This is a genomic window from Haloferax sulfurifontis ATCC BAA-897, assembly GCF_000337835.1.
GTDB lineage: Archaea > Halobacteriota > Halobacteria > Halobacteriales > Haloferacaceae > Haloferax > Haloferax denitrificans.
Genome location: NZ_AOLM01000029.1, coordinates 1 through 103,336 on the forward strand (window position 1 = coordinate 1; position 103,336 = coordinate 103,336).

The window sequence follows — 103,336 nt, forward strand, 5'->3', positions numbered from 1 at the left end:
AACGGGATTGAACGATAGGCCTCCGGACCGGGGAGGACGCCGTTCGCGTGTCGCGATGCGGTAGAAACCCAGAACGGGATTGAAACACCTCGAACGGTCAATCACGGTCGAAGAGCAAGGGCGTCGCGATGCGGTAGAAACCCAGAACGGGATTGAAACTCTACGCGCTGTTGCTCTCTACACCACCGCATAGGTCGCGATGCGGTAGAAACCCAGAACGGGATTGAAACATGCACGGGTTGGCGTTGACGGTGGCTCGGCATCGCGTCGCGATGCGGTAGAAACCCAGAACGGGATTGAAACAACGTCGCCGACGAGCTGGGCGTCACGCCCAAGTCGCGATGCGGTAGAAACCCAGAACGGGATTGAAACGAGGCTATCGCGTCAGTGATTCAGATGGGCGGGTGGACCGCGATACGGTAGAAGCCCAGAAGGGGTTGAACCTCAAAGATCTCCGACTCGACGGCACCGATTGGCTCGGTCGCAACCACTAAATTGGGATACCCATCAAAGTGAATTTGTAATTTGCTAGCGTTCTACTCTAATTATGCACCTGCAGCCCCTGCTGAGTGTAACTTCTCTCAGTCGTGGCTAAGCAACTGGTTCGCGAGGGTTGTGAGTTCTGCTGTCTCATTAATGGCCGCCGTCCATCGTCGAGGTAGCTGTGACTGACCAAATCGAGCACCAGCGACTGCCCCAGCGATAGCACCGATCGTGTCTGCATCACCACCGCGGTTGACCGCGGTTACAATCGCGTCCTCAAGCGTCGCTGCACCAAGTGCGTCGTGAAGTGCAGTCTGCAGCGAGGACACGACGTATCCAGAGGTTTTCAGCGCGTCCGGAGACTCTCCACAAGCAATCGGTTCAAGCGCATCAGTAAGCGCCACGGGAGCATCACTACCAACGAAGTCAAGTGCGTCACGAAGCGGTGTGTCAGCGTCCTCAAGGAGACCAGCGATTGTGAGGTTCAACACGGCACATCCCCACGTACATCGGGGATCAGCGTGTGTGATTTGGGAGGATTGTCGGCTCACATCTACGAGAGTGTCCCAATCAGTCGCATACGGAATCGCCAGTGGTGGACATCGCATCACGCTGCCGTTCCCAGCATTTTGCCCTTCCGGGCTTTTCTCCCAGACTGCCTGCCCAGCCTCTTTCCATGCTGCACCGTGTTTGAGTCGACTTAGTGCCCGAAGTGTCATCCGGCCAATGTCGAATGGTTCGCTGTCGTACCACGCTACGAACCGATCGGCGATATCTTCTGGAGAGAACTCGTCATTTTCTGCAAGGCTTCGAGCGATACACAGTGCCTGTTCAGTATCATCAGTAATTGTCCCGGCTGGTTGATTCCAGGTTCCGTACCCAACCATGCCGGTAAGGCGTCCGTGTTCAGCAGCAATCGCTTCTGCAGACGTGAACTCGACTGGCCGACCAAGTGCGTCCCCACACGCGAGTCCCAACAGCACGCCACAGGCCCGATTAGAATCCATGCGCAATGTTCTGGTGACAAATCAAAATTATTTTCGTATAGATGACGTCACTGTCACTGCTTCGGAATTGATGTTCACACAACGTCGTGGGGATGTACAACCCACTTCTCTTTGAAGACATCTAACAGCGCAACACCGTGCTTCTCGAAGCTCGGCTTCATCATCTCATCTTCGGTCCTAATACTTTCAGCGGCTAATACAGGGATTACTCTTTGTTCAGCTGCGATTGATGGATAGTCCTCAGTAAAACAGTCTGAGTAAAATAGGGATTGGCCGAGATACTGATAGACATCAGAAACAGACCGAATAGGTTGACTCTCGGTTTTTAACTCGATTACATAGACTGTTTTTGGCCCAACGATAACAAGGTCAACGCGAGCAGCACCAGAGGAAGTCCCAGAGCCGGATCTCTGTGTGATTTCTGCTTCCGTCCAGAACCCCTTGGGAAGTTTTCTGCGTCCGCTTGGCCCGAGTACTTCCGAAACCGTTCGATCGGTAGTAATCACCCTATCTAAAGTCGCCGCAGAGCGCTGTATTCCAACTGGAACCTCCTGTTGAGCAAACACAAAGTCATTCTCCTGCGTCTCTAACCATCTAAGCAACCCCCCAGCCAGTGCGTCCTCCTCAGCAGTGGTCCCAGAGGCTGCACGGACTGTGATGTCACGTTCTTCAGACGTGAACTCGCTTTGTCTTTGTTCGTATCGCTCAATTAGTGCAGTGTCGAGAGAATCCACCTCTGCGTCTCGCTGAATCAGGTATTCTAGCAATTCACGCGCTTGTCCCAACCGTCCGTCTACAGCCTGAGTAACCGCAACATCACAATTGAGTGGTAGTTGTGCCGATGGAGTATCTACCGAAGGGGACTCATTTTCATCGTAGCCACATAGTTGACCCAAGTAGAATTGTGGCTGTTCAGCGGGATTATCTCTGAGAACCTCAAGTGGGTTATCAACATCAACTTCACTCAATAATTGGTCTTTAGATAACGGTGTCAGTATATGATGTGTAAGTGCCAAATCATCCGGCGTCAGACTCTGAGAACCATTGGTTCTCTCGTACAGGAGGTGCAAAGGCACTTCAAATACTTTCATCAGTCTAGACGAGAGTCAGTCAAAGTAATAACATAATGGGTGTGCAGTATAGTGACCATCTCGACCGATATTCGTCTGTGTTTTTCTGAGGATAACGAGCAATTAGACCGTTCTCTTAGATCTCGTTCGACAAGCCCTGTCGCTTAGAGTTCAAAGAGTGCGAACAGTCCTGAAACATCCTCTCGTACGGGCTAATATCCAACTGTGAGTGCCGGCTATTACAATAATCACGTTGTACTAGCACTTTTCCACCTAAGCGAGGCTATCTGGACACAGTCAACGTCTTTGTCGGACGCAATTTCAGAGCCACAATATTGTCCTTGAATACAGTGTGCTCTCTACGGCAGAGAACAATCGAATTACTCAACAATCATCACCAAAAGTCTCATATCCGATGTAGTGCTTTATTACAAGTACATCCAATTTGAGACACCATGCTAGAGGAGAATGAGTTGCGAATCATGGCGACACTTGATTCCCCTAAAAAGCGCCGAGCACTTGCCGCTGAACTGGGGTATGAGCCAGGAACCATCACGAACGCTGTGGTCCATCTCGAAAAATTGGGATTGGTCACCCGCGAACGGGTAGGCAACGAGACGATAATACACCCTACATCTGCGAAGTGCCTCGAGGTGTACCAGGACCTCACGGCAACCAATCCCCACGTTGACTTCCCGGAATTGCTGACGTCGTCGATGCTTCGCGTCCTCTATTACCTCCACGCCGATGAACCGGTGTCGGCAGCCGAGCTTGCCCAACGAACCGATGTGTCACGAGCAACTGTCTATCGGACGCTCAAGACGCTCACAAACCGGGCAATAGCTGTTAAGCAAGGAACGAGATACCGCCTCACCGAACAGTTCTCAGGACTTCACAAATTCGCTGTGGAACTCCGGCACCAACACCACCGTATGCAAGTCCAGACCGACATCGGGAGTGGAACACTTCTGTGGGAATCTTATGACGAGTTCATTGTGCGAACAGACGAGGTAGTTGACGACAGTCAGTACCTGCTGACAGGACTCGATGCATACAACGAATACGGTCTGCAGTTCTTCACGCGCTCGGGGAACTATTACTTCTACTCAGAAAGTCGAGAGTCACTCTCACCGGCCGACTTGGTCTGTCACCTACTCCTCATCGAGAACGACGCTCGCCACCGAAAGTACGCTATGCTTCTCATTACCGCGACCAACACATCCCACGAAGACGTTCGCGAAGTCGCAACATCCTACGGAGTCGAAGACATCATCTCACCTCTCTTGACGTACCTACGAACAGAAGGCGAACAGTCCTCAGCGCAAACTCCACCCTGGTCCGAAATGGAATCGCTCGCTCGTGACTACGAGGTAGAGATATGACCCGCGAATCGACGTTGGAATACACGGCGATCCGAGAACAGTTTCACGAACTCGCGAACCTGATCAACGAGCCGATCACGGTGTACCTCATTGGAGGAGGTGCTCTTACGCTCCAAGAGCTCAAGAACGCGACAAAAGACATCGACCTCATCGTCAGAGAAGAGTACGAACTCAAGCAGCTTTGGGCAGCACTCACCACGGCAGGATATGAGCCGCCAGAAGATCTCGAACAAGAGTATGACGAACTTGATGCGGCGTTCATCCTCGAGAACGGTAAGCGTCGATTCGACGTCTTCCACAGACAAGTCGCCGGCGTACTCATGCTGAGTGACGATATGGAGGCCCGAAGCCAGCACCTCTTCGAAGACGGACCGTTGACTGTCCGGATGGTGTCACTCGACGATATCTTCCTCTTCAAATCGGTCGCGAATAGAGACGATGACGTCGACGACATGGTTGTACTCGCACAAGCAGGAATCGATGAGGAGTTAATCGTCCAAGAGGTGCACACCCAGTTGTCGCTTATTGGTCGAGACGAGTTTGTCGGTGCGATGAAACACAAACTTGCCCGTCTCAAAGAGCAAGGGTACTCATTCGACATCCAAGATGAAATCGAACGTTTGCACTCGCGAACCGTCGACGGTGAACGGGTCGCTCAGTGTATTCGACTACTTTCGGAAACCGAATACGATGACGACCTGTACGAAGGAGTTCCCGAACGGACAGTTGAATCGAGGGTTGGTGAGGAGACAGCCACGTCTGGTATTAAATGGCTCCAACAGATCGGGCTCGTAAGATACGGTGAGGACGGCTCACTCGTCCTCCAAGAGAAAATTTGATACTCGAATGGTAAAAGCCAAACATCGTTTTCCCGTACCATCAATTAATGAGCGGGTCAAAAGACGCGGACACGAGACCAAAAATATCAGTTGCAGTTGTAGATAAGACGCACACGAACGAAATCCCTGACAATATTGACTCTGATTTATATACGACAACAAGGCCTGAATCATCGTTGGTTGAGTTTGCGGCTGACCCTGACGGGGAGCTGGCAGAGGCACTCAGGCGAAACGGATTTGACGTCTAAGCTAATCCACTTGCACACCTACCTAACAGATATTCCTGCGAAAAAGTTGTAGAAATAATAGTATCTCAACAGAGCCAGTGACTACTATACCGCTGACCCAACGCCTCGGTTTCCTCGGTAGAACCCGCTGATTTGTCGCAAAGATAGTTTTTCTGTCGGTCTTTGTCAAGCGAGCGTACAAAAACTGTACTCTGTGCGAACCTAAGTTTACAGATGAGCAAGGCGAGTGTTTCGGGGTCAAGCCCTATCGTCTCGCGTTCGGTCCCCACGAACAAGTTCCTCTGGAGGGGTCAAAGCATCGAAGTCTGGTGCTTCAGTTCGCTCTTCGGCATCAGCACGGAGCTCAGAGCGTGGGTGTTTCATACCCACACCACGTGATTCTCGGCAATCAATTTTTCTAGCACGGATTATTCCGTCTGTATGATTCGAGGAGTTACCCGAACGCACACCCCCAGTCACGAGTGAAAGTCCTGACTCGTCTACTATGACAACACACACCCAGTGTGCGAAGTGTAAATACGCACTACTCCTACGCAAGAGCCCTTCATGAGTAATCTTCTCTTCCCCAATTATTCATCTTGCACACGGGGTACTGAACCGTACTTGAGCGTGTCTCTTGTTCACCCGTCCTGATTGACTGGGCCTTTATACTTCGACTTGATTTTGTCCCCCTCTCTCCATGCCAGTAGTAGTATCGGTTGTCGTTGATCTCTTTGACAGTGATCGTCGCCTTCGTGGGGACATCGTCTGGAAGGTCGTCCGACCGTTCTTCGAGCTCGCCTTCCGGTGACTCGTCCTCGAGACGAGCCTCGCGCTCCTTGTGTTCGGCCAGTGCTTCGGCATAGTGGACAACGTCTCGAAGGCGGGTCGGCCCCAACTCATTGAGAGCGTTGACGACTTCCGTGGGGAGGTTCGGCGGCGTTGGTGGTTCGTAGGACATCGGCTGCTGCCTCGTGTTAACCAACACAAGTCGCTAATCAAAAGTTTTGTTGGTTAAGTCAGTGCCGCGAATCGTATCCAAGACTCAGAACAAACCCACACACCCTCTTTTCAGCTCACCATCCACGGGTCAAAGCGCCAAACCAGGATTATCATACAAAGTATCATACCCTAGAAGGTGTTATCGAAATTGCAAACATATCTTAGCACCCACAAACTAATATGAGCGCAATCCTTCTCTAGGACAATGACTGAGGATACGCCGTCTCCGCCGGACATGAATCTGGCCGGAGAGTGGGACAAAGCAGTCGAGAGCCGGACGGTCAAAGATCGTGTGTATGAAGCAGTAACGACGCTCACGTCGACGACCACTGTTGCAGATGTCGCAGAACGTGCTGACTGTACAAAAGAAGGCGCACGTCCTCATCTCGAGTGGTTCGTTGACGTCGGAGTGCTCGAAAAAGTCGCCGACAATCCTGCGCTCTTCGTTCGCAATGAGGCCTACTTTGAGTTCCGTCGTATCACGGAACTGACCCGGGAGCTCAATACACCAGAAGCGGCTGAGGAAGCAATCGACGAGTACCGAGCCCGAGAACAGGAGCTCTCGAGTTACTTTGAGGAATCCTCGCCTGAGGCAGTTGTCCTTTCCGAGACGACGTACGACGATCTCGATGAGGCGTACGATAGACTGAGTGAATGGCGAACTGTCACTCGCCGCCTTCGTGAACTCCGAGAAGCCAAATTCCGTCTCGAATCAAATGTCAGTGGAAGTCCTGCCTCCTCGTTTCCCTAACCTCGATGGGACGCACAGATGACCTCAACGAAGAACGGATGCGAATTCTCGGTGGTCGACTCGCAGATCTCTCGGTAACCGAGACCGTCCAGTACTTCCCGTCTGGAAAGGAAGACCGTGTTGTTGCCACTCTCCAGTCGAGTTACTATCCCGACGTCGTGGATACTGCTACTCTCGAAATCCGTCTTCGACTGAATGGTGAGTTCAATATCCAGTATTTTGAGGAATGGGCTGGTGAGCGCTGGTCGTGTCGATGGGACCGCCACCCGAATACACACAACACACGCGACCACTACCACGTACCACCCCAGCCGCGAGAAGAGAGTGCGGTCGATGCAGTCTACCCAGAAGATCCGAATGACGTGCTTCGGATGGTTCTTGAGACGATAGAGAAACGAATCAACGATATCTGGGCGACAACAGATCCGATTTTCCCGTCAGAATACGAGTTCAAACAGGAGTACAGTGCAGACTACCTCGTGGACACGTAGCGCAGTTTGTCACTCTGGACGCACAACGTCATCGCATGAATAGCACTCTGCAAACACGCCAGTTGTCCCATCGGCGTCCTCAAACTCAATGAGCGACTGATATGCCTCAATCTCTTCGCCGCAATCAGGACACCGACCAAGTACTGTTGAATCAGTCGTCATAGGGGAGTGAGAGACGTGTGTGACACAGATTGTCTCCAGTAGCAGCCACGCAGGGCGATAGCAAAGATGTTTGGCCAGAATAACTATTTACCCAATACATTCATGAATTGTGTTCATTAACTTTGTTCACTAAACTCTAGGTTGCTCCGCAGACCGTTGCAATCATGCATGAGCATAGTCTCACCCAGCCATGGCGATCATTGAGTTCGTTCATCTAATGTGTTCAGTCTATTTGTTCATTGTGTACATTCATTGATTAACTCAATGAATGAATGTATCTGTTGAACGCAATGAGTGCATGCACAGAAGATTCAAGGTGATGGTTCATCATGAACACAGTATGCTCACATATTCGACCTACAGCGAGGCAGGCGGGGTCGGGAAGACGACCACCGCAGCAAACTTGGCGGTTGCGCACGCTCGGGCAGGGTTGAAACCGCTCGTCGTTCCGCTTGACCCGCAAGACGGCGATCTCTCACGTCTCTTCGGTGTTGACGACCAGCGAACGGATTCAGTCGATAACATTGTCCGGCATATGATTCGACGCCCCAACGGCGACTTTGAAGACCTCATTCGAACCGTCGAGGGTGTCGACATCGTTCCGGAACACAATATGCTCTCAGATCTGGCTGATTTTCTACAGCGAGAGAAAGATCAAGCCGAAGCCATGGGGGAAGCATTCGGCATGCACGCACAGCTACTCCGGGTGCTCCGTGAGGCCGGCGTCCCTGACAAGTACGATGTCTTGATCTGCGACCCACCGGCAACTGAAGGCCCACATCTCTACAACGCGATCCATGCGACGCGGTCGCTAGTCATCCCTGTCGAGCCAAGCGCAAAAGGCCGTGCAGCAGTTGAGGGACTTGAAGCCCTCGTCGCCGGGTTTGAAGACCAACTCGAGATTGACGTTGGTGTGCTTGCCGCCGTGCCAACCGGATTCAAAAACACACGTGATCAACGGCAGGTATTAGCTGAAATCGACTATCCGATCCCAGAGATCATCAGCGAGCGTGCCTCCCTGATGGAAGGCTGTTGGATGGAACAGTGTTCAGCGTTCAAATACGTTCGTGAACACCGGTCTCGTCGCCGTGACTACGAAATTGAGACGCTTGCGCAGTTCGACCGCATCGCGAGGCATCTCGAAGAACAGGTTGGTATCGAAGCGCCAAACCCACCGGAACCCGGTGACGTCGACCACGAGGTGGTGACGGTATGACTGGGATGAAGAAAGGAGCTGGTGAAGATCCGTTCGCGGATGATTCGTCAACTGAATCAGCGACTGCTACGGAGCCCCAAGGAGAGACGTCTAAGCCTGAGCAGGCTGAAGAAACGGATTCGAAACAAGCTGACGATACAGAGACACAACAGACCCGCCAACAGATCCAGATTCCATACAAATTCCGCCGCGACGGCGTCCAAGACGGTCGTGATCGGGTTCCGTTGTTCTTGCAGAAGGAGACAAAAGTCGCAGAGCGGGACGCCCTGCATGAGTTCGAGGATCGGTTCGAGGAAAACGTCTCACTCACTGACCTCCGTGAAGCGCTCATGAAGGTTGGACTGCAACACCTCGATGAAGCAGAAGAGTGCCTCGAGGAGTGGGGCTACGGGATGACGTTCGACTAGCACAGGAGCACTCACAGACAGTCAGACACCGAGACCCGGCCAGCCTACTAGTTTGACCACAGTCCGAACCCTGACCGATTGAGAATTTTCCGATACTAAAGAGACAAGCGTCGCTTCTTGGTGGCTCGTTCTAAGGACCAAGATTTTCGGAGTTAGAATAAATATGATCGTATAGAATAATTTTTGTTTAGCTCATTGTCCCTCAGAGACAATGAGGATTAGCAGAATATCGACCAGTTATCGAGCTTTGGCGATGAATTGCATTTCGCTATATCCAATTCCACGGGTAGAAGTTCCCAGAGTTTCGGAGTTTGGGTTCTGTTGCGTGTCTTATTTTCACGCCAACTGAATTTGATTAGACTCTTACCTTGCGGTTTTCGAATTTAGCACGGTGAGAAAGCTTCGAAAGGTTTTCTGGATGACATAAAATCGAAATCGATAGACCACTCCTATTTCACCACTATTGTGCTTGAATAGAAGGCACGCAACATTTCCATCCTCCGAGGTTGTGCAAGACGGCTATAAGTAATCCCAGCGCTGGAGCGTCTGCCTCAACAGATTCTAACGGAGAATAGAGTATCTGTTTTCCCAAACCTTCAACATACGGCAAGCAGTCCACAGTATATAAGAAGTGCCAGAGGACAATCCAGAACTTCTCGAAATAGCCCAGGGCGTAGCCGACCGGATGACCCTAACAGACATAGGAGTCGCACTTCTCCTCACACTGGCTGGCACCACCTACGCACTATACAAGGGATTCGACCTCTGGTGGATCTACCCCTTAGTACTGGGAGGCTTCGTTTTCGTCTCCGAAGCCGTACAATGGTACTACTTCGATTATCCCCAAGAACGACTGCGGGAAAAAGCAGAGAAGCTTGCACAGGGTGAAGACGTAGACCCCCAGCTCGATATGGGTCCAGGATTCACCGATCCGTTCATCCTAACACTGCTGGGAACCATCATCACTTGGGGACTCATTAGCATCCACATTATCACGCCTGAAGTAGGCAGATACCCTGGAACCTACATTTTCCTCGGAGGCACGATGATACTGCTCATCGCCATCTCTTCTATTCAAGAGAACAGGAAGACGTGACTGAATCAAAAATACCCTCCGAGCCAGTATGGAGAAAATAGACCCTGCTACTATCTTCGGGAGCGAGCGCAGCGACCAAGTGGACTTCGAGATTGCCTTTACTGCGCTTGTCGTCACAGTTGTTCTCAGCGTTCCCGTCAACGACTTCGGGTACACCCTACTGAAGGCCTTAGTAATCTCCTTGAGCGGGCTTACCTTGCTTAGGAAGATGGCGGTCTCAAACCAGCATGCATCAGCTAGACCGGTGCTTCGATGGTCGATGCCGTTCATCGAAGCGATCACCCTCGTAGCAACGGTGCACATCTTCCTGGAGGCAGGTGCAGCTCTTTCCGACCAATTCCCTATGCCGATCTCTCCAGTGTTAATTGCTTCACCGCTAATTCCGGTGTTCGTTCTCGGAGTCTTCGGTTTCCACGAGAAGGTAACCAAGGACGCAAGCCTCTACATCGCTCTCCTAAGTCACAATACCTCGAAACGTGCAGAAGAAGCAGAAATATTCGGCTTGGCTGATGGCCTAGATGACTGGTTTCTGGACCAAGCCGGTCTCTTTGTAACCTTCTCGAACAGCGAGAATATCCCTTCAGAACTGGCATGGCTGGAACACCGTGTTGATTCGAAGGCTTCACCTCCGCTTCTCAAACTATTCGCGGTAGGTGCATTTGGCTACGCTTTGATCTGGCTCTTGATCACCTGGGTCTTCGGATCTACCGCTCTCAACTTGATCTTCCTTTTCTTCATCTTCTTCATCAAGTATCCAATCCAGTTCTGGTACTCCCGGTTCGGATTAGCCCGATTCACTTCAGAGAGATCTGGGTGGGTTGACGTACTAATCATTATCCTCGGGTTACTCGCTACTAACCTGACTATCCTGACCAGATACGGTTGAGCGGCGACCCAGTTACTCTCCGTCTTCTAATTCTTCGTCACCGGTAGTAAGCTCAGAAGTAAATACCTTGTCTCCAGCATTGAAGGCCTCACCCAGACGCTTCAACAAGTTCTCGTCTATATCAGGGTTGAAGCAGAATACCTGCCCTTCGATATACGGCGAGTTCAGACTTCCTGAAAGCTCGTAATTGACCAAGAGATCGAGATTCTCGATGTTGTTACCGCTAAACTGTTCTGTATCTTGGATAGCGACCGGTTTACCACGCACTAAAGTCAGACTGTCCTTCCCTTCCTCGAGAACCATGATATGGCCGCCTTCAGCATACTCCCGGACATGGTGATTGTCGATAGCTGAAAACTCGTTCTTTAACACGAGCATTGTCAAGTCGTCCGGTTCCTCCTCTTTGATATCTGTTATCTGGCCTCTGGTTTTCTCAGTTACCTTCGTTCGGACATTGCTTGCTATTCCTCCGGTGGCTGAAAAGACGCTGCTAAGCCGTGCTTCTGTGGTTCGCCGGGTATGGGTGATTTCCACCCAGATAGTGTCATCGGTGAGATCGACTTTCAGATCCGGCTTTCTTCCAGCAACTGATTCCTCAATAGCCACGTCAGCCTCAACGAACTCTCGTCGAAGTGCGTTCGTCGTCTGAATCTCAGTCACCGTGTCCTCGTACTGCTGTCGGTTGAGAAGATCGTCTCCAAGGGATTCTGTGGGGTCGTGGTTGTCGTAGAGCGACTCACAGCAGTGATCCAAGTATGATAAGAAGTGGATTGATTCCAGATCGTTCCGTGTCTTGATATCGAAATCTTGGTCGGCTCTTGAAAACCGGTATACACCTTCCCGGGGGATATCGTGTGAGAGGAAGCGGGCAAGACTGTGAGTTCCCTGTGACTGGAGATCACCGATCCAGTCCTCGCTCAATACATCGATCAGGAAGGGATAGTCATCGGCATTACTCCGGACTTGGTCGTAATCAATTCCAAGACCGTATGAATCGAGATTGGAGGGCAGGTTCTGAAGATCCTTGAGAATGTTATCAGCCCGAAGCAAGTCGTTGTCCTTTGAGACAGATTTCAGTGCCTGCTTTGGGTCAATGTCTTCGCTCTCTGCGATATCCTTCAGGGTCGATAGAAGTTCGCTGTCCCGTCCGTCCAAGTCTTCACCTGTTTTCCTTGACTGGTAGTATGCCTCGAGAGTCCGTTCTACAGCTTTCTCAAAGACCAGCGGCGAATCACTGTACCACTTCTGTAGTTCTTGTTGAAGCAAATCTGTGTGATTCCAGTAGACGTGAGGAATGTAGCTGGAAACATAGCCAGTGGAGTATTCCTCCTCGTCAAGCCACTTGTTCATATACTGTTGTGCAAGGTCACGGTCGGGTTTTCCGGCAGCTCGTAGAGCAGACTCTAAATCCCTCACCAGTATCTTCCGGTTCCGGATTAAGTCATCCAATCGTTCGAATGCCAATTGGGGTTCCTTTTCTCCGCACCGTTCGATAATTTTGGTGTAGAAGGGGCGATCGATCGTCCCGCTGTCGACAATATTCCTCAGTTGCTGCAGCTTCTCTTTGCAGCTTTCGTCGCTTCCGAATACATCATAGATATCAGCATCAGAGTCCATGATGCTCATAGAGTATGTTTCTGGGTTGATGATTGTTCTGCCGTATCTAAGAGTGCAACCCCGAAGTTCAACCTCCCAAGATAGTCAGCCCAACGTCCGGTATAACCTCCTTGAGGCCGAGGGGACGAGTCGGGGTCAAGAGTACTCGCTCGTCGATTCGACAGCGGCATCGCCGATGCAGTGACTGTGACGCCGTCAGCTATCCCGAACCGAACTCGCTGAGACCCGATTGCTCGTGGTCAAGCGGCTCGATAATCTGGAGATCGTCTCGTCGTCGCTCTCCCAGACGTCCTAGAGCCCGGACATCGCGAAGGAAGGACCGTCTTCGCTAAATCCGGTAGGACTGTTTCCACCCGCCGTTCGACGATTTCCACTCGTAGAACCCTGATGAGGGGACGAGGCAGGGACGTGATTCCCACGCTCGCTTGAAGACGCGTTTCTCGTCGGCAGTCTTGGAGCGAGCGTTGATGATGCCTTCCCCGGGTTCGTCCGCCCAGAACGGAATCTGCCTTATAGTATTGTGAATCTGTTGAAACTCTATCGCAGTCTGCTGATTCTGATTTTATGCCACCCAGTAACGCTTTTCGAGTTCTCTCACCGTGCTAAATTCGAAAACCGCAAGGTAAGAGTCTAATCAAATTCAGTTGGCGTGAAAATAAGACACGCAACAGAACCCAAACGCCGAAACTGTGGAAGTTGAGACTATACCGGTTTAGCAGGCCTATGATGCGTGGTTCTCGTCGCATCAGTGATCGAGAGTGGATCCAGATTGGCCCTCAATCGTCCGTTCCTGTCTATATGCTCTCACTCAGCCATCATAACGAGTGAAGTTTCTCGCCATATACATTGAGACAGTGGTCTGGAAAAGCTGTAACGCATAGAAGTGTGAGTACCCGAAAGTTGCTACCGAAGTTCGTTGACAAGAGCAGCGATTGCGTTATCGACAATACCATCCGCCAGACGGCCCTGCCAGAAGTCGATATCCTCGTGGTCGATTGATTGGACGCCCCACGGGACGATCCGACTCTCATCAGGCGTCCCACCATGAAGCCAACTCTCCCCAGGGATGTCGATAAGGCCGTCCATCCAGGATTTTGATGTCAACGTTAGCGCGATATACTGGTCGCCGTGAAACGGCCGTCCCTCGTGATTCGAGAGGATAAGCCAAGGCCGAGCGTCCTTGTCGCCTTTGAATGGATCATCACCGTAGACGACGTCGCCCCGCTCGAAGATCGGTGTCTCTTCGTCGGTCACTGTTCGTTCTCGACGCTTGGGTGGGATTGCTGCGGTGCATGCTCACGCCAGGATTCCTTGTCCTCGGCACCCAGTTGGTCGTTGAACAGAGCCGTTGCTCGTTCGTACCCACTGTATCCGTTGAGGCGCTCAGCGTCGTCAGTCACCGCCCAGTACGTCGCCTTATGTTCGACCAAACTACGGTCCTTTAACCGTGAGAGCGCGGTGCTGACTGCACCCTCGTCAACGCCGATCTGAGAGGCGATTTCTCGAGCCTTGAACGCATGATTATCGTTAGCGGCGAGAAATCCGAGGACCTGATCGGGTACAGAGAGTTCTTCGAGCTCGTCCTCGCTCGTGTTCTCGAAGGTGTCTCGGTCGATAGACATCGTTGAATGGACCTACGTCATCCACTGTAAAGAGTGTTAGGAGTGAAAGCTGCGAAAACGCCGAAGGAGAAATCACTGTTGACGATGAGGCGGTTCGAGAACCGTATGCATTGAGCCGACCAGTCTCAACTTCTGTCGCGGAAACATCACCAACAATCTCAGAGGACGGATTTGATGCGTGGCTTTATTTCTCTGTCTCGACTTCCGGAACCTCTTTTAAGTATCTACTGCGACTCTATCAGTTGGCTCGTTCCAGGGCTTCAACTGTCTCTTCAGTGAGGGTGTTTACAAGTTCATCCGCTGATTGCACCGTTTGGGTTAATCCTGCACTCTGTCCTGCATAAAGCGGCAGTTCTTCCACGTCCCCATCTATGCCGGGGACTGCAAGCGAATCCTCGTACCGTCGTATCGGTGTGCCATCGTCCGTTTCTGCGACAACCTCACCCCCACCCGGGCGCTCGGTTTCTGGCTGTCCTGCCGCTTTCCAGTCTGCGACAGTCGTGTTTTCAAGGACTCGATGGGGGACATCCGGCCAGCCTTCGTCGAAGAGAGCCGAATAGACGGTTTCTGTTTCATCCGCTCCGAGTACCCGCTGTCGATAGCGTCGATGGACGTGGGCTTCCTCCGTTGCGAGAAATCGCGTGCCGAGCCACGCACCGGCTGCCCCGAGCGTGAGTACGGCGGCAATTCCACGCCCGTCTGCGATTCCGCCAGCAGCAATAACAGGTGTGTCAGGAACTGCATCAACGATGCGTGGCACCAGTGGGAGTGTTGCAACCGTACTCTGCACGTGACCACCCGCTTCCCACCCCTGTGCAACGAGAACATCAACGCCCGCATCAACGGCGGCTTTCGCCTCCGCCGCACTCCCCACCGTCTGAAGAATAGTGCCGTCGTGGGAGTGAATTTGCTCGATATAGGGCGCGGCGTCCCCGAACGAAAAGGAGAAGATATCGATTCCTTCGTCAAGACAGACCTCAACGTGGGTTTCCGTTGGAACATCTTTTGCGTCTGAATCCGCAACGATGTTCACGCCGAAAACACCGTCCGTTCTATGATTTGTTTCGGTGATAACCTCGCGAGTCGCCGCCTCGTCTCGCCAAGTGACGGCCAGCATCCCGAGTGCGCCAGCGTCAGCGACAGTGGCTGCCAGTGCGGGGCAGGTCGCGCTTCCAACCGGCGCTTGAACGATGGGAACGTCAAGACCGAGGGCGTCAGTGAGGGTCGTCGTCAGCCGTGACATCGTGAATCACGTAGAAGTCTAAAGAGCGGTTTCTTGGTTCTGATGAGATGTGCACGCTCTGTACGTAGTGGTTAGTGTGTTATCTACACTTTCATCTCCCGAGGTTATAGTCAGTCAAATATCCGGTTCAGAGTTCGGTAATTTCACCGGTCTACTCGGCCCGTCGAAGTGGGGAATCTAAGACAACACCTGCAAAAAGAGCCCTCAGACAGTCTTATCAGTGAGAACAGTCGTAATCTTAGCGAGTATCTCTACTGAGCAGATTCATCGTCTTTCGCGTTGAACTGTGCAAGCGTCTCAACGACCGCGTCGAGGACTGCACCCACCTCATCAGCATCAACGCCGCTCTCAGGCGCAGCGCGAGCTGTGACAGCCTGTCGAACCATCTCGTCGTTCAGGGGTTTTAACCCACCACACCACTCGCGGCCAGTTTGCAGCGAGTGCTCGCGAACAGTATCAACGAACTCGTCATACTCGTCAGGCATGTTGCTCGCGAGTATGTCGAGATCCGATTCTAACCGGCGTTCCACCCGACTACGGAAGCAGTTCCAAGGGAGGCGCAGCGGTTCATATTGTTCGGTCATGTCTACTTACTGTTGATTTTTCTGTGCTCTGTATCAGTACGGCCTCGACAAGATATCGGCAGCTGAGAGTGTCAACAGAGTCGATCAATTCTTACTGACCACTCCACCTGGAAGAACTAGACTCGCCGACTTAACCAAACAGTACCAACTAGATAACATTCAATTATCATAGAGTTCGTCAGACACACCACTATTGCCAGTAAAACCGAGAGACGTCAACGACAGCCAACTTACTGGCAACGGCGGTCTATTCTAAATTTCTCGTATTCCAAATAGAACTGTCAGAGGCAACAGTTACAGGAGAAACTGGCAACAGTGGACAGGGTATTGGCAATACTGGCAACGGGGGTCTACCCCAGAATAGAGTGGCTAGTCTAACGTACCGTTCTTTTTCGCGAGTTCACGGATGCCTTCTAGATCACCAAACTCACTCTCCAGCGCGTCCAACGCCGACGACAACGAGACGTCCAAATCGTACTCGTTGTAGTTACCTCGACCGCCACTCGAGTCAACCAACTGCAACACACCATGGAGGTTCAGATCCGACAAGTGGTCGTGTACGCGCCGACGCTTCAACGGCTCTTGCCCATTCTTCCGCGCAACCTTCTGGTACCGCCGATAGATTGCCTTTGTCCGTTCGGGCGTTTCTCCTCGAGCCGCTAGCTGACACACCGTCAATAACACATGCTGTCCATGTTGTGTCAACGAGTGCATACCTTCAACGACTTGCTGGCGCTGAATCTGGAATTCTCCCTCGCGGACGTGTTCCTCTGTTACAAACGCATCACCACCAGCCCGCGCTTCTGACTCTGCAATATCGACTGCCTTCCGCAGCAGTCGAAGTGCCTGCCGGGCCGATCCAGAGTCCCGTGCTGAAAACGCGGCACACAACGGAATCACATCGTCTTCCAACACATCATCATACAACGCAATCTCCGCTCGCTCACGGAGGATGTTTTGGAGTTCGCCAGCATCGTACGGCGGAAACAAGATCTCTTCCTCACAAAGTGTATCTTTGACTTTCGGGGACAGGTTATCGCGAAATTTGAAGTCGTTACTAATTCCGATGACGCCCAACTTCACGTCCAAGTCTAATTGTGAGCGTGCCCGAGGGAGTTCGTACAGAATATCATCATCTGATCCGATATTGTCGATCTCGTCGAGGACGACCAATACTGTCCCTCCGATATCTTCTAGGTCAGCATAGAGCTCACGAAACACGCGCTTTTGTTGATAGCCAGTCTCACTAATTGGCGCTCGTGAAGACGACACATTTGTTAGTGGGTGATTTGGCTTTCGAATTTCGTTCACGAGGTTCACCGCAACCTGATACGACGTGTTGCAGCCAGTACAGTTCAGTTCGATAATATTCACGTCAACGTCGTCGTACTGGTCAGCCGATTCCTGAAGCTCTTTGAGTAGGTCGTGCGTGGCCGCAGTCTTCCCGACACCTGTGACCCCATACAGAAACACGTTGTTCGGCTGCCATCCTTGGATTACCGGCCGGAGAGCTGCCGCGTATTCGTCGAGTTCTGCGTCTCGTTCCTCAAGAGTCTCAGGCTGGTAGTCGTCTCGCAACACGTCGTTGTCTCGAATAATGAATGACTCCCGAGTGAACCGGCCCATAGATTGGACGATGTTGCTATATGTGATAAAACCACGGGTGCCAGTATGACCAATAACCACACCCCTGTTGCCAGTAACGCCAATATATCGGGTGTTTATAAAAGACACTCTCTCCACTATTGCCAGTATTCCCTCGTAGATGAGGACTGGAGTTCAAGACGAGGTGACTAACAGGGTAATCGAACTATATATACAGTTGTACTTTACTAATTCTTTTCCAGTACGGGTTTGGTTTTACCACTATTGATATAAATCTATCGTATAGATACTGTTGGCGGGAGTACACCCAGGTTCGTTCGAGTGCTTTTACTGGCAAAAGTGGTGTGTGTGTGTTATTTAAACGAGGCGAATACTGGCAGTACTGGCAACGGGGGTTCTCTGGGAACGAACTTCCCCCACGAATCTACCCCCCAATCAGAAGTCCCCACGTTTGCACCAGCTTTACTGGCAATAGTGGACTGGTTATTGGCAGTACTGGCAACACCGGTACCTCAATCAGCTAACACAATACGTCTGCAGGACTATCAAAACACAGCTGAGGCAGTCGACACGAAGATTCTGAGCGAACATCGCGTCTCTGAACTGCTGAAGGCCACGTGTTTCTTGAGGTCATGGTATCGGCCCGGCGGGCGGTGGACGGGAACAAGAGAGTTATCTTGAGCATCGACTAATTCTTGATTCCAGTATTGTACCGAACCAAGATAACCGACTGGAAGACCTCGCGTAGTCCGCGTTCTTCTCCCGACTATACCCCCTGGTCACGAGTGTATGTTCTGACTTGTTGACTCTGGGAGCTCATACCCCGGTGTGCAAAGTGTAAATATACGCTATTCATGCGCGAGAGCGCTTGATGAGCAATTGAGGCTTTCCATTATTCATCTCTCACACGGGTTGTAGTGTCTTTCAAGCCACGGACGTTGCCCTTCCTATTTATCGGGGTTGACTGGCCCTTTATACTTGGATTTGATTTTGTCACCCTCTCGCCACTGCCAGTAGTAGTAGCGATTGTCATTGATCTCTTTGATCGTAATCGTCGCCTTCGTGGGGACATCATCTGGAAGGTCCTCGGGCCGTTCTTCGAGTTCCCCTTCCGGTGACTCGTCCTCGAGACGACCCTCGCGCTCCTTGTGTTCGGCCAACTCGTCGGCATAGTGAGCAACGTCTCGAAGGCGGTTCTGCCCCAACTTGCTGAGGGCGTTGACGACTTCTGTGGGGAGGCTCGTCGGCGGCGTCGGTGGTTCGTCGGACATCGGCTGCTGCCTCGTGTTAACCAACAATCGACGCTAATCAAAAATTTTGTTGGTTAAATTGATGACACCGACTTCCTGCTTCGCGCTAGGTTACAACGTGCTGCGACGCATCGTCCAACATTCGGGCGCAAGCATAGACCTCCTCGTGGACAAGTAGCGCCAGTTCGCCACTCTGGGCGGACAACTTCGTCGCATGAATAGCACTCTGCGAACACGCCAGTTGAGCCATCGCTATCCTCAAACTCGATGATCGACTGGTATGCCTCAGTCTCTTCGCCACAGTCAGGACATCGACCAAGTATCGTCGAATCACTCGTCATAGGGGAGTGTGGAGACGCATGTGATACTGTTCTGTTGTAGATAGAGATGAAGCCACTTCACGAAGGAAGTAGAAAGTTGAGTACGTTCTTCACCCTTGTGCAGCGACCTCGGTATCATCCGCCTCAACGCCAAGGTCGTACTCAACGTGGATGTCGCTGTACCAGACGACCGGCCGCTTTGATCGGCCATCCTGCTCAAATTCGACAAGTCCGAGTTCTGCGAGGTCGTTGACCGCGGTCGAGACGTTCTTGATGTCACGATCAACGAGTCGTGCGAGTTCGCGGAGACTCTTCGGTTCTTCGCGGGCAGTAGTCCGGATAAGTTCGAGATTTTTTTCGCTCAGAACACGTGCAAGTGCAGCCTCGTCTGGAAGTGAGACGCCAGTGTGGTCATCAGTCAGTTCACCAGCGTCGGCTTTCGCTGCGGCTTCGAGTGCACGGTCGAAGAACTCGTCGTTCGATTCGACGCGGACGGTGAGTGTGTTTTCGGTCATGGTTTGTTGGTTGGTGTAGATGGCCCCTACTGGTTTATCGGTGTGTTTCAACTTCGTCTTGGAAGCGTCGAAGTAGTGTTTCTACCCCTGGGAATGGGATTTCTTCGACGGTATCTCCCTCGTGTCGTTCGTGTACACCGTGATGGTTGTCGTAACGAACGATAGGATCGTCGCCTCCCTTCCGACCGTAGTGGAGCCCGTATTTGACACCCTCTGGGAACCTCTCCGATTTGGGAACGCTGAGGATACGGATATGAATAATTTTGTTATCAAACTCAGGGTGTCTTGATACAGAACTTCGACTTCATCGGAGGGTGGCATCTACGAGTGTTGGTATTTATGCCAACATAATATATGTGTTGGTATCGACACCAACAGTATCCTTCGAAGTTTGCCATTGAAGAGTGAGTTCTCAGTTTCGGCGAGACAATATCTCAACCAGTATGGATTGACAGCAATTGTCTGGTACCTATCTTCCTCAGGTACTCTAGCACCGGGATTGTCATGCCATCTCACTTCATATCGGCCAGTAAATATATAATATTCCGGAAATCTGGTTGACATGTACGCACCGCAAGACAATCGGTGCGGAACGATACCGAACACATGATCTCCCGCTCAGTCACCGTCGAAGACATCGATGAGTTGTTCCTCAGGTGGAACGACCATCTCAACGCATCGGCCCTCTATCGGCAAGCCCTCCGCGACGAGATGCAACTTCGCGACGTTGAGCCGCACGAACTCCGCGCACAACTCTCCGAAGCCCGAGAGTTGGGCTACTCGCTTGATGAGATTGCAACCATGACGAGTCGCTACGCCGACCTCCAAGCGCTCGTGTACGACCACACCGAGTGACCTCATGTCTGAGTCACACTCCCCTACTGACGCTCGCTCCGCCGGCCAGCGACAGCCCTCCCGATCCATCCTCCGACACGTCGCGATCGGTGGTGTCCTGTTCGCACTCGTTGCCGTCCAGCCAGTTGCAGCACAAGATAGCGTGGTCTGCAGCGCTGAGAAGTTGCCGGGGATGGTCGAGGGCTTCTTCCAGATCACGACGACGCTCGGCTTCATTGGGTTAGCAGTCATCTGGCAGGCCGACTCCCTCGCTGAGATCTTCACCGCCAGCCCTGAACAGAAAAAGCGACTCAAAGTCCACAAGCGCGCGGCACTCAAATCCGCCCTCATCTTGGCGGTGCTCGGCCCGCTGTACACCGTTGTGGCGTCGATTATGGGCCTCCCACTCGGTGACTGCGTGAACCTCGCTCCCTGGTAAGCGCACCGCCGACTCTGCCCTCCCATGGATCACCGAGTGCCCTCCGTACTGGTAGCCGCCCTGCTCGTGTTGAGTTCCATTATCGGCCTCGCCACGGCACAGCCCCCGAGACCAGGGACTGAGACAAACGGCCTCACGGAAAACGAGTCGGCAACGCTCTGGTCTCGTGATAGCGACCGCTACGTCAGCCAACAAGACTACCAGCAGCAGTACGGCGACGAGCGAACGGCACTCCACCAACTCGCCAACGGAACTGACATCACGTTCACGCGGCCGCCGGGGACGGCCGCGACGTGGACGCGCAACGACTTCGCGGATCTCGACGCCGGCGGGCCCGACACGTCGACGTACCCGCCCCATGCGTCACTCGAAGATGGGACGTTCATCGACGATGCGCACGCGACAATCTTCGCGGTCACGCCATCGACGCGTGGCCATCTCGACGCAGGTGAGACGCCGCTCTATATCGCCCCCAATGGGACGGTTCGCGGCCTCGTCGACTACCGTGTTCGTGTTCCAACCGGGAACGAAACGGGCAATCGGACCGTCGATTGGACGCTTGTCTCTCACGAGATTGAGAACACCCGTCTGAAAATCGATGGTATCCCGGTTGCCTCGACTGCAGGCACTCACACGCCAGAATTACAGTATCACACCACTCACTCGTGGAGCGCGAACCTCACGCTCGAAGCGAACATCTCAGTCCGGCTCAAGAAGACCGTCGAGACAACGGTTGGTGGCGAATCTAAGACGACAGTCAACTACCGGACGGAAACACGAACCGTCTCGGATACACTCGATGCCGAGATTTACGACCTCGCAGCGTACCCCTACTACGCGCAGTATCCGAACGGGGAGACTGGCGTCGCGATTTTCCAGTCCCGGCCGTGGCAGGGCTATACGCTCACCGATGATGCGTCCGCTCGCGTGCGTGGTGTGTGGCGGTTCTACACGGCTCGCGACACGAACTGGGACAGACTCGTTACGTCCACCAGCACGTCGACGACCACGGCACAGTCGGATGCGATTCCCGTCCGAGTTCACGCGTACCCCTCGCAGATCGGGCCGCGAGCGGAGCCCGTTCGCGATGGGCCGGATATCATCGATACGTGGGGGGCTGACCGGGCGTCGCCTCGCCGGACAATTGGCGAGAACGTGACTGTCGAGGTCGTCAACGAGTCGTACACGCCGACCTATGGTCTGGCCATCCGTGCGAAGACCGTCGACCGGGAGGCGCTTCGAGTCGGCGGGATCGTTCGCGGGGTGAATGCCACAATTGTCGACCCCCAAGTCGGGTCAGAGCGACAGCTTCGAGAGAGTAACCTCTCTGTCGAGCTCGTTTCGCAGACGACGTCGAACGCGACCCTCCAAGTCGAGTTGCGCGATAACCAGACGGGCGCGCCAATCGCATCGAATGGGAGTGACCGACAGTACCCGATTGGCGGCTCGGCACACAGCGGCTACATCACCGTGGGTGACCAGCGCGTTGAGACCAACGAGAGTGGCGTCGCAATCGTCACGCTGGACGAGCCGGGGATCTACACGGTCCGCTACCACCCCGGCACGTGGCTTGGCCACGACCCCGCGTATGTGGGCGATACGGCCTCGGTTCGCTGGCATCCACTCGGGACTCTCGAGGGGTGGGTTGCGTTCGTATTCGAGGTCGGCTGGCAGGCGATTCCGTTCGTCGTGACGTTCTACGCCGGTCGCCGACTTCTCCGCATGTTTGGACCGACAGAGAGCTACTACCGAAACCAATGATTCCAACCGATTCACCGATTGGTAGACGTACCGTCCTTCGAACACTCGGCGGGGCCGCACTCGCCAGCGTTGCCGGCTGTCTCGATAGTAGCCGTAACTCGGAACCGACGACGTCCGACCAGACGTCGGCGACGACCGAGCGTGCTGGCCCGCTTTCACTCATCGCTGTCGAGGGCCAAGCCGTCGTCGTTGAGGTTGATACTGACGCACCCGTCGAACAGGTAAACCTCATTCAGCCGAATGGGGAACTGTTCGGGAAGCGTGGGCTTGCCGCCGGCGCACGACAGGTTTCGTTCGAAATCGGGACTGCCTACGAGCCCGGTGAGTACCGTGTCGTCGCACTAGATGGTGACGAAACTGTTGCCGAGGGTTCTCTCGAGATTAGCCCTCAGATTGAGATTCAGGACGTTGGGCTGTTTCGAAATGTACCGGATAAGCCGTGGGACGAGGTCTACGGTGAAAGTCCGACTGATGCAAAAAAGAACGGTGAGGCATTCGTCACGGTCAAAAACAGAGGGAGCGGACCGAATGCAATCGTTGAACTCCACTTTGCTGGTGACGTTCCTAATCCAATCGAAAACCCACGTGGGAACGGAATCTATGAAGAAAGTAGCGTCGTCGTCCCTGCAGGAGAAACAGTTGATATTTTCAGTAGCTCATTCCCATTCGGTTCAGCCATTGGAGAGGATGGGATGGGCTGTTCGACTGATGGTAATCGTGGCCAGTTTACTGTTGTCGTAGACACTCGAGTCGCAGCTCGGCAGGTCACAAAAGAGTACAACGTGGCATATACTGACGCCGAAGAGATGCAAAACTGCGAGATTACGATTAGCGAGGCATAGCGATGGTTGATCTCATTGACGTCGTATTAGAGGGTTTCAAAGACATTGTTGGTTGGATTATTGGTCTCTTTATGGACGCCCTGTCAACGGGGTACAACACTCTTTCCGAGGAGATGTTTGGGACCCCGACACCCGAGACAGATGGTGTATTCATTTTTGGAGAACCAGCCAGTGAGCCGTGGTTGACTATTCGAGATGCACTCGTTGGTGGTGAGATAATGCTCATTGCATTGTTATTGCTCGTCGTCTGTGTTCAAGCACGGCACGCTATCCGAATATTCAATGTTGGTAGTGCCTACGAGGCCAAAAAAACGAAGAAAACTGCATGGGTTGGTGCATCTTTGATTGTTGTCTGGTATTGGGTTGGTGTCCTTTCGCTTTACCTTATTGACGGGTTTGCTCTCGCCTTACTCCCAACTATGGATTCGATTCGGAATGCTATGTTAGGTTTCCTTGGTGTAACGATATCTAACCCTGCTCTCTCTCTGGTGTTTGCGCTAATTGGTGGGCTCTCTATGTGGGCTCTAGAAGCACTATTCTACATCCGGAAGATCCTGGTCTATGTCTATCTCTACGGGATGCCGGTTGCAATCGCACTCGGATACGGAAATGTGCCTGTCGTCTCTGACGTTGCAATGGGCTTCTGCAAGAGGTTCGTCCCTCTCGCTGTCCTCCCTTTGCCTGCTGCAGTCGTTTTCAAGGGTTATGACCTGATCTACGGTGGCGGAACAATGGTCCCACAGACCGACTTCCTGAAGTTCTTAGTTGCTACCTCGCTCCCGCTGGTTGCTCTCTACATTACATGGAAGACGTTCACGTACGCGACGCCGCTCACCGCGAAGGTGATCGGCGGTGCAACGCGAGGCGCAGCCCTCGTCGGCGGCGTCGCAGCCGGCGCGTATGTCGGCGGCGCTGGCGTTGCAACGACCGCCGCCCGCTGGGGGCCGAAAGCCGCCGCCGGCCAAGCACTCGCCCAGCGAGCAGCCGCACAGCGTGACTCGACTGATGACAGCGACGGACTGCCGTCGTACCGGCGGACCGAAAACGAGCCCCGCACCCGCTAACCATGTCGACAGACCAAGACACAGCCGCACGGCGCATCATGGACCAGTTCGGCGAAGCGAGTCGCATTCCCTACCTCAACATCGAAGAGGGCGACGTCGGTGTTCTTATCGCCCTCCCAATCTGTGGGTTGCTCCTCGCCGGCCTCACCGGCGTTGAATCACTCGCTGTCCCGTTTATCGCAAGCGGCCTCGGTATTGGCGCGGCCATCGTCTACGTCGCGCCTGACCATCTGAACGCGTGGACCTGGACGAAAGACGTCTATCGCTACGCCAAACGGCCCCGGATTACGCTGAGTGCGCCAGAGCACCCTGACGACCAGACGAACGAAACCGTGCGCAACGAGGGTGGACTCGCGAACTACACGCCGTTTACTCCCGACGAGCGAACCCAAGACCTCACGAATATCGAGCGAGCGTGGCCCGGCGCCGGCGCGATTCAACGGACTGACGGCGCGATGGAGGCGTTCATCGAGATCGATCCGGGGAACATGGACTTCGCGATGGCCGACGACTGGGCGCAACTCCAGGACGCAGGCGCCGAGTTCGCCAACAAAGAACTCGACTCGAAGCTCAAATTCCACGCGACAACCCGGTCATTCCCGGTCGAACAGATCACCGAGACAATCGAGGAGCGACTCACCGACGAAGACGTCACACAGAACCCGATCTTCCGGGAACTCCTCGAAGAGTATCGGGAGACGCGGCCCAAAGAGATGCGCGACCGCGGCATTCAGCAGGTTCGATACTACATCGGCGTGGAAGTCTCGCCACTCGAAGTCTACGACCGATACCGTGACGAGGGAACGCCGGCTGAAAAGCTGACGCAGTTCCCCGTGATTGGCATCCTGTTCAACCCGTTTGTCACGCGGCGCGCGGACCTCTCTGACGTGGAACGCCGCGCCCAGATGTTCGAGAAACTGGACGACCGTATTGCAGATGTCCGTTCCGAGTTCATCCAGCAGGCGTCCGGCTGGTCTGCCCACCGACTCAGCACGGTCGAGTTGTTCGTCCTGAACATGGACTTCTGGAACGGCGAAGAACACGATTTCGAGACCGAAGCAGACGTAATTCGTGAACAGCCAATTCTCGGCCGGTCACGCCGCGAGGAGGCGTTCGATGCGTAACCTCCCGTTGCAGGCGAGTCGTGATATTCTCACCCAACTCTCCCAGTGGGCCCGACAGCCAACCTCCCCCGAAGGTGCCGCACTCTATCTGGGGACCATCATGCTCCTCGGCGTCGGCGGAACAGCTCTCTGGCAACGGTACCGCACCGACGATGAGCCGGAAGTCGACTTCTCGGACGTCCTCGACGAGGAGACGCTTGAAGCGGGCGACGCAGAAGGCCAGCTCCTCGACGAGATTTCGGAGTTACACAAGACGGCAACGGCCCCAGCAGCGGTTGAATGGGAGACGCGGGCTGCCCGTGTCGGTGAACAGTGGACGTCGACGCTGTACATCGCTGACTACGCCGACTACCCGAACGACGGCTATCTGAGTGACCTCTTCGAATTGACCGACGTTGAATTCGACCTCACGGCGCATATCACGCCGAAGAACCAGCAACGCGCGCGGAACGAACTGCAAGATATCGCGGACGACCTGCAGGTTGACGCCGATTTAGAACAGAGCGTCCGAAGCGAGTATCTCCAAGAGCGGGCGAACGAAGCGGCGGCGACGTACAAGGCCGTCGAGAGTGGCGCGAGTGTGTTCGACCAAGGGCTGTTCGTCACCGTCCGCGCCGACGACAAGGACGACCTTCGCGACGCAGTCAGAGCAGTCAAAAGCGCGCTCCGTGACGAACCGGCGAATCTCACGCCGAAGACGGCTATCTGCCGGCAGGACCTCGCGCTCCAGTCCGCTGCGCCAATTGGCGACAACGTCTTTGGTCGGGAGTCGATTGCCCTCGGCGGTGCTGTGGGCTCACTTCTAGCGTCGCCACACAACGCGACGATTCTCGAAGAAGGCGGCGTCGAGTTCGGGATTCACAAGGACAACCAGAGTCCGGTCGTCATCGACCCGTTTGCCCGTGATAACGGCTATGCGATGTTCACCGTGGGGGATACCGGCTCTGGCAAATCGTTCGGTGCGAAAGAGAACTTCATTCGGTCGATTGAACAGAGCAAGGACCGCATCGGAATCATTCTCGAACCGCTCAACAACTGGGCGGGCGTCTCCGAAGCGCTCGATGCCAAGCGAATTACCGTCGGCGGGACGCTCGGGCTGAACCCGCTCGAAATCCGCCAGACGCCCGAACACGTCCAACGGGCAATGGGTGAAGACGCGAGTCCGTTCAACGAGAAGCTCGACGACGCGATGAGCTTCCTGACGAATTTCTTCGCCCTCCGTGGCATCTCACTCGGTGACCGCCGAACGACACTCGAACTCGGACTCAGACAGGCCTACGAGCGTCATGGCATTACCGATGATATCACGACGCACGGCAACCCGAGCCCGACGATTCGAGAAATGTTAGACGTCTTCGAAGAGATGGTTGACGACCCCGAATCGTTCGTCGTTCGGTCAGATGCAGAAGCCGAGAAGCTTAGCAACGATGCGACGTGGTTGATCGACCAACTGCGGCCCTTCGAGGAAGCAGGGCGCTACGCGAACCTCGGGAAAGAGTCGGAGTTCGACATCCGGGATGAGAAAGTCATCTACCTCGACCTCGCCCAGCAAGAAGGTAGCGTCGACAGCAGTACGGCCCTGACGATGCAGTTGCTCATCTCGCTCGTCTACGAGCGGGCGAAAGAGACGGACAAGGAAGTCGTGTTCGTTATCGACGAAGCGCGGTACATCATGCAGGACGCCGCGAGTCTGGCATTCCTCGAAACGGTGTTCCGACACCATCGCCACCACGACCTCTCGATTCGGCTGGTCACCCAGACCGTCGACGAGTTCTTCGAGCACGCTGAATCCGAAGCCATCCTTGACCAGTGTGCAGTCAAGCAGTTCCATCGGCTGGATGGGATGGACGAAGAGTGGGCCGACGAGTTCGGCCTGAATCACGCCCAGATGCGGTATGTGCAGGACGCGGTTCCCGGGAACGAGGACGCTGGCTTTTCAGAAGCTTTGGTCGGCGTCGACGGCGAGTGGCGTGGTATCAGAGTCGAAGCGATGCCCAAGGAAAAGCAGGTCATCGACTTCGACCCGACCGAGCAGCGGCGGGTGTCGCTGCCCGGGGCTGATGAGACAGCGGTCTCCGCGGATACTGAGGCCTTTCGGACGGAGTTAGCGCAGCACGCAACTAGTGAGTCACAGGACATGCAGACTGATTCAACAGCAGCAGACAACGGCCAGCTTGGAGGAACCGACGATGCCTGAGCGTGAGTATCTTCGCGTGACGCCGACATCGGAGGCACTCACAGCGCGTGGCATCCCGCAGACACTTGAGAGTCTCCACAAACTGACCCCTGATAGCTCGGGCCTGCGGTCGAAACTCAACCCGTTTACATCCGCGACCCCACCGCGCTTCGAGTTCCTTGCGCTTAGTACGGGACAAGATGCGCCGGTTGAGTTCTACTATGGAGCCGACGACTATCTCGGGACACTCGAAGAGCGGCTTCGGTCGATTTATCCGAAGACGTTCGACATCGAGCGTGTCGAGGTGGACGTCGCGTCGAAGCTGATTCATCCGGTTGCATTGTCCCACGAGGAGTTCGTCGAGCGCTACCAGCAGGGTGATCTGCAGTATGAGTTCACCGACGACGAGCAGTACTCGACTGCAGATGCCGAGGCGGACGCGACGCCAGACGGTGGTGCAATGGAGGGCACCAAGTCTGAGGGTTCACCGACGGACGCTGATGACGTGGGTGGAAGAACGGCGGACGGACTGGTGTCGGTTGGAGAGATAGTTGTCGAACTCGAAACGACTGACTCCCTCGCTGACGAGGTTTCGCCCACGTCGGTCGAGAAACCGACAGTAGCCGCAGACGGGATGATTCTCGCTCGCCCTGCGGTTGATTCCGTCTCACCACGGGGCGTGCGGTGGTGTGGGTCGGCAGTTCGGAAGCAGGATTGGATGTCGTCGTTGACTCCGCTGACGGCGACGCCTGACGAGAGCACGCTGCCGGCGGTCGACGAACCGGGAGCTGTGCTTGCGTCGCTGGTCGACCACCTGAATGATGCACGCGAACCGCTTGCGTTCCAAGTCGTGTTTCAGCGCCGGGAGAGTTGGCAGGCGGATGCGGAACTCCGCAAAGAGGACTTGAATGATGGCCGGGACACGCTCTCGCAGAAAATCCTTGGCGACTTGCTTGACCCCGAACTGGAGTACGAACGTCGGACTCGCGACGAGTTGAGTGATATCGTGGTTAAGCGGCTTGATGCGATTGATGCGGTCAATCCCAAACGCTCGTACACGACGAACATCCGGGCAATTGGCGTGCCAACGAGCGAGGCCGGTCGCGACGCCCTTGATGACCGCCTGTCGTCACTCGCGCCGGTCTTTGACCCACTTGATGGCCCGTTCTACGAGATCGAAGCGACGCGACTTCGAGATCGTGGCTTCCGACAATCGAAGAAAGAACAACACGCGCGAGCAGCGCTCCAGCGACTCCTCTCGCGGGAGGTAACGACTGGGCGCGGCAAGACGCGGCCGGAGTTAGTTCTCTGTGGGGCCGAGCTTGCGAACTTCATCTTGGTTCCATCGTCGGACCAACTGACGGTCGAGGGGACGCGAGGGACGCGTGCTGAACAGCAGAGTCGTGATCCGCTTCCGTGGCCCAACCCGGACTTAGTCCAGCAGTTTCGGGAGGGAATGGCCATCGGGTATGCACTCGATGAGAACGGTTCGCCGCAACAGCGTCCGATTCGGATTCCGCCGAAGCTCCTGACGACACACTACGGTCGGTTTGCCTCGACTGGAAGCGGGAAGTCGAAAGCAATCATCAACGATGCGCTGTCGCTCCGTGAGACGACCGGCGGGCCCGTCGTTATCGTTGACCCGAAGGGCGACGGAATGTGTGCCAACTACCTTCGGAGTCATTACGAGCGCTTCAACGGGCTGGACGATGTCTACCAGTTCCGCGTGCCCGAGACGATACCCGCATTCTCCTTTTTCGATATTCGGCCGGCACTCGAAGCCGGACGGAATCGGGCGGACGCGATTCAGGACAAGGTCGACCACTTCCACGATATCATGCGGATGATCATGGGTCGCGAGCAGTACGGGCAAGCGTTCGTCGCCAACGAGATCCTCAGCTACCTCATCAAGGCGCTGTTCGACGAGGAGTACGGAAGTGACGTCTTTGGGTTAGACGACCTCTTTGCGGCCGCACTCGAGATGCAGCGAGAGCGAACTGTGCCACCGGTTTCGGCGGACAACCGAAGCGTCGAGGAGTCGCTTACACGGCACTTCGCGAAGGACGACCACCAGTTCCAGGTATCGATGGACGCTGTCGGGAACCGCCTCGACAAACTCAGAGAGGATGCCCACCTGCGACGAATCTTCAGCCACGTTCCGGAACAGAACGAGACCGGAGAGTACGTTGACAACCGATTCGACTTCCGCGGGTTCCTGGACGAAGATGCCACGATTCTGTTCGACTTGGGCGACCTCCGCCCGGAGGCACAGCGAGCGATCACCTTGCTCTTGCTGAGTAACCTTTGGGATGCGGTGCAGGTGCGTCGACGTGACGGGAACACGGACTACGAGAACCTCACCAACCTCATCATCGAGGAGGCGGCCCCCGTCGCAGCAACGAAACTCGTCTCCGAGCAGTTGCTTCCACAGGGCCGGTCGTTCGGCTTGAGTATGGGACTGGTAATGCAGTTCCCCGGGCAGGTTCGAAATCGGAACGAACGCGCCTACGACGAGGTTCTCAACAACATCAAGACGAAGCTCATTGGAAACATCTCCATCGAGCGCGACCTCGCAGAGTCGCTGGCCCACGAAGACTTGAGCCCGACCGACCTTCGGAATCGGATCAACACGCTCCCCAGCGGGGAGTGGATCGCACAACTGCCGAGTCCGTCATTCGGGGAGACGGGACCAGCCCCGTTCTCGGTGATGCCGCTTCCGATAGCAGCCGGCCATCCAGAGAGCGACGAGCCGCTCTCTGTCGAACAGGAAGACCACTTCGAGACCGTGGCCCTCCCACGGCTTTCGGAGCGAACACAGGCCCGATATGGGCTTGCTGAGACCACCGAATCGGAGACAGCCGAAGACGAGGGCTGGGGAAGTAGACTGAACGACGAAGGTTCGACATCCGTAGACTCGACTAGCCCTACGGACTCGGCGCAGTCGTCGTTCATCGGACAGGCAACTAGTGGTTCGGCGGCCGCTGAAGAGGAGGAAGAGAAAAACGCGGACACCACCTCGCTATTTGGAGATTCCGGGGCAACTGAGCCGGAAGAACCAGTCAGTGAAGAAGAGGAGACTGCCGTTGAGGAGACTGGGTCGTCACCAGTACAGGCAGGTGGTGTAACCGTTCCAGATGACGAACTCCAGCGGCGCGAGCTCACGCACGACGATGTCCGATTCCTAACCCGCATCCTCGACGTGATGAATGGTGACACACCAAATCACAGACTCTTGGATTCAATGAGTTCGCTCAAGAGCGACTTTGAGGATTTGGATGTGCAACGGCTCGTCGAGCAAGACCTGCTGGAGGAAGGACGAGCGTGTGGTCGGAAGTACTACACAGTCCTCCCGGCAGGGCGTGAACTCCTCGGTCAGAAGCTCAAAGTCGGTCCTGGACAGGGGGACATCGGTGAGAAGACACCGCACAAGGTCGGTGTGAAGCTGCTCGAACTGTGGTTAGACTCCCGCGACGACGTCGCACAGGTCGAGCCGTACTACGAGTACGATGAAGAGACGGTGTTCGACGTTGTCGGTCTCGATGCTGACGGGGAACTCGTGTGGGTCGGTGAAGCCGAACTCGCGAGTAACAACAAACACGCGCCGGTCGACGACTACGACAAGCAGAGCGCGGTGGACGCGAACGCTGTCTGGGCGTTCAACAGACGCGAAACGGCCGTCGAGGTGCTGGACCGCCTCGCAGAAGCCGACCGGATAGAAAGCAGTGTGAGCGGGCGTGCAGCCCGCTCGTTCTCGGACATTCGAGAGGCCGTTGAATCGTTCGATTCACCTGGGCTGACGACGATTCAGAGCTTCAACAAACTTGACGAGGAGTTCAACACATGAGTTGGCGCCACGCAACCCGTGAGGAGATCTACAGGTACTACGCGGAGGAGTTCCCCTCGTACGTCGACGAACTCCCGTCGTTCATCACCGCGAAGGGGCCGAAACAGTACGCACTCGCGTTTCAGGAGCCCCACCCGGTACGGAAAGACGGAGTCCCAGACAAGGACTTCATCCGTCGAGATACGTGGCAGACGAACGTCTCAGGCGACCGAACCACGGCAGCGTTCCACGACTTCGACGACGTCCTCGAGTTCATCTGCCATCCTGCGCGGAACGATCCACTTGGGCGGAGCGACTTCGCACTCGCCGATCCTGATCTGCTCGACAAACCAGACCCGCGTCCTGATGCGGTCTACTACGCCCTCGATCACTGGGAACGACCGTGGGTGCTCCTCATCGATATCGACGCGAAAACGATAGCCCGAGAGCGAGCAGCACGAGCGGTCTCGGATGAGGATGCTACGGAAGACAGCGAGGAACTGCTCGATTCCGCGGGTATTCTCGAGGCAGACCCGGCAGGCTACCCGTATGCCTTCGAGGATATCGAACGGGCCATCGAGTACGGTTTTGAGGTGCGGGACATCTTCGAGGACGACTTCAACGCCGAGGAGACGATGGTAGTGTACAGCGGCCAGGGCGTTCACGTCTACCTCCTTGACAGCGATCCAGCCCATCGGTACGACGCCAAGAGTCGAGAAGTGCTGAACGACCTTCTGCAAGACACCTACGAGATTCCCATCGACCCAGTGGTTACCGCCGACCGTCGCCGGGTCGCCCGGCTCCCCTACTCGTTGCACGCTGACGTCTGTAGTATCGTCACGCCCATCGAGAGCCCGAACTTCGACGTTCGGTCTGCGACACCGGAGGTGCTCAGAGAATGACTCAGTCAACGCCTGTTGAGGACGAGCGGGCTGCCTATCGCGTTGCGACGCTTCCGCCCGAATATGGGACGATGCGGATCAACCAACTGTTCACCCGGGGCTACAATCGCTACATCGTCGACGGCGAAGAGCAACCAGGAGATCTACTGACCGATCTCGAGCGATTCGGGACGGCGGCGTTCAAAGAAGACGTCAGGGCCAACGCCGCAGAGGAACCCTTCGTTGACGAGCCCGGAACGCTCGCCGTTCTCGCGACGTTGAGTGCTATCTGCGTCAAGGCACACCCGAAGTTCGAACACGCCCCACCGCGAACGGTGCAGGTCCTCTACGATATTCGCGAGCTCTACGTCAACAATCTCGCCTCCCTCCTTCGAGAATTCGGTGATGGGAGTCTCCAACAGGATATCGCAGAGGTGCTGTACGCGAAAGACCCCGGAGAGGACGGACCACACCCCGGTCGCGTTTGTACGGGGATCAAAGAGATGCCCGAGTTCGGTGACGGATTGTATCTCGAAATCCCGATGGCCGCAGCATCGAGGAAGTGCCTTGTTCACGCCGAAACTGAGACCGGAGAAGCCGGGGAACTGCTCACTCGCGTCGAGAACAACTGCCTCTATGTGCCCGTCGGTGATTTCGACACGAAGTATCGCGAGTACGCCAGACGTGCGTTCAAGAAGCTCCTGCGGGTCCAGGAGGAGAACCTCTCTGAAGACCAGCTGACGTGGCTAACGACGAATGAGTCGGCCATCACAGAGCGTATCGACCACTTCATCGAGACGGGACACCACGAACGGATCTGGCGAGATTGGAACCCCGGAGAACGGACCATCCGTGTACTCCGGGATGCGATTCGAGACGCTCCAGACGAGGTCGTCTCACTGGGAGAGTTCCACTCGGCGAAAGAACTGTTTGAAGCAGTAGAGGCGTACGATCCGGAAGCGGGCTGGAAGCGAGACGTGTGTAATCGCATCTCGAGTCCTCGGAGTCTCGGGAACCTTCTCGCATCCCAGCGGGACCACCGGAGTCTGACCATTCGAGAGCACGGAAGTACGAACCACTATCGGATTCAGGAGTCTTCGCGTGGCGTCCAGCCCCTCGACGTCGAGGCAATCGAAGACCTGTTCGAGCTTCCCTGTATGGCGAATATGGCCGATCGACTCCACGAGAAGAAGCCAGTCCGAAAGGACCTGTACAACTTCGCCCGGATGGTGATGTGGCTTCCCCAGTACCAGGATAGTGACCTCGAGACGATTGTCGCAGACCTCAAGGATGTCTTCTCGCGGTGGCCCTGGTACGACGAACAGGTCACCGATTACCAGATTCGCTACGAGTTCTCGAACACCATTGGGGGCGACACCCCGCTTCCGATGAACTGTGACAACGACGATATGCAACGGTACTGCATCGGCCAGGAGCAGTGCCCCTACTCGATCTGGGGGTGCCTTCCCTTCCCGGATGAGATGTACGACCAACTGGATGGGGCAGAATCTACCGCAGAAGAGTTCTAGCTCAACTGGAAGTAAGGTAGTGTGATTTGCCGGGCACTGTTGTAAACCTCAACGACTGATAGAAATCACGTGCTGACTACAGAGCAGGGGTGAACCAACAAGCGACCCAATGTATCATTTCAGAGGAGGATAGCCGTGAGGACAAAGTTTGCGACAGTCGCGACGGCTAATCCCGGCCAGATACTTTGAGTTCCTTGGGAAGCAACGCCGAGGATCACGCCAAGTCCGAATGCATAGACGAGGAGATACAGCACAGCCTGAATCGGTTCGAAGAAGAAGATTGGAATTGATTGGAAGACAGTGAATACGATTGCTTGACCGACGACTGCCACTTTCGGTTGCGTCCGACGGTTTAACGCCTGTAGCAACCAACCACGAAAGAACAGCTCTTCGCTGTACAGAGTAACAAAGCCGCTGAACAGAGCCAGTCCCGCCCATCGCCCCAACCCATCGAACCGAACTAACCACGCAAACGTGGGGTCTGGGCCTTCTAATGCGAGCACGAGCAAGCGGTCATAGACGCCGCTCCACGGTTCAAACAAGATGAGCAGAACCGCGTATGCGATACCTGCGGTGATCGTGGCTCGAAGCCCTGTCCCAATGTCCGGTATTCGGAATCCAACACGATCGGCGTCTCGGTACCGAATAAGACTGATTAACGGGACAATCAACCAGAAGAGCTGAAAGATCGGCGTCGTCGTCTCTAGTATCATCGGAGTTATCACCAGCGCAATGAGCGCAAGTCCTGTCCAGGCTAGAGCGATAGTGACTCGATGCTGTAATAACCGATAGACCGACCTCCCCGACTCATTAGTCAGCGTCATGCACTACTAACTCTGCCTCACTGAAGACCGATTCTTCACCGACGCGCCAGCGCCGACGAAGAGCAAGCCGAGCGCGCCCAGTGCATATGTTGAGGTATCGACTGGCGATCCGAGTGCGAGCATCGCGGCCCCTCCGACGAAACAGAGGAGTCCCGCGACGAGCAATCCATTTCCGATGAGGTGAGTGGTGTCTTCGTCCATTGATGTTTCCTGATCCAAGGGCGGTTTACGTTTCGGCGTTCCAATCCGGATTGACTCGGTAATCGTAGAGGTGGACGCCGGTCGCTGCGACGACAAGCAGTACAGCCGCCCACGTGATAACCGCATGTGATCCGTTCAGCGTGACAAGCGTGCTCCAGTCGATAGCGTCACCGACGAGAACGACATCGAGGTTGAGCGGCACCTGACCGGTCGTCGCATTGTCGGTCCCGTGCATCAGCATCGCCAACAGTACGCTCCCGCCGGAGCCGTTGAACACCCAGCCGAGGAGCACGGAGAACGCAATAATCCCGACGAAGTAGGCGACGACGAGTTCGAGCGGCCAGTCGGCCCGGAATCCACCGGGAACGAACTGGGGCAGATGCCATAGCCCCCAGAATACGCCGACGATGAGGGCCGCGGCAAATCCGCCATACCGTTCTTGCATTTCAGGCTGGGCGAATCCTCGCCAGCCGAACTCCTCCTGACCACCGCCGATGAACGTCCCGAGAATGATTCCGATGACGACCGTTATCGGGTCGAAATCGAAGGCTGCCCAGTCGATCGGGCCGCCGAGCGCCCACGAGGCGACTCCTGCCGCGTACGTAATCGCGAACGGAATTAGGATCGCGGCGGCGTACCACTTCGGATGGACGCGCCAGGTGAAGACATCGTCGAGCCACCTCCTGACGCTCTCACCGCTCGCCCACAGGACGATCGCAGCAGCAACTCCCGGTGAAAGCGGGCTCAGGAAGCCTTCGATGAACCATCGACTCCAAGACGGTTCCATTTCGAGGAGCTTCGGAATCGCATCGAGCGTCCACGAGAGCGCGTACGCCAGTACGAAGAACGACGTGATCCGATACTGACCGACCCGTTGCTTGAGTAGTGATGCCATAGGTCCTCAGTCGCCTCCGTCGAGAGAAACCGCTTCCGTCCGGAGTCGGATGATTTCCGTATTTCCGTTCGACATTATTGTGATCTGGTGTGTATGGTTTTGAACTGTTGGCGCTACAGGTCTGCGACGCTGAACCGGTAATACCCAATGAGGAACGGGACGATGATCCAGAGTGCGAGAATCACGATTCCCATTTCCGGGCTCAGGAAGAATGGATCGGGTTCGGCCGGCGTCACTTCGACTCCGACGCCCGATTGGGGGGGTGCTGCACCGGCCATCTCCGCTAACTCGGGGAGGAGAGCGACGACCGTCGAGAGATATGCCGAAGACGGCGATACCTGACTGACGAGGAACACCCAATCGGGCATCATTGACGGGAGGTTGAACCCGTTGACGACGTAGACGGCCGCCATCGGGACGACGTCCCACAACAGTTCGAAGACGACGAAGAATCCGAGTGCGAGTGTGGTCGCACGTGAGGTGGAACCCGTCGTCGCCGAGAGTCCGACCACGATTCCCGCGTAAATCCCCGCGAAACCGAGCGTTACGAGAACGAAGACGAGTGTCGCACCTAGTTCGAGTGTCCCAAGCAGTACGGAGCCGAATCCTAAGCCAACGAGAAGCCCGACTCCGAGACCGAACACGAGAACCGCTGCCCGTCCGACGACCTTTCCGGCGAAGACGTTCAAGCGGTTGGTCGGCAACGAGAGTAGCAGTTTGATGCTCCCGATTTCACGTTCACCGGCGAGAGACTTGTAACAGACCACGATTGCAGCGAGTGGGACGAATAGCCCGATGAGTCCGACCGTGAAGAAGACGAGACCGGCGAACGTCGCACCACCAGCTCCACCGAACAGTTCGGGAACCTCGACGTACGAGTACGTCGAGACGAGCGACAGCAGGACGAACACTGCCACGAGCGCCCAGAGTGCCCGTGACTGGATGGCATCTCGGAAGTCCTTCTTCGCAATCGCCAGCCACGTCATGCGCTGACCTCCTGTTCGTCCTCGGTGTAGCGAACGAAAAGGTCTTCGAGCGATGACTCGACGACCGAGAAATCCCGAACCGACGTTACGTCGGCGTCGATGGCTTGCAGGACGGCGAACTTCGAGGCATCATCGACGACGACTCGGAGCCGACCGTTGTCGATCGATGCACTTCCGACACCGTTGAGGTTGGCGACTCGATCGACAGTAGATCCATTGAGTTCCGAGACAGATACGTACAGGACTTCGCCTGTCTCGGTCGCGTCGCGGAGACCATCGATGGTATCGACGGCGACGAGTTGGCCGCGATTGATGATCGCTACGCGGTCACAGACCGCCTCGACCTGCTCCATCACGTGGCTAGAGAAGAACACTGTCGTACCGCGTTCGTTCTCCTCGCGGATGATCTCCCGCATCTCGCGGGCACCGTTCGGGTCCAGTCCGGTAGACGGCTCGTCGAGGACGAGTAAGTCGGGATCACCGACGAGCGCCATGGCGAAGACCAGCCGTTGCCGCATCCCCTTCGAGTACCCGCCTGCTTTCCGGTCGGCGGCGTCGGCGATACGAACCCGTTCGAGGAGTGCGTTCACGTCCTCGTCCGCGTCTTTCATCTCCAAGACAAATTCCAGGTGTTGCCGACCAGTGAGCCGGTCGTAGATGTGGTAAGCGTCGGGGAGAACGCCAGTTTTCCGCCGAACTGCTTCGCCTTCTCGCTGAGCGTCGTAACCGAGAACGGTTACGGTGCCCGCTGTTGGACGGATAAAGTCGAGCAGGATGTCGATCGTCGTGGACTTACCCGCGCCGTTCGGGCCGAGGAACCCGAAGATCTCGCCCTCCTCGACGCGCAGGTCGAGGCCGTCGACGGCGACGACGTCTCCGAACTGTTTCGTCAGTCCGTCGATGTCTATCGCGGCCATCTCTCCAATCCCCCTATCGTCCACACAGCGCGACGCTGTTCGGTCGTCGTGTTCGTGATCATGAGTTCGAACCTCCGATGTCGGCTGGTCCGGGAATCGAACCGCGAGCGAGGGATTTCCGGCCGTAGTACGCGACGATTGCGAGCGCGATAGCGGTATACACGACCAGGTGAACGACCGTCACGGTACCGACCGCGCGTTCGTTGATCACCCCGTCGATGAGAATCTCGTCAGGAACCAGGGGAATGAGCACGTCCGCGGTGTTTGCCATCGCATGGAGCACCATGACGATGAGGACACTGCCGGTGCTATTGTACGCCCACGCGAGGATGACCGACAGGGTGAGTATTCCGCCGATCCAGCCAACCTGATTCACGAGGGGAAAACTCGAATGTGGGGTGACAGGGGCGAGGAAGTACGGGAGATGCCACCCGGCCCAGACGACGCCGATGATGAGACTCGCGCTGAACGCTCCGTACCGTTCGTTGAGTCTCGCTTGAGCGAACCCCCGCCATCCGGGCTCCTCGTTCAGCCCGCCGCTGAGTACGAGCGTGAAGAGGAACAGTCCGGTGAAGAGCACCGGTGATGGGAGCGCTCGTCCGAAATCGATGGGGCCTCGAACGGCGAAGATTCCAAGCGAGATCAGTGCCGCCGCGACGAGCGGGAGGCTAAACGCAACGATCCACCATTTCCATCCCACGCGCCACTTCGTAATCTGGCTCGCCCATTCTCTGACGTCGTCGCCTCGCAGCCACGTCACTACCGCCGCACTGACTGGCGGACCAAAACTCCCGACGTAGATGAGGATCGCCGCGGTCCAACTCGGCTCCATGAACACTGCCGGGGCGGAGATAATCCACGTGTAGGCGTACGCTCCGATGAAGAACGCCGCGACAGGATGTTCGTCAATCAAAGAGTGCTGAATCGGCGGCATAACCGATACTTCTCTGGAGGACGGATAACTATTGTCATACTGATTACAAATTGGCAGACTGATTACTCAAATAGATTTGAGTAGCGGTATCGGGTCAAAGCCGGAGCTAATCCAGCTAGTGACTCGAGTCCGCTGACAATCGTCGTGATCCTCGTCGGTCTCATCGCTGGTCTGATCGCTGCTCGTCGTGGAACACTGCTCTCTGCGGGAATTGGACACGGGTTTGTCGGCTGAGAATCTCACTCACCACATCCATCGGAGCTCTCGCGCACGGTCTTCTCTACAACGGTAACGGAGGGCTGGTGATCGACCGATAACCTGATCTCCGTCTCGTCAAGGACGATTTCGACGGAAGCAGCGAACGGCTCCTCTGCCCTCACGGCCGTGTTCCAGTGTTCCGTGGTCGTGTACTCGAACAGTTCCCAGAGAGGGATATCGAGGAGAGAGACACCGTGTTGCCAGAAGGCCTCGATAACGACCGGATGGAACGCGACGACGACATCGATGGGAATAGAGACGGTGAACCAACACCGGCGACATTCGTTAATTGAGACACTCATGAAGTGCTCTCCGCGCTCTAACTGCTGGACAGTAGTGTCGAGTAGCCCGTAGCATTCGGGACAGACGCCCCCTCGTACGAAGACGTACTTCGCCCAAATACCGTACCCGAAGCTATCGACGATTTCTTGCGTCGATCGCTCTTGGGCGATGCTCTGCGGGAAGAGATCCGAGACGATCGGCGTTGCGCACTCTCGACAGTCGACGGTGAACTGCCCATCGGCCGAGTACGCATCAAGCGACCGCGCACCGCAGTTCGGACAGGCTCCCTTGACAGCCACGGGACCGAACGTGTGAGACGACTCGTACAGTCCCGAAAAGAGCGCCCGCCGAACTTTGTCACCGGCGTACGTAAGCTGATATCCATCCTCGGTTTCGACGACGAATCTACCCACAAGCTGCTTGAGGTGATAGGAGAACTGTGACGTGCTCTGGCAACTCACGGCATCATACAGGTGCGAAAAAGACAGCGCGGACGTTTCTGCCTCCTCATTGTATTTTCTCTCGGCTAATGCGACGAGGATTTCCAGTCGTTGCTGATTGGCGAGCGCTTCGATGCTCTCGATGACGTTTTCGTCGATGTCAGTTGCGGGAACCTCCGAGCCCATTATCTCATAGTCTGCACCGGAAGCCGTGAACGTTTGGAACGGACGTTGCAGTGTCTCTCCAGTCATTCCGGGAGGAGCACAGGTTCGAATCAGATGAAACCGAAGTAGGTCACCACAACTGCCCCCATTCCCGTCAGAGTGACGACGATAGTGACCAACTCACTGATCACGGGAACGAACCCGACCAGGTACAGTACGAGCATCACTGCAACGAGACCGGCGCTCGTGGCGATACCCGCTCGTGAGGTCCGGACCCGAGTCCCGACGGGGTCACTCGGTGGCGTGCGGGACCAACAGGAAGCGTAGACTACTACTTGACATATCTGCCTCACCACGTCATTCTACCGGACTTGAGAACCTGTGTCACTCACTCGACTGGTGCTACAGACCGTCTCTGGGTCCGTTACGTTGCTTCTCCCGGACCGACGCTACGTAGACGAGAGGACGATGTAGCTCAGCCCCATGAGAATGGTATTGTAGATTGCGTGGACCAGTACCGGAACCGCTAGGTTGCCGGTTCGTTCGTAGAGGGCCCCGAAGATGCTCCCGACGACCGCGATCATAAGCGCCCCCGCGACGATGGCGACGGGGTTTCCAGAGTAATTGGCCAGGTGCAACGAGCCGAAAAGGAGGCTTGCCCCGACGATAGCAGGAACCGGCCCGAACCGGTCACGGAGATGTCCCTGGATGACACCCCGGAAGACGAACTCCTCGACCGGTGCCACGACCACTATGGAGAGCGCCGCGAGCCCGAGCAGGTAGGTCGGGTCCATTGCCGCAGTCTCCCCGATGACCGAGGAGGGAAGGGGCCCGAAGGACGTCAGAAGCATCGATAGAACGACCGCTGCGGTGATGGCCGCGACCACTCCGCCAGCGACGTACCCCAGCTCACGAACTGAAGGGAGGGCGACTGGCACGGTCAGGTCTCGAAAGCGGTAGTAGAGGTACCCGACGCCGAACATACAGAGCTGGCTGGCAGCCGTGGCCCCGATGAGAATCGGCGTGCTCTGGATATCGTAGCCCAGCGCGACCAGTGGCACAATGAACACGACGCCTGCGAGGAGGGCGATCACGAACGTGAGAACGGTGAGACCGACCAGTTCGAGGACCATTCGGGGACCGGACTGGGACTGGAGAGTCACCCTGGCCAGTCAATCGACGTCCGGGTGGGGATTGCCATATGGATGAGCTGATGGGTGGCGAACATATATATGCCGCTGCGGAAGGTGCTCCGTGGCAGCTCACAGTGCTTTTCTGAAGCTCGACATCTCCGGAACAGGCTTATCGATCCGATTCGGACATGGCAGCACGGACTGCGGAGGCCAGTTCGTCTGGTTGCTGGCTTCCAATCAACAGGTCGCGGTCATCAGGTCGGGTGAGGAACACACCGCGCGGGCCACTGACGTTGTACGCGATCGCTCCCGGTCGCCAGCGGATGCCCCACCCACCGTACTCCTGGAGGGGTCGGTACGTCGTCACCTCGACGGACTCGATCGCCGGCCAGGGCACTCGTCTGAACGACCGGTGAAGTGGAGCGAACCTGATGTAGAGGCCGTCATCTCGGACCTCGGTAACGAGTCGGAGCGACCACATGAACCCAGCAACTGCTCCGGTGAGGACTATCCCGAGTGGTCCACTTCCAACGACGGTTACGAGACCGACGATGCCAAGCAGTGTCCAGAGCCACCACTGTCGGAATCGTTGTTCTTCGCGGAAGACAACCTGGCATGACACACTCTAGACTGGGGTGGAAGGGATAAGTACATTAGCGAGCCGAGTAGTCGGCACCAAGCAACGGACCAGCGGCGATGACAAGGGCGACGATCACGACAGTAAGTGTTGTGACGAGAAGTCCGAGCCCGAGCGGTCTCGTCGCACCTGCGACACCCCCGACCGGGTAGTAGTTCAGGAGCGCGTTGCCGCTCGCGTGCAAGAGTATCGCCGGCAGGACGCTTCCATTGACTCGGTTCGTGAGCCACGACAACAGAATCGAGAGTTCGACGAGTTGGAGCAGATAGAGGCCCAGGGGGAGCGTGTGATGGATGGTGCCCGGGATGAAAACCAGCGGGAGATGCCATCCGGCCCAGACGACGCCAACGATGAGCCCGGCCCTGAGCGGGCTGTACGTCTCTTGAAGTGCTGGCAGGAGGTATCCGCGCCAGCCGGGTTCCTCAAGGCCGCCGCCGAACAGGACGATGAACCCGAGAAAGAGCGGATACTCGATGATACCCGGGAGCACGTCCGGTGTCACGACGCCATCGAAGAGGACGACGTGGATCGCGGCTGCAGTCAGAAACAGGGCGACCGGAAGCGCGAGCGCAAGTGCGTAGTACCGCAGTGCAACTCTAGTCTCGAAGATGGATCGAAGCCACGCCCTCAGTGACCGATCCGATGCCCGAGTGAGGAGTATTCCCGTTGCGAACGGTCCGAGCCCGCCGAGAACGAACAGGACCGTTCCTGTGAGTGTCGACCCGGTCTCGCTGATCGCCCACACGGTCCACAGCGACCACGAGATGGTGTACGTGAGGACGGTGTACCCGAGTAGCGTCGCTCGGGGCGACCAGTCTGCGACAGCGACCGCATACGATCGTGACCGCATTCAGTCACATCCGACGGTTGTTGCGCGGGTTCTGTCACACCGGGGCTGTCGTAGTGTATGGGCTCGGGTACTCGGGTCTCGAAGCACTGTGAACATGCTCAGGTCCCTCCGGGGATAGTGACGGGCTCGAACCGCTGGAGACCGAAGTACGTGTTCAGGACCGCGCCGAACCCGACGAGCGAGACTGTGAGCTGTGCGATCTCACCGAGGTACGGTACGAGTCCGAGGAGTTCGAGTACGAGCAGGAATGACGCGATCCCCACGATCGTCGCGACGCCGTCTCGCTCGATCGGGAATCGCGCCCCGATGAGATATCCGAACACGGTCTGGCCGTAGAGGACGACGAGGAACTCGGCGAGGAGTCCGACGATGGCGACCGGGAGCAAGATGAGGGTGAACGCCATATAGACGAAGAGGACGAGAAGGGTCGTCGCGCCGAGGCTCCCGACGACGCCGCTGACGAGCGCGTGGTCGGTGATGGCCGCGCCGACGTTCTCGACGACGAGTGGGTGTCGTTCGACGAGCCACCACCCGAACGCACCGAGGACGATGAACTGCAGGATGAACCCCCCGACCCGTCGAGCAGGTGAACTCGATGGGGTCGGAGGCTCGAACTGCGAGACGCGACCGACCGACGCTTCGGAGCTGACATCGGCGGAGCCCGAATACGTCTGGAGGGTTCCGGTCACGGTCGCACCATTCTGTACTGAGAGATTCCCGTTGAGCAGCGTCACGTCGCCGTCGACGGTGCCGTCGATGTCTGTGGTGCCACCTATCACGTAGATGTCGCCGCTGACAGCTGCGCCCTCCGGGACGGTGGTGGTTCCGCCGGCGACGACGTGAACGTCCGCGAGTGAGTCGATATCGTTGTCTCCCTGGAACGTCACGGACATCTCTTGGACTTCGGCGCCCCCGATGGAGACCATGAGGAGGACGACGACGAGGAGCGGGATGGCTTCAGTCGGACTCATACACTCGCACCTCGGTTTTCGCGAGCGAGTTCGACCATTCGTTTCGCGTACAGGCTGACTGCGAGCCCGAACAGAAGGAGCAGTGAGAGCGCCTGTACCACGTTCAGGTGCGAGAGGAGCGTGAGTTCGGTCGCCTGGAAGTATAGTGCGAGCGCGGTGCTCGAGAACGTCGCGAGCCAGCCGGCGACGCCGATGCCAATCGCAGAGTGCGTCCCGATCGTCTCTGACGTCGAGAGGTCGGGCCAGAGTGCGAAGTTCAGCGTCGTGTAGAAGCTCACTGCCACCGCGTATAGAGCGGGGTTTAGGGGAGACGTCTCGTCGCCGGCTATGGACGGGAACAACGCTGCAAAACGGAGGTCTGACGTGTACATAACGTGTGTGAGCGCGAACAGTGCGAACGTCCAGAGAAAGATGCGCGAGAGCGAGTAGTTCGCGTAGATGACGCCGGCCATCACTGCACCGATGACGTGTGCAACGGCGATGAACAGCCGCGTCGAGAACTCCGGCGATTGCCAGGAACTCAGGAGAAGCGATGGCGTGTCGATGATTCGCAGGAATCCGAGACTATCGATGAAGAACACGCCGAACATCAGGACGACTGGTACGACGAATGCCAGACTCCGCGTCCGAACGGGCTCACCGTGACAGAATCGTCCGGTGCCGTACGTCTCGTGTTGCGCCCCGAGGGCGTCGAGGACCGCATCGAGACGGTCGATGCGAGCGAGCGACAAGATTCCGAGTACGAGGACGCCCGGTGCCATCGCTGCGACCATCAACTGGCTGAAGACGTCAACCGACCACGAGAGCGGAATCGCATTTGCCAGGAAGTACGCGATTGCCGTGATCGCCGCGGCGACGTACCCTCGATCTGGTACTGGAACGAGGTCAGTCGCGAGCGAGAATGAGACGGGAAACCCGACACCGAGCCCGATCGACGCGAAGACTATCCATGCACCGAACGCGGGAACGCTCCGAATCATCGGTGCAACGAGCGTGAGCGCGAACTGAACGCAAACGACACCGAACAGGAGGCGGAGCCTCGTTCGGAGGTCCGTGCTCCAGCCGTGGCGGTCCATCGTCACGCCGGTCACGGCTGCGACGATGAGCGTCACGAGCGCGAGCGCCGCCATCCATATTGAGACAACCGTCTCGGACATTCCGACGAGCCGGGTTCCGAGATCGATAAGCCCTAGCTGGACGAACGTGATGTTGTAGTAGTAGCCGGCGACCATCAGAGCCACGAAGAGACCGTACCCGGATACTGTCGTCCACTGCCGTTGCCGTACGAGTGAGAGGAACTGCATCGAACTGTACTGACAGATGGTGGCGACCGATGTGCAATAAAAACAATGTTGGAGAGGCCGGGCCACTCTCTATCAGCGAATATCTTGGTCGTAGGCTGGACGATGGTACTGACCCGGTATTTCGCCCTCACTCCGCTCAAACGATGGGGGATAGAACCCGGTGGCTGAATCCGTTTTGACTAGCTCTGTTGAAATCCTCAGTCGTAGATAGTTTGCAGGGGGCCGTGTGCGTATCGGTCAAGGAGCCGAATCGAGGTGGCCGGGAAGTGAGACAGAGAAGTGATGTCGCACCCAGATCGTTCTCTCGTTGTGAGAACAAGGGAATTGGATAAGACTCCGTCATGCGAATATATGATATGAACGAAAAGATTACCCGTTACGTCGGTGACGCTCTCTTGCTGGTAGGGCTCTTGCTGTTCGTTCTCGGCGCGACAGCTATCGTCTTCGATTATCGGATCGGCGTCCACGTAGCAGTCGTCGGTGCTCTCGCACTGATTTCCGTGGGAGTCGGAGCGTCGATGAAGCGCAGTAGCCGTCCGCCTGCCATCTGAGTCCCCAACGTGGGGTTCGGTTTATCACGAGATATCTCGGTGGACTGCTCAATGGTCGTCCGCTGAATCTTCCCTCTGTATCTTGCACGCATTTCCTGTCAATATCGGAGGATTCCAACAGAGCCATTTTATGATAAATATCCATACCGTACGCACCCTGTATTTCTTGGGCAGTCTGTTCGTAGTTCAGTGCCAGTGTGTGTCTGGGTTCTGGATGATCTGCGGGAGATTGCGCGAATGAATCGCGTCGTGAGTTCGAGACCGATGAGACTCAGCACGCCAAACAGCACGATCTGGGGGAGACGAACACTCTGCCCGTTCTGGAGCATGAATCCGATCATGGCGAGAACCGCGAGGCCGAGAATGGTACCCTTCACGAGGAGGACGCCGGTGAAGACGTATCCCCACGCCCGATGCTTCCAGAGAATGGCCGCCGAGAGGGCAAACGACGGGACAACGACGCCGAGATTAGTGACTGAATGACAGGCACGGGAAGCGTCGTCTCGGCGATGCTCGGGGGTCTGACTCCGGCGAGACTCGCTGAGCCGACCTCTGCGAGCCACATCAGCGCCACGAGTCCGGCGACGAGTGCCTGGAAGGCGACGTATCCGCGAACCAGGTGATCGTGGAGTGCATCCTTCAGGCCTGTCGGATCGATGCACGCGAGGCCGCCGATGAGCGTGAACAGCGTTAGTACGAACAGCGCAACGTAGACGAGATAGAGTTCGTTGAATGCCGTGAGGAATGCGTACGAGGCGTACGTATAGAGAAGGTAGCCGGTGACGCCAAGCCAGACGACATAGCCTCGGAGTGGCCCCTGGTGCGCGTAATAGAGGGCGCCGAAAAGTGCGGGGATGGCGACGACGAGCGTCAGCAGATCCTGCCCGTACAACTGTGGAAGGAGGACCTCGGCGTCCCGGTAGAACTCGAGGACAAACAGTCCGACGCTCGTCGCCACAACCGCGAGCAGGAGGGTAAGCGTCGACGCAACAAGATAGGGCGGAGTGTGTCGTCGGGGCGGTTACTAGGCTGTCATGCCGCCGGATCCTCGGTGGTATCCGGGACAACGCCGAGGCGGTCTTCGACGAACGCGGCGACATCCGCTGCGAAGGCGTCGACAGCGTCCCAGTCGGTGAACTCGAGGTCACCCGTCGGTTTCCGCTCCTCGGTGAGAAGGTCGTTCGCGATCCGTTTCATCATTAGACGCTTGAGGAACCCGTACTCGGAGAACCGAAGCGCGCCGCCGAACTGCCCGATTCGATCCGGATGCCATTCGGTTTCAGTGAGGAACGACTCGACGTACCCTGCGGCTTCTTCGCGTTTTTCCTCGTTCGCCGAGGATAACGAGACCTGGAAGAACGCGGTCGGCATCTCCGACAGGGCGTCTTGATTGTCGGTGACGAAGTCGCGGACCTCGCCTTGGTGTTTGCCGACGTGGATCGACGCGCCCACGACGACGGAATCGTACTCTTCCAGTGTGAACGATTCCAGTTGATCATGCACGTTCAGCGCACTCGCCTCGTGGCCGCGCTCGCTGAGCACCGTCGCGACCCGCTCTGCGATCTTCGCCGTTTGGCCTTCACCTGTCCCGTAGATTACCAGAAAGGAACTCATCTGTTCTCACACCTCAGCAAGGACGTTCGCCGCGGTGCCCAATAACTACTGCTAGGGCCCGCGATTCCGTCCGAGTCGCGACAGTAGGGAGGCAGTGGAACGTCCGACCACCGATACAAATATCGGCTATTCGACCGTTGAATACAGTATGGAGGTCGTCCGTCGGAACGAGTCGTTCTGTAGCCACGGAGACTCGTGTGCAGGATGGCTCTACCGGCCGGACGGTGCCGGGACACCGCCAGTAGTGGTCATGGCACACGGGTTCGGCGGCGAACGGACGTGGCGGTTGCCAGCCTTTGCAGAGCGATTCGCGGAGCAGGGGCTGGCGACCTTCCTCTTCGACTACCGGACCTTCGGGGCCAGCGAGGGGAAGCCGCGGAACCTCATTGACCCCTTCGACCACCGAGACGACTGGCTCGCCGCGGTCGATCACGTCCGGTCGTTGGCCGACGTCGACGGCGACCGGCTCGGTTTGTGGGGAACCTCGTTCAGTGGCGGCCACGTCATCGAAGTCGCCGGACGAGTCGACGACATCTCAGCAGTCGTCGCCCGAGTACCGTTCGTGGACGGACCGCGGACGGCCCTGAAGCTAGTCCGGAACGGTGGGACGTCCTATCTGAAGAACGGTCTCGTTGCGGCTCTCCGTGACTTGGGACGCGCGATCACGCGTCGCCGGCCGTACTACGTCCCCTTGGCTGGTCCGCCAGACGAGTTCGCGATCCTCAACACCCCGGACGCCGTCGAGGGGATCGAAGCGCTGATTCCGGACGGTGAATCGTGGGAGAACCGCTGCCCTGCCCGCATCGCACTCACGATCATGATCTACCGGCCGATCTCGTGGGCCAGCGAGGTCGACGCCCCGGTCTTCGTCGCGCAGGCCGAGGAGGACAAAATAATCCCCACCTCGACGACTGACCGACTGGTGCGGAAGCTCGACGACGTCGAGCGGATCCGGTATCCTATTGGCCACTTCGATGGGTACCGTTGCGCGCCGTTCGAGAACCTGGTTGAGCGAGAGAGCCGATTCCTCGTGTCCCACCTGTTCGACTGACCGACGATACCCGCTCGCGCACTCCGTCGGGCGGGTCCCGCGAGCGCCGAACCGGTCACCCTCCACCAGCAGAAGCCCGCCACCGAGAAGGAGACAGCGAACGACCTCGAAAGTGAGGGTCGAACCTAGCGGCATCCCATTCCATCGGTTAGTCCGGGGTGTCCGTGTCTGGGGGTGCACCCCCGCCCGTCCCGGCGCTCGTCGCGCCCGAAAGCGGTGCGAGCTTCAGTCCACCGTCCGGGAGTGAGTTCGGCGAAAGACGGTCGGTATCGTACCGCCAGACTAGCATCACCACGACCGCCCAGACGACGGCCAGCAGCGCGATTTGTGACGCCACCTCGTCGCCGATGACGCCGCCTGCGGTCGTCACCGACACCGCGTTCGAGAGCGTGTGGAAGACAACGGCGACGAGTACACGACCGCCCGCCGCGTTGTAGAGCCACGTCGTGATAACGCTGATTCCGATAACCGCGGCGGCGTACAGCGCGAAGGGCGTCCCCGCCTGGGAACTTCCGGGCATCAGGAACAGCGGGACGTGCCAGAGTGCCCAGACGACTCCGATGACGATGCTCGCTCGGAACGCTCCGATCCGTCGCTGGAGAACCGGCAGGGCCAGACCGCGCCAGCCCGGTTCTTCGAGTCCGCCTCTGATGAGCGTCGCGAACGCGACTGCCGGAATCGCCGCAGCCGGGAGAACGCCGGCTCGATCGAACCCACCACCGAAAACGACAAACAGGACGAGCGCACCGACGTAGAGGACGACTGGGACCAGGACTGCGGCAATCCAGACGGACAGTGGTGCCCGCACGTCGACGAGATTCTTGAGCCACGAGCGGAGGTCTCCGCCGACCGCTGCGACGATGATGGCTGCGAGAAAGGGGCCGAATCCGCCGAGCAGGATGAGCGGTGTCACGAAAGACGATCGTCCGGCCTGGAGGTCAATAGCGACGATCCCCCAGGGTAGCCACGTCAGAGCGAACGTGAGAAGCACGAACGTGGCGAAGCGATGGCGGCGGACGAAAGAGAGGAGAGACTTCATAGCCAAGTCACAGGTACCCGTTCGACTCGGAATAACATAATGTCAGATGACTGCTCTCGTCAGATGAGAACGGAGTTCCGGATCCGTCTAGGCTGTTACTCACGGAATCCGAGTAACCGGAGTCCATTCAACGACACGAGGACCGTCGAGCCCTCGTGGCCGACCACGGCCAGAGGCAAGGGGATGCCTCGTAGCAGGATCGTGCCGACCATAATCGCGATCGCACCGAATGCGATTGCGAGGTTGACAGTCAGCGTCCGGCGCGTCCTGCGACCGAGTCCGAGAACATAAGGTATCTTCCCGATGTCGTCACCCATCAACACGACATCGGCCGTCTCGAGCGCGACGTCGGTCCCCGCACCACCCATTGCGATACCGAGCGTCGCAGTTGCCAGCGCCGGTGCGTCGTTCACACCGTCACCAACCATGGCTACGCTCTCGTACCGATCCAGCAGTTCTTCGATAGTAGCCACCTTCTCTTCCGGTAGCAACTCGGCCTGCACTTCGTCGATGCCGACCTCCTCAGCAATCTGCTGTGCGACACGCTCGTTGTCGCCCGTCAGCATAACTATGTGCTGTACCCCCAGTGAGCGGAGGTCGTCGATCATCTCGGCGGCACCAAGGCGAACCGTATCGGTGAACGCGAGCCACCCCAACACGCTGACGTCACAGCCTGTCTCTCGGGCGACGAGAACGCTCGTTTTCCCTTCCGCTTCTAAGGTTTGGAGCCGATCGAGACTAGGTTCGAACCCCTCGATCACTGCATCTTCGAGGGCAGTCTCGAAGTAACTCCGGTTTCCGATGTGGATAGTACTCTCGTCGACGTCAGACCGGACACCTTTCCCGGCAACTGACTGAAACCGTCGCGCGTCGGGGACAGCAAGCGACCGCTCTTTTGCTTCCGCCACGGTCGCACGAGCCAAGTGATGCTCCGAACGGGCCTGCACACCGGATGCGAGTGACAGCAGTTCATCCGGGGTCAGCGGCTCGTCGGCCGGTCCGTCACGGACGAACACGTCAGTCAACTGCGTATCGCCCTTCGTGAGCGTTCCCGTCTTGTCGAACGCAACGGCGTCGATGTTCGCCGCCGCTTCGACGTGCTCGCCGCCCTTGAACAGGACGCCCTGCCGCCCGCCGGACGCGATTGCAGAGAGCACCGCCGCCGGTGTCGAGATGATGACCGCGCACGGAGACGCTGCGACCATGAGTGTCATCGCTCGGTAGAACGTGCTGGTGAATTCGCCACCGAGCGCGATCGGAATCGCGATCGCTGCGACCGTGAGTGCGAAGACGCCCAGTACGTAGGGTTGTTCGAGGCGGTCGATGAGTCGTTGCGTCGGCGCCTTCTCGCTCTGAGCCTCTTCGACCATGCTGATGAGGCGGGTGATCGCTGATTCGTGCGCCTGCCGAGTGACCTCGATTTCGAGGCTCCCGCTCTCGTTGATCGTCCCGCCGAACACCTCGTCCCCGGGTTCCTTCGGAACGGGCACTGACTCACCGGTGAGCGAAGCCTGATCGACCGTTCCCTCACCGGACGTGACGATTCCGTCGAGCGGGATTCTGTCGCCGGGACGGACGACGAACACGTCACCGACGGCGACGTCGTCGATAGGGACGGTGACTTCCGTTCCGTCACGGAGAACCTGCGCTTCGTCCGGTCGCATCTCGACGAGAGACTTGATGGCCCGGCGGGAACGGCCGATAGCGTAGTGCTGGAGCGTGTTCGACAGCGAGAACAAAAAGAGGAGCATCGCTCCCTCGAACGGGGCTCCTATCGAAAGCGCCCCGAGTGCGGCGACGATCATCAGCAGGTCGATGTCCACAGCGCGGTGACGGAGCGTCTCGATTGCGCCTTTGAGCCCGTACCACCCACCGAAGACGTACGCGACGCCGTAGCCGGACCATTCAAGGAGTGCAGGCCCATCGAGCCACCCCATCACCAAGCCGGTCACCATGCCGAGTAGCGTTAGACTGACGAACACTGCCTCCCGTCTGAGTTCCGAGCGGGTGCTCACCTCGTCAGTCCCCGTCTCGGAGTCCTCCTGCAGTGAGACGTTCCGGTCGCGGACCGCCTGCCTGATCGTCTCTTCGGAGGTGAGACTCCCGTCGTAGGAAATCCGAACGCTCCCAGTTCGGAACGAGACGTCGACGTCGTGGACGCCGGGCGTGTTGTGCAGTCTTCGTTCGAGTGCGCGCGCTCCCGCTTCGCCACGACCACCTCGTCGTTCGATGTGGATCGTACACGTCGAGAGCGAGGCCGATTCAGTAACTGCCACGTGTTCGACTCCTCCAGTTGAGGTCGAGGTTGCGCTTCAAGTGTGCGAACGAGTCTTCGTCCGACCGTCTGTGAGCGCGGATTTCCGGACCCACAGCGATCCTCCCCGCGTCACACTTCGGCCCAGAACAGGTCATGCGACGACCGTAACCGGGATCTGTGCTCGACGGGTGACTGTCTCGGCAACGCTCCCGAGGAGTACCCGGTCGATTCCTGATCGACCGTGGCTGCCGATGACGATCTGGTCAACGTCGTTATCGTCGGCGTATTCCAGAATCGTCGTCGCTGGTCTTCCGACTTCGGTGACAGTATCGATCTCGGTGCCGAGTTTTGCTGCAAGATCCGTGGCCGCCGTGTGGACCGTGCTCGCTCGTTCTTGGGCGTTGTCGTACCAGTCCTCGGCGACAGGTAAGCCACCAGCCTCCACATCAATGACTGAGTCGACTGGATCGATGACGTAAATCGAGGTGATGGCCGCATCTGGAAACGTATCCAGAGCGTATCTAAGCGCACGCTCGGAGAGAGGAGATGCGTCGAAGGCGACGAGAACGTTGTCAGACATACGGTTGATTTCGGTAGAGACTGAGATGAACGTACCGCTCCGAACCGGTCCGTCTCGTGGAGCGACTTCTCGACCCCACCTTCCAGCAACGACGATGCTGGAACCAGAGCGGTCGTCGTCCGTACAACTCGCGGCAATCGGGAGAAAACCCGTTTGAGCGGTGAAATTCGAGCGGCCTCACATCAGTGCTCCGCAGGGACCGTCCTTTCAGACCACCGCGACTTGAACGAGCGAGAGCACGACCAGAGGGACGTGAAAAGAGGCGTGAGCCACCACCGCAGCCTCGAGGCTCCGTCGCCAGTAGAGCCATCCGAAGAGGATCCCTGCGACCGCGTTCAGGAGAACCGTCCGCGCGATCAATGCCGTGGTGAGGTCGACCGATTGGGCGAGTGCAGGCAGGTGACCCAGGCCGAACAGTACGGCGGAGACAACGATCGCAGCCCACATGATAGCCGGTCGTGGGGGGACCGTCCGACGGCCGGTGACGCGCCACCCGACGAACGCGAGCACTGACATAAGCCCGAACCGGAGCATGAGTTCCTCGGTGATTCCGCCATAGAGGAATCGAACGGGCACGTATGCGAGGACATCCAAGACGGTCGGTCTGGTTGCTCCGATCACAGACTGTGGCAGGTCTTGTGCGACGAACGGCGCCAGCACTGTGTCGAGGACGACGATCAGGATCCCCCCGAGGAAACCGATTCCGACGGCGAGTCTGACATCTTCACGGAGGCGTCGCCAGATGCCGTCGCCAGTTCCATCCGACTCGATGACGTACGACCGCAGTCCCGCCCGTGGCGCCGCGTACGCACCGAGCAGACACGCGATGCCCAGGAGTAGCAGTGGATTCACAGCCGAGAGGAGGGCGAGAAGCGAAAGCGACAGCCCAGGCGGGACGGCAGTCGGCGGTGTGGTGAGGTAGATGTAGCCGACGAGCGCCACGATTCCGGGTATGCCTAGCAGCAAGGCCCGCCCAAACCGCTGGACGAACGAGGTCTCGTTCTCAGTGGAGGACATAGACAGGTCGACTCCCGATGCCGAGAAAGAGGTTGTGGAACTGCCGCCTTCCGTCGTCATTCCCCCTCTAATCGTTGGCCGGGAGTTGGCGTCGGTGCTGCGTCTGTCTCGGCCTCGTACCCGAGTTGACCGCCCGTGGCGACGAGCAGTACGGCGACAACCACCCAGATAGCGACCGTCGTGACCACGAGAATCGTCGTGGAGTCGCCGGCGCTGATGACGTCGAGTGGGAGCGGGACGAGTGTGCTGTTGGCCGTATTGAACCCGGTGTGTGCGAGGATAGCGAGCAGGACGCTCCCGGTCTCATTGTAGATCCACGTCAGGATGAACGCGACCCCGACGATGTTCAGGATGCGGACCGCGGTCGTCGGAGCGAGTTCGACGAACGACGCCAGACCATGGAACTCGGTGGTGCCAGTCGCCAGCAACGGGAGGTGCCAGAGCGCCCAGACCACGCCGAGGATGACCGTCGCTGGCACGGGCGCGTACTGTTCTTGGAGCTTCGGGAGTGCGAGTCCTCGCCAGCCGGGTTCCTCGTTCCCACCACCGATGAGTGCGATAGTGAGGAACGAGACGAGGACGAGCGAGAAGCGACCAGGGAGCACTCCGGGGTCAACGGACCTGCCGACGGCGGTGAGGCCGACACTCGTCAGTGCGATGACCAGAAGTGGGATGGTGAGAGCAGCGATGTACCACCGGGGCGCGACGCGCCAGTCGACGATCTGGTGTGCCCATGCCCGGACCGAATCGCTCCCAAGCCACGTGACGACGAGGGCTGCGAGGAACGGGCCGTAGCCACCGACGACGAATCCGAGCGTTCCGATCGGTTCGGACAGTTCTAGGACGGGACCGAGCCACGCTATCCAGGAAATGGCGTAGGTGAGCAGGAAAAACGTCACGACAGGGTGGGTAATGACACGCTCGCGAATCTGCGGTCTCATGGTGCGATACTCCAAGGGTCAATCGTTGCTTCTGAAATCATGTGTCTTGGATGCTACAGCGGCAAAATACCGAGTAAGGAGAGTTGCCAAGCGAACAGGAGCGCGAGTGCAGTCACTACCGAGTAATGCAGTCGAGCGGGGCGGCTCCAGTAGCCCTCGTGCCACGCGAACCCTGTCGCGACGACGGCCCCGATAGTCCCGGCGAGAGCGACGTATCGGAGAACCTTGCCTGTCCGAAGTACCAACGACGGTGAGGCGGCTTCGGCGTTGAAATTGATCCAGGCGAACAGGAATATCACCAGAACTGTCAGCCAGAGCAGGCTCACCACGCCGAGGAGCCATCGGGCTGCCCGTTCGCGGTCGCTCGGAACGTCACTTCCTCGCCATCGTCGCCACACCGGCCCGCCGAGCCAGAGCAGCAAGACTGAGAGGAAGGCCACGACGCCCGCGCCGAGAACGGACTGGAGTACGGTGAGGCTCTCGTACCAAGGGACGCGTTCGTACGTGGCTGGCCCGAAGGAGTGACGGAACATGTGTGTCGCGCGCCCGTTCTCGCCGAACTGGAAGACAAGCATATCGCTCCCTCCGATCTCCTCGTAGACGCCCGGTCGTCGCTCGACCCACCGGCGAGTTTCCTCCCCCAGCGAGGAGGTCGTCAGATACCCCCCGTCGGTGACGCCGACGGTGTACGTCCGTGTCATCACGCCGAGGACGCGCTCCCACGAGGATTCCGAGATGGTCAGCGACCGGTAGTCACCGGTCAGTTGGCGCGCCCGTTCAGTGGCACCAGTCGGTGGCTCCACGACCGGCGTGTCCGACTGTGGGTAGTACCGGTCCGTGAACGCCTGGAGGAGTTCGAACCGGGCGGGAGCCCCGCCGGGACTGTTGTAGACGACGAACAGCCCGGTGTCGTGCTCGGGGTAGAGCGCGAGAAGACTCTTGAACCGGGGCGTATCGCCCCAGTGGCCGACGATGCGCTCGTCGTTGCGGTCCATCTCGATGAATCCGTAGGCCATCCCGTTGAGTTCCGGAACCGCCTCAGACTTCGTGAAGTGTCGACGATGCATCTCGCGGACCGTCTCGGCCTCGAGGATGCGTTCAGAGCCGTAAGCGCCCCCGTTCAGGTGAGCGAGCATGAACTGACCCATATCGGTCGCGGTCGTGCGAAGCGATCCGCCCTCAGGCGGAAGCGTCCAGACTACGGGGTCGTGGGGCTGATACTCGCCGTTCTGGTAGGTGTATCCGATTGCACGCCGTGACTCCAGCCGGGGCGGTAGCGGCTGGGCGTAGGTCGTATCGTCCATCGCCAGCGGCGTGAATATGTGGTCGTCGACGAGCCCTGTGAAACTCTCCTCGGACTGCTCGGCGAGGACGTGGCCGGCGAGGGCAGTCCCGTAGTTCGAGTACGAGACGAACTGCCCCGGCGGTCTGACCCGCGCTGGCTGGTGGTCGGCGAGGATGTCTTCCATGGGTCGTATCTCGTCGGAGTCATCTGCGACCATTCCCGAGAAGATGTCCTCGAAGCCTGCCGAGTGGGTGCCGAGGTGTTCCAGTGTGACGGGTTCGGGGTAGGTGTCCGGAACGCTGACGGTCGAATCGGTCAGGTACTCGTTGACGTCGCGGTCCAGTTCGAGTCGCCCGTCTTCGACTCCCTGCATCACGGCTGTCCACGTCACGAGCTTGCCGGTGGATCCGATGCTGAAAACGGTCCCGTCGGCGTCGACAGGCCGCTGGGATGCGAGGTCTGCGTACCCGTAGCCTTTCGCCAGAACCGCCTCGCCGTCGCTGACGACGACCACGGCCGCGCCCGGGACGTGGTACTCCTCCAGTTGGCGGGCCATCGTCTCGTCGAGCCACGCCTCGGTCGCCGCCTGATTACTCAGTTCGACCTGATCGGAAAGGCTACCAGAGGAGGGGACGGCGGGGATTGTTGCCGTCCCAATCGGCGTGCTCACGAGAGCGACGGCTAGGGCGACCACGACGATGGAGTGAACGTACTGATGTTTCACGGGACTTCTTTGTTCAGTGGCTGATTCGAGTGTGGCGCATGCATCGAACGGCTGCGAAACCGGACCTACAACCGTCGTGTTGGCTCACCAGTCGGCGGTGACTCATACCGGCTCTTGAACGTCGCTGGGACGCTCGCTCTTCTCGAGCAGGTAGCCGCCGAAAGCGACCATCCAGAGCATCACAGGGTAGACGATCATCCGCTCGGTCCCTCCGTGGCCGATGGGGCCGAACGCCGCAGCGTTACCCGCATCACCGAGGGCCATCAGAACGACGAAGACGAGGCCAAGTGCCCCAGCGATGACGGACAGTGCTCGCATGATTCCGCTGAGGTAGGTCGCGCTCCCGATGGCCTGCACGTTGAAGAACACGAACGCGAGCAGTGCGGCGAGACCGTGGATACCACCGGTGTCGAGCGGGAAGAGGACGGCACCGATTGCACCGATGCCCGCCAACGCGAAGATGGCCAGCAACCAGCGCTTCCCGTGGGTCCGGTAGAGAAGGTACCCACCGAGGAGATTGAATAACCCCACGATGACCAGCGAGACGTTGAACAGGAGCGCCGTCTCCGGGAAGACGCCGAGGTCACTGATGGCGGCCGCGCGGAAGTCATATCCCGGGACCATCGCCGCCGCGAGCATGATTACTGTCATGAACTGCGCGGCGAGTGTGAAGAAGAAAGCACCAGCCAGTGTCTGGGAGTCGAACGTCACTCCCCGAATGGAGAATACTGGTTTCGCCGAGGTTTCGAGTTGGCTCATATATTGTTTATCTACCTAATGTTAGCTAGATTATAGCTTAAATCGAGAGGGCTCTTTCAGTCGAATGAGAACGAACGGCAATACCGAACGAATTGGGCTAGCACACAGTAGGTCATTCCGATGGTTCGCGAAGGCGACTGAAGGGAGGACACCGTGGAAATGGTCGACATCTCGGGCGACCACGGCAACGAGTCCGGCGAGATGCTCGGCGAACTCCGCCGCATTCGAGAACTACGAGAGCAGGGGCGAACAGCGTAGCATCAGTGACGGGACCATCCCACTAGACGAGAGACGCCCGTGTTTTTATTCCGTTGACAGGAGACAGTACAGTTGGGCGCTCACGACGATGACGACTACCGACCGGTTGGAAACCCTAGCACAGTCGATTACACCGTGGGGTTTTCCCGCTCTCTATCTCGGGTGGGCGTACCTGTTCTGGACTCCCATCTTCGGCTCAGAGACCTCCGTCTGGGAGGGGACGAACCTCCTACTCTTCCTCGTCGGTGGCGCGAGTCCGCTGCTCGTCGGTCTCACGATGGGCTGGCTCACAGGTGGTACCGAGCGCGTTCGTGACCTGGGTCGTCGGCTCGTAGATGTCGGGCGGATCTCCGCAAAATGGTGGCTCGTCATCCTCGTATTCTGGCCGCTCTTCAATCTCGTCACTGCCGGGGCAGCAATCGCACTCGGCGTCACGGATCGGCCGATCAGCGTCGTCTGGGCGATCTTGACAGAACCAGCGACGCTCGGATTCATGCTGGCAGTTGGTCTGCTGTTTCCTGCGATCGAAGAGATCGGACTCCGGGGCTACTACCTTGACCGACTCCAGGAACGGTTCAGTCCGGTCGTCGCTGGGATCATCAATGGGAGTACGTGGGCCGCTTGGCACGCAGCGTTCGTCTTCTTCCCGGGTTACTACGCGAACACCAGCTACGACCCGGAACTCTGGTGGTGGATGCCGAGTATCGTGCTGCACACGCTGATATTCGTGTGGGTCTACAACAACACAGAACGGAGCATTCTCGCTGTCCTCTTCATTCACTCGTCGATGAACTTGACGGGCGAGTTCCTCGGTCTCGCGGACGAGATGTTTTCGTTTCAACTTCCCGTCCTCGCGTTGGTCGTGACCCTGCTCATCCTTAGCGGGCGACTGTCGCATGCTGCGGTAGTACCTGAATCACCAGCGGACGGGGACCGAGAATTCGTTTGACCAGCCGCTAGTCATCGCTAGAAGAACGGACGCTGTCGATTCGTACTCGTTTTCGGTCTGTCACCGGGAACTGCACCGACGACACACTGCCTCAGTCTCGGGGAGTCAAACGGAATAACAGACATCAATTGCTTGATTGCCGGTGTGAGTCGTCTGCATCATGGAGGCGGCTGGCATCAGTGAACCGTTCGATTCGTGGCCAGAGGACCGCGATCAGGGCACCGAGCGCGATCGCGGTGAGAACGCCGGCGTCGGGGGGCCCGACGAGCATCGTCGGTGCGTTCATGAACGCGTGGATGCCGATTGTCACGAATAGGTTTCCTGTCCGGTAGTAGACGACCGCCAGTAACGTCCCCCAGACGAATAGGAGGACGAGCGTCGGGCCGAGTTGCCCCAGCGTGAGTCCGTCCCCCACGAGCCGACTCGGAACGTGGATGAGCGCGAAAACGGCCTGTGAGGCGACAAGCGCGAGGAGTACCGACCACCGCGGCGCGGTCGTCAGTCGGCGTCGAAGCTTGTGGCGGAACTGGTTGAGGAGAAACGCCCGGAAGACCACTTCCTCGTAGAGGGCGTTCCCGAACAGTTGGGCGACGAGTGCGCCGATAGCGGCCAGCGCGCCGCCGGTCAACCAGGTATCGTTGAGTCGGATCGGTTCGCCGGCCCAGAGGAGAGCGACGATACCGACGACCTGCATGAGCAGCCACACGCCAACCGTCACGACCACACCCGTCCGGAGGTCACCGCGACGGAGGCTCAGATCGCGGAGCCGGAGACGACCGACCCAGAGCATCACACCACCGACCACGAGCAGCAAGACGGGAAGGTACAGGAGTAACGTGGGCTGTACGAAGCCGTCAGTCGCATCGACGATCGACCGGGTGAGGGAGAGGATGAGCTCGCGGTTGGCCCAAACCAACGTCGGATAGCCGGCCGCCACGAGGATGACTGCGGCGACGACTGGCCACGACGTTTCCCTGATTCCCGGCAGGTCAACTCGCCAGCGACGGAGCGGAGAAGGGGTTGAAGACATTGCTGTTCACACATCTCAGTTCGCGTTGTGGAACCGTGAATTAAGAGACCGTTCTCGGACGGTGAGAACGTCATACCTCGCGTGAAATCAACGGGAGACACCCACTCTCCGATAGTTGGGTGAAGCCCAAATACGAACCTGTCTGTGGACCTAACCCGAAGTCGTCGGGCTCGAAAGTCTCGGCCGTAACAACCCCTGTTCGGTCCCACGATACACTCGGTCCGTCGTTCTCACCCACCGATACCGAGTACGCCGACTAGACCTCCTCCACCGGCGATCTGTAGAATACGAGACGGCTACCGCTAGGGTCGTTCTCTCCCGGCGTTTCGTCGATGTTGTCGTCATCGTCCGTTCTAGATCCGGACTCATCTGAGGAGTGCGACACAGTCATTCACCCATTTGAAATGTAAAAAAAAAGATCATGATGCACGGTCGGTGTTCGAATACGTTGGTCTTAGACCTTGCTGACCTTGTTGAACTGGTTCTACAGGAATAGGGCGTGTGCGTCGAATCCAGAGGACCCAGCAGTCCGGACCGTCTAAGAGACAGTCGCCAGCGCGGGACTCTCTCCGCTCTTCACCGCTGAGAAGCACCCTCCTGAGTTACGCTGTGGCCCGACGTACGCTGACGTGCTATGAGCGCAGTGAGTTTACGGGCAGACGCGAGAAAAAGAGTAAATGACGCATCGGATATTGCCGGACGTGGATGGGTGTATCTGGTGGTCGCAGTAGCAGGAACGTGGGCCTTCTGGCTCCCGGCGATCGCTCTCGGCGTGAGATTCGACAGCGCCGTGGGCCTCGTCTTGCTTCTCGTCGGTCTCGCGGTGCCGGGTGTCTTCGGTATCGCTTTCGTATACCTGACCTATGACGAGCGGGGCCGAACGGATTTCTGGAACCGCGTCACTCAACTGCGACGCTTCGGCATTCGCTGGCTCACCGTGATTCTACTGGTCCCGCTCGGTGTGAGCGTTCTCGCTGGCGTCGTTAACCTTCTCCTCGGCGGCCCCGGACCGACATGGGGCGAAGGCGTGACCGAGTTCGGCGTGAACCCCGTCGCGATACTCCCGGCATTGTTCTTCGCGACGCTTCCTCCGATACTCGAAGAGTTAGGGTGGAGAGGGTACGCGTTGGACCGACTGCAACTGAAGTGGTCGGCCGTTAGCGCGAGTCTCGTCTTGGGCGTCGTCTGGGCGCTCTGGCACCTCCCTCTGTTCTTCATCGAAGGGTCGTACCAACACGACGCGGTGGGGTTCGCGACCACGGAGTTCTGGCTGTTCATGGCCGGAATCGTCGCGCTCTCGTTCGCATTTACGTGGATCTACAACAACACCGAACGCAGCGTCCTCGGCATCATCATCTTACACGGGTGGGTGAATTTCACAGCCGAGGTCATCGTCGTCCCCGACCTCGCGTATTACGCCCTCTGGTTCGTGCTCGCGGGAGTGATCGTCGCAATCTGGGGTGCGCAGACCATGACCGGTGCTGACGAGGTCCCTCACCCTCCTCTCCGGTCCGAACAGTAGGATTAGGTTTACGAAATCGAGATGTTTCGTCCGCTCAGTGTGGGAATCATCCATTCAGTAAGTACGCGCACCGTGCATCGTATCGGTAGGACGAAGACGGAACAAATCTCACCGAGTGGTATGATTTGAACCTTGTGCCGAATTCATCACAACCAGATTTCCAGATGTGGGGTTCTTCTCAGACGAAGATTTCGAGGAGAACTTGCCGTTATCTTAGACCGGCCGATTAGCCGGGGGATTTCCCTCGCTAAATGGTATTTATCATAACTATTAGAATTCGAGAGGAAGAGATCAGACTATCTGTCATGCGCTTTTCGAGTCCTGTACTATCTGCCTTTGGCCGAAACGGGTAGATTTTCCAGAACCCCGGTAGACCATCGTCAACTGCTGGAATTCGTCGTTGGTGAGTGCGACCAAGATGAGATTCTAATTCTCCTGAATTCGGGGGCTTTACCACCTCGTCAAGCACTATTACTCCAGAGAACTGTGTCTTCGAGTTCGTCGAGGACATTGTTGCTGTCTGAGAACAGCTCGACGAGCCTCTTGATAAATCTAAGCCAGTTTCAGTTCTCTCTGTACCTCCCAAATCATCCAAAGGAAGGGTAGGGTACACCGGTGCAAACGCCGCTGGCTCTCTCCGGCCGAGGGGCCATCAAACGACGACTGTCTCTAACCGATATATCAGAATTCACTCACTGGCTGACGATGTGATCTGTGGTGGAGTTTGTCGCCCCCGAGAGGGACGAGGGGGGCTGTCGTAGTCACCCACTCAATAACCATGTCTTCTGAACACGAGCAACAGCAATCACGACTCCCTAGCGAGCACACTGAACAACCGAGCGACGAACCGTGGGCAGATCTCGAACTGACGCTCCCGCACGGCAGAAGTCGACTGACATCGTCTCATTCGTCGAGTGCACACTCGTCGAACTCACCCACGAAGACGTCGGAGCCGAGTTCGTCTCGGTGAGCGTAGCGGGCGTGAAGCAGACACAGTTCATCGCCGTCGACGACGTCGGCCAGCGGTTCAAGAAGCGGTATTTCGACGAGCGTCTCGGCTGGCACGAAACGACAGTCAACCGTGAAGCGGTTCGTGAGGAGTTGGTCAATCGACTCACACAGCGGTCGTCACTGGGCAGTGGTGTGGGTCAGCCTGGCGTCGTCGACGATCAAGACAAATTCCAGGTGATGCCAGTTTCGGAGCTGTGAATTCAGGAGTGACGCCTTAACCAACAATAGCACAAGATAATAACGTCTGTTGGTTAAGATTGTGGTAAGGGGGTGAATTCCGCCCCGCACAAAGTCAGGAAACTATTCCCCGAAGTAGGAACTATATCCTGTGCCACGCAAGAACGAGTATGTCCAACAGCGAGTCTCCAAATGGCCCGTCCGCATTCGACGATGCGTTTCGTGGCGACGACGTTGAACAACGCATCTACGGGACCATTCTCCAGACTCGCGAGCCGACGACGGCGAGCGCCATCGCCGACGTTGCCGACTGTGACCCGAAAACGGCTCGGAAATATCTGGGCTGGTTCAGTGAACTCGGTATCGTCACGCGCCACGACGGTCACCCGGCCACGTACGAGCGCAACGACGCCTACTTCGAGTGGCGGCGAATCAACCAGCTCGCGGCCGACCACTCCATCGAAGACCTCCAGCAGCGTGTTCGGGAACTGAGCTCGCGGATCGAGGCGTACGAGGACACGTATGGTGCTCCGACGCCAGCGGCCGTCGACGCCGTCACCGCTGCCGAAGCGAGCGACGACCGGACAATTGATGATATATACGGTGACCTCGGCAATTGGGCGACTGCGCTCGAGGAACAAACACGCTACGAACGTGCCCGTCAGCAACGCGTCAGTATCGACTCCCAAGGAATATGACGTCCGGCTCTGTTGAATTCCTCTAGCATTGACATTGGGGAGAAGGATGCTTCTCCCGGGGTTCACCAGATACAGTTGGAAACCAGCGTCTCAGCAAATCGCTAGACAGCGAGAGGGTTTCAACAGAGCCGACCATACAGTATACAACACGGAAGAACGACTATTGGCTAGCGCGAGAGAGTCACAATTGTGACTGACGACGTCGCGTATCCTTCGGTCGAGCTCATTCTCGATCTCCACGAGCAGATCGTTGACGAGGGCGACGCCACAGAACCCGGAATTCGATCGGAAGACGCAATCGAATCTGCAGTGCAGTACGTCTCTGAAGGATACTTTGGGGAGGTTCCACAGACACTGCATGAAAAATCGGTACATCTGATGCGGCTTCTTGTTGCGGACATCCGTTCGTCGACGGGAACAAGCGAACGGCGCTCCGAACGGTAGTCGTCTTTTACATGCTGAACGGGTACACGTTCGACTACGGTGACGAAATTCGCGCCTTACTGCACCGCTTTGCGACCGACGAATCCGCCGTCGACACTGAGACCGCAGTGATCTACTTCCGAGCGTGCGCTCGTCGCAACTGATAAAGGGACACACAGAGTATGTTCGACACAGAGATGGCGTCCAGCACCGATTCCTCGGCGGCGGTCGATGAAGAAGTTCGCCGATTATACGAGCGGTATCAGGCGGCCGACAGCGACGAGGAACGTCATGTGATCGCCCTTGAGATGGGGAAACTTGACGGACGCCGCCACGCAGAGATCTACGCCGCACTCGAAGACGAGTAAGCCAACAGAATTCTTCCTACTTCCCGCCGACTGCCCCCACCCCCGGCGACGACGCTTCGTGGCCGACCGACCATCGCGACGTGCTTCGGCTCGTCCTCGACGAAATTGGAGAACGGATAGCGACCCTGTGGGGTGAGTAAGGGATGTCCAAAAGGGAACCTGTATCGCGAACAGTCTCGTACCAAGACGAGGACCAGACAGCGGTTCCCGAGGGCGTTGTCTTCTCAGGGGTCGATAACCGAATTCAATAGTTATTATCCATGGTGACGGATTTTTCGTCATGACTCGTAGCTCTCCTTCAGATAGCCCCGGACGGAAGCGAGGAGACTCCGACGAGTTGGCTATCGAGACGAGTGGATTGACCAAGCGGTTCGGCGACCACGTCGCGGTTGACCATCTCAACCTCGCGATTCCGAGGGGACACACCTACGGGTTCCTCGGTCCGAACGGGGCGGGGAAGACCACGACGATGCGGATGTTGACGACCCTGATGCCACCGACGGAAGGAACGGCAGCGATCATGGGCACGCCGCTCACCGATCGTGAAGTCGTCACACGCCATCTCGGATATCTCCCCGAGGAGCCACCACTCTACGAGGAACTCACCGGGAGAGAACAACTCTCGTACGTCGCCTTTCTTCACGACATTCCGGACGATACCGCGAGCGACCGCATCGAGGAATTCCTAGCTCGTCTCGATCTGACCGCCGATGCCGACCGACCCATCTCTACGTACTCCAAAGGCATGCGACAGAAGGTCGGTCTGATTCAGACGCTGCTCCACGAGCCGGCCGTGCTCTTCCTCGACGAGCCGACGAGCGGACTCGACCCGCGGGCGGCGCGGACGGTGCTGGACGTCCTCCATGACCTCGTCGACGAGGAGACCACGGTGTTCCTCTCGACACATATCCTCTCGGTCGTCGACGAACTCGCGGACACTATCGGTGTCCTCCACGAAGGACGTCTGGTGGCTGAGGGCTCGCCCGCCGACCTCAAACGACGCGCCGAGACGGGGGAGGAGCGGACCCTCGAACAGGCGTTCCTCGAGGTGACGGCCGACCACAGAGCGGAGGAGGGCAAAGAATCGGTCGAGGCCCCGTGATGAGGGTGCTACACGAGGACGTTCGATACGGACTCGGAATCGCTCGCGTCGAACTCCGGCGCTCGGTCCGGAAGTCGTTCGGTACCCGCAAGCGCCAGCTGACGGTTCTCGGCTTCATCGCGCTCTTCAGTCCGTTGCTGTTCTTCTGGGGTCAGATCGCGTACACGGCAGGGCAAGAGGCCGCCAGAGAGGGAACTCTCCCGGTCGACGTCCTCGGCATCCAGCTATCGCTTCTCGTCCTCGTGTTCGTCGTCATGGGTGCCCTTCGCGTCGTCCAGCAGGGACGTCCCGAGGGTGACAGCCTCTTACTGACGGCCACGACCCCGCGAGCGGTCCTCGTCGGGCTCACGGTCCACTCGGCTATCCAGCTCGTCGGGTTCGTCCTGTTTCCGACGCTCCTGTTCGCAGGGGGCTTCGCACTCGGTGCGGAGATGCCTTCGATTCTCCTGACGACCGTGCTCGCGGTGATTCCCCTGTTTACGGCCGTGACGGTGGGTGGAACTGTCGTGGGACAACTGGTCGTGCTCGGGTTACTCGAAAGCGAGGTGCTCAGGAAGGTGAGTCGCGTTTTCGGAGTCGTTCTCTTGCTGGTGTTGATAGCGTTGAGCTACGCTGCGATGGCACCGGTAATGGGCGCGGCCGAGTCGCTGGCCCCACTCGCAATCGTCGCGTCGCCTGCGGTCGAGTACCTCGCCTTCGTGTTCGTCGGGACACCGCTCGGACCGCCACTCGACGTTGGTTCCGTCGTCGTCGGCGCGTCTGTCGTCGCGAGTATCCCGGCGCTATTCGCGGTGGCTACTCGACTCGCGCCGCGACTCTGGTTCGCCGACGCAACGCCGACGGGGATGATACAGCGCGATGCACTGCCTACTGGTGTCGTGACGAGATCCTCCGACGACGACTCGACGAAACACCACGGGCAGGCGTTCCCACCGCGAACCGGACCACGACCGTTGTCGCTCGCGCTCGGACTCTGGATCCGCTGGCTGCGGATACCCGTTCGCTTCTCCGTGCTGTTTCCCCTCGTGATCGTCCTCGCCACGGCGCTGTTCGGAGCCGTCAGCAATCCCGACCAGATGCCGCTCGTGGTCGGCGGAGTACTCGCATTCGCTGGCGTCTACGTCTCCGGGGCGGTCTTCGGACTGAACCCGCTGGGAGAGGCGGGCGAGATGCGGACCGTGGAGTTCCTCTCGTCGACCACGTCGCGCACGCTCGTCCTCGGACACCTCCTCGCAGGTCTCGTCGCCGGAACGCCGATCGCCGTGACCGGGAGCGTGATTCTGTCCGTCGCCGCGGACCTCTCTGCGCCCGTTGCCCTCGCAGTCGGGCTACTGGTCGTCGTGCTGACGGTGGCGAGCGGTTGTGTGGCGGTCGGTATCGGCTCGGTTCTCCCCTCGCGGGACGCCCAGCGCACCTATCGGGGCTACGAGGTCGCGACGCCCAGCCAATGGGCCCTCGTCGCGTACATGGTCACGACCGTGTTCCTCTCTGTTATCGCCGGAATCGGGGCGCTGCTGGTTCCCCTCTCCACAGATACCGGGACGAGCGCTCCACTCTTCGCCGTCGCATCCGGTGTCGCCGTTCTCGTTCTGCTGGCCGTCGGGTATGCTGGTTTCCGTACCGCGGTCGCCCGGTTCGGAGCGCCTCCCTACGGGAAGCGGGAAGACCAGTCGGAGGATTCTCGACGGGGAACGCCGAACGCCGAGGATACGGGCGAACCAGCGTTGGGGAGGGCAGGAACACCCACGTTCACTCGAACCCAGCAGGTCAGGGGTCTCACCCTCCTCGGAGCGTTCGTCGTCCTCCGGGCCGTCGCGGCCCGCGCGTGGGATCGGTACTTCCCCGGCGGTTACAGTACCGACCCGGTCTTCCTCGGATTCCTCGGCGGAATCTTCCTCGTTCTCTCCGTCGGTCTCGTCTACCTCGGCTTCACTCGATGGGTGGGCGTCGACCTTCGAGCGTGGTGGTTCGACCGCCGAGAGCTCGGGGGCGACCTCGCGTGGGGAGTCGTCGGTATCGTCCTCGTACTCGTCGCCACCGTCGGCGGCGCGCTCGCTCTCACGCTGGTCTTTCCGGGACTTACACCCGTCGAAGAGGCAGGAGCAGCCCCGTCGCCGACCGTCACGGGGGAAGCGGTGGCCGGATTCGGTGTGAATCTGCTTCTGGGCTGGTTCTTCGGGTTCGCGATTGCCGCCTTCCAGGAGGAGACGCTGTTCCGAGGGTTCCTTCAAGGCCTCCTCCAAGATCGGTACGGACGCAGCGTCGCGATCGTCGGCCAAGCGGCGGTCTTCACACTCGCACACCTCGGGTACTACCCCGTTTCGGCGTGGCCACTGCTCCTCGTGGTGTTCCTCGTCGGCCTCGTCACCGGGTGGCTCGTCGACCGGCGTGGGACGCTCCTCCCCGCCGGCATCGCTCACGGATTCGTCGGCTGACGAGGTACTCCCTGTTCACATCGACCTTCCGCCCGCGTCGCTTCGAGACGTAGCCGAGTCGCTCTCGAAGGGTCAAGCGGTCCAACCGTCCGGAAGAACTCCAGAACGGCGGCCATACGTATGGCTGGCGGAGTGGGTGCGACAACTGTACAGGAGTACGATAGCAGCACGTACTGACCGCTTCTTGGGGAAAATCAATTCTCGGCCGCTGAGAACCGCTGTACAGATAGAGGATAGTTGGGCGACAAGTTACGCTTGGTGAAAACGAATGAGCGCCGAACTGTCAACTCAAACCTCCGCTGGACCAGCTATCGAGCGCCGCCCAGACCGCTTGCGCGCGATTCTCGTTGCGGTCGGTCTCACGCTCGCTGCGGTCGCGATGACCGCAGTCATGGGTATCCCACTCGGTGTTCTCGTGATCACGTTAGACGTGCCTCTCAGTTCGGGCCTGTTCCTGATCGGACTGTTCGTCGGGAACGCTATCGCGTTCGGCATAGTCGCGGGGATTTACTTCTACCGATGGGGCGAGAATCCCACCGTCGCAATCCCTCGGACGGAACTGCGACTGATCGTTAGCGGTGAGTCGCCAGCGGTCGTTGGAGTCTCGCCGATCATCCGCCTCTGTCCGGATACGCGGAGAGAAACGGGATCAACTGAGCGACTCCCGGAGCCAGACCTGACGAGAGCAGACCCGGCACGGCATCTATTGGGGCGCATATTTTTGTCGTATGGCATACAATTCCTTGACCTGAAGAGGTGACTCGATGACCTGCAACGCCCACGCTCGCTGCGTCCGTATTGTCGACGAAGGTGAGAGGAACTCCGAGCTGGACGATGGCGACTGAGGAAGCGTCGGGCATCGGAGAAGACGTCCCAGTCACGCATATCGCCGTGTTCGTCGCCGTCGCTCTCACCGTGAGTGGGGGGGTTGCGGCAGCAACGATCGTCAACACGGTCTCCAGCGTGACGACGATTCCGATCATGATCACACCCGCGCTGATGGCCATCGTTCTCCGTCGGATCCAGGGTCAGTCCGTCCGGCGGACGGTCGTCAGGTCGCTCCAAGGGACGACGCTCAGATCGGTGGCGTTCGCGGTCAGTTTTCCGGTCGTCTTTATAACTGTCGCCGCCGCCGTCGCGCTCACGAGCGGACTCGGTACGTACAATCCCGGAGGCGGTGAATTCAGTTACGTAGGTCCAGTGTTCCTCTTCCCGGTGTTCCTGCTGCTCGCGGGGGCACTCAGTTACGGTGAGGAACTCGGCTGGCGGGGATATCTCTTGCCGGAACTCACCGATCGAGTCGGCCCGGTGGCGGCCACCGTGTTAGTGGGTGTCGTCTGGGCGCTGTATCATTTCCCGGCGCTGTAATTCGGCGCACAGGCGACAGGTCTCGGCGACCCAGTGACGACGTCGATCATTCAGATGGGAGCGGTGTTGGCCGTCGCTGCGTTCCCCTTCTCGTACTCCTATTACATCTCGGACGGGAGTGTACTCCCCCCGGTGATACTCCACCTGACGTGGAATTTCCTCAACCCGTTCGTCCTCGGGAACGTCTACACGAACGTCGAGGGGTTCATCGCCGGACAAGTAATCCTGATCAGCGGCGAAGGGTTACTCGGGCTGGTCATCGGAATCCCGACCCTCGTTGTGGTCGCACTTCTCATTCGCCAGCGACGGTTCTTTGGGACTGCCGTGCGGTCCGACGGGTAGCGCTTCACCACCGTTAGTTCTCGCGACGTCGTCGGTTTCAGTCGTTCCAGGTGTGTTTATCCAGAGTCGTGTCCACGTAGCGATGACCCAGCCGGTTGTTCGTATGAGTGAGTCGGCCCCATTTCTGTCGATAGCGTGAGTTACCTCTCCGGCGGGAAACCTACATCCGGCTTGGTGACGCCCCAGTCAACGATCTCCTCATCTCCGTCTTTCACCTGTTCGAAGCTGCACGCACTGTTCGCGAAATACAGAAGTCGAAGCTACGAGAAAGCAGAACGAGCGTCAGTATTTTCGCCCAGTGAGGAGAAACGCCCCATATGGATGGAGCTAACGGAGACCCGGTGAGCTGGATGTCCTGCATCCGGTTCTGGGTAGTCGGTGGATGGACTCTGATTATCGTTGGCGGGTTGTTGATGGCGCTGTCGACGGTGATTCTCTGATTCCTACGCGCGTCTCTGCTGAACGGTTGATTCACACCCCAAGACGTGAAGTGACCAGCAATCGCGTGCTGAATAGATTCTCTGTATGTGTCACGCCACTCTGGTCATAATCTGGGGATTCAGTAGTTCCTCACGAACCCCACGTTCTACCTACTCACGCTCAGATCGTCATTGAGCGACGTTCTACACGCCCATCGGTTACCGTGACGGTGTCTTTCTCTTCCAGCCGCCTCACAATATCCTGTACGTCCGCTGCAGGCCAGTCGAGCCCTGTTGCAGGTCAGCCACCGATTTCGGTCTGTCGAGCGCGTGAAGCACTTCGAGCTCTTCGTAGACGCGCTCGGGTATGCGCTATCGAATCGCGCCCTCATAGCGTCACCTCGTACTCCTCAGCCAGTTCCTGGAAGTCCTCCCACTCAGGAAGGCGAGATGTCCGTTGGGCATCGCTGGTGTCGAGATACGTGCAGAGGTCGTCGACGGCGTTGTCGACGCTGTACTTGGTGGCTTGGGCTCGGAGTTCGTTTCGGTCGATGTCGACGTGACTGAGCAGGAGCAGGCAGTATGACTGCGTTCGTGGGCCGGAATCGATCACAAGCATGTGGCAGCACAACATCTCCGGTAAGAGCTCGCTCGTCGCCTCTGAATAGAGGTAGTGTCTACGGTCACGTGCCAAGAGCGGGAGGCCGTATCGCTGGAGTTGATCTGGGCCTGTCGGGATGAAGTGTTCGTCAGCGATTTCTATCGTCGTCTGCACAAGGAACTCGCCCAGAGACTCCCACAGAATCGTGTAGGCGTCGGTCTGTTCTTCGACAGTCTGACGGTGGACGTGATGGGCAAGCTCACGAGCGAATACGCTCAGCTGTTCGAAGCCGTCATTCAGTGCGTACGCGCCGTCGTCAGTTTGGTAGACGATTCCGCGATGTTGAAGCGGGGCTAGCGCACGGTGGACGGTACTTCTGTGGACGTCGGCGCGGCGTGCGAGTTCGGTCGCGGTCCGTGGGGTGTCGAGGTAGTAGCACACACGGAGGGCTGCCCCTGACAACAGCTCCGGCCAGTCGATGTGTGAATACTGCTGTGTGAGGTTCGTGAGTAACTCGAGGGCCTTTGCGTCCGACAGTCGAATCCGCTTTGTTTTCCCCTGTCGGCGTGTCTCGACGAAGCCAGTCGTTTCGAGCCGCTCGACGAGTTCTGAGGTGTAGCTGAGACTCCGATCGAGATTCGTCGCGAGTTCAGAGACCGTCTGCTCACCGTGGAGGGCTGTAAGGGCGCGAACCTCGCCTTCTGTGAGCATACTGTTGCATACTAGCGAACCAATATATAAATCAGTTCGGTATTTTGCAACGCAGAGCCGATTCCGTTGAGATGGAGATACTCCAACCCAATGAAGCAAACACACTAAACAACTATTTTCCAACAGTCCCAACACTAGTCTATGTCGAGCGGCACCATCGATATCGACGAGTTCGAAAACGCCGACGCCGACGAATTCGAGGAACGGACCGACACCGAGCAGATCGTGCTGTTCCTCGACGACCACGACGACCGTGCATGGAAGGCGGCGACGATCGCTGAGCGACTCGGGTTGGACACGGACGCTGTGAGTGCAATCCTGTCGCGATTGAAGGGACGCGGGCTCGTCCGGCACAAGCGCCCGTACTGGGCGATCACGGACAACAAGGAGCGACTTCAGTCAGCGTACCGGCTTCACCGACACCACGAGAGTGCAGCCGAACAATACGGCGAAGAGCGTCTCGAGGATCTCCGGACCGACCAGATGGAAGAGGTACAGTGACTGCGTTCGAGGATCTGGAACGCGGCGACATCGTCTGGGGGGCCGATCCGCTCTCGGAGAAAGGTCGGCCGCTGCTCATTATAGGGGCCCCTCAATTCCCGAACCATGGCGTCAGCTCATTACTGTCTTGATCTCCACGAAGACGTACCACGAGGAGTCACTCACGCTCCGGGACGACGACTACGCGGGCGACCCACTCGGGGAACGAAGTCACGTGCTCCCGTGGTCGCTTGCGACACTCAACAATGCTGCCGACGTCGAGTACTATCTGACCTCGCTCGTTGACGACCGCACAGAAGATGTAGTGGGCCAGTTGATTGGCTACATCACTGACTGATACCTGCCTTGTCCGGCTCGAGTGAGCCTCACATCGTACACACGAAAACGGCTAAGTTCGTTGGCTCACAATGTACACATCATGAGCACCGAGAAGAAGCGCGTGCAGTTTCGGGCCCCCAATCGGCTCATCGACCGGGCTGACGCACTGGCCGCAGTCCTCGGCGAAGACCGAACAGACGTCCTCGTGACCGCGCTTCGGGAGTACCTCCAAGACGCCGCTCACGACGACACGCTCGTCCAGGAAATTGCCGACGCCTATTACGACGGTGAGATTACCTTCGAGCAGCTCAAAGCACTCGTCGGCGCCGAAGAGGCGGCCAACCTCCGCGTGTTGAAACAACAGTTGGACGAGAACTTTATCGACGAGGTCGCCGACGTATAGATGGCGCGGCTTATCGCAGATGCCTCCGCCCTCGTCAGTCTCGGAATCGTTACTGACGACGACCCCGATCCACTGGCACTTTGTCTTTCTCGGTACGAGGTCGTCGTCCCAACGGCGGTCATCGATGAACTCCGCGAGATTGCCTCCTACGATGACGTCCATGGGCACGCTGCGTCCGCCGTCCTCAACCAAGCGGAGTCATTCACAACACAGTCGGTCGACCTCGATGCCGAGTTTCCGCTCGATGATGGTGAAAACGCGGCGGTCACCCTCGCGAACGAGCTCGATGCTGCGCTCTTCCTCTGTGACGAGTTCAACCAACTGGGTTTGATCCACGCCTCACTCGCTGATACCCGACTCGTCACGACGCCAACAATCCTCTCGGTTCTCGTTCGAACTGAACACCTCTCAGCTGCCGAGGCACGCCTGCTCCTCGATGCCATCAGCGACGCCCGTAGCTGGGGGGCGAACAGTTACGTGCAGCGAGCTCGCTCGTTGCTCGAAGAGCCCTAATTCTACATAATTCGATTTTAACCGAAATGGCTCTGTGAAATCCTCAGCCGCTGATAGGTTACTGAGGCCGTGCTGAATACAGAGCGCGAGTCAGTCAGAGGAGGGGCACCGATATTGACCGAGATGAATCGGCCACTATAATAACAGTACCATACTTTGATACATCTTGCCTACCCACGTCTCATAGTGATAATAAAACGAAAAGAGGACCAGATGTGGCACTTCGCAGAAAACACTCGCTGCGGATGGGCAGACCACTACGCGACACACAATCTGTTCACTTCAGAAAAACAGGTCGATTCCATATCAGAGCTTCCCTCAGACTTTTGCGGGGAATGTGAGAAACGAAGGGGTATCGATTCTAATCGCTAAGTAGTGCCATTTGACGGTTGAATCATCAATCAAAGCATGAATCGATTGCCAGTTCCCCGCTGATTACACCCTCTGGCTGTGTCACACGGGTTCTATCCGGTTCTAAGGATTTCAACAGAGCCACTGAAATATATCTCTCGACCCGAACCGCGAGCGCTACAGGGCGAGCAGCGACTCGAGCCGATCCTGAAGAGCGTCTCTGTGGACCGTCTCAGTCGCGACCTCCGCCTCGCTGGTTCCCATCTCCTTGAACCCCGTCCCGGTCGGCACGAGAACAACGGACTCATCAGCGGCGATATCGCCGCGATCCGCGAGGCGCGACACGCCTGCTAGCGTCGTCGCGGACGCCGGCTCGACGCAGAAACCGGCATCGACGGCAAACCGGCGCTGAGCGGTCCGTATCTTGTCGTCGGTAACGGAGACGACGGCGCCGTCAGTGTCGCGAACTGCGGCGAGCGCGCGGGCGCCGCTCGGTGGGTCTGGGTTACCGATCGAGTGAGCGATCGTGTCGTCGGTCTCGTCGGGCAACAGCGGTGCCGGATCCGTCTCTCCGGCCTCGAACGCCCGCGTCAGCGGGTCGGCGGTCGCGGTCTGGACGAGACACAGGCGCGGCGGCTCCTCGATCAGTCTCGCGCGCTCGAGGTCCCGGATTCCGAGCCAGATCCCCGAGGCGAATCCACCGGAGCTCGCAGGCAGCGCGATCACGTCGGGCGTCGCTGGGGCGAGCGACTCGTAGATCTCGAATAGTGCCGTTTTGTATCCGCTGATGCGGGTGGGCGCGTCACTCACGAGCACGTCGATCGGGAGGCGTTCGGACAAGTCGAGCGCGTCCCCGTACAGCTTCCCGTAGTCGCCGGCGACCTGTACGATGGTCGGCTCGTACTGAGCGATGAGTTCCAGCCGCACTGACGAGGTCCGCTCCGGGACGAACACGACGCACTCCCGATTGAGGCTCGCCGCGTGGGCAGCAGTGCTGATCGCCATGTTCCCGTACGAGACCGTGCCAACGACGTTGTCACTGGTCGCGACCGTGTGAGGGACGGCAACCGCGCTCCCGCGGTCCTTATACGCGCCGGTTGGGTTCTCACCCTCGTCTTTGACGAACACCCGAGCGCCCGCGGCGTCGTCGAGTCCGGGGCTTCTGACAAGGGGCGTGCCGCCTGCGGCTCGCGCAACGCCTTCGGGCCGATCGATCGGCAACAGCGCCTCGTACCGCCACATCCTGTCCCGGTCTCGACAGTCGCCCCATGAGAATGCCGTCGGGTCCGTGTCGACCCAGAGCGGTTCCCCGCAGGCGCACCTGACTCGGGTGCCATCGTCGTAGCGCTCCCCACAACGGTAACAGCTCAACGAGAGAGACATAGCGACGCTGCGGGGGCCGGAGACATATGCGTTCGCTTGCGGTTTCGAACGCCCGAGCCAAAACGCCCCGCCGACATGCGGGCGAGTCGAGACTTCTCACTACTGACAAGGGCTACGACTGTAACTGGCTGCGTGAAGACCTTCGCGATCTCGGTCTTCGACCGCTAATCGACCACTGCATCAACAATATTGGTGGCGAGTGTGGGAGACACGTCTGCAGACCGACTGAGTGACTGCGACGCCGACGTTGTTTGTGTTCCTCTTGGCGGGGAAATCGATGGATACTGCTCCATCAGCGGCGGTGTGGATTAGTCGTCGGGGTGGTCGAAACCGTTCTTGAGGTCGTCGAGGTCTCGTTCGAGACGGTCGATGTGTGTTTCGAGTTCGTTCACGCTCATGAGTGCGAGCCGAAGGAACTCGTCATCACGCTCAGGCATGAGCGGAAGCTGGCTTGCGGCCGCGACTGGATCATCGGCCTCGTCGGCGCCCTTGCGGACGAGTTCATCGCGTGCGGCACGCAGTTCACGTCGGAGGAGTTCAGCGTCATCCATGGTGATGTACGTATCCGGGATGCAGCCCGCTACGAGCCCACAGGGGGCGAGGTCGTGCGGACCGCGTCACCGAATACGTGGTTTTCTGACCAACGGGTACGAACGCATGCTCGTTCTGTATAGTAGGGTCGGATAAGTGCTTTCTGTCGGCCGAGAGTGGACACGCCGTGGACCCATCCACACGATTTAGGCGCATGCCAGCCGACTTTGACGTATGGAGTGTCCGGACTGTGGTGAGCCGTACGTCTCTCGAGAGGTCGGCCCCGGGCGGCCGCCATCGACGCCCCTTGCCAACGCAATTCTCGATACCGAACAGGGTGAAGAAGTCATTCTCCACAGGCAGTGTTGGACGTGTGGCTGGAGTGAGGACCGCCACGTCGAGGTGGCCGCGATCGAGACGGAGCACGGCGATCCAGAAATCGTCGATCGTCAGCAACGGCTAAGCGAACTGGTCGGAATTCTTGAGGCAATTGAGGATACTGAGATACTCGACTCAGTGCTTCACTACGTCCGCCAGCAACGGTCTGAGGGCGATTCGGTACCATCGTCACTGGAGGAGGACCCGTGACGGAGACTGACGCGCCCTATCCAGTCAACGAGGCGACAGGGAATCCAGCCCACTCATCGTTCGAGGACGTTTGGTGTCTCATGCGCGCTCGTGGGCACAGCTCGCATGCTAACCAACAGGACGCCCACTTCGACGAGATGATGACGGACGTTCTTGCCCGCTATGACGAAGGGACCATCCGGGCGGTCGCACATCGCATTCTCGTCGAATTGTCTCCCTTTCGGACAGCAACCATTGACCTTGACGTGGAAACTGTTGATGGCGTCCGAGTTGGGACAATCGCCGTCGGGACGCTCCGGGAGCTACACGACTCGACAGATACGGCTGCCTCGACCTGCTCGCTTCCCAAACTGGCAACTAGACAGTGCCTGAGGCAGGATATTATGTGGGATTTGATGGGTGGTCTGTAGCGTCGGATCGGGAGACGATGTTTTCGTTGTGGTAGGTGAGGTGTGTTGTGTCGAGTGTGTGGTCGTCACGCAGCATTAGTGAGCGGCCGTCGATACTTCGGTCGTACGGGTGGCTAATTGTGAGTGTGTCGGCGTCGACTGCGATGACGCCGTTGTCGAAGTCGGCGTGGTGGTTCGGGCAGAGGACGAGCATATTGTCCGACGTGTCTGGTCCGTTGTGTGGGTTGCCGAGTGGGTGGATATGATGGACTTCGGAGAACCCGGTGCCGTCCGGTCGGGCGCGTCGGTCACCACATACTTGACACCGATCACTGTACAGGGCTTTCAGGTCGGTGACTATCTCTTGATCGCGGTGGTGGCGATCGACAACGGTGAGGTACTGGCCTGGTGTGTCGGTGAACGCCGCTTGCTCTAGTGTGAGCGATTCGGAGTCGTCTGTGGGGTCGTTCGGTTCCAGTTCGGGGCCCGAGGACATCGTTTTTGAGGGTGGTTCTGTTAGTGCATGCGGGTCGCTGGTTTCGATATCGTCTTGCCAGAGATCGGCGAAATGCTGTGGCGTGTACTCGCGGTGTCTGGCTTCGCCACCAGAGAGCGCTGCGACTTCATCTAACGCGGTGAGTATCTCGTAGAATCCTTGCTTTGTGAGGTGGTCACCGGCGTCGAACCGTGGGAAGACTGCATCGTCAAGGACAGCTGCGGGTTCTGCGGCAACGAATAACTGCGGGTAGAGGACTTCGAGGATGCGTCGAATGGCCCCAGGACCGGTGAACACCATGTTGAGGGTGTTCGTTTTCGAGGAGTCACCGACGCGGAGGTTATAGTCGGCGCAGAACTGCTTGACATGCGCTATGAGTGTTGAGTTGACACCGCCGCAGTAGAGCCGTGCCGTTGGTTGAATACCGTACCCAATGGTATGCTCATCATTCTTGGCGACACTTGCCCGGAAGCGACCGGCACCGTCAAACAGGCCGGCGAGGTATTTAATCGAGTAACTGCCCCGGAACGACCCGTCGGGAAGTACGGGGATATCGACGGTGTCTGTATCGATATCGTGGTCTGCTTCGATGTCGCTCGGTGCTCGGTGATGGATACCGCGGGGTCGCCATCCGTATCGCAACTGGTCACGGATTCGCAGGAATCGGTAGATTCGTTGTGGACCCAGGATCTCCCCGTCGAATTCGTCTGAGAACAGTCCCGTGACAAACCCGAGTTCCCGGACGAGCTGTGTAGACTGACCTGCGAGGTAGTCTTGCAGGTCAGCGAGTTCACTAACGAATTGCATTCGGAAGAAATCACGACTATCTGCCCGGTTAATATAGTTGTACTCGTACCCTTGGGATTCAAGAAAGATACCGATGAGGTTCCCGCGCAGCTCTGAGTTGTACGGATAGAGTCGCAGTACTGGATGTACGGTGAAGTGGCCGTCTTCGGTTTCTGAAATCGGGAATCGAACACGCCCGGTCGCATCTAGGAGGCCTGCAATGTATGACGGCGGGAAATCAAAATCAGGTTGCGAGTTACTCACAGGTTGAGTATTATCGAATCCCCTAGATAACTGTTGGTAGCCGACAATTCAGTGTAAATCGGGACACACAGCTATAGTAGCGTTTGCAATTATCTGCCCACTTGATCCGGCGGGACAGTGATACAGCGACGCTTTACTGGAAATCGGTCGCGGTACCGACGCGAAGGGGAACGAGATCCCCGGGCAGAAGCGACGGCGCCTCACACGGGTGCGCTGTGAGCAGACTCGGGGCCGCTGGTAGTCGAAAATGGAACGGAATCTCGCCCACGTCTTGGGCGAAGTGCGTCGGTTGGCGAGTTCGCTGGAGCTCCCCGATTCGGTCCGTGACTAGTCCTGTCAGCTCTTCCGGAGCGCCCAGACCGAGGAGCGCAGCGTCACGACGGACGTCCATCCGGCTGGGTTCGCAGCGGCCTGTCTCTACAAAGCGGGGCAGGAACATGGCCAGTGGGTAACGCAAAGCGATGTCGCGGCGACAGGGAACGTCACACCAACCACAGTCCGGACGCATCACGAGACGTTAGAGAAGCATGTAGCCTGACAATGCTCGCCTACAAGCACCGAGTTCAGATAATTTCCTCACAAAACTATTTGTTCCTAGGCTGCGTAGCATCCAGTATGACCGAGACGTGGGACGACGTCAACGAGCAGGTCAAAGCGAACTGGAAAGACGACACCACCCCGTTCGAGCGGGTGTACGAAATCGTCGAACAAACCCACGATGGGCAATCGGCAGCCGAGATCGCCGAGCGGGCCCTCGTGAGCGAGCCGACGGCCCGTCGGCACTGTAAGTCGCTCGTGAACACCGGGTTCGCGGAGACGGAGCAAGACGGCCAAACAACGCTGTACAAGCGCAACAGCGACCGGGTTCTGATGTCCCGGATCCGCGAGCTTCGTGAGGAAGTCACTCGACCGGAGTTGCTCGACAGCATCCAGGAGATGAAGGCCGAGATCCGACGCTACGAGGACCGCTACGACGTGGTGTCTCCGGAGGAGCTCGTCCAGCAACTCGACGCCGGCGAGACGGACGGCTGGGACGACCTCACTGCGTGGCGCACGACGCGGCAGAATCTCGCTGTCGCCCAAGCCGCGCTCGCCTACGACGAGGCCAGCCACCAGCTCGCTGTATGAACGGTAACGACCGCGCCGGCGAGTTCGGGCCGATCTATCTTCCGGCACTCCAACGGATTCGTGATCTCTGGCTCGAACTCGAGCCGCTCGTCGACGAAACGGCGTATGATGATGTCGTCGCCCCTACGGAACTGCAGATCAGTCTCAGCGATGGGCTCGGGGACGCCGAGAGCGCTCGGCTCGATATCCAGTGGAGCGAACTGGGAATGTATTCGTTTCACTACGTCGATAACGACGACGTCAATTGGCGCTTCGATCGCCACCCGAATACACACTCCCCCGAGATCCATTTTCACTCTCCGCCCGACGCAGTCACGACGGCCGCTGAGCCGTCCTATATCGATGTGACTGAAGTCTCACTCGTGACGCGTGCCGTCCATGCGATGTGGCGAGCAGCGTACGAGGATGATGCACTGGATCGGCTGAATAGTGCGTCAAACCCACCGTAAAGATGGATGTAACCGAGGACGCAGTCCGGGACATCTGCACGGACGCAGTCTTCGAACGCGGCGAACGATACCGTGAGGAGGGCCGTATCCACGGGATTCACCGCATCGACACCACTGTAACCGCAGTCGTGAGCGGCAGCCGTCAGTACGATGTCCGTGTTGACCTCGCCACCAACGGGTTTGCCCCGTGGTGCGATTGTCCGTACGACGGGCCGGGAGCGTGCAAGCACGTCGTCGCCGTGTTGCTTCAGTGTGTTGACGACCGTCCTCCGGACGAAGGCGATCGCCTCGACACCGCACTCAACAGTGCCGACGCCGACGAACTCCGCACGTTCCTGCGTGATGAACTCGCGACCGATGCGGATCTCCGCGCCCGGTTTCTCGCCCGAGTCGGCGAGCCGACGAGACTGTCGGCTGACGAGCTTCGCGCCTCGATCGACCGGCGGTTCGAAGAGACAAACCCTGAGTACCACGTTGTCTTCGAGCCCATCGACTTCACGCAGTGGTTCGATCTCGCGAGCGAGTACCGCGAGCAGGAGCGGGACGCGTCGGCGGCGACCGTCTACCGGGCACTCCTTGAGTCGCTCGACGACAACATGGAGCGCGTCGACGGCGTGTACGACCACTTCTCGCGTGCGTTCAGTCGGGCACTCGACGGGTATGTCGACTGTGTCGCGGCCGCGGAGCGCGACGCTGATGCGGTTGCTGACGCCATCGGGTTCCTCAACGAGCGGGTGACATCGGGAACGCCGTTCCTCTCGGACACTTCGAGAAGGCCGCGGTCGAGCTTCGAGAGAAGCTGGGCGAGCAGTCCGACGAATAGCTGCGTCGCCCTCTGACGCCCGCAAGTTTGACGACCACGAAAATTAGTTTGTGTCGCGGTCAGCCACATCGATCATCTGTTCGCGAGCGGCTTCGACATCCGAGTCAAGCGCCAACGCGTGCTTGATGAGTCGGCGGTCTTCCTGGTACTCCTCCCAACGTCAATAACGTCTCAGTGTTCTCGGAGCCCGCCACTTGCGAGGTCGCCGTCGGCGAGCGACTGTTCGAGGTCTTCCGTCTCGACGTCGTAGGTCGCCTGCCACTCCTCGATCTCCTCGGTAATCGCGACCAATTCGTTCCGTAACTCCTCGCGCGGGTTCTCCTCGATGAGGGTGCGGATTTCCTCGAAGAGTAGGCGCGTGTAGTCCGGCTGATAGCGCGTCGTCTCGCCGGCCTCGACGCGGCGCAGCTGGCCTTGGTCGACGAGATTCTGGAGCCCCTCGTTGGTCGTGCTCCAGGCGGCGTCGACCTGTTCGCTGATCCAGTTAACCGACCGGGGTTCACGAAGTATCGGTTCAAGGCCCACGAGTCGATCCCGGATGAGGCGTGGACGAGACAACCGATCTGGAAGTGCTGGGTGTGTGGCTCTGATCGCTACGGCTCTAGTCTCGAGTAGCACTAGTACTGGGTATCGATTAACCAACAGCTTGCGGGTATCATCGAGTTTCGTTGGTTAAGATCTGACCTCCTCCAACCCCGACGCCAGTCCCGGTTGGGAGTCTTTCCGCGCCAGCGAGCGGCGACGCGCCTCCGATGGACCAACAGTTCAAGCAAAGGTACCGGATGCACCGTGTCCTCAGCAATCTCACCCGGCTTGACGTCGACCGGTTGGACGAGGCGGATCGAGAGCGAGTCAAGACCGCGAAAGATCTCCTAGAAGAGGTGAGCCTTCTCACGTCTGTTTATCGCCCCAAGAGGGGTGCGGGGCGATCCAGTCGCGATCGCCCCGTGAGGTGATTGCTCGATGGGACACCGCGCACTCGTTGCGTACGAACGCACAGACGGACAGTACACGCTCCACTACAGCCATTGGGGCGGAGCGAACCTGAAGCTCAAGCACCGAATCTCGGCTGAATCGCCGTTCGGTGGCGACGACACCGACTCCAAGTGGGCGGAACAGCTGCTGGCGGAGCTGGCCGATGGCCTCGAGGCAGATGCCGTCGACGGCTACCTCGCCGACGAGGATCGCCCGTCGACGGTCGTCGAGCCGAAGCCCCGTGCCACCGGGCTCACCCTCGACGAGATCGTCGCAGACCATCTCGACTACCTCCACCACGAGGCGTTCTTCGTGGTGTCGACGACGTTCGAGGTGACCGCCTATCGGACGCTGTGGTTCGGGCTACAGTACGACTCGGAGACAGTCGAACAGGGAGAGACGGTCGGGAACGGCGCACTCGCGACGGTGCGCTGGTACGACGGCGAACCGGTCGGCGATGGTCACCTGCAGGGCCAGTTCGCGGCCCTCAAAGACGTCGTCGGCGACATGATCGACAAGGGCGTCTTCACGCCTTCGACGGCGAGGCAGTACCTGAAACGGAAGCTGGCCGAGCGATTCGGAGACCGACAGGAGCTGCTCATTCCGACCGGGGAATCACCCTTCGAGAAGGCGAGCCTCAACCACTCCTAGTTCGATCTGCTTCGTGGCAGCTGCTGTTTTTCAGGGGTCGGAATGGGTGAGCCCCGCCGTAGGCTCGTGATTCGATGACCTCAGACGACAATCCGTTTCACGACTGCGAGTTGGACCCCGAAGCGATCCTCGGGACACACACCTTCGAAGATGTCCTGTTCACCGACCAGACGGAAACGCCGGTGAACGTGCTCACCGGCGAGACACCGGTACATTCGCAAGCAACAGTCGAGGAAGCGAAGGAGTTCGCTGCGAGTATCGACACGGAGACGCCCCAGATCGCGCTTCCGGCTTCCGTCGAGTCGCAGGTCGAAACACAGAGCAAGCCCTACACGGCGGCCGCATTCTTCCACTTCAAGGCGACTGGCTCGCTCGAACGCCACCGCGCCTACCATGCCGCCTACAAGGCGGACGCGTTCTCGGTCGATTTCGAGGCCGACTACGCGTCGGGCGATCTAACGATTACTGTCGAAGGAGTGTTAGAACACGCAGATACGGAATAGAGACGGGTTCTTACCCTCACTTGTAGCTTCCTCACCACTATGTGAGTCAGCGAAATGGGTTTTGACCGGGTTCACACAGTGCTGGTTAGTCACTAAGTGGGACTGTGATCGTAACTACACTTCCTCGGGGGTCGGCATCCTGAATATCAATTGTTCCACCCAGTTCCGTCACAACCCAATTCACAAGCCACAGTCCGAGACCGTTTCCATGAAGTAATGGTGATTCCTCGCCTTCACGTAAGACCTTCCGTTCGTTGGTTGGAATCCCCGGTCCGTTATCCCGAACTGTCACCGTCCCCTGCGGACTATTTTCTCGAAGATCTGTTTCCATAGCTACGACTACTGACGGATCTTCTGCATCATTGTGCTTAACCGCGTTTGTGATGAGTTCCTGAAGTGCTGTTTGAATCTCTATATTTACGGTGAGGGAGGTCTCTGGAAGTGACGTAGTGACTATGTCTGTCGGTGGTGAGGCGTCGGTTAGTGCCCCTTCAACAACTAGATCAAGTGGTCGCATTTCTTGCTCAGCAGAGCCATCTGAAAAGGTTCGTTCAATACGTCGTGCTTGTCGGCTGATTTGGAGAAGGTCGTCCACCGCCTGAGAGATTTGTTCGAGAGCAGGTTTGTATTCACTCTGTCCAGACTCAGCAAGTAGATCAGCAAAGCCCTCTATTACGTTTAGTTCGTTCCGGAGGTTGTGTCGAAGGACACGGTACAGCACCTGAAGTTGTTGCTGACGTCGGCGTTGTTCCGTTATTTCGGTATTAACTGCAACAAGATAGTCGATTTGGCCTGACCCCATAGTGATCGGCGCGATAGTCTGGTCGATATACTGACGGCGACCATCTTTGCGTCGATTGATGAGTTCGTTCTCCCATGTCTCCCCAGATAACACTGTCTGCCAAAGATTGCGATAGAACTCCTTGTCGTGCGCTCCAGATTTCAGGAGCCGTGGATTCTGTCCGATTACCTCCTCTTGACTGTACCCGGTCATCTCGGTGAAGGCAGAGTTGACGTACTCAATCGTACCGTCCGTCTCAGTGATGTAGACTGCGTGTCCGGCGTGTTCAACTGCCTGCTGGAATATCTGTGCTTCTTCCCTAGCCCGAATGTCAGCAATTGCCCGCCCGATCGTGTTTCCGAGATGTGAAAGAATATCACGCTCGTCGCCGACAAACGCGTTCTCGCGTTGGGTATACAAATTCAAAATACCAAAGATTTCGTCATCGTAGTAAATTGGGACTGCAGCAGTTGCTCGGACCCCAAACTCCGCTAACGAATCACGCCAGGGCTCCATCTCGGATGCCGTCGATACGTCTTGGACAGTACAGACTGACAGTGTTTCGAGTGCCTGACCAGTAGGGCCCTGGCTGGTCTCCGTTCCGTCAGTCGTCACGCTAACGTGGTCGAGGTACTCCGTCGCCTTCCCTGCCGTTGCATGGGGCTCAACGCGAGCGTGTTCTTCCGCACTTTCACCTATCCAAGCGAACTGATACGCCCCCGAATCGGACAGGTTTTGACAGACGGCAGTTTCGAGTTCGTCTCTACTCGAGGCCTGAACAACAGCTCTCGTCGTCTCGTGGAGTGTCCGATTGATACGATTCAGTTGTGCAAGCAGGTCCCGCTGACTCTCAAGTTGCCGAGACTGTTCCCGGCGCTCGGTTACGTCACGGATACAGAACACAACTCTCGAGCTATTCTGCACATCCAACGTACTCGCTGAAATCTCCGCCTCGATTTTAGATCCTCCTTTAGTCGTACAAACAAGGTCGTCAGTTCGGCCACGTCCTTCAGTTAGCACACGCTCTATGAACTGCTCATAGGCGTCGCCGTTTGTTGGGTGCAGGTCCGTTGAAACGGAAAGTGACCGAAGTTCCAACTCAGCGTATCCAAGCACTTCCCGGGCACGAGGGTTGCAGTCAAGGACCTGATCCCGTTCGGCATCAATAACGAGCATCGCGTCGTTGACTGATTCGAAAACGGCCCTATACTGTTTCTCGGTCCGTTCCAATTCGTTAGAAAGGTTCTTCGAGAGCCGTCGTCGCTCCAGTAAATTCTTGAGGCGGTGTTTGAGCGGTGACGGGTCGATTGGAACTGAAACCGTCTCGTCGATAATCTCCCATACTCCGCCTTCGAACGAAGAATCGTCCGTACTGTGAACGAGGACGATTGGATGGAAGGGCGGTTCGTTTCGACCTTTCCGGGACTGAAGCCAGTCGCGGTGACGGCCGAGTGCCGGTTCGTCAACGAGAAGGATATCGGTTTGGGAAGATTCTCCCGACGGTGAAACTCCATAGGGTGTGAACTCAGACAGTTCTTGAAACCACTTGGTTAACTGGCGACGGTTCTCGTCGTGTTCAAACAGGAGTCCAACCACAGCGGATTCCCCGGTCGGAGCAGAATCCTCAGCAGCTTGCTCATCGTTGTCCATCTTACGAACCCCCGTCGGTCCCGGCGGACTCAGAATCAGGCTGTTCGAAGAATACATCAGTGACCTCAAAACGCGCACCGCCGGTATCGCTCTCTGTTACGGAAACGGTCCAGTCGTGTGCGTCTGCGACCTGTTCAACGATGGAGAGTCCGAGCCCGGTGCCGTCTGACTGTGTACTAAACCCCGATTCGAAGATGCGTTCTCGTTTTGCTTCCGGGATTCCATTCCCGTCGTCGGCAACATAGAACCCATCGGCAAGTACTCCGATAGTGACTGTCACTGGTCTCTCGTTGTGATCCTTTGCGTTCCGAAAGAGATTCGTGAACAGTTCCATCAACGCACTTCGGTTCGCCCGAACGGAACACTGTCCATCGATGTCAACGACTAATTTTGATTCGCCCGAATCGAAGTCATCCCACGTTTCTCGGGCGAGTGTATCTACTGAAACCAGATCGAAATCAGACGCGGAATAGTCTTGGCGAACGAGCGTCAATACATCGCCGAGGAGGTCCTCAATACGTTCAAGTGCCCGTGCTGTCCGCTTTAAGTATTCGTCATCGCCATCCTCCCGAGCGAATTCAAGATTCCCCTGAGCGACACTCAATGGATTGCGAAGATCATGTGAGAGGATACTGGCGACCTGTTCTAACTGTCGACGTTCCCCATAATCGACCGACAACCGGTACAACCGAAGAAGCGATTCGATTCGTGGCCGGAGCTCAGCCATCGAAATCGGCGTCGTGATGACATCGTCGACGACCTCCCAGACCGAGGGGGCAATACGCTGGACATCACTTGAAGTGACGAGTAAACACGGCCGGATAATCGGTTCTGATGCTGTGCGTACAGCCTGGAGCTCTTCGTGGCACTGTTCGAGTCCCGGTTCGTCAACGATACAAAGTGCAAACTCAGATTCTGACGGTATCGAATCAGCCGTTGAAACGTGGTAGTCTGGCTGTAGCTCCCTCGCGAGCATCTGTCGATTGTTTTCGTGGCCAAAACAGAGGAGGACCTCTTCGCCTACATCGAACTGATTGGCCTCGTCAGGGGTGCAGGATTGATTCGGCATCAGAGTCCACACCCCAGAATCACGTCGGACATTAGCCCTCTGTCGAGGCATCATCGGACCATTCCGGTGTCCCTGAGAGAATCCCACGAAGGCCCGTCAACGGATCACTCACTTCGAGGCCGCTCTCCGTAATCTCGAGTTCACGAAGCGCACGTTCGAAGTCACTTGTCCGCTTCTTGAGAACGCCGGTAACCTTGCGGAGCTCTCCGCCGTATTCGATATGGCGGAGGAACAAAATGTTGTCTGCGAGATAGCTCACACCTGAATCGGTCGCACTGAACTCCTCCATTACTGTACTTGACTCATCAACTAGGACCACCGTTACCCCCATATTCGTGAGGTACCGACAGAGCGCGTGGAGTTTTCGTGTGAGATCCTGTTGGCCGCCCTGAATGGATAGCTGGTATCCCCGGATCCCGTCGATCATAACGATATCTCCACCATCCCCCTCAATCTCACGCCGGACATCTTGTGCGAACTGCTGAGGCGACAGGTCGAGGGGCTCCACTTCTTCAATGGCAAGCGTTCCCCGCTCCTCCATCTCCCGAATTGGGATGTCAATCGCCTCGGAACGGGTTCGAAGCGTTGGCGCACTCTCTTCGAAGAGGTACATCAGCGACCGCTCGCCCCGCTCAGCTGCTTCCTTCATGAAATGCGTCCCAAGCGTCGTCTTCCCCGCACCTGTGGGTCCGCTAATGACCGTCACAGTCCCTCGTTCAATGCCCCCATTTAGCATCTCGTCTAAAGCTGGAACCCCGGAGGAGATCGACTCTGACTCGAACTGTTTGTCGTGCTTGCCGGGATGAAGTTCCGGGTAGACTTCGATGCCCGCGTCAGTAATTTCCATCGCGTGATGCCCGTCCTGAACCGAGGAGCCACGGAATTTCGGCACGTCGATGGTGTGGCCCATCGCCGAGTCCCCGAGTTCAATCGTGCCGTCGCTCATGAATTGTAAGTCGTCGTCAGGCTTTGCGTCGGTGGCTTGCGTCGTGAACAGGACTGTCGCTCCGTTTTCGCTGAGCATCCGCATGAACGAGAGCGCCTGTTTCCGAAACTGGTACTCATCGCCCGTAAGATACCGGAGCTGAGTGATCGGATCGACGAACACACGGTCGGGTTCTAGTTCGGTTACTTTGTCCGAAATAGATTCAACGAACGGATCCCGTTCCACCTGACTCGACTCAAAGATGTCGTACCCCTGATCGTCTGTAAAGAAGTCAGATTTGGGACTCAAATCCAAGAAGTCAATGCCCGTAAGGTCAAAGCCGAGTTGATCTCCGTTCTGTTCGATATCTTTAATTTCCTCTTCGAGGTTGATGAACAGCGACGTCTCCCCGTTCGCAGCACCCGTAGTGAGGTAGTGCAACCCAAGAATGGTTTTCCCCGTTCCTGGCCGCCCTCGAACCAGGTAACTCCGCTCTGGGATAAGCCCGCCACGGAGTATTTCATCAAGTCCGGAGATTCCAGTGGAAATGCGACTGACTGTTCCCTGCTCCTTCGTGGTTGTATCAGTAGTGTCGTTCATTCTCTTTCTGAGTCCTCTTGTTTGGGGGAGATCACGATCTTACCGTCAGCGTGAACCGTCACAAGAAATTCACAATATGGAAAGATGATTCGGCCGGCCCTCCGGTCCCGTTCGTTGTTTCCGGTTGGCTCAAAGAGTTTGTCCAGGGCGTCCGTATCGATTCTGTCAAAGAGCGGAGGGAGACTTGTGGAGTCAACATCGGAAATCACCTCAATGATAACGGCAAGCGTCGCACTGAGCGACTGGTCCGATTCCCACTCGTATGCTGCTAAATATGTCTCGGTCGAACGATGGTACCGAACACGAGCGGTCTCTGTTTCTATAATCTCGTCCGCTTCACGTGAAGGCGTCTGATTATTATTCACCATATGAATCACCTCCAGTATCGTCTCCGAGTCGACGTACGATTTCGGCGAAATCCCTGTCATCGAACTTCCCGTTCACCTCCGCCGCAGTCTGCTCAAGTTCCTCAATCCGAGTTTCAAGCCGAGCAAACTCCTCGCTCGACGAACGTTCTGATTCGCTAAGTTCCGACTCTAAATGAACTCGTTTCCTCGTGAGCGCGTACAGCTCTCGAACAGCCCCCTCGTAGTTCCGCTGGTTGTCGAGTCGGCGGACTCTTTCGAGTAGTTCGTCCTTCTGGATTGGTTTGACGAGGTAGTCGTCCAGTGGCATCTCGACGATGTCGAGATCTGGATTGACTGCAGTAACCATCGCCTGACGACACTCTGGATAGTTCCGGGAAATCCAATCCAGGACCGCATCACCGGACTCATCCGGGAGTCGGCGGTCAATAAGTGCAATATCTACGTCTTGATCAAACTTATCACGTGCTTCAGCTGCGGTATACGCGGTTCGAACGCTATATTCGTCCGAGAGCCAAACTGAATATAAATCGGCAAGTCCCTCTTCGTCCTCAAGAACCAGTACGGTTGTCTGGCTGTCGCCAGATTCTGGAGAAGTGGACATGAAGGGATGTATGCCATCTGTAGAGTTCCAGTGTCAAAAGCTATGGGCTGATATATCCAAAGAAGATTCTAGGAGTGGCCAATATATCCACACCCTCCGATTGTGGAATGGTTACGCGTTCCTTACCGAATCCGAAGGGTAACTGCTTCCGAGGATTGTATCCAATAGTTTTCGTTCAGCAGTCCGAAGATGCACGTTAAAGGACGACGAGGAAATATCCATCTGCTCCGCAAGTTCTTGCCCGCTAAGACCCTTCGGCGACTCGAAATAGCCCCCGTGGTACGCGAGTTCAAGTGCCTCACGTTGCCGATCCGTCAGATTCTGAAGAGCTTGGTCGCCGACTTCGCTCTGCCGCTGTGGATAGTCAGTCAGGTCATCGGTTCCAAGAAGGGCCGAGTCAGGATACTCAGTCGAAACGATATCCACAACCCGATGAACGGGTATGGTCGGCGGCGTCACAAGCCGGACGCGAACACCGTCTTCAACGTCCCCCCCTATACTCTCAAGACGAAGTCCATACCTCGCCAAGATGCTGGCGATAAACATCTCAGTAATGGTGATTTGGAAGAGGAGACCATCGTCAGACCCACCGACTTGCGTGATTGACGAGATGGCGGTCGCTTGCTCAGCTGCCTCAATAAACTGCTGTGCTGAACAATTATGAACACGCACGAAGACCGTTGCTTCGTCACCTTCCTGCTCGCGGAGCCCTTCGAACAAAATTGTGCAACGGCAGTCTTGGGCAATGCGGAGCAGTGGACACGCCTCGGATTCAACGCTAAACCGGACCGCAGTCCCTTGGCGGGACATAATTGCATTCGTCCGTTCCACCTCCTTAACCGCATACCCCATAATTTCACCCCAATCAGTGAGAACACCCCGAATTCGATCCGTGATAGCATCCCGGTTCTCAGCATAGAGTGTTAGAACGCCGTATAGAACATCCTGGTACATGATCGGGACAGCGATAACCGACGAAAAGTTCCGGCTGATCGCCTCGCGCCGCCACGGCTCCTGCTGGACATCGGTTGCAGTGTTACTGACAATCGTCGGGTTATTTGTCTGAGCAGTTTGAACCGCTGGGTCGGCAGCCATATTGTCGAGCGTTAGTGAACATGAATCGAGGTAGCCCTGGTCACGACCGACCCACGTTCGTGGGATGAGCTCGTCGCCCTCAGGAGCGAGTTCACCGACCCATCCGAAAACGAACGGATCAGTCTCGCTGAGAAGCTCACAGACCTCCTGTTCAAGCTCATTCCGCGTCTCGGATTGGATTGCAATTTGGGTCAGGTTCCGAATTCTCGTATTGAGTTCTTCAACGTGTTCTAGCGTTTCCGTCCGTCTCTTCAGGTCTTGTTCACGACGTCGAAGTTCCTGCTCGCGGTTGACTCGGGTAAACACTGATTCCGCGTTCCGCGCTAAAAGTTCGAGGAGCCGTTGGTCTTCTTGGTCGAATGTGGCGGCGGTCGTCGAACCGCAGATAATGACGCCGAACTCTCCGATCGGGACGATGAGCTGACTGCGGATCGGAGTATCTGGATTGTACACCTCCTTCCGAGAGCGGACATCATCGACACGGATAGCTTCGTTCGTGAGGAACACTTCACCGGCGAGACTCTCTGTAAGTGGAAGAGACGGAAGGTCGCCGATGACATCCACAACATCGTCGGAGTATGCAACTGGTGACAGTGTTCCGGCGTCGGTATCGACAAGATTGACTGAGACGAGTTGTAGGTCGAGAGTGTCAACTGCCGTGTCAACGATCGTCTGGGCGATTTCTGAGTCGGTTGTTGCCCGCACAAGTTCACCGGGATTTTCGTGGAGTTCTTCTAGCGTGTTTTCGTACCAGACATAATCAGAAAGATCTCGAAACAAGGCGTGAACGAGCGTCCCTTCGTCCTGATCGATCACAGAGGCCGCAATCTCGACAGGGATACGAGTGTCGTCGTTGACAACATAGATCTGGCCGCCGTTAGGGAGATATCGTCGAGTCCCTCCTTCATTTGCGTGCTGTCGGATGCCAGCTTTGTACTGCTCTTCCTCTTCGCTCGGATGGATTGTGAGCATGGAGTCGCCGATGAGCTCTTCTCTGGACATCCCGGTCAATTCTTCAGCACTCTCATTCATCTCGTGAACTGTTCCAGTCTCGTCGCCCACGAATATCGGCACAGGAGCGTTTTGAATAAGGGATTTATATCTGTCTCGTGCCGCTTGCAGCTCTCGTTCACGGATGATGCGTTCTGTCACGTCCTGTGAAACGCTCATCCCGGCGACGACGTTCCCCGAATCGTCCTGAACAGGTAGCACCTGTACCTCAAAAAAGCGACCCTCGAGAGGAAGTGTAGTTACGTTCATTTCACCATCAAGCGCCCGACGAAAGAGAGGGCTGAGCTGATCTGCGTTTTCTTCAGGAAAGACATCTTGTAACCGATTGTCTCGAAGATCTTCCGGAGAGAGGTCGACTTCTTCAAACGCTGGACCACCGACGATTCGAAAGCGGAGGTCCTCGTCGAATAACGTAATCAGCCCATTTGGAAAGTGATCTACAAGCGTCCGATAGGGTTCAAGTTCGTGATCGAAGAGGGGGATAGTCTGTGGGGCCGTAAGACGCCCAATCACAATCGTCTGATCGCGATTCTCAACAACGTCGATCCACGCAATCGAACGACACTCACCCTCCGCACTACGGATTGGGGTTTCACATCCCTCGAAATCTCGGTCTTGCGTGATTGCCTGCTCGAAGGTTTGAAAAGCTGTGGCCTGCTTCTCCTGTGGAACTAGTACGTCAAAGATATTGGAATCAAGAAGAGCATCTCGATCATAACCAAGTTCGTCGGCCAACGTTATATCGCAGAACTCCACATCTCCTTCCGCAGTTACGAACAGCGAATTCGAAGAAAGCTGATCAAGAGCAGTCTCAAAGACCTGACGCCCCAGCATTACCCAAAGCGAGGGGATGGGTATACTTGTATCATCGGTAGGGAGACCTGAGACCCAGAAAAAATTCTCTACAGAGTATAGTCATTCCAAATGATTACCACCACCGTAGTTTTTTCGCGCCGAAAGGAAGCGGCGCGCGTCGTATCATACGACCGGCTCCGGAGTGGTTCAGATGCATATGGTGATTTACGCACTGGTAGAGGCATCGACGCACGACGACGCGCTGGCCACCGGAAAGACGGTGTTCGACCAACTGGTCGGCGCGGACCCACACGCCGGCGCCGTTTTCGATTACTACGTCTGTTTCGATGAGGAGGATACGTCCGTTGCCGGGCAGGCGCGATGGGGAGAGCTCCCGACTGCAGCCCCCGTCGACTCCGATGACGGCCAGGACCTGCTCGAGCGTGGCTGGGAGGCGACGAAGGAGGAATTCGAGCGTAATCTCGACCGGGTGAAGGAGGCCATCGACGAGCTCTCCGACGAGGAGATCATGCGCGACGAGGACCTCGCCCGGCACGCCTTCCACTAGGTCGGTGCAAACGACGGCCCGACGATCTTCCTGTACACCGAACACGGAACCGGCATTCGCCACCGTGGACAGTTGGACCGACTCCTCGGGGAGAGTGAAGAGCTCTGGATCGTGCCCGCTGACGTCCACTTCTGAATAATGCCCCCATCATCAACTGGCGACGCGAGAGCCGCTCGCCGACACTCGCGTATCGGAACACCGAGACCGGTGCGCGAGCCGTCCTGCATCGAGCGCCGGACTCCTACCGGTACAAGTGGCGCGGGGTGATTCTCGTCGACGGCTACCCGGTCTGGTCGCGGGGATACGAGACGAAGGATGCGACATCGTTCCGTAACGAGCTCCGGGAGCGGCCCGCACCGGACCTCAACTGCCCGGAGTGTCCGAACGACGACGTTCGCGTCGGCGAGAAGGCGGCAGACGGGGCGAAAGTCCAGCGGTGGTATGACTGCCCCAACTGTGGGTACGAAGCCCCCTCACGTATCATCTACGGCGCCGAACGGTGAGTGAGCGGTGGGCGCTGTTTTTCGGCCGGGCACGAGGTGGTGGCCCGGGACGACCGGGTTAGTCAACCAATGACCCTCGAAGTACTTGACCGATACAGCGAGGCACTGTTCGAGTTCCTCTGGTGCCCCGTCTGCGGGCAGGAGGTCTTCACTCACATCCCCTTCGAGGGGGTGTTCTGTAAGAACTGCAACACCCAGGTCGAACTCCAGGAACCCCGAGAGACACGCGGCTACGAGGAGGCCGTGCTCGCCTGCTTCGATTCTACCACGACCTGGAACCTCCACGTCGACGAGAAACTGCGCCGCGACCTGCCTGATGGGTCGGCGCGCGTGAAAACCTTCGGCGCACCGGGCGCCTACGAGGTCAACTGGTGGAGTCCGAAGCCGGATGAGGACTGGGTGCCGGTCGAACGTAGTGAGTTCAACGACGTCGAGGAGCCAGACGAGGTGTCACATCTCGCATAATAGCTCGATGAAATTCACCGGAGGTGACGATTTTTAGCTATCCTTCTGAATAAAGAAGGATATTCAGCCCGCTTGAGCACCAGTGAAACTTGACCAGTACCAGGGGTGAGGAACACCACGGAACAAAACCGAATTTTAATATAATCTTGTCTGATAATTTGAGAGATGGATGTGACTCAGCGAGTATTCAATTTCATAATTTTGCTGATTGGGACCCTGCTCGGATTACTGATTGCAGGATATGTTGTTTTATCATATCCTAATTTAATCGGAGCATCTGAGCCACTCAGAGGACTCCAGTCATTTGTTAGTACAGGCTCATCAGTTATATTAGCGCTTGTCACAGCGGCATATGTCATTCTCACATGGTCACTAGTAACTGAAACTCGCGATGCTCGGAAACAGGAGATTATGCCGATATTCGCACTTGAAATGGAGGGATATGCTGTTGGAGCCCTGGGTCCGAAACTGAGGAACATTGGAAATGGGCCTGCAACCTCTGTTTCAGCAACCTTTCAGCTAAAACCGAGTGGACAGGAGCATCAAGCTTCCTCGAAGAATGTTGCTCCAGGGGATTTCGTCGGATCATTAGATCCAAAAGTACCGGTGGATCCAGATAGCGATTTTGAAGAATTGTGTGTTTCAGGCACCTATACCAACGTATTCGGAGAGGAAAAGCCGTTCAGCGATTCAATAGACCTAGAGATGTTTTACAGAATGCCGATGCAGACTCCCTTATGCGGCGAGATCAATCTGTTGAGGAACTAAGAAAGATAAACAGTAATTTGAAATCAATATCTGAGAGTATCGAAATGAATCGCTTTGAAGATGTTTTGAAGATGGAAAAACGTCGTCGAATCATCGAAGAGCTTGAAGAAGCAGGGGGTTCACTGACGCTCAAAGAGCTATCACAGCGATTAGGTCTCATGACTCCTGTCGTAGCCGCATGGCTCACGTGGATGGAGGGTGCGGATGTAGTCGAATACGATGTCGAAAACGATGAAATTACAGACCAAAGTAACTTTAATACGGAAATTCGTTTAGCCGATTCACCTTAATTCGACCCTCAAATGTTGTTCTTGCGCCGGCAATGGGTGCCGGCGCACACGCGCCGGCGGTGATCGATGTCGACTCGAAGTCAACTCCGATTCATTCAACGAGTCGAACAGCCCCCTGAAAGCAATAGCGACGACGAGCGGATCGCGCAGGTGTACCGCCATTCAGACGGGTATCCCGCGAGTGTCCTGCGCGATCTCGCTCAGCTGAAGGATCTCCTCAATGCGACCCGCGCCGAACGCGGTCCAGCCTACACAGCGGCGACGTTCGTGTTCCTCGACAAGCTCTCGACGATCGACCTGTATCTGGATGGCGACCCTGAGCGAACGATCGACGCAGCGCAGCCAGCAGACCTCCTCGATCCGGCCAATATGGAACACCTCGATCAACCGCTATTCCTGCTGGGCCACGGCGTCGAAAATCCGGCCGACGGCATCCACGGCGACGAGGAGTACCTCTACATCGTGGAACTCCCGACAACAAATCCGTTCGATGAGCCCTCCGAATGGACCGTCAAGGTGAGCGGCCAATCCGGGTTCCCCCGCTGGGACGGCCCAACCGACGAAGCGTTCGAGCGAGCCAGTTGGCAGTTCCACGGGCCACTGGACAACGCGCTCACAGAGCTCGTCGCCGAGCCGGCGTGAGAACACGACAGGTTAGATGACGCCGCCGATGACGAGAAGGCCGATGAGGGTCAGAAGCATCGCGATAACGCCTCCGCCAGCGAGGACCTTGTTCCCCATCGCCTTCTCGTGGATGGGCATGGCGGCGTACTCCTCGCGGAACGCCTCGAGGTTTTCCTCGTCGTAGAAGTACTTGATCTTCAGCGCGAACCGTTCGGTGACCGCACAGCCCGTACAGACCGGCTCCTGCTCGAGCCGTTCGGTCTTGGTGTGGCTGTCGCAGGCGATCGCCCCGCAGTTCGAACAGTACGTGTATGCCTCGTCGCCGCCGCTCGTGTCACAATGGACGCAGCGGTGGATGCCATCCTCAGCTGTCACTCGTGACGGACCTGCCGCGTAGTACTCGTAGGGGTAGGTGTACTCCTGGAAGCCGGTCGTGTGCCGAACCTCGGGGAGGTATACGGGCTCGATCGACTGCACGGAGATGTCCGAACGATTCGGCGGGTGGGAAGAGGCACTCAACGAAGCAGGCTATCTGCAACCGAGATCGTATCAAGATTCCACGGAGATCCCCTACGGACCGAATTGGCTTGAGCAGCGGAAACTAGCCTTAGAACGGGATGTCTTCGAGTGTCAACCGCCCTGGTGCGATGTAACCCAAATAGAGCATCAAGATCAGGTCGGGAAGGAACTCTACGTTCATCACATTATTCCGCGGAACTTTTTCTACGGGTCGGATGACCAGTTCGACTACCAGCAGGCCAATGACCTCTCAAATCTGGTGACTGTCTGTGCGAAACACCATCTAGTGTGGGAGGCTGTCGCTCCACAGCGATTAGATGTGCTAGCCTACGAGAGGCAACCTAGGACGAGCGCCCCTGCGGATTGCGTTTCTCTACCCCCGGAGGTGAGTGGGACTGACTCCCCTCGTGGTCGCTATGGAAGACATTGAGCCCCTTTCAGACGAGGATATCTCGACTCCAGAACGAGACGCAGTAACGCCGAATGAGCGGCTCCACTGGCACCTCACCAACGCTCTCGTGAGCGCTGAATCTCCAGAGACGACAGCGCATCTCCGAGGAGCGCTCTCAGTGTACCAAGACCTCCCGCCGACACCCCTCGTCGAGTGTCCGCTCTGTGGAAAAGTCGGGCTTCCGGAGCGAATTCGCACCCACGAGTGCCAGTAGCCGCTGTAGCGTCGTTTTTTGCGCCATAATGGGTGGAGGCGCAGATCAGAACGCATCGCGCCTTCGGAGGATGTTATGAAAGACCCAGAGACAGCGACGGTCTTCGCAGGCCTCGATGGACGAACCGATACTGAACTACCCGAGTGGTACGCCGAGCAACACGGTCGACCCGACCCGATCAGCTACAGTGCGGCAATTCGAAACCTCCCACAGGCGATTGACACGGCAGTCGCGTATCGTAATCCGTACACCGACGAGTGGGTCGAAACCGATCGGTTCAACGCACTCGTCGAACCATCACGGTTACAGGCAGAAGCAGGCGGTAATAATGAGACAGAGTCGCTATTCCATATCCCGACGGACAGTTACGCGATCATCAACCCGGTCGACGTCTACGGCCCGCTGGAGGAGGTCCTCCGCGAGGAGACCATCGACGGGACCCCGCTGGGCGAGGTGATGTTCGGCGAGATCCGGCGCTACCGGGGCGGCGGCGAGGTCCATATGGACATCATGTTCGACGGCCTCGAGGTGCGCCTCCCTGGCCGGTCCGACCCGGTCACGATGGGCGTCACGTCGGGCTACGACTTCTTCGGCGAGCACGCCGTCTACGTGGAAGGGTTCGCTCAGGATGGCTACTGCTCGAACACGATGCGCTCGCTCACCGACAAGGAGGTCATCAAGCACGTCGGCGACGTGCGGAACTTCCGCACTTGGTGGGAGGAACTCCCGTTCACCGTCACGGAGTTCTACACCCTGCTGGGCTTCCCGGACTACCTGGCCGAGCGTGCCGCCGGCGATGCAGAAGCCAATGCGGCGTCGCCTTTCGAGGTCGATATGTGGACGCTGCATTCCGGCGCGACGTACGCGCTCACCCACTTCTTCCAGGGGAAAGAGAGGGCATCCCTCGATCAGTACGTTCGGATCGCCAACGACATTCTGTTCAACCCGGAAGGCACGATCGAGCGTGTCGAGCAGGCCTACGAGCAGAAGTTAGAGGCGGACGGTGACGATGGGGCACAGGCCTCGCTGGAGGGTGAACGAGCGCTGGCGAGTATCGAGCGCGTCAGCGACGACCTGCAGGAGAAAGTCGAGCAATTCGAAGAACGCGAAGATGCGCTGCGTGAGCGGTTCCAAGAGGCGATGGCCTGAAGCGACGATGAGCTAGTCGTCTGGTCTGTTTTTCTCTCCCACAAGGGGTGGAGGCTGATAGAGATGGATGACTCCGCGGACATCGACGGGAGTGAGGACGAGTTCCCACCCGAGAAGCGCCTCGAAGCGCCGAACCATCGACTAATCAAGGCCGGAATCGCGACGATCCCCGACATGGAAACCCTCCGGGAGTGTGTTGCCTACGAGAACGCACACCAGAACCGGACACAGATTCTGCGTTTCCTCCAGTGGAAAGCCGAAGAGTTGCGTGAGAGTGAGGAGTAGCGACCTGTCTTAACCAACGTTCGGAGCAAGACACCATTCTGTGTTGGTTAACGCCGAGTAGATCCCGCTTTTCGGACCCCAAATCTCCCGGTTCACCATCGGATACCTCGACGCCGGTTCTATAATGATCCAGATCTGACGTTTGAGGATGCAAATGTCCTAGAAACCTACTGACACTCTGTATTCCGTGTCACCAGCGTCTCGAACGGCTTCCAGTCCAACCGGTGGTTGACTAACCTGTGAAGGGCCTACGTCCAACTCAGAGCGACCAAACAGTGAGTAAAAAACCACACAAGCGCCGAAGGAAGACAAATCAGAAACAGCTCACCAGAAGAGAATTGTTGGGCGTTGGGCAACGTCTGTAACCTGTGCCTCGTCAGTAAGTCCCGGCACGCGTACGAGTGCCCGTGTTCCGTTCTCGGGATCATCACTCGGCTCTATCTGGAACGAGCCACCGTACCGCGTTACGATCCAATTGACCAACCAGAGTCCGAGACCAGACCCGTGTTCTAATGCCGTTTCTTCGCCCTTTGAGATGACGTTTGCCTCCATCTCATTGATTCCTGGACCATTATCCTCGATTGAAAGAAGAAGCGACTCTCCGTCATCACGTAATCCGATCGTTACTCGTGGCTCCGTGGCTGTATTATGTTTCGCCGCATTCTCGATAAGTTCTGAAATCGCATCTTCGATCTCTCGCCCAGCACAGATATCTCGATCAGTCTGGATGGAGACATCGAACGTCATCTCCGGATACTCATCGCGATACGATTCGATCACGTTCGTGATCAACGAGTTCGGATCAACTCGAGTTGGCTCAGCGTCACGCCTCGCAATCTGTTCGAGTTTGCGAGCTTGTTCGGAAAGTTCAATTAAATCATCGCTTTTCCGTTTGACCATTTTTCCGAATTGGGCTGGATCGCTTTGGTCACCATCGACGAGAAATCCACTACGGCCGCTGATAACCCCCATGTCGTTCCGAAGGTTGTGACGGAGCACGCGGTTGAGGACCTCAAACAGTCGCTCCCATCGTTTTTGTTCAGTGATATCAGCTTGGATGCCCAAGAAGTGCGTTACATCGCCCGTCTCATCTCAGACTGGTGTGATACGAACTTGATTCCAAAACGGCGATCCGTCTCTTCTATAATTGACGAGTTCGACGACTACTGGATCGTGGTTATCGATGTGTTCACGGAGCGTGTTAACAGCCGCGGAGTCTGTCTGCTCGCCCTGTAGAAATCGACAATTGTCACCGAGGACAGTTGAAGCGTCGTAGCCAGTAATCTGCTCGAACCCTTGGTTCACGTACACCAATGGGTTGTCCGGCTGCGACGCATCAGCGAGTGTAATGCCGACTCTGGCTTTGTCGATCGCCTTGTCTTTGATTTCTAACTCGCGGAGGGCCTCTTTTCGCGCGGTAATATCACGGCCGACACCATGGACACCGACAATTTCCCCGTCATCTACGATAGGTCTGCCGTTCACCTCGAGAATCACATGCTCGCCATCAGCGGTGATGAGATCGAGCTCAACGTTTGTGATTTCCTCTCCGTCGAGTACTGATTCGAACGCACTTATCGCTCTCTGAGCCGACGCTTCAGTATTATATTTGGCAAACGGTTGGCCAATCATCTCCTCGGGGGTATAGCCCAAAATTCGTTCGGATGCCGAGGAGATGTACGTGAATTTGCCCTGTAGGTCAAATCGAAAGAGCAGATCAAACGATGTGTCCGCTATCGCTTTGAAGCGATCGCGTTCGGCTTCGAGATGTGAGCGAGTTTCAGTGAGTTCACTAATGTCGTGCATGACAGCTGCAATCGTTGCTCTTCCCTCTTCGGTTGCCGTTGCCGAGAACTCAAACTCGACAGGCTGACTCCCATCTCTGACTCTGATTTCGGATTCCACTTCCAGTCGTTCTTCAGGCGGTACAGTGGACACCTTCTGAAGTGCAGCTTCAATCGAAGGGGCGTCACTTGAAGGGATGAGACTCGTGAGACGCGTTCCCACAAGTTGTTCAGGCTTCTGACCAAGATACGACGCTAGCGGTTGGGTTACGAACGAGAATGCGCCGTCCTCGTCAAGCAAGAACACCTTCTCGTCGAGATGATCCAGAATCCGCTGGAGTTGGCGCATCTCCGTTTCTCGTTCAAGACGATCGAGCGCGCTCGCCGCCGTCAACGCAAGCAGTTCCGCGAGTGCGGCATCCTCCTCGGTGAACGCATCCGGTTCCAATGCCGCGATCCCGAGCACACCGTGCTCGCCCATCGGCAGGAACATTCCGGATTCAACCGCCCCATAATCGATACCTGTCGTGTTGACGTCGCCGTCGATTATAACCGGCTCCTGTGACTGGAACGCCTGTCCAACCAGGTTTTCATCCGCATCGTAGGACGGTGGGTTGGGGATTTTTTCTCTCGCCTTTTGTGAGTATCTGGTCGGTGGCAGTGTCCCAGCCGTGGCATCGTGAAGACGGATCGACGTGATCTCGTACCCGAAGACCCTCTCCAGTTCCTCAATGATCGTGGTAAGGAGTTCATCTTCACCCGAGGCTTCGATGAGTGACTGAGAAGCGGAGAGGAGTGCGTTCAGCGTCTGGTCGCGGTCTTTACGCTCAGTAATGTCTTGGGCAGATCCACGAACCGTCACGACATCACCGTTCTCGTCCGTGATTGGCACACCCTGCACACGGAGCCAGCGGAGTTCCGCGTCCGACTTCCAGTACCGCAGTTCCACGTCGAACGGTTCCACGGCTTCGATCGCTTCTTCGACGGCTTGCTCTACGATCGGCCTGTCTTCCTCGTGGTAGACATCGAGCGCCTCGTCAAGCGGCGGTTCCGTGTCGGACTCAACACCCAAGAGATCGAAGAGATGCTCCGTCCAGAAGACACTCCTCGTCTCGACATCAATCTCCCATCCGCCCACCTCAGCGACGCGTTCAGTCTGGTTGAGGAGGTTTTGGAACCGCTCAAGTTCCTGCTCTCGTTGCTTCCGTTCGGTGATATCAGTGAAATACACTGACAGACCATCTTCATCCGGATACGCCCGAACCTCGAACCAGACATCCATCAGGTCAAAATGGGCTTCGAACGAGACGGACTCCTGTGCCTCCATCGCGTGGTGATACTGGTCGTAGAATTCTGTCTGGACAGCCTCAGGAATGTTCTCCCAGAGGTGCCGCCCCACGATTTCGGCATTGTCACCGAGCCCCATCGCTTCCTGGAGAACATCCGTTCCGACGTCGTTGACGTAGGTGACATACCAGTCGGTATCGATAGCGAAGAACGCATCGTCTACCCGTTCAAGCGTTCGTTCAAACCTATCTCGGGCATTCTCCAATTCTTGACGGTACTCGCGCTGTTCGAGTTGTTGTCGCAACCACTGCGCCATGATCTCGATAAGAGCCTGTTCTTCCTCGGAGAAGTCGGATTCTCGCGGCTCGCTGTCCGCGAAACACAGTGTGCCGTACAGTTCATCGTTTACGTCGATCCGAGCGCCCATATAACAGCCCAAGCCGTACTTCTCGAAAGCAGGGTCGCCCGCCATATCATCTGAGGCATTCTGTAGCGCAAGTGGAGAGCGCGTGCTGTCGTCGATCGTTCGGCGGCAATACGTCTGTGACAGGTCGTCGGTGACGCCGGCCTGGATTAGTTCGTGATCGCCCTGTGCCGCCACGACCTCGAAGTTACCAGCCGCCGCGTCGATACGGGCGAGGAACGCGATGTCCATTCCGAACACGTCAGCCCCAAAGGAGAGCATCTGATGGACTTGCTCTGAAAACGATGCGTCAGGATCCGACGTGATGCGATGGAATCTTTGGAGGCTTTCTTGACTTGCCTGCAACCGGGATTCGTAGGTTCGACGTTCACGGACGCGTGAAACGACAGACTCGATTTGGTTGGCGACGAATCCTTCGTGGACCGCACCGTTGGTCATTTCAACTATACCGGTTGCTGAACTGTCGAGAACATGGTCGGCGTGCGCCGTTCCGGTCGCAATGAGAATTGGTAATTCTGGGTAGTCGTCCCGTAATGCCGAGAGAATTTCCACGCCGTCAACCACCGGTGGATTGTGGCGCGTGACGACACAATCGACGTGTTCTACAGTGAGAACTGACCGTGCTTTTTCCAGCGAGGGAACGGTCAACAGTTCAAAACCGTTCCGGTTCTCGTAGGTGAGCTGTGATGCGAGGCCACCACCTTCAGCCTCCGCGGGCTCAATTACCAGCGCCCGAATAAGTGTCTCAGATGGATCCCCTACGGTCATCTAATACATTATTTTCGGCTCACACTTATTAGTCATTATGCGATATGAGGTAGCATAGCTGCTGCTTTCGGCAGGTGTTATGCTGATAAGCCCATTACTCTTATCACGTGACCGATTTTAAGTAGGGTAGCAGCAGCCCGTTACCGTATTAGCGATCACTAATCTATGTCTACAAATCCTCAAATTCACGTCCTCCACGTCGATGATGAACCCGGATTTGCGGATATGGTTGCCCAATTTCTCGAACGCGAAGCCGGTCGTCCTCGACCTCGCCCTGCGTCTCGAGGTACTGGAGCAGCGCGTCGATCACGTCTTCGAGTCCATACTTCGCCGCCTGCGCTCGGAGGTCCGCCCCGTCGACGTCGACGTGGCTGAGCAGGAGGAGACAGTACGAGCGGTGGCGGCTGCCGTCGTCGATTAAGAGGGTATGACAGCAGAGCTCCGCCGGCGAGACTGCGTCGAGTTCCTCGGAGTAGACGTAGTAGCGGTGGCCGGTGAGCAGGAACTGGAGGTCGAAGGCCGCGAACCGAGCGAGGCCGGTTTCGTGGAACGCCTCCGCGTCGATCTCCGTCTCGGCCTGGGCGAGGAATTCGTCGTAGTCCTCCCAGAGAATCGTGCCCTTCGGGGCGACGGCTTCGAGGCGTTGACGATGCAGATGGTGTGCGAGTTCACGGGCGAACTCGTGGAGGCGGTCGAAGTCGGCGTTGAACTCGTAGCGGCCGTCGGCCGTCCCGACGAGCCCACGGTCGCGAAACCGCTTGAGGACGCGGTTGACCGTGTTGCGGTAATTGTCGCTCCGGTCCGCAATCTCGGAGACAGTTCGCGGCTGGTCGAGGTAGTACAGCACCTCGAGTGCCTTGCCGATCAGCAGTTCGGGGAACTCGATGTGGGAGTGCTGGCGGACGAGGTCCTGATAGAGTTCGACGGCGCGAGCATCAGACGGAATGACTCGTTTTCGCCGCCCGTCGCGTTCCGTGTAAACGAGTCCCTTTTCAACGAGGTCGCCGACGGCACGAGAGAGGTAGCTCTCGCTGTGGTCGAGCTTCGTCGCGAGCTCGGAGATCGTGTCGCCGCGGTCGACCGTGGCGAGGACTTCGAGTTCGATGCGCCGGAGCACGGTGTAACATAGTACGAAACTTTTTTATAAATAAGTTTCGAGTAGTGTTACTGCCAGCAATCTCGAGAACCGCCCACATCGTCTTAACCAACAAAACTATGGATTCGTGGGCCATGTTGGTTAACTTGAGTTGAGCTATGGTGTCTTCCATACCACCACTGCCCTATCAGGACTTCCTCTCGACATCGTCGCCACGTACGTGACAGGTTCGTAGACGCCCGTGAGCGATCGGCAGGACCTGCGGACGAAGCCACACCGAGGCCCAGCAGACCGAAACTGAGGTGCTTTACTGGAAATTGTGGTGTGGTACTGGTAATACGAGTCTCAATTAATCGTCAACGACGAGTGGACTAGGTGATTTGTTCACGACCGGTGGGCTCAGTACTCTCTCAGTTTCACGATCAAAATCTCCGATCGATATCTCAAGGATAGCCCCAATCGCCAAATTAAATGCACCCGTGAACGGCTAGACTCGTGCTGAGTGCCTCTAAACCACCAGCATTGGCGTGTCTCGGGGTACCCGGCCTGAGACACGTCAAGGTTCCCTCTTCCCCTTTCACTCCGAAGTCGGATCGTAATTAACTCTCAACTGAGATACAGTCAGTCTCGCAGCAACATCCTGAAGAACCCGTGACTACTGAATACTCATAGTAGCCGTACATGAACAATGATCACCCACCTCCAACCTCTGCCGATAATTTCTACCAAACATTGGTAGAAAATGCGGCAGAGGGGATGTTGACGATCGACTCGGATAGCAACATCGTGTATGCCAATCCAGCCGTTGAAGACATCCTCGGCTATGCACCCGCTGAGTTAATTGGGAGTTCGAAGATGAAAATCATCCCAGAGCGCTTAGAAGCAGTCCACGGGGCTGCATTAGCGTCGTATGTGGCGACAGGAGAGCGCAATATCGACTGGGATGGGATCGAGCTCCCGGCGTTGCACAAGGACGGACACGAAGTTCCAACGCTTATCAGCCTTCGTGAACACGAACACAATGGGGAACAGTATTTTACTGGCATCATCCGAGATATCACCGAGCAGCGTCAGCGGGAGTCTCAGCTTCAAGAGCAGAAGGATCGGCTGAATGAGTTCGCCGATATCTTAACACATGATATCCGGAACCCACTTTCTATCGCGTACGGATATACTGAGATCGCCCATGAACAGTCCGAAAGCCCTGAACTGGAGCGGGTCTTAGCGTCACTCGCTCGAATTGATGATCTCGTCAGCGACATTCTTGCTCTCTCAAAAAGAGGCGAAGTTGTTGGTGAGACCGAGTCGGTTGATATCCGTGAGTGTCTCCATGCGTCGTGGAGTAGCGTTGAGACACAGCAAGCGACGCTCCAACTAGAAGATGAACTCGGAGTGATCACCGCGGATAAGAGTCGTTTTCAGGAACTACTAGAGAACTTGTTCCGCAATGCGGTTGACCATGCTGGTGCTGGGGCGACTGTAACTGTTGGAAGCCTCCCTGACGATACGGGACTCTATATCGAAGATGATGGCCCCGGAATCGCTGAGCCAATTCGGTCAGAGATATTCGACCACGGATATTCGACAACTGCTGACGGAACTGGCTATGGACTCTCAATTGTCTCTCAAATTGTGGAGGGCCATGGTTGGGAGATCGGCGTTACAACGGGTTCCGAAGGTGGAGCACGATTTGAGATTACGTGGTGAGAGTCGGACGACGTCTGCTGAGTTAGTTTTTGGAGAGCATCCCTGACGGCCTCGTCCTGCTGCCATGTTCGAAGCAAGCGTGAGATACTCTGTGCTTGTGTTTCATTTGGGGTGGAGACGAGCCCCACGTCCTCAACGATCTTGATAGCAAGCTAGGGCGCTAAAATAGCAACCTCACGAGCTTGGGTGGTGAGTCTTATCGGTACGTTT

General features: G+C 57.3%; 95 protein-coding genes, 12 pseudogenes and 1 CRISPR repeat array. Of the genes and pseudogenes, 54 read left to right on the forward strand and 53 right to left on the reverse strand.

The features are described 5' to 3' along the window. Positions 1–49: 49 nt before the first annotated feature. Positions 50–372: a CRISPR direct-repeat array (repeat unit 37 nt; unit sequence GTCGCGATGCGGTAGAAACCCAGAACGGGATTGAAAC). 209 nt (positions 373–581) lie between these two features. After that, positions 582–1,490, reverse strand: a complete 909-nt coding sequence (locus tag C441_RS19320) for an ADP-ribosylglycohydrolase family protein (protein ID WP_007276446.1) — start codon at positions 1,488–1,490, stop codon at positions 582–584. A 74-nt stretch (positions 1,491–1,564) separates the two neighbouring features. After that, positions 1,565–2,581, reverse strand: a complete 1,017-nt coding sequence (locus C441_RS19630) for a hypothetical protein (RefSeq protein ID WP_152420746.1) — start codon at positions 2,579–2,581, stop codon at positions 1,565–1,567. Between the two features lie 434 nt (positions 2,582–3,015). Here C441_RS19630 and C441_RS18305 point away from each other — a divergent pair, with 434 nt between their 5' ends. The 3 genes from C441_RS18305 to C441_RS19325 are packed head-to-tail and all read left to right on the forward strand — an operon-like array spanning position 3,016 to position 5,029. Next, positions 3,016–3,942: a MarR family transcriptional regulator gene (locus C441_RS18305; RefSeq protein ID WP_007276447.1), complete on the forward strand. Its 927-nt coding sequence runs from the start codon at positions 3,016–3,018 to the stop codon at positions 3,940–3,942. Next, positions 3,939–4,781, forward strand: a complete 843-nt coding sequence (locus C441_RS18310) for a DUF6036 family nucleotidyltransferase (protein WP_007276448.1) — start codon at positions 3,939–3,941, stop codon at positions 4,779–4,781. The genes C441_RS18305 and C441_RS18310 overlap by 4 nt, the downstream gene beginning before the upstream one ends. Positions 4,782–4,828: 47 nt before the next feature. Continuing rightward, a complete protein-coding gene (locus C441_RS19325; protein ID WP_007276449.1) occupies positions 4,829–5,029 on the forward strand; it encodes a hypothetical protein in 201 nt (66 codons plus the stop codon). Between the two features lie 246 nt (positions 5,030–5,275). Here C441_RS19325 and C441_RS20765 read toward each other — a convergent pair. Beyond that, a pseudogene (locus C441_RS20765) lies at positions 5,276–5,392 on the reverse strand (DUF7342 family protein); the annotation flags it as partial. A 257-nt stretch (positions 5,393–5,649) separates the two neighbouring features. Then, positions 5,650–5,969, reverse strand: a pseudogene (locus C441_RS19330) (hypothetical protein). Positions 5,970–6,215: 246 nt separating this feature from the next. Here C441_RS19330 and C441_RS19335 point away from each other — a divergent pair. Both C441_RS19335 and C441_RS18315 read left to right on the forward strand, forming a co-directional pair. Further along, on the forward strand, positions 6,216–6,761 hold the full coding sequence (locus C441_RS19335) for a DUF7342 family protein (RefSeq protein WP_239640861.1): 546 nt from the start codon (positions 6,216–6,218) through the stop codon (positions 6,759–6,761). A 5-nt stretch (positions 6,762–6,766) separates the two neighbouring features. Next, positions 6,767–7,252: a hypothetical protein gene (locus tag C441_RS18315; RefSeq protein WP_049920702.1), complete on the forward strand. Its 486-nt coding sequence runs from the start codon at positions 6,767–6,769 to the stop codon at positions 7,250–7,252. A gap of 9 nt (positions 7,253–7,261) precedes the next feature. Here the strand turns inward: C441_RS18315 and C441_RS20770 are convergent, their stop codons facing one another. After that, complete coding sequence (locus C441_RS20770; protein ID WP_007276451.1) at positions 7,262–7,414, reverse strand: DUF7837 family putative zinc-binding protein; 153 nt, start codon at positions 7,412–7,414, stop codon at positions 7,262–7,264. A 340-nt stretch (positions 7,415–7,754) separates the two neighbouring features. Between C441_RS20770 and C441_RS18320 the strand changes: the two genes are divergently transcribed. The 4 genes from C441_RS18320 (at position 7,755) to C441_RS18335 (ending at position 11,019) form a co-directional block, all read left to right on the forward strand. Next, complete coding sequence (locus C441_RS18320) at positions 7,755–8,630, forward strand: ParA family protein (protein WP_007276452.1); 876 nt, start codon at positions 7,755–7,757, stop codon at positions 8,628–8,630. After that, positions 8,627–9,037 carry a hypothetical protein gene (locus tag C441_RS18325; RefSeq protein ID WP_007276453.1) on the forward strand — a complete coding sequence of 137 codons (411 nt, stop codon included), beginning with the start codon at positions 8,627–8,629 and terminating at the stop codon, positions 9,035–9,037. Before C441_RS18320 ends, C441_RS18325 begins: the two co-directional genes overlap by 4 nt. A gap of 631 nt (positions 9,038–9,668) precedes the next feature. Beyond that, a complete protein-coding gene (locus C441_RS18330; RefSeq protein ID WP_152420747.1) occupies positions 9,669–10,133 on the forward strand; it encodes a hypothetical protein in 465 nt (154 codons plus the stop codon). 28 nt (positions 10,134–10,161) lie between these two features. Further along, positions 10,162–11,019 carry a hypothetical protein gene (locus C441_RS18335; protein WP_007276455.1) on the forward strand — a complete coding sequence of 286 codons (858 nt, stop codon included), beginning with the start codon at positions 10,162–10,164 and terminating at the stop codon, positions 11,017–11,019. 12 nt (positions 11,020–11,031) lie between these two features. Here C441_RS18335 and C441_RS18340 read toward each other — a convergent pair whose 3' ends face one another. The 11 genes and pseudogenes from C441_RS18340 to C441_RS20410 all read right to left on the reverse strand — a co-directional run bounded on the left by C441_RS18340 (position 11,032) and on the right by C441_RS20410 (position 20,037). Beyond that, positions 11,032–12,645: a hypothetical protein gene (locus C441_RS18340; RefSeq protein WP_007276456.1), complete on the reverse strand. Its 1,614-nt coding sequence runs from the start codon at positions 12,643–12,645 to the stop codon at positions 11,032–11,034. Positions 12,646–12,837: 192 nt separating this feature from the next. Then, positions 12,838–13,141: pseudogene (locus tag C441_RS19345) on the reverse strand (SOS response-associated peptidase family protein); the annotation flags it as partial. 398 nt (positions 13,142–13,539) lie between these two features. After that, the gene (locus tag C441_RS18345; protein WP_007276457.1) at positions 13,540–13,890 is read right to left on the reverse strand and encodes a type II toxin-antitoxin system PemK/MazF family toxin; all 351 of its coding nucleotides are present in this window, start codon (positions 13,888–13,890) and stop codon (positions 13,540–13,542) included. Beyond that, positions 13,887–14,258, reverse strand: a complete 372-nt coding sequence (locus C441_RS18350) for a MarR family transcriptional regulator (protein WP_007276458.1) — start codon at positions 14,256–14,258, stop codon at positions 13,887–13,889. The genes C441_RS18345 and C441_RS18350 overlap by 4 nt, the downstream gene beginning before the upstream one ends. A 238-nt stretch (positions 14,259–14,496) precedes the next feature. Next, positions 14,497–15,501 (reverse strand): NAD(P)H-dependent flavin oxidoreductase, encoded by a 1,005-nt coding sequence (locus tag C441_RS19350; protein WP_007276459.1) that lies wholly within the window; start codon positions 15,499–15,501, stop codon positions 14,497–14,499. Positions 15,502–15,752: 251 nt separating this feature from the next. Then, on the reverse strand, positions 15,753–15,986 hold the full coding sequence (locus C441_RS18360; protein WP_007276460.1) for a hypothetical protein: 234 nt from the start codon (positions 15,984–15,986) through the stop codon (positions 15,753–15,755). Between the two features lie 468 nt (positions 15,987–16,454). Further along, on the reverse strand, positions 16,455–17,711 hold the full coding sequence (locus C441_RS18365; RefSeq protein ID WP_007276461.1) for a Cdc6/Cdc18 family protein: 1,257 nt from the start codon (positions 17,709–17,711) through the stop codon (positions 16,455–16,457). A 926-nt stretch (positions 17,712–18,637) separates the two neighbouring features. Beyond that, complete coding sequence (locus tag C441_RS18370) at positions 18,638–18,961, reverse strand: hypothetical protein (RefSeq protein WP_007276462.1); 324 nt, start codon at positions 18,959–18,961, stop codon at positions 18,638–18,640. Positions 18,962–19,014: 53 nt separating this feature from the next. Beyond that, positions 19,015–19,281, reverse strand: coding sequence for a DUF7837 family putative zinc-binding protein (locus C441_RS20775; protein WP_083874960.1), 267 nt, complete (start codon positions 19,279–19,281; stop codon positions 19,015–19,017). An 89-nt stretch (positions 19,282–19,370) separates the two neighbouring features. Further along, complete coding sequence (locus C441_RS18375) at positions 19,371–19,775, reverse strand: HVO_A0114 family putative DNA-binding protein (RefSeq protein WP_007276463.1); 405 nt, start codon at positions 19,773–19,775, stop codon at positions 19,371–19,373. Positions 19,776–19,809: 34 nt separating this feature from the next. After that, complete coding sequence (locus C441_RS20410; RefSeq protein ID WP_338041849.1) at positions 19,810–20,037, reverse strand: toxin-antitoxin system TumE family protein; 228 nt, start codon at positions 20,035–20,037, stop codon at positions 19,810–19,812. Positions 20,038–20,381: 344 nt separating this feature from the next. Here C441_RS20410 and C441_RS18380 point away from each other — a divergent pair, with 344 nt between their 5' ends. The 10 genes from C441_RS18380 to C441_RS18425 are packed head-to-tail and all read left to right on the forward strand — an operon-like array spanning position 20,382 to position 34,248. Beyond that, positions 20,382–20,630: a hypothetical protein gene (locus C441_RS18380; RefSeq protein WP_004967632.1), complete on the forward strand. Its 249-nt coding sequence runs from the start codon at positions 20,382–20,384 to the stop codon at positions 20,628–20,630. Positions 20,631–20,634: 4 nt separating this feature from the next. Further along, positions 20,635–21,048, forward strand: a complete 414-nt coding sequence (locus C441_RS18385) for a hypothetical protein (protein WP_007276464.1) — start codon at positions 20,635–20,637, stop codon at positions 21,046–21,048. A 24-nt stretch (positions 21,049–21,072) separates the two neighbouring features. Continuing rightward, positions 21,073–22,809 (forward strand): hypothetical protein, encoded by a 1,737-nt coding sequence (locus C441_RS18390; RefSeq protein ID WP_007276465.1) that lies wholly within the window; start codon positions 21,073–21,075, stop codon positions 22,807–22,809. Further along, on the forward strand, positions 22,806–23,651 hold the full coding sequence (locus tag C441_RS19365) for a hypothetical protein (RefSeq protein ID WP_007276466.1): 846 nt from the start codon (positions 22,806–22,808) through the stop codon (positions 23,649–23,651). Before C441_RS18390 ends, C441_RS19365 begins: the two co-directional genes overlap by 4 nt. Positions 23,652–23,653: 2 nt before the next feature. Continuing rightward, a complete protein-coding gene (locus C441_RS18400) occupies positions 23,654–24,715 on the forward strand; it encodes a hypothetical protein (RefSeq protein ID WP_007276467.1) in 1,062 nt (353 codons plus the stop codon). A 2-nt stretch (positions 24,716–24,717) separates the two neighbouring features. Next, complete coding sequence (locus tag C441_RS18405; RefSeq protein ID WP_007276468.1) at positions 24,718–25,839, forward strand: hypothetical protein; 1,122 nt, start codon at positions 24,718–24,720, stop codon at positions 25,837–25,839. Continuing rightward, positions 25,832–28,036 carry a VirB4 family type IV secretion system protein gene (locus C441_RS18410; RefSeq protein WP_007276469.1) on the forward strand — a complete coding sequence of 735 codons (2,205 nt, stop codon included), beginning with the start codon at positions 25,832–25,834 and terminating at the stop codon, positions 28,034–28,036. Before C441_RS18405 ends, C441_RS18410 begins: the two co-directional genes overlap by 8 nt. After that, positions 28,029–31,859, forward strand: coding sequence for an ATP-binding protein (locus C441_RS18415; protein WP_007276470.1), 3,831 nt, complete (start codon positions 28,029–28,031; stop codon positions 31,857–31,859). Before C441_RS18410 ends, C441_RS18415 begins: the two co-directional genes overlap by 8 nt. After that, positions 31,856–32,740, forward strand: a complete 885-nt coding sequence (locus C441_RS18420; RefSeq protein ID WP_007276471.1) for a hypothetical protein — start codon at positions 31,856–31,858, stop codon at positions 32,738–32,740. Before C441_RS18415 ends, C441_RS18420 begins: the two co-directional genes overlap by 4 nt. Next, a complete protein-coding gene (locus C441_RS18425; RefSeq protein WP_007276472.1) occupies positions 32,737–34,248 on the forward strand; it encodes a primase-associated protein in 1,512 nt (503 codons plus the stop codon). The genes C441_RS18420 and C441_RS18425 overlap by 4 nt, the downstream gene beginning before the upstream one ends. Positions 34,249–34,367: 119 nt before the next feature. Here C441_RS18425 and C441_RS18430 read toward each other — a convergent pair whose 3' ends face one another. From C441_RS18430 to C441_RS18500, 14 genes and pseudogenes are all read right to left on the reverse strand, one after another. After that, positions 34,368–34,961: a CPBP family intramembrane glutamic endopeptidase gene (locus C441_RS18430; protein ID WP_161618829.1), complete on the reverse strand. Its 594-nt coding sequence runs from the start codon at positions 34,959–34,961 to the stop codon at positions 34,368–34,370. 117 nt (positions 34,962–35,078) lie between these two features. Continuing rightward, a complete protein-coding gene (locus C441_RS18435; protein ID WP_049920705.1) occupies positions 35,079–35,273 on the reverse strand; it encodes a hypothetical protein in 195 nt (64 codons plus the stop codon). Between the two features lie 25 nt (positions 35,274–35,298). After that, on the reverse strand, positions 35,299–36,168 hold the full coding sequence (locus C441_RS18440; protein WP_007276474.1) for a type II CAAX endopeptidase family protein: 870 nt from the start codon (positions 36,166–36,168) through the stop codon (positions 35,299–35,301). A gap of 113 nt (positions 36,169–36,281) precedes the next feature. Beyond that, on the reverse strand, positions 36,282–37,154 hold the full coding sequence (locus C441_RS18445) for an ABC transporter permease subunit (RefSeq protein WP_007276475.1): 873 nt from the start codon (positions 37,152–37,154) through the stop codon (positions 36,282–36,284). After that, positions 37,151–38,071, reverse strand: a complete 921-nt coding sequence (locus tag C441_RS18450; RefSeq protein WP_007276476.1) for an ABC transporter ATP-binding protein — start codon at positions 38,069–38,071, stop codon at positions 37,151–37,153. The genes C441_RS18445 and C441_RS18450 overlap by 4 nt, the downstream gene beginning before the upstream one ends. Positions 38,072–38,129: 58 nt before the next feature. Next, complete coding sequence (locus tag C441_RS18455; protein WP_007276477.1) at positions 38,130–39,005, reverse strand: CPBP family intramembrane glutamic endopeptidase; 876 nt, start codon at positions 39,003–39,005, stop codon at positions 38,130–38,132. Between the two features lie 239 nt (positions 39,006–39,244). Continuing rightward, a complete protein-coding gene (locus C441_RS18460; RefSeq protein WP_239640862.1) occupies positions 39,245–40,171 on the reverse strand; it encodes a DUF7351 domain-containing protein in 927 nt (308 codons plus the stop codon). A 428-nt stretch (positions 40,172–40,599) separates the two neighbouring features. Beyond that, on the reverse strand, positions 40,600–41,283 hold the full coding sequence (locus tag C441_RS18465) for a CPBP family intramembrane glutamic endopeptidase (protein ID WP_007276479.1): 684 nt from the start codon (positions 41,281–41,283) through the stop codon (positions 40,600–40,602). 169 nt (positions 41,284–41,452) lie between these two features. After that, the gene (locus tag C441_RS20415) at positions 41,453–41,764 is read right to left on the reverse strand and encodes a DUF6141 family protein (protein WP_007276480.1); all 312 of its coding nucleotides are present in this window, start codon (positions 41,762–41,764) and stop codon (positions 41,453–41,455) included. Between the two features lie 172 nt (positions 41,765–41,936). After that, the gene (locus C441_RS18475; RefSeq protein ID WP_007276481.1) at positions 41,937–42,770 is read right to left on the reverse strand and encodes a CPBP family intramembrane glutamic endopeptidase; all 834 of its coding nucleotides are present in this window, start codon (positions 42,768–42,770) and stop codon (positions 41,937–41,939) included. 98 nt (positions 42,771–42,868) lie between these two features. Further along, the gene (locus C441_RS18480; protein ID WP_007276482.1) at positions 42,869–43,741 is read right to left on the reverse strand and encodes a polymer-forming cytoskeletal protein; all 873 of its coding nucleotides are present in this window, start codon (positions 43,739–43,741) and stop codon (positions 42,869–42,871) included. Continuing rightward, a complete protein-coding gene (locus tag C441_RS18485; protein WP_007276483.1) occupies positions 43,738–45,045 on the reverse strand; it encodes a hypothetical protein in 1,308 nt (435 codons plus the stop codon). The genes C441_RS18480 and C441_RS18485 overlap by 4 nt, the downstream gene beginning before the upstream one ends. Positions 45,046–45,724: 679 nt before the next feature. Continuing rightward, positions 45,725–46,566: pseudogene (locus tag C441_RS18495) on the reverse strand (hypothetical protein). A 62-nt stretch (positions 46,567–46,628) separates the two neighbouring features. Next, entirely contained in the window at positions 46,629–47,210 is a 582-nt protein-coding gene (locus tag C441_RS18500) for a flavodoxin domain-containing protein (protein WP_049920708.1), read from the reverse strand. Between the two features lie 148 nt (positions 47,211–47,358). Between C441_RS18500 and C441_RS18505 the strand changes: the two genes are divergently transcribed. Further along, a complete protein-coding gene (locus C441_RS18505) occupies positions 47,359–48,261 on the forward strand; it encodes an alpha/beta hydrolase (RefSeq protein WP_049920709.1) in 903 nt (300 codons plus the stop codon). Positions 48,262–48,409: 148 nt separating this feature from the next. Here the strand turns inward: C441_RS18505 and C441_RS18510 are convergent, their stop codons facing one another. From C441_RS18510 to C441_RS18540, 7 genes are all read right to left on the reverse strand, one after another. Then, positions 48,410–49,300, reverse strand: coding sequence for a CPBP family intramembrane glutamic endopeptidase (locus C441_RS18510; RefSeq protein WP_007276488.1), 891 nt, complete (start codon positions 49,298–49,300; stop codon positions 48,410–48,412). A gap of 95 nt (positions 49,301–49,395) precedes the next feature. Further along, positions 49,396–51,576 (reverse strand): heavy metal translocating P-type ATPase, encoded by a 2,181-nt coding sequence (locus C441_RS18515; RefSeq protein WP_007276489.1) that lies wholly within the window; start codon positions 51,574–51,576, stop codon positions 49,396–49,398. 132 nt (positions 51,577–51,708) lie between these two features. Continuing rightward, positions 51,709–52,137, reverse strand: a complete 429-nt coding sequence (locus tag C441_RS18520) for a universal stress protein (RefSeq protein WP_007276490.1) — start codon at positions 52,135–52,137, stop codon at positions 51,709–51,711. 207 nt (positions 52,138–52,344) lie between these two features. After that, the gene (locus tag C441_RS18525; protein ID WP_007276491.1) at positions 52,345–53,154 is read right to left on the reverse strand and encodes a CPBP family intramembrane glutamic endopeptidase; all 810 of its coding nucleotides are present in this window, start codon (positions 53,152–53,154) and stop codon (positions 52,345–52,347) included. A gap of 56 nt (positions 53,155–53,210) precedes the next feature. After that, the gene (locus C441_RS18530) at positions 53,211–54,095 is read right to left on the reverse strand and encodes a type II CAAX endopeptidase family protein (RefSeq protein ID WP_193363606.1); all 885 of its coding nucleotides are present in this window, start codon (positions 54,093–54,095) and stop codon (positions 53,211–53,213) included. 53 nt (positions 54,096–54,148) lie between these two features. Further along, a complete protein-coding gene (locus tag C441_RS18535; protein ID WP_007276493.1) occupies positions 54,149–56,104 on the reverse strand; it encodes a serine hydrolase domain-containing protein in 1,956 nt (651 codons plus the stop codon). A gap of 102 nt (positions 56,105–56,206) precedes the next feature. After that, entirely contained in the window at positions 56,207–56,863 is a 657-nt protein-coding gene (locus tag C441_RS18540; RefSeq protein ID WP_239640863.1) for a DUF998 domain-containing protein, read from the reverse strand. 346 nt (positions 56,864–57,209) lie between these two features. On the opposite strand from C441_RS18540, the gene C441_RS18545 reads away from it, so the two are divergent. Further along, entirely contained in the window at positions 57,210–58,070 is an 861-nt protein-coding gene (locus C441_RS18545) for a CPBP family intramembrane glutamic endopeptidase (protein ID WP_007276495.1), read from the forward strand. Between the two features lie 124 nt (positions 58,071–58,194). Here the strand turns inward: C441_RS18545 and C441_RS18550 are convergent, their stop codons facing one another. Continuing rightward, positions 58,195–59,100, reverse strand: coding sequence for a CPBP family intramembrane glutamic endopeptidase (locus C441_RS18550; RefSeq protein WP_083874961.1), 906 nt, complete (start codon positions 59,098–59,100; stop codon positions 58,195–58,197). 718 nt (positions 59,101–59,818) lie between these two features. Here C441_RS18550 and C441_RS18555 point away from each other — a divergent pair. The 10 genes and pseudogenes from C441_RS18555 (at position 59,819) to C441_RS18595 (ending at position 68,546) form a co-directional block, all read left to right on the forward strand. Further along, positions 59,819–60,622 carry a type II CAAX endopeptidase family protein gene (locus tag C441_RS18555; protein WP_239640864.1) on the forward strand — a complete coding sequence of 268 codons (804 nt, stop codon included), beginning with the start codon at positions 59,819–59,821 and terminating at the stop codon, positions 60,620–60,622. Positions 60,623–61,400: 778 nt separating this feature from the next. Next, a pseudogene (locus C441_RS19370) lies at positions 61,401–61,831 on the forward strand (hypothetical protein). 149 nt (positions 61,832–61,980) lie between these two features. Continuing rightward, positions 61,981–62,508, forward strand: coding sequence for a DUF7342 family protein (locus C441_RS18560; protein ID WP_007276498.1), 528 nt, complete (start codon positions 61,981–61,983; stop codon positions 62,506–62,508). A 189-nt stretch (positions 62,509–62,697) separates the two neighbouring features. Beyond that, positions 62,698–63,095 (forward strand): annotated as a pseudogene (locus tag C441_RS20655) (type II toxin-antitoxin system death-on-curing family toxin). Positions 63,096–63,113: 18 nt separating this feature from the next. Then, positions 63,114–63,299 (forward strand): hypothetical protein, encoded by a 186-nt coding sequence (locus C441_RS20090; protein ID WP_007276500.1) that lies wholly within the window; start codon positions 63,114–63,116, stop codon positions 63,297–63,299. A 280-nt stretch (positions 63,300–63,579) separates the two neighbouring features. Further along, complete coding sequence (locus tag C441_RS18575; RefSeq protein WP_049920710.1) at positions 63,580–64,401, forward strand: ABC transporter ATP-binding protein; 822 nt, start codon at positions 63,580–63,582, stop codon at positions 64,399–64,401. A gap of 134 nt (positions 64,402–64,535) precedes the next feature. After that, positions 64,536–66,836: a CPBP family intramembrane glutamic endopeptidase gene (locus C441_RS18580; protein WP_161618830.1), complete on the forward strand. Its 2,301-nt coding sequence runs from the start codon at positions 64,536–64,538 to the stop codon at positions 66,834–66,836. Positions 66,837–67,104: 268 nt separating this feature from the next. Further along, positions 67,105–67,596: a hypothetical protein gene (locus C441_RS18585; protein ID WP_007276503.1), complete on the forward strand. Its 492-nt coding sequence runs from the start codon at positions 67,105–67,107 to the stop codon at positions 67,594–67,596. Between the two features lie 74 nt (positions 67,597–67,670). Further along, a complete protein-coding gene (locus tag C441_RS18590; RefSeq protein ID WP_049920711.1) occupies positions 67,671–68,204 on the forward strand; it encodes a CPBP family glutamic-type intramembrane protease in 534 nt (177 codons plus the stop codon). A gap of 33 nt (positions 68,205–68,237) precedes the next feature. Continuing rightward, positions 68,238–68,546: a hypothetical protein gene (locus tag C441_RS18595; RefSeq protein ID WP_049920712.1), complete on the forward strand. Its 309-nt coding sequence runs from the start codon at positions 68,238–68,240 to the stop codon at positions 68,544–68,546. Between the two features lie 807 nt (positions 68,547–69,353). Here C441_RS18595 and C441_RS18600 read toward each other — a convergent pair. After that, positions 69,354–70,277: a winged helix-turn-helix domain-containing protein gene (locus C441_RS18600; protein ID WP_007276504.1), complete on the reverse strand. Its 924-nt coding sequence runs from the start codon at positions 70,275–70,277 to the stop codon at positions 69,354–69,356. Between the two features lie 141 nt (positions 70,278–70,418). On the opposite strand from C441_RS18600, the gene C441_RS18605 reads away from it, so the two are divergent. The 4 genes and pseudogenes from C441_RS18605 (at position 70,419) to C441_RS18620 (ending at position 72,012) form a co-directional block, all read left to right on the forward strand. After that, a complete protein-coding gene (locus tag C441_RS18605) occupies positions 70,419–70,778 on the forward strand; it encodes a MarR family transcriptional regulator (protein WP_007276505.1) in 360 nt (119 codons plus the stop codon). Next, positions 70,775–71,115: pseudogene (locus C441_RS20610) on the forward strand (PemK-like protein). Before C441_RS18605 ends, C441_RS20610 begins: the two are co-directional and overlap by 4 nt. 81 nt (positions 71,116–71,196) lie before the next feature. Then, positions 71,197–71,499, forward strand: a complete 303-nt coding sequence (locus C441_RS18615) for a hypothetical protein (protein ID WP_007276507.1) — start codon at positions 71,197–71,199, stop codon at positions 71,497–71,499. Beyond that, positions 71,500–72,012: a hypothetical protein gene (locus tag C441_RS18620; RefSeq protein WP_007276508.1), complete on the forward strand. Its 513-nt coding sequence runs from the start codon at positions 71,500–71,502 to the stop codon at positions 72,010–72,012. Positions 72,013–72,540: 528 nt separating this feature from the next. On the opposite strand, the gene C441_RS18625 is transcribed toward C441_RS18620, so the two are convergent. Beyond that, the gene (locus tag C441_RS18625) at positions 72,541–73,746 is read right to left on the reverse strand and encodes a threonine synthase (protein ID WP_193363607.1); all 1,206 of its coding nucleotides are present in this window, start codon (positions 73,744–73,746) and stop codon (positions 72,541–72,543) included. A 308-nt stretch (positions 73,747–74,054) separates the two neighbouring features. Beyond that, the gene (locus C441_RS18630; RefSeq protein WP_007276510.1) at positions 74,055–74,297 is read right to left on the reverse strand and encodes a hypothetical protein; all 243 of its coding nucleotides are present in this window, start codon (positions 74,295–74,297) and stop codon (positions 74,055–74,057) included. A gap of 214 nt (positions 74,298–74,511) precedes the next feature. Between C441_RS18630 and C441_RS18635 the strand changes: the two genes are divergently transcribed. Together C441_RS18635 and C441_RS18640 are read left to right on the forward strand one after the other, a co-directional pair. Continuing rightward, positions 74,512–74,865 (forward strand): hypothetical protein, encoded by a 354-nt coding sequence (locus tag C441_RS18635; RefSeq protein ID WP_007276511.1) that lies wholly within the window; start codon positions 74,512–74,514, stop codon positions 74,863–74,865. Then, positions 74,862–75,275 carry a hypothetical protein gene (locus C441_RS18640; RefSeq protein ID WP_007276512.1) on the forward strand — a complete coding sequence of 138 codons (414 nt, stop codon included), beginning with the start codon at positions 74,862–74,864 and terminating at the stop codon, positions 75,273–75,275. Before C441_RS18635 ends, C441_RS18640 begins: the two co-directional genes overlap by 4 nt. On the opposite strand, the gene C441_RS20430 is transcribed toward C441_RS18640, so the two are convergent. Continuing rightward, a complete protein-coding gene (locus C441_RS20430; protein ID WP_007276513.1) occupies positions 75,247–76,800 on the reverse strand; it encodes an HNH endonuclease in 1,554 nt (517 codons plus the stop codon). The two genes, C441_RS18640 and C441_RS20430, sit on opposite strands and share 29 nt — an antisense overlap. Positions 76,801–76,939: 139 nt before the next feature. On the opposite strand from C441_RS20430, the pseudogene C441_RS20435 reads away from it, so the two are divergent. The 4 genes and pseudogenes from C441_RS20435 to C441_RS18670 form a co-directional block, all read left to right on the forward strand. Further along, positions 76,940–77,338: pseudogene (locus C441_RS20435) on the forward strand (transcription initiation factor IIB family protein); the annotation flags it as partial. A 77-nt stretch (positions 77,339–77,415) separates the two neighbouring features. Beyond that, positions 77,416–77,928, forward strand: a complete 513-nt coding sequence (locus tag C441_RS18660; RefSeq protein WP_007276515.1) for a winged helix-turn-helix domain-containing protein — start codon at positions 77,416–77,418, stop codon at positions 77,926–77,928. Then, positions 77,925–78,377, forward strand: coding sequence for a hypothetical protein (locus C441_RS18665; protein ID WP_007276516.1), 453 nt, complete (start codon positions 77,925–77,927; stop codon positions 78,375–78,377). Before C441_RS18660 ends, C441_RS18665 begins: the two co-directional genes overlap by 4 nt. 2 nt (positions 78,378–78,379) lie before the next feature. Continuing rightward, positions 78,380–79,200 (forward strand): annotated as a pseudogene (locus C441_RS18670) (SWIM zinc finger family protein). A gap of 43 nt (positions 79,201–79,243) precedes the next feature. Here C441_RS18670 and C441_RS20440 read toward each other — a convergent pair. Further along, a pseudogene (locus tag C441_RS20440) lies at positions 79,244–79,740 on the reverse strand (DUF7342 family protein). Between the two features lie 212 nt (positions 79,741–79,952). Here C441_RS20440 and C441_RS20445 point away from each other — a divergent pair. The 3 genes from C441_RS20445 (at position 79,953) to C441_RS18690 (ending at position 81,329) form a co-directional block, all read left to right on the forward strand. Continuing rightward, entirely contained in the window at positions 79,953–80,156 is a 204-nt protein-coding gene (locus C441_RS20445) for a hypothetical protein (protein WP_007276519.1), read from the forward strand. Positions 80,157–80,163: 7 nt separating this feature from the next. Further along, the gene (locus tag C441_RS18685) at positions 80,164–80,826 is read left to right on the forward strand and encodes a DUF6735 family protein (protein WP_007276520.1); all 663 of its coding nucleotides are present in this window, start codon (positions 80,164–80,166) and stop codon (positions 80,824–80,826) included. Positions 80,827–80,900: 74 nt separating this feature from the next. Beyond that, on the forward strand, positions 80,901–81,329 hold the full coding sequence (locus C441_RS18690; protein WP_007276521.1) for a hypothetical protein: 429 nt from the start codon (positions 80,901–80,903) through the stop codon (positions 81,327–81,329). Between the two features lie 85 nt (positions 81,330–81,414). On the opposite strand, the gene C441_RS19390 is transcribed toward C441_RS18690, so the two are convergent. The 6 genes from C441_RS19390 to C441_RS18710 all read right to left on the reverse strand — a co-directional run bounded on the left by C441_RS19390 (position 81,415) and on the right by C441_RS18710 (position 90,263). After that, positions 81,415–83,760 (reverse strand): PAS domain S-box protein, encoded by a 2,346-nt coding sequence (locus tag C441_RS19390; RefSeq protein ID WP_161618831.1) that lies wholly within the window; start codon positions 83,758–83,760, stop codon positions 81,415–81,417. A gap of 1 nt (position 83,761) precedes the next feature. After that, positions 83,762–84,829 (reverse strand): ATP-binding protein, encoded by a 1,068-nt coding sequence (locus C441_RS18695; protein WP_049920715.1) that lies wholly within the window; start codon positions 84,827–84,829, stop codon positions 83,762–83,764. A gap of 31 nt (positions 84,830–84,860) precedes the next feature. Next, positions 84,861–86,354: an ATPase domain-containing protein gene (locus C441_RS18700; RefSeq protein WP_007276524.1), complete on the reverse strand. Its 1,494-nt coding sequence runs from the start codon at positions 86,352–86,354 to the stop codon at positions 84,861–84,863. Continuing rightward, a complete protein-coding gene (locus C441_RS19655; protein WP_152420751.1) occupies positions 86,351–86,722 on the reverse strand; it encodes a HalOD1 output domain-containing protein in 372 nt (123 codons plus the stop codon). Before C441_RS19655 ends, C441_RS18700 begins: the two co-directional genes overlap by 4 nt. Further along, positions 86,712–87,323: a response regulator transcription factor gene (locus C441_RS19395; protein ID WP_083874964.1), complete on the reverse strand. Its 612-nt coding sequence runs from the start codon at positions 87,321–87,323 to the stop codon at positions 86,712–86,714. The genes C441_RS19655 and C441_RS19395 overlap by 11 nt, the downstream gene beginning before the upstream one ends. A 111-nt stretch (positions 87,324–87,434) precedes the next feature. Further along, the gene (locus tag C441_RS18710) at positions 87,435–90,263 is read right to left on the reverse strand and encodes a GAF domain-containing protein (protein ID WP_007276526.1); all 2,829 of its coding nucleotides are present in this window, start codon (positions 90,261–90,263) and stop codon (positions 87,435–87,437) included. 172 nt (positions 90,264–90,435) lie between these two features. Here C441_RS18710 and C441_RS18715 point away from each other — a divergent pair. The 6 genes and pseudogenes from C441_RS18715 (at position 90,436) to C441_RS18730 (ending at position 93,460) form a co-directional block, all read left to right on the forward strand. Further along, positions 90,436–90,927: pseudogene (locus tag C441_RS18715) on the forward strand (hypothetical protein). Further along, positions 90,924–91,295, forward strand: coding sequence for a DUF7568 family protein (locus tag C441_RS18720; protein ID WP_394295376.1), 372 nt, complete (start codon positions 90,924–90,926; stop codon positions 91,293–91,295). The pseudogene C441_RS18715 and the gene C441_RS18720 overlap by 4 nt, the downstream one beginning before the upstream one ends. Before the next feature lie 69 nt (positions 91,296–91,364). Beyond that, entirely contained in the window at positions 91,365–91,760 is a 396-nt protein-coding gene (locus C441_RS18725; protein ID WP_007276529.1) for a DUF7567 family protein, read from the forward strand. Between the two features lie 165 nt (positions 91,761–91,925). Further along, entirely contained in the window at positions 91,926–92,528 is a 603-nt protein-coding gene (locus C441_RS19660; protein WP_152420752.1) for a hypothetical protein, read from the forward strand. Between the two features lie 44 nt (positions 92,529–92,572). Next, positions 92,573–92,818 (forward strand): ArsR family transcriptional regulator, encoded by a 246-nt coding sequence (locus C441_RS19665; protein WP_152420753.1) that lies wholly within the window; start codon positions 92,573–92,575, stop codon positions 92,816–92,818. A gap of 66 nt (positions 92,819–92,884) precedes the next feature. Continuing rightward, positions 92,885–93,460: a hypothetical protein gene (locus C441_RS18730; protein WP_049920718.1), complete on the forward strand. Its 576-nt coding sequence runs from the start codon at positions 92,885–92,887 to the stop codon at positions 93,458–93,460. Positions 93,461–93,472: 12 nt separating this feature from the next. Here C441_RS18730 and C441_RS18735 read toward each other — a convergent pair. Beyond that, positions 93,473–93,940: pseudogene (locus C441_RS18735) on the reverse strand (restriction endonuclease); the annotation flags it as partial. Positions 93,941–94,377: 437 nt separating this feature from the next. Between C441_RS18735 and C441_RS19400 the strand changes: the two are divergent. From C441_RS19400 to C441_RS18745, 3 genes are all read left to right on the forward strand, one after another. Then, positions 94,378–94,626 carry a hypothetical protein gene (locus tag C441_RS19400; RefSeq protein ID WP_083874969.1) on the forward strand — a complete coding sequence of 83 codons (249 nt, stop codon included), beginning with the start codon at positions 94,378–94,380 and terminating at the stop codon, positions 94,624–94,626. A 75-nt stretch (positions 94,627–94,701) separates the two neighbouring features. Next, positions 94,702–95,775 (forward strand): hypothetical protein, encoded by a 1,074-nt coding sequence (locus C441_RS18740; RefSeq protein ID WP_007276532.1) that lies wholly within the window; start codon positions 94,702–94,704, stop codon positions 95,773–95,775. Between the two features lie 63 nt (positions 95,776–95,838). Continuing rightward, entirely contained in the window at positions 95,839–96,060 is a 222-nt protein-coding gene (locus tag C441_RS18745) for a hypothetical protein (protein WP_007276533.1), read from the forward strand. Between the two features lie 324 nt (positions 96,061–96,384). Here C441_RS18745 and C441_RS19405 read toward each other — a convergent pair whose 3' ends face one another. The 3 genes from C441_RS19405 to C441_RS18755 form a co-directional block, all read right to left on the reverse strand. After that, positions 96,385–97,125: a sensor histidine kinase gene (locus tag C441_RS19405; protein ID WP_152420754.1), complete on the reverse strand. Its 741-nt coding sequence runs from the start codon at positions 97,123–97,125 to the stop codon at positions 96,385–96,387. A 27-nt stretch (positions 97,126–97,152) separates the two neighbouring features. Further along, entirely contained in the window at positions 97,153–100,323 is a 3,171-nt protein-coding gene (locus C441_RS18750) for a PAS domain S-box protein (RefSeq protein WP_083874967.1), read from the reverse strand. Positions 100,324–100,492: 169 nt separating this feature from the next. Then, positions 100,493–101,440 (reverse strand): helix-turn-helix transcriptional regulator, encoded by a 948-nt coding sequence (locus C441_RS18755; RefSeq protein ID WP_007276534.1) that lies wholly within the window; start codon positions 101,438–101,440, stop codon positions 100,493–100,495. Positions 101,441–102,100: 660 nt separating this feature from the next. Here C441_RS18755 and C441_RS18760 point away from each other — a divergent pair. After that, the gene (locus C441_RS18760) at positions 102,101–103,126 is read left to right on the forward strand and encodes a two-component system sensor histidine kinase NtrB (protein ID WP_049920720.1); all 1,026 of its coding nucleotides are present in this window, start codon (positions 102,101–102,103) and stop codon (positions 103,124–103,126) included. Positions 103,127–103,336: the final 210 nt, after the last annotated feature.

Bases quoted from the DNA above. Each gene is read 5' to 3' on its own strand.
- C441_RS19320 (WP_007276446.1), bottom strand. From the start codon at position 1,490: ATGGATTCTAATCGGGCCTGTGGCGTGCTGTTGGGACTCGCGTGTGGG.
- C441_RS19630 (WP_152420746.1), bottom strand. From the start codon at position 2,581: ATGAAAGTATTTGAAGTGCCTTTGCACCTCCTGTACGAGAGAACCAAT.
- C441_RS18305 (WP_007276447.1), top strand. From the start codon at position 3,016: ATGCTAGAGGAGAATGAGTTGCGAATCATGGCGACACTTGATTCCCCT.
- C441_RS18310 (WP_007276448.1), top strand. From the start codon at position 3,939: ATGACCCGCGAATCGACGTTGGAATACACGGCGATCCGAGAACAGTTT.
- C441_RS19325 (WP_007276449.1), top strand. From the start codon at position 4,829: ATGAGCGGGTCAAAAGACGCGGACACGAGACCAAAAATATCAGTTGCA.
- C441_RS19335 (WP_239640861.1), top strand. From the start codon at position 6,216: ATGACTGAGGATACGCCGTCTCCGCCGGACATGAATCTGGCCGGAGAG.
- C441_RS18315 (WP_049920702.1), top strand. From the start codon at position 6,767: ATGGGACGCACAGATGACCTCAACGAAGAACGGATGCGAATTCTCGGT.
- C441_RS20770 (WP_007276451.1), bottom strand. From the start codon at position 7,414: ATGACGACTGATTCAACAGTACTTGGTCGGTGTCCTGATTGCGGCGAA.
- C441_RS18320 (WP_007276452.1), top strand. From the start codon at position 7,755: ATGCTCACATATTCGACCTACAGCGAGGCAGGCGGGGTCGGGAAGACG.
- C441_RS18325 (WP_007276453.1), top strand. From the start codon at position 8,627: ATGACTGGGATGAAGAAAGGAGCTGGTGAAGATCCGTTCGCGGATGAT.
- C441_RS18335 (WP_007276455.1), top strand. From the start codon at position 10,162: ATGGAGAAAATAGACCCTGCTACTATCTTCGGGAGCGAGCGCAGCGAC.
- C441_RS18340 (WP_007276456.1), bottom strand. From the start codon at position 12,645: ATGAGCATCATGGACTCTGATGCTGATATCTATGATGTATTCGGAAGC.
- C441_RS18350 (WP_007276458.1), bottom strand. From the start codon at position 14,258: ATGTCTATCGACCGAGACACCTTCGAGAACACGAGCGAGGACGAGCTC.
- C441_RS19350 (WP_007276459.1), bottom strand. From the start codon at position 15,501: ATGTCACGGCTGACGACGACCCTCACTGACGCCCTCGGTCTTGACGTT.
- C441_RS18360 (WP_007276460.1), bottom strand. From the start codon at position 15,986: ATGCCTGACGAGTATGACGAGTTCGTTGATACTGTTCGCGAGCACTCG.
- C441_RS18365 (WP_007276461.1), bottom strand. From the start codon at position 17,711: ATGGGCCGGTTCACTCGGGAGTCATTCATTATTCGAGACAACGACGTG.
- C441_RS18370 (WP_007276462.1), bottom strand. From the start codon at position 18,961: ATGTCCGACGAACCACCGACGCCGCCGACGAGCCTCCCCACAGAAGTC.
- C441_RS20775 (WP_083874960.1), bottom strand. From the start codon at position 19,281: ATGACGAGTGATTCGACGATACTTGGTCGATGTCCTGACTGTGGCGAA.
- C441_RS18375 (WP_007276463.1), bottom strand. From the start codon at position 19,775: ATGACCGAAAACACACTCACCGTCCGCGTCGAATCGAACGACGAGTTC.
- C441_RS18380 (WP_004967632.1), top strand. From the start codon at position 20,382: ATGATCTCCCGCTCAGTCACCGTCGAAGACATCGATGAGTTGTTCCTC.
- C441_RS18385 (WP_007276464.1), top strand. From the start codon at position 20,635: ATGTCTGAGTCACACTCCCCTACTGACGCTCGCTCCGCCGGCCAGCGA.
- C441_RS18390 (WP_007276465.1), top strand. From the start codon at position 21,073: ATGGATCACCGAGTGCCCTCCGTACTGGTAGCCGCCCTGCTCGTGTTG.
- C441_RS19365 (WP_007276466.1), top strand. From the start codon at position 22,806: ATGATTCCAACCGATTCACCGATTGGTAGACGTACCGTCCTTCGAACA.
- C441_RS18400 (WP_007276467.1), top strand. From the start codon at position 23,654: ATGGTTGATCTCATTGACGTCGTATTAGAGGGTTTCAAAGACATTGTT.
- C441_RS18405 (WP_007276468.1), top strand. From the start codon at position 24,718: ATGTCGACAGACCAAGACACAGCCGCACGGCGCATCATGGACCAGTTC.
- C441_RS18410 (WP_007276469.1), top strand. From the start codon at position 25,832: ATGCGTAACCTCCCGTTGCAGGCGAGTCGTGATATTCTCACCCAACTC.
- C441_RS18415 (WP_007276470.1), top strand. From the start codon at position 28,029: ATGCCTGAGCGTGAGTATCTTCGCGTGACGCCGACATCGGAGGCACTC.
- C441_RS18420 (WP_007276471.1), top strand. From the start codon at position 31,856: ATGAGTTGGCGCCACGCAACCCGTGAGGAGATCTACAGGTACTACGCG.
- C441_RS18425 (WP_007276472.1), top strand. From the start codon at position 32,737: ATGACTCAGTCAACGCCTGTTGAGGACGAGCGGGCTGCCTATCGCGTT.
- C441_RS18430 (WP_161618829.1), bottom strand. From the start codon at position 34,961: ATGATACTAGAGACGACGACGCCGATCTTTCAGCTCTTCTGGTTGATT.
- C441_RS18435 (WP_049920705.1), bottom strand. From the start codon at position 35,273: ATGGACGAAGACACCACTCACCTCATCGGAAATGGATTGCTCGTCGCG.
- C441_RS18440 (WP_007276474.1), bottom strand. From the start codon at position 36,168: ATGGCATCACTACTCAAGCAACGGGTCGGTCAGTATCGGATCACGTCG.
- C441_RS18445 (WP_007276475.1), bottom strand. From the start codon at position 37,154: ATGACGTGGCTGGCGATTGCGAAGAAGGACTTCCGAGATGCCATCCAG.
- C441_RS18450 (WP_007276476.1), bottom strand. From the start codon at position 38,071: ATGGCCGCGATAGACATCGACGGACTGACGAAACAGTTCGGAGACGTC.
- C441_RS18455 (WP_007276477.1), bottom strand. From the start codon at position 39,005: ATGCCGCCGATTCAGCACTCTTTGATTGACGAACATCCTGTCGCGGCG.
- C441_RS18460 (WP_239640862.1), bottom strand. From the start codon at position 40,171: ATGGGCTCGGAGGTTCCCGCAACTGACATCGACGAAAACGTCATCGAG.
- C441_RS18465 (WP_007276479.1), bottom strand. From the start codon at position 41,283: ATGGTCCTCGAACTGGTCGGTCTCACCGTTCTCACGTTCGTGATCGCC.
- C441_RS20415 (WP_007276480.1), bottom strand. From the start codon at position 41,764: ATGTGGTCGCTCCGACTCGTTACCGAGGTCCGAGATGACGGCCTCTAC.
- C441_RS18475 (WP_007276481.1), bottom strand. From the start codon at position 42,770: ATGCGGTCACGATCGTATGCGGTCGCTGTCGCAGACTGGTCGCCCCGA.
- C441_RS18480 (WP_007276482.1), bottom strand. From the start codon at position 43,741: ATGAGTCCGACTGAAGCCATCCCGCTCCTCGTCGTCGTCCTCCTCATG.
- C441_RS18485 (WP_007276483.1), bottom strand. From the start codon at position 45,045: ATGCAGTTCCTCTCACTCGTACGGCAACGGCAGTGGACGACAGTATCC.
- C441_RS18500 (WP_049920708.1), bottom strand. From the start codon at position 47,210: ATGAGTTCCTTTCTGGTAATCTACGGGACAGGTGAAGGCCAAACGGCG.
- C441_RS18505 (WP_049920709.1), top strand. From the start codon at position 47,359: ATGGAGGTCGTCCGTCGGAACGAGTCGTTCTGTAGCCACGGAGACTCG.
- C441_RS18510 (WP_007276488.1), bottom strand. From the start codon at position 49,300: ATGAAGTCTCTCCTCTCTTTCGTCCGCCGCCATCGCTTCGCCACGTTC.
- C441_RS18520 (WP_007276490.1), bottom strand. From the start codon at position 52,137: ATGTCTGACAACGTTCTCGTCGCCTTCGACGCATCTCCTCTCTCCGAG.
- C441_RS18525 (WP_007276491.1), bottom strand. From the start codon at position 53,154: ATGTCCTCCACTGAGAACGAGACCTCGTTCGTCCAGCGGTTTGGGCGG.
- C441_RS18530 (WP_193363606.1), bottom strand. From the start codon at position 54,095: ATGAGACCGCAGATTCGCGAGCGTGTCATTACCCACCCTGTCGTGACG.
- C441_RS18540 (WP_239640863.1), bottom strand. From the start codon at position 56,863: ATGAGCCAACTCGAAACCTCGGCGAAACCAGTATTCTCCATTCGGGGA.
- C441_RS18545 (WP_007276495.1), top strand. From the start codon at position 57,210: ATGACGACTACCGACCGGTTGGAAACCCTAGCACAGTCGATTACACCG.
- C441_RS18550 (WP_083874961.1), bottom strand. From the start codon at position 59,100: ATGTCTTCAACCCCTTCTCCGCTCCGTCGCTGGCGAGTTGACCTGCCG.
- C441_RS18560 (WP_007276498.1), top strand. From the start codon at position 61,981: ATGTCCAACAGCGAGTCTCCAAATGGCCCGTCCGCATTCGACGATGCG.
- C441_RS20090 (WP_007276500.1), top strand. From the start codon at position 63,114: ATGTTCGACACAGAGATGGCGTCCAGCACCGATTCCTCGGCGGCGGTC.
- C441_RS18575 (WP_049920710.1), top strand. From the start codon at position 63,580: ATGACTCGTAGCTCTCCTTCAGATAGCCCCGGACGGAAGCGAGGAGAC.
- C441_RS18585 (WP_007276503.1), top strand. From the start codon at position 67,105: ATGAGCGCCGAACTGTCAACTCAAACCTCCGCTGGACCAGCTATCGAG.
- C441_RS18590 (WP_049920711.1), top strand. From the start codon at position 67,671: ATGGCGACTGAGGAAGCGTCGGGCATCGGAGAAGACGTCCCAGTCACG.
- C441_RS18600 (WP_007276504.1), bottom strand. From the start codon at position 70,277: ATGCTCACAGAAGGCGAGGTTCGCGCCCTTACAGCCCTCCACGGTGAG.
- C441_RS18605 (WP_007276505.1), top strand. From the start codon at position 70,419: ATGTCGAGCGGCACCATCGATATCGACGAGTTCGAAAACGCCGACGCC.
- C441_RS18615 (WP_007276507.1), top strand. From the start codon at position 71,197: ATGAGCACCGAGAAGAAGCGCGTGCAGTTTCGGGCCCCCAATCGGCTC.
- C441_RS18620 (WP_007276508.1), top strand. From the start codon at position 71,500: ATGGCGCGGCTTATCGCAGATGCCTCCGCCCTCGTCAGTCTCGGAATC.
- C441_RS18625 (WP_193363607.1), bottom strand. From the start codon at position 73,746: ATGTCTCTCTCGTTGAGCTGTTACCGTTGTGGGGAGCGCTACGACGAT.
- C441_RS18630 (WP_007276510.1), bottom strand. From the start codon at position 74,297: ATGGATGACGCTGAACTCCTCCGACGTGAACTGCGTGCCGCACGCGAT.
- C441_RS18635 (WP_007276511.1), top strand. From the start codon at position 74,512: ATGGAGTGTCCGGACTGTGGTGAGCCGTACGTCTCTCGAGAGGTCGGC.
- C441_RS18660 (WP_007276515.1), top strand. From the start codon at position 77,416: ATGACCGAGACGTGGGACGACGTCAACGAGCAGGTCAAAGCGAACTGG.
- C441_RS18665 (WP_007276516.1), top strand. From the start codon at position 77,925: ATGAACGGTAACGACCGCGCCGGCGAGTTCGGGCCGATCTATCTTCCG.
- C441_RS20445 (WP_007276519.1), top strand. From the start codon at position 79,953: ATGGACCAACAGTTCAAGCAAAGGTACCGGATGCACCGTGTCCTCAGC.
- C441_RS18685 (WP_007276520.1), top strand. From the start codon at position 80,164: ATGGGACACCGCGCACTCGTTGCGTACGAACGCACAGACGGACAGTAC.
- C441_RS18690 (WP_007276521.1), top strand. From the start codon at position 80,901: ATGACCTCAGACGACAATCCGTTTCACGACTGCGAGTTGGACCCCGAA.
- C441_RS19390 (WP_161618831.1), bottom strand. From the start codon at position 83,760: ATGGACAACGATGAGCAAGCTGCTGAGGATTCTGCTCCGACCGGGGAA.
- C441_RS18695 (WP_049920715.1), bottom strand. From the start codon at position 84,829: ATGCCGAATCAATCCTGCACCCCTGACGAGGCCAATCAGTTCGATGTA.
- C441_RS18700 (WP_007276524.1), bottom strand. From the start codon at position 86,354: ATGAACGACACTACTGATACAACCACGAAGGAGCAGGGAACAGTCAGT.
- C441_RS19655 (WP_152420751.1), bottom strand. From the start codon at position 86,722: ATGGTGAATAATAATCAGACGCCTTCACGTGAAGCGGACGAGATTATA.
- C441_RS19395 (WP_083874964.1), bottom strand. From the start codon at position 87,323: ATGTCCACTTCTCCAGAATCTGGCGACAGCCAGACAACCGTACTGGTT.
- C441_RS18710 (WP_007276526.1), bottom strand. From the start codon at position 90,263: ATGCTGGGGCGTCAGGTCTTTGAGACTGCTCTTGATCAGCTTTCTTCG.
- C441_RS18725 (WP_007276529.1), top strand. From the start codon at position 91,365: ATGACCCTCGAAGTACTTGACCGATACAGCGAGGCACTGTTCGAGTTC.
- C441_RS19660 (WP_152420752.1), top strand. From the start codon at position 91,926: ATGGATGTGACTCAGCGAGTATTCAATTTCATAATTTTGCTGATTGGG.
- C441_RS19665 (WP_152420753.1), top strand. From the start codon at position 92,573: ATGAATCGCTTTGAAGATGTTTTGAAGATGGAAAAACGTCGTCGAATC.
- C441_RS18730 (WP_049920718.1), top strand. From the start codon at position 92,885: ATGTCGACTCGAAGTCAACTCCGATTCATTCAACGAGTCGAACAGCCC.
- C441_RS19400 (WP_083874969.1), top strand. From the start codon at position 94,378: ATGGAAGACATTGAGCCCCTTTCAGACGAGGATATCTCGACTCCAGAA.
- C441_RS18740 (WP_007276532.1), top strand. From the start codon at position 94,702: ATGAAAGACCCAGAGACAGCGACGGTCTTCGCAGGCCTCGATGGACGA.
- C441_RS18745 (WP_007276533.1), top strand. From the start codon at position 95,839: ATGGATGACTCCGCGGACATCGACGGGAGTGAGGACGAGTTCCCACCC.
- C441_RS18750 (WP_083874967.1), bottom strand. From the start codon at position 100,323: ATGACCGTAGGGGATCCATCTGAGACACTTATTCGGGCGCTGGTAATT.
- C441_RS18760 (WP_049920720.1), top strand. From the start codon at position 102,101: ATGAACAATGATCACCCACCTCCAACCTCTGCCGATAATTTCTACCAA.